The sequence below is a fragment of the Limnohabitans sp. genome (assembly GCF_030158565.1).
In the GTDB taxonomy this organism is placed as follows: domain Bacteria; phylum Pseudomonadota; class Gammaproteobacteria; order Burkholderiales; family Burkholderiaceae_C; genus Limnohabitans_A.
This window is the reverse complement of sequence record NZ_JAOASQ010000002.1, coordinates 1-94,913: the sequence shown is the minus strand read 5'-3', so window position 1 is coordinate 94,913 and position 94,913 is coordinate 1. Positions and strand designations below refer to the sequence as shown.

The window sequence follows — 94,913 nt, the reverse complement described above, 5'->3', positions numbered from 1 at the left end:
AGCGCCGGACTGTTAATCCGTAGGTCCCTGGTTCGAGCCCAGGTTGAGGAGCCAAGTTTCTAAGTTCTGAGCTGCTTAGATTGAAAGTGCCCACTAACAAGTGGGCATTTTTTTTGCTACGCACCGACTACGCACTTCTTGTCCTTCAGACCATTCGCAAGTAAGCTGTGAATCAAGACAGCATCTCTGAGCTGTACAGCTTCAAAACAGCGAATGAGTGAAAAAAAAGACACGACCCACATACTTGTTCCCCACAAGCTCGTCTTGTTTCAGCGTCCACGAAGTCAAGTTTGGCAGTGTCGCTTTCAGATGGATGGAAAGTGGCAACGAGCAAGTACAGGCACTTATGAGTTGAATGAAGCTCGTGAAAAAGCGTTTGATCTGATTCAAGAAGCAGGTTTTCGCAAACGCATGAACTACGTGCCCATCACACGCAGCTTCAAGAATGTCGCTGAGTACACGATCAAAAAACTTGATGAAGCTCGTGACACGCCTAACTTCAAACCCAGCAACGATATTGATCCCCCACTTTGGCTTGACTGTAAATGAAGCCTGCCGGTTTTTTAGCAATAGAAAGTAGTATTTTTCAAACGAAAAAAAGCCTCCAACTGTTATCAGTTGGAGGCTTTTGTACGATCAAATGGTCGGCGTGGCGGGATTCGAACTCGCTACCCCTTGCACCCCATGCAAGTTTTGGCAAATACAAGAAAACTCAATAAAAGCCAAGAAGTCACCCAAGCAATTGAATTTAAACGACTTTTAAGAAATCATCGCAAGAATAACCATCCAATAACATCCATTGCGATACACTTAAAGCCTGCGTTTCGGTTGGGACAATAGTTGGGACAACGAAGACGGCGCAGACTACCGGGGTTTGCTATGGCACTGACGATGTTGGAACTCAAAGCGCTGGGTGCTGCGGACCATGGACGCCGGTTAACTGACGGTGGTTCGCTCAAGGGCAAGGTCTATGTGGCGCGAGACGGCGCCGTGTCGGTTCAATTCCGGTTCGCCTACAAGTTCGGCGGCAAATTTCGCGAAGTGCTGGTCGGCACCTGGCCCAAGGCCGACATCACCACCATTCGCAAAGACCGCGATGCCCTGCGCGTAAAAATCCAAAACGGCATTGACCCTGTAGCACAAAACCAGCTCGTGCGTGAAAAGGTGCAATCCGACCGCGAAGCCGATCAACTGCGCCTGACAGCCGAGCGTGAGGCCGAACTCCTAAAAATCGAAGCAGACCGGCAAGAAGCTGTACATCAGCAGCAATTGCGGCTGCAAGCATTGGCCGAAAAGAACGCACGCATGACTGTTCGCAGCCTCTTTGACCAATGGCAGCGGCTCGAGTTGGTCCAACGCGCCGACAAAGGCAGCGAGGCGCTGCGCTCTTTTGAGCGCGATGTTTTCCCGCTCATCGGCGAGATGGCGGCAGCGGACGTGAGCAAAGCGCACATCCAGGAGATTGTGGACACCATCAAATCACGCGCCACGCCCACACAGAACATGGTGCGCACCGCCAAAAAGACGCTGGCCGACATGCGCCAGATGTTTGGCTTCGCGCTGGATCGGGACTATGTGGATGCCGACCCCACTGCGCGCGTCAAAAAGGCCCGCATCGGTGCTGATGTTGAGCGCGACCGCGTGTTGAGCGAAGGCGAATTGATCCTGCTGTTTCAGAAACTGCCAAAAGCAGGACTTGCAGCCACCAGCCAACTGGCCCTGCTGATTCAATTGGCCACCGCCGCCCGCATCGGCGAAGTGCTGGCTGCGCGCTGGGAGCAGGTGGACTTTGAGCGGCGGAATCTGACGCTCCCCGAAACCAAGAACGGCAAGCGGCATGAAATTTGGCTGAGTGACTTTGCTCTGCGCCAACTAAAGAGCCTGCATGAAAACACCGGCCTAACGCCTTGGCTGTTCCCGGCTACACAAACCAAAAAAGATCAGCCCGAATTTGCGGACCATGTGTGCGTCAAAACCGTGACCAAGCAAGTGGGCGACCGGCAACGCCCCGGTGATGTTCCCATGACCGGCCGCTCTAAGGACGTTGACGCACTGGTACTACCCGGCGGCAAGTGGACACCGCACGACCTGCGCCGAACAGCGGCCACCACCATGGCAGAATTCGGTGCCCTCCCCGATGTAGTTGAAAAGTGTCTTAACCACACCGAGGTGGGCAAGGTCAAACGCATCTACCAACGCGCTCAATACGAAGGGCCTATGCGCGAAGCATGGAAAGTGCTGGGTGGCCGTCTGGGACTACTGCAAGACATGGCTCATGGCCGGGTAACAAATGTCGTTCCATTGCAGAGGGGTCGCTGATACGGAGTCGTTCACATAAAACCTTGAAACCCTCATGAATGCTCAACGGTAGTTCTGGATTAACCGCCCCGAAGAAAGAAAACCATGATTAGTCATTGCCCTGGTAGATCTAATTTTCAGCAAATGTGGGTTTTGATGAACCATGTTGCCATTGAAAGGGGCGCATTTTGAAAAAGCTATTCACCCTTAAAAAATGGCTAACTTTGCAAGAAGCTGCGCGGCACTTAGCCATTGTGTTCGGTGAAGAGGTCTGCGAGGCCGATGTGCTCCGACTTGCCCTAGACGGACATTTGAAGCTGTCCGTTAATTTTGTTAATCACGCTCGGGCATTCAAAGGCAATGTAGTTCCCATTGAAGAGGCGGAATACGAGGAATTTCCGTGGGAATTTTCCCCAAAAATACCGATCCCAGATGAGCACAAGGGCAAGCCCATCAGGGTCATGAAGGGCATAAATCTCGACGGCAAGCGTGTACTAAATCTTGGTAAAGACGTGATGTCACTAGACGGCGTGTATGACCTGGCCATGGTGGGGAATGAGCGCATTGACGTTGAACATCAATACCAAATGCTGACCAACGGCCCATCGGTCACGCTACAGGGCTTGGATGGTGCGTTCGTAATTGGCGATGCCAATACGATGTATCAAATAATTGAAAGTTACGATGAAAACGAGTATCAAGCAGGGTCAATTGGGCACTTGCGCGAGCTAGAGCAGGAGATATTACTCAAGAAGATCAAGCCAGAAAAAGCCAAAGAACTACTTGCGAAGCACAAGGAGGATCGGAAGGCATTTTTGGCCAAAGCCAATGAGCGAAGGGATGCAGGGTGTGACTCCTCTAACTATCATCCTGCAGGTAGCTTGCCGGACGACAGTGTCATGGTGGTTCGCACCGATGCATTAAGGGAGTTTGAGCAGACGATAAATGAGGACAGTGTTTCGGCTGACAAGCCATTGAACACCAATGAACGAAACACTCTACTTACCATCATCGCGGCTCTTTGCGATTACTCTGCTATTGACCCCAAAGCCCGCGGTTCAGCCACCCAAATAGCTAGTATGACTGCGGAACTTGGCGCGCCCGTGACCGACGAGACCATCCTCAAAGCTCTGGTAAAAATTCCAGATGCAGTAGCCCGTCGCATGAAGTAAGGCACTGTTACCGAATTCGGTTTTCACAAACCCGAATTCGGCCCGGATATTTCCTTGTATGAGTTCAATAGCGGCATGTTCAACAACACCAATCAAGGTGCCAACATGCTCAATACCATCCTACGCTTGCCCGCGACCAAGTCGCAGTCGGGTTACTCCCGCTCCACGATTTATCTTCGTATCACACAGGGCTTGTGGACCAAGCAAATCAGCCTTGGGCCGCGAGCCATTGGCTGGCCAGCCGACGAGGTGGCAGCGCTAAACCTAGCGCGCATCTCGAGCAAGTCGGATGACGAAATCCGTGAACTGGTCAAGTCGTTGCACGCCAAGCGGTTAAACATAGCGCACATCTCCGGCAAGAAGGATGACGACATCCGTGAACTGGCCATGTCGTTGCACACCCAGCGAAATGAGCTTATCGCAGCTTTTGGGGTGTCGCAATGAAGACCCCTTCAATTCTCGCAACTCCAGACAACCCTCACAACTGCTCAGAGCAAAACGAGTGCGAAACAGAACAATCCGTACTCCCGACACCGCCCAAACAGCCGCTGGTCTTCACCGTAGTCACCGGCATCAAGCCCGCCCGTCTGACAAAGCTGATTGGTCTTAACGCCCATGGCGGCATGCGCAAAGAAACCTCGGCCATGCTCAGCCGGGGCCATGCGCAGTATGTAGCAGTTGCCGATCTGAACGAACTTAAAACCCACCTTGAGACCTTGACCAGTGCGCAGGCCGTCACCTGGGGCGTCGCCAAAGACGACGCGGTGGAAGTCTGCACACAAGCGGATACCGAGGCGCAGCAAGCAGGTGCCATCGCCCGCACCCGCGAGAACTTCAAGTTCCGTGCCGCACCAGGCGTGATGATGTTGGATCATGACGGCTTGCCCGACGGCGCGTTGTCCCCTCTCCAGTTTCGTGACCAATTGATTGCCGCAGCACCGGCATTGGCCAATGCTCCCATGCTCTGGCGTCCCAGTGCGTCGGCCGGTTGTGTTGACCCAAACGGTGGCGTCTTGTCTGGCTTGACCCGCCACCGGCTCTACATCCCTGTTGCGGACGCGACGCTGATCCCCGAGGCTGGCACAGCCTTGGAGACCCTGCTGTGGGCTACGCCGGGCGCTGGATGGTGCGACATTAGCGTCGCCGGTCAACGCCTGCCACGCTGCTTGGTCGATGTATCGGTATGGCAGCCCGAGCGGCTGGACTTTGCAGGGCCATCGGTCCTGGTGGACGGGGTTACCCGCGCCGGGGTTGAAGGCGTGATTTACGGGGACGCAACGGCCCAATTCAACCTGCGCCTGCTCATTGACAGCGCCACGCCTGCGATCAAGAAGCAAGCCCAAGTAGGACTCAAGGCAGCACGCGCAGCGGTATTAGAAAAATGCGAAGCCGCCCGCCGCAATTGGGTAACAGACAAGGCCCCTGCCCTTGCGCAGAGCCGTGGCATCAAACTGGCACAGGCCACCAATGTGCTGGAGCGCGCTGCCGTGCTCCAGGTACTCATGGGGGATTTTGAACTCACTTGCGCCGACGGTCAGGTGGTCAATGTGGCTCAGCTACTGGACAACCCGCACCGCTGGCACAACACCCGGTTTGCCGACCCATTGGACCCCGATACAGACAAGCGGGTGGCCGTGGCTCGCCTGCTGAACGGTACCCGACCCGACCTGTTTTCTCACCGACACGGCGGCATGCGCTACGAGCTGCGCCGCCAGTCGGCACGGGTTGAATTGGGCCGGGGTATGCGGGTGGACTCCACTGATGCGGTGCTGCAAGTCTTACGCGACCGCAGTGAACTGTTTGACTTTGGCACCAATGCCATTGCCTTTGTTGCCGACGGCAAGGCCACGCCAGTCAGCCGTGACTGGCTGGTAGACCATGCAGGTCGGGTGGCCGAGTTCTACAGCGTCAAGACTGAACGCGATGAAGATGGCAATGTCACTTCGACGCGAGAAATCCCTGAAGACGCACCAACCTACATTGCCAACGCCATCATTGCCAAACACGGCAGCCGCAACTTCCGCAAGCTGACAGCCGTCACCACGGCGCCCACATTGCGACCCGATGGCAGTATTTTTGACGAGCCTGGCCATGACCCAACGACCGGTCTGATGTACGTATCCACCGAAGCCTATCCGTTGGCCGTGCCGTCAGCACCCACCGTCGAACAAGCCCTAGACGCTTTGGCCAAGCTGTGGCACCCGATCCGCTTGTTTCCATTCGCTGACGAAGTCGCCATTGGGGTCACCTTGGCCGCCATGTTGGCCGCTTGTTTGCGCCCGGCACTGCCCACCTGTCCGGCCACGGGCTTTGATGCACCTGCTGCGGGCACTGGCAAAACCTTGTTGGCGAAGTGCATTGGCGCGTTGGCCACTGGCGGTGATGTCGCTGTGCTGCCCCCGACTAATGAAGAGGACGAATGCCGCAAGCGTCTTTTTGCCGCCCTGCGTGGTGGCTCCAAGGTGCTGCTGTGGGACAACGTGCGTGAGCCCCTGGGTAATTCGGTGATCGACTCGTTTTTGACATCGTCCTTGTTTGCCGACCGCGTACTCGGGGTCTCGGAGAACGTGGAACTGCCCAACCGATCCCTGTTTCTGGTGTCGGGGAACAACCTCGTTCTGACGGGTGACACCCACCGCCGGATATTGCTGGCGCGACTGGATGCACAAATTGAAACGCCCTTTAAACGCGAATTCGAGTTTGATCCACTCACCGAAGTTTGTAACAACCGTCAAGCCCTCGTGGTAGCCGCGCTCACAATCGTAAGGGCCTACATCGCCGCTGGCAGGCCAAAGGTTGCTTCGGGGCGTATTGCGTCGTTTGAACTGTGGGACGACCTTGTGCGCCAGCCCTTGTGCTGGCTGAGGGAGCGCATGTTGGAGTCGGCTAGGGATCTGAACGACTTGCCCATGTTTGTTGACCCGGCGGACTCTATTGAGCGTGCTGCGTCCGAAAATCCGGAAACCTCCAAGCTGGCGGCATTGCTGAATGCCTGGATCGCCACCTTTGGCACCACCCCCACGTCACCAGCGCAGGCTATTACCAAAGCGACCGAAGGGTTTGGATCTCAATCCGTACTGTTTGATGCGCTTGATGAAATTGCGGGCCAGAACAGCAAGCTCAACGTGCGGATTTTGGGCCGCTGGCTGGAACGCCACGCTGGTCAGCTTTGCACCGGGTTGCGTCTTGTGCTCGCCAACAAGACCAACGGCTTGAAGCGCTGGACCGTGGTACGTACTGTAGAACGTGCCGCAACAGAAAAGGTCACGCCAATAGTTGCGAGAGTTGCGCCAAGTTGCGAGATTCAGGACATTGACTACACAGCGGCTACAAGTCAACTTGATGACATGGAGATTTTTTGATGACCGAACAGGCTGTCAAAAGTGTGGTGGCGCAACTCGTCGATGCTGGCCTCAACCTCTCCCTGGCATCTGCTGGCGGCCTGGCTGTGGCACCGTCCAGCCACCTGACGGCGGAGCTGCGCAACCTCATCCGCAGCAGCAAGGCAATGCTGATCGACTGGTTAACGGCAGCACATGAGGCCGCCAGCCGCGCATCCGATACACCCGCCAATCCGCAGGACTGGAAAGAACTGGCAACGGCCTACCATACCCACCACTTCAACTGCCCGACTTGCATTGCCGCCGGGCGTGGCTCGCGCTATGGACAACGCTGCGGCGCTGGGATGGCGCTTTGGCGGCTGTATTGCGATTGATCTGAACCTTAGTATTAAAAGCCCACCATGAACACCGCCAACTTGGCCGACGTTCCGGTTAAGGCTGATTGCAGTCATCTACACGATCAAGTCTGGTCGACTGTTATCGACCCATTGCAGTCCTTCGACCTAAAGTTGAAGTGATGGGTTTGTCGCGTTTGCGGTCATTCGAAAAATTAGATTACAAATGTTGTCGCCTTATAGCGGACATTATTTATCTCTGGCGAATTACTCCAAAGCAGTCCTAAGCGGACCACAGGGTTTTGGCATTAAACCGTGCATCCTTTAAGCGCAAAGAGCCAAGCGACTAACCCACTAACTTGCCCCAAGTGCCAACGTTGTAAACCTGTTGATATCCGTTCTTCATGAGCAACAGTTTGGCCATGCCACTCCGGGTTCCACTGGCACAGCACAGAACAACTGGTGCTGACTTGGGAATTTCAGCCAGTCGACGGCCCAGTTCCGGCAAAGGAATGTTGATCGTGCACGGTGCGCAGGCGCTGGCATATTCACCGGCCGACCGCACGTCGACAAATAAAGCGCCTTGATTTTTGAGTTCTGGCAGCATGGCGACCACGCGTCGAGATTTCCACCATTTGTAGCCCCACCACATGGCCAGTGCACCCAAAGGCCAGTATTGTTCAAACGTTTGCTGCAAACTCATGGTCGTCTTTTAAATCTGAATGGTTGAAATGCGATTTATACCGAGATGTGCCAGTTTAAGCTGCGTGTGCATCAACACCTCATCAACGACCGTCAGACGCAGACGTTCTTCGGCGAACCATGTCCCGTGTCATCACGTCAAGTTGGGTGCGGTCCAACGCTTGAATGGCAGCGGGATAGATGTACGTCTCTTCTTCCTGGATGTGGTTTTTGTAGATTTTCTGAAACAACGCTATTGCTACGGTGTCGGTGCGGCTCAAGTCAGTCCAACTCTTTTCATCTGCGTGCGCCACACGATCTAAAATTTCTCGAATATGGCACCAGTTTTTTTCCATTTGAATGTGCTCTTGCTTAAGCCGATACACCAACAGATCCAAACGGCCTTTTTGCAAAGTCAAAACTGCGGGGAAAACGTGAATTTCTTCGTCTAAATGGTGTTGTGGTGCAGCCAAATCGAAATAGCGCATGATATCGCTGGCCGCTGTCGCCGCCTGCATATCCCAACCGGTTGTAGCCAAATGCAGCACAAGTCGTGAGACCAAATTCAGCATTCTTTCAACGCGCTCATGACAAGCCGTAAGCATTTCAAACGGCGCTTCAAAACCGACCCCAGGTGAATGGTGTCCAGGCAATGAAACCCCTACTGGCATTGAATTACCCATGTTCGGCGCCCCAAATATTCACGAAACTGTCAATATCAGGACGCGTTTTAAATGGCTTGCGCTCGCTGACTGTTCCCATGCTCAAAAAACAAATGGCATGTTCACCCGCATGCAGTCCCAAACCCGAACGAAACGATTCTGACTTGAGTGCCTTACCGCTGGTCAACCCCGTTCCATAACCCATGGTGTGGGCGAGCAGCAAAATATTTTGTACCGAACAGCCCGCACTCAAGACGCGCTCGTTCAAGTCAATTTGGGTATCGCCCTTGGTTTCATCGACAATCAAGAGCATCAACAGAGGCGCTCGCATGGCCTTCTCACGGGCTTGTTCAAGTTGCTCAGTCGTAGCGCTGGGATCGCGCTCTCTCAGCGCAAGTGCAAACAGCTCGCCCAAGTCGGCTCTTTTTTGAGCCGGGATGACCAAGAAACGCCAAGGATTGATGAGGTCATGGTCTGGCGCGCAAGCAGCAGCCCGGAACAACTGTTCAAGCTCCTGTTCTGCGGGGCCGGGCGCGACCAACCGTTTAGGCAAAATTGTTTGCCGCGAAGCGATCAAATGACTGACCCCCGTTGGCAAAATAAGCTTGTTCACATCATTCATTCAATGGCTCCACGTGCGGTGTAAACGGCCCAGTCCCACTGTGCGATGAAAGAGAAGCTGACACGAAACCACCAAGCTGGACATCAAACACATGCACGTCGCCCTCTTCAATCACATAATGCCAGCCATGCAGCTTCAAGCGCCCAGCCTCTACCTCGCGCCGGACCATAGGGTAGCCCATCAGACGCTCCAGTTGCAGCACCACGGAACGCTGCTCCGTGCGCAAAAGGGCTTCGGGGCAAGCCTGTACGGGTAATAAGGCGTCGTCGATCAAACGCAACCACTGTTTCAAAGCCTTAGCTTCTTCGGGTACGCCTTCATAAGCTGTGCGAATCGCACCACAGTGACTGTGGCCACACACAATGATGCTTTTGACGTGCAGCATCAGCACCGCAAACTCGATGCCCGCCATGGTGCCGTGCAAACCATGCGTGCCGTCGTAAGGCGGCACCAAGGCACCGACATTACGCACGATGAACAGCTCGCCAGGTCCCGCACCGGTCAGCAAATAGGGAACCAATCGAGAATCAGAGCACCCTATAAACAATGTTTTAGGGTGCTGACCTTGGGCAACCAGGTCCTGGAACCTTTGTTGATGCAACGGAAAATAGTCGGCATGAAAGTGCTGCAAGCGATGCAGCAACTCGTCTGAAGACTCGCTTGACGCAGGAAGGCTCATTGCACCAAGGGCGAAGCATCCCCATCAAGTTCTATGCCCTGCACTTGGGCCAAGCCCACCAGGCGGCGCATATATTGGCCCAAAGCCGTGGCACGCGACTGCCATTGCAAACGAGAAGCAATCTGCGCGGTCAGCTGAGCAAAGCCCGGCAAATGACCGGGATTAATCTCCAGCACATCGACGATGTGAAAACCAAAACGCGTGTGCACCAAACGGGGCCGCAAGCCTGTAGTTTGGCTGGACTCTTGCAAATAAAAAAGCGCTTTGGCAAATTCAGGCGCACAGTCCTCAGGCTTGAGCCAACCCAAATCGCCCCCTTGTGCGCCCGTTGGGCAGTTGGACAATTCTGCGGCCAACTGTGAAAAACGCTCAGGCAAAGCGGCATTACTCGCCAACTCCAGCAAGGCTGTCTCGGCGCGTTGCGCCAAGGCTTGCACGTTCACCCCTGGAGTGACTGCGAACAAGATGTGACGTACCCGCTGGGATTGGCCCACCGTGAATTGTGCTTTGTGGGCGTCGTAGTAACGCTGCGACTCCTCGGGCGTGGGCTGGGGACAAGTGACTTCAGTTTCCAGCATGCGGTCAATCACCTCTTGCTCCTGGGCTTGCAGCGCCGGTGCCGACAAAGCTTCTTGGCCGATCACGGCAGCGGGCAAGAGGCCGAGCCTGACCGCTTCTTGGCGCAGCAGTTCGCCGTAGGCACGCTCCTTCAAGTCGTGCACCTCGAGCTTTTCCCCGGGCGCAGTCAAGGCGATGCCATTGATGGCGGGGGGTACGTTGGTTGCCACAGCCTCCAGAGATTCGGCAACTCGCACCGGCATGGCAGCAGCCGTGCGTTCATAGGCCGATAGGGGCGCTGCGCTGGTGCAGCCACAAGCACCACTGCCGCAGTCGCCTGAGGCCGGAGTCGTAGTTTCAGTCATATTTTCAAGCGTCATGTGTAAGCCTTGTGAGGAGTTATCCAAAGGGTCGAGCACGCATCAGCTGCGGCCAAACGGGGGTCGCGGCGTCATACCGACTCGGCGGCTGCGCACGATTTGGTAAGGCCGCACCACGTAAGCCAGCGTGCCAAAACCACTCCACACATGGACCAGCCGGGTGAATGGAAAGATAAAAAAGATACTCATGCCCAAAAACATATGGGTTTTGAAAATCCAACTGGCTTCAGACAAAAGCTCTACCGCCCCACCTCGGAAAGTGACGGTGCGTTGCGCCCACTCGGCCAGCTTGAGCATCATGCTGCCGTCCAGATGCTGGGCCGACAAAGGAATGGTGGCCAGCCCCAGCGCAAACTGCGCCCACAGCAAGACCAGTAAAACAATGTCACTGGTTTTGCTGTTCACACGGATGCGCACATCAAAGAGGCGGCGATGCAAGAGCAGCGTCACGCCGATGAAACCCAAAAGACCGAAGACGCCGCCTGAAATCATGGCCAGCAATTGTTTGTCGCCGGCACTGATGAAGTGCTCGTACATGAAGTGAGGCATCAGCATGCCCACACTGTGGCCGCCAAACAAAAAGAGTACACCCACATGGAACAAGTTACTGCCCCACCGCAGCTGCCCACCGCGCAGCAACTGTGAAGAATCGCTCTTCCAGGTGTACTGGTCGCGATCAAAGCGGATCAGGCTGCCGAGCAAAAAAACGCTCAGCGCAATGTAGGGATAGATCCCAAAAATGAAGTTATCAAAGTAATTCATGCTGTGACTCCACTCGACGAAGTTGAAGTTTTTCTGACAAAGTGCATCGGCTGCGCTTCACCCGGGCGAGCCTGGCCCCGTGTACTGCAACCGTCGAAGGCCTCAGGTTCGCTCCAGCTCTCGTCAAGCGACTCTTCCGCCACGATCGCAACCGACTGGGCCCTGTGACCAGCGAGCTCCAAAACTGCAGCCAACACCACGGCATAAGGGCTTTCGCGTTTGAGCAGTGCGCTGAAAATGGCATTCAGAATATGGGCCATTTCGCCCAAAAAAGCCTTGGCCACCTCAGGCGTTTGCGTGGAGGCGAACTCCAACACCACACACAAATGGTCAGGCAACTCTTCGGGCGCGAGAAACAAGCCCGATTGCTCATAGGTCTTGGTCAAATCAATCATGGCAGGACCTCGGTCCCGCGAGTCACCATGCACGTGCTCAAACAAATGCAGGCAGGTTGCACGGCCCCGGTCAAAGGTTTCAACGTAACGCGCCTCGGCATCCATCGGATTCAGATGCTGCAGGTGCGCCACCAAAGCTTGGAGTTCAGTGCGACGCGCTGAACTGAGCACAGCTTCTTCGTCCAGCACGGTCATGAGCTGGGGCCATTGCTGCCGCACCCCAGCGTCCGGGTAGGACAGCAACTGGGACAACACGCGCAAGGAGTAACGGATGGGCTTCATGGGAACCTCGCTTTAGACGACAGATTGAATAGGAATCGTGCGGCGCTTGTCGCCACCAAACAGGCTGGGTTCGGACTGGCCGTCAGAGCAACCACTGCCAAACGAGAAGCCGCAGCCGCCGCGCATGTCAAAGGTGTTTTCGGCATACTCGCGGTGCGAGCTGGGAATCACGAAGCGGTCTTCGTAATTGGCAATTGCCATGATGTGGTACATATCTTCTACTTGCGCCACGGTCAAACCGGTTTGCTCTAGCACCGCATGGTTTTCAATACCGTCCACATGCTTGCCACGCTGGTAAGCCCGCATGGCCAGCATGCGCTCCAAGGCACGCGTCACAGGGGCAACGTCGCCGGCAGTCAGCAAGTTGGCCAGGTACTGCACCGGGATGCGCATTTGCGACACATCAGGCAACTCGCCGTTCATCCCGACATGGCCCGCATTGGCCGCGGCCGTGATCGGCGACAGTGGCGGCACGTACCACACCATAGGCAAGGTACGGTACTCGGGGTGCAGCGGCAAGGCGACTTTCCAGTCGATGGCCATTTTGTAGACCGGGCTGTTGCGCGCGCCTTCGAGCCAAGACTCGGGAATGCCGTCCAGGCGCGCCTGTGCGATCACCTTTGGATCATGCGGATTGAGGAAGATGTCCAACTGGGCCTGGTACAGGTCTTTCTCGTTCTCGGTGCTGGCGGCTTCTGCAATCCGGTCCGCGTCGTACAGCACCACGCCCAGGTAGCGGATGCGACCAACGCAAGTTTCGGAGCACACCGTGGGCTGCCCGGCTTCAATGCGGGGATAACAAAAGATGCATTTCTCGGCTTTGCCGCTTTGCCAGTTGTAGTAAATTTTCTTGTACGGGCAACCACTCACGCACATGCGCCAACCCCGGCATTTGTCTTGGTCGATCAACACAATGCCGTCGTCCTCGCGCTTGTAAATAGAGCCCGAGGGGCACGAGGCGACGCAGGTGGGGTTCAGGCAGTGTTCACACAGGCGTGGCAAATACATCATGAAGGTGTTTTCAAACTGGCCGACCATGTCTTTTTGCACCTGATCGAAATTCGCCAAATTGGCGTCTTTGCTGCGTTTGCTGAACTCACCGCCCAGAATTTCTTCCCAATTCGGACCCCATTCAATTTTTTGCATGCGTTGACCCGTGATCAAGCTGCGTGGGCGAGCCGTCGGAGTGGCCCTGGATTCGGGCGCCCCTTGCAGGTGCTCATAGTCGTAGGTGAACGGCTCGTAGTAATCGTCGATTTGGGGCATGTTGGGATTTGCAAAAATCCGCATCAGCAGCTTCCATTTCCCCCCCTGTTTGGGTTCGATCGAACCGTCGGCCTTGCGGGTCCAACCGCCATTCCATTTGTCTTGGTTTTCCCATTCTTTGGGATAGCCGATGCCGGGCTTGGTTTCCACGTTGTTGAACCAAGCGTATTCCACACCCGGGCGACTGGTCCAGACGTTTTTACAGGTGACCGAGCAGGTGTGACAACCGATGCATTTGTCCAAATTCAGGACCATGGCGATTTGTGCGCGAATTTTCATAGTGTTCTCCTTCAAGCCTGAACCGTGACCGGGGCTTCGTCATCGAGCCAATCGACTTTGTGCATCTTGCGTACCACCACAAATTCGTCGCGGTTGGTGCCGATGGTCCCGTAGTAGTTGAAGCCGTAACTGAACTGGGCGTAACCGCCAATCATGTGGGTCGGCTTGGTCACAATGCGCGTCACGGAGTTATGAATACCGCCGCGGATGCCCGTGATCTCAGACCCCGGAGTGTTGATGGTTTTTTCTTGCGCGTGGTACATCATCACCATACCTTGGTTGACTCGCTGACTGACCACCGCGCGAGCGGCAATCGCACCATTGCTGTTGAACAATTCGACCCAGTCGTTGTCCACAATGCCGGCACTGCGTGCATCGACTTCACTCAACCAAATCACGGGTCCACCGCGGTTCAGTGTCAACATGTGCAGGTTGTCGCTGTAGGTGCTGTGGATACCCCATTTCTGGTGTGGCGTGATGAAATTGAGGGAAATTTCCTTGTTGCCGTTAGGACGCCGATTGAGCATCTCGTCCACCGTCTTCAAGTCCACCGGTGGGCGGTAGGTCGTCATGCCTTCGCCAAAGGCCAGCATCCAAGGATGGTCTAAATAGAACTGTTGACGTCCCGTCAGCGTGCGCCAAGGAATGTACTCGTGCACGTTGGTATAGCCCGCGTTGTAAGAGACCTTCTCGCTTTCCAGACCCGACCAGGTGGGTGAGCTGATGATCTTCCGCGGCTGCGCCTGAATATCGCGGAAACGAATCTTTTCATCTTCGCGGTGCAGTGCCAGATGGGTGTGGTCACGCCCGGTGATCTTGCCCAGAGCCTCCCAAGCCTTCACGGCCACATGGCCATTGGTCTCTGGGGCCAGTTGCAGCACCACCTCACAGGCGTCAATGTCGGTTTCAATTTTCGGCATGCCCTGGGTCACACCCTCCGCATGGACTTTGCCATTGAGCTCAGCTAACTGACGCACTTCATCCACCGTGTTCCAGCCAATGCCCTTGCCGCCGTTGCCCATCTTTTCCAACAACGGTCCCAATGCCGTGAAGCGCTTGTAGGTATTGGGGTAATCGCGTTCGATGACAGTAATTTGCGGCGCGGTCACACCCGGAATCAATTCGCACTCACCCTTGCTCCACTCTTTCACGTCCAGGGCTTGCGCCAATTCGGCGGGCGTGTCGTGCATCAAGGGCGTCAGCATCAATTCTTTTTCAACGCCCAAATGGCCTACGCAGACTTCACTGAAAGCTTTAGCGAATCCTTTGTATATTTCCCAATCGCTCTTGCTCTGCCAAGCCGGGTCTACTGCGGTAGACAAAGGGTGAATGAAGGGATGCATGTCACTGGTGTTGAGATCGTTCTTTTCATACCAAGTGGCCGTGGGCAACACGATGTCCGAGTACAGACAGGTCGTGCTCATGCGAAAGTCCAGCGTCACCAACAAGTCCAGCTTGCCTTCAGGCGCTTGGTCATGCCATTGCACTTCTTTGGGTTTGGCCTCTTGGGCGCCCAGGTCTTTGCCCTGCACGCCGTGCGAGGTACCTAACAAATGCTTGAGAAAATATTCGTGACCTTTGCCTGACGAACCCAGAATGTTGGAGCGCCAAACAAACATGTTGCGCGGCCAGTTCAGCGGATGGTCGGGGTCTTCGCAGCTCATTTTCAGACTGCCGTCCTTCAAGGCCTTGACCGCATAGTCTTTCGGATCCATGCCTTGAGCCTGCGCGTCTTTCACCACCTGCATCGGGTTGGTTTGCAACTGCGGCGCACTGGGCAACCAGCCCATGCGCTCGGCGCGCACGTTGTAGTCGATCATGCTGCCGCCAAACTTGGTTTTATCCGCCAAGGGTGACAAGATTTCTTCGACACCCAATCGCTCATAACGCCACTGATCGGTGTGCGCATAAAAGAAACTGGTGCTGTTCATCTGGCGTGGTGGGCGCACCCAATCCAGTGCAAAGGCCAGCGCCGTCCAGCCGGTTTGTGGACGCAGTTTTTCCTGACCCACATAGTGGGCCCAGCCGCCGCCACTTTGACCAATGCAACCGCACATCATCAGCATGTTGATAATGCCGCGGTAGTTCATGTCGCTGTGGTACCAATGGTTCATGGCCGCGCCAATGATGATCATGGATTTGCCGCGTGTTTTGTCAGCGTTATCGGCAAATTGACGCGCCACGGCAATCACCTGATCGCGTTTCACACCCGTGATTTTTTCTTGCCATGCAGGGGTGTAAGGGGCGTCATCGTCGTAACTGGTGGCCGCCTCTTCGCCAGCAAGGCCTCGTGCCACGCCGTAATTGGCAGCAGTCAGGTCAAACACCGTGGCGACCAGCGCATAGCGCTCTTCACCGGCCTTGCCCAGCTTGATGCGCCGCACCGGCACCTTGCGCACCAACACGTCATCCACTGCACTGGCTTGCTTGTTGGCACTGAAGTTCGGCGTATCAATCCCGCCAAAGTACGGGAAAGCCACCTCACCGACTTCGTACTCGCTGCCCTCACCCTCCATCAAACTCAACTTGAGCTTGACCTCGTTGTCTCCTCGCGCCTCTTTGTTTTCTAAATTCCATTTGCCGGCATCACTGCGGCCTTCCGCACCCCAACGAAACCCGATCGAACCATTGGGCAACACCACGCGGTCCGTCTGGTCGAGCGCCACGGTTTTCCACTCAGGGTTGTTGTCTTGTCCCAATTTGCCGTTGAAGTCACTGGCGCGCAAATAACGCCCTGGCACATTGACCTTGCGGCCATCGGCCAGCGTGCGCTCTTCGAGCTGTACCAAATTGGGCATGTCCGTATAGCGGCGCACATAGTCGTCAAAGTAAGCGCTGCGCTTGTCAAAGTAAAACTCTTTGAGGATCACATGGCCCATGGCCATGGCAATGGCGGCATCGGTGCCCTGCTTGGGATGCATCCACAAATCGGCCAGTTTGCTGATCTCGGCATAGTCAGGTGTGATGGCCACGGTCTTGGCGCCCTTGTAGCGCACCTCGGTGAAGAAGTGGGCATCGGGCGTGCGCGTTTGCGGCACGTTGGAGCCCCAAGCAATGATGTAAGTGGAGTTGTACCAATCGGCCGATTCGGGCACATCGGTCTGCTCACCCCAGACCTGCGGGCTGGCCGGTGGCAAATCGCAGTACCAGTCGTAAAAACTCATGCTGACGCCACCAATCAACGACAAGTACCGGCTGCCGGCCGCGTAACTGATCATGGACATGGCCGGGATCGGCGAAAAACCAATGATGCGGTCAGCGCCGTATTTCTTCACGGTGTAGACGTTGGCACTGGCAATGATCTGGTTGACCTCCTCCCAAGTGCTGCGCACAAAGCCACCCAGGCCGCGCTGCTTTTGCCATTCGAGTCGGGCATCGGCGTTCTCGACAATGCTGGACCATGCATCGACCGGACTCTTGGCCACCGCCAATGCGGCGCGCCAATGCTTGAGCAACCGGGCGCGGATCATGGGGTACTTGACCCGGTTGGCGCTGTAAAGATACCAAGAGTAGGAGGCGCCCCGTGCACAACCGCGCGGTTCGTGGTTGGGTAAATCTGGGCGAGTGCGCGGGTAATCGGTTTGCTGGGTTTCCCAAGTGACGATGCCGCCCTTGACATAAATTTTCCACGAACACGAGCCGGTGCAATTGACCCCGTGGGTGCTGCGCACAATTTTGTCATGCGCCCAGCGGTCACGGTAAGCATCTTCCCAGGTGCGGTCCTCACCAGTGGTCACGCCGTGGCCACCCGAAAAGGTCTCTTTGGGGTTAGAAAAATAATTCAATCGATCCAGAAAATGGCTCATTTTTATCTCCAATTCAGCGGGGCCATTCAGACCCCTTTGCAAACAGTTTTCAAGCAGCTTTAGGGGTTGCGGATTTCGGAACCTGCGCGCAGATAGAACCACCAGTTCAGTACCAGACACAGCGCATAAAAAATGGCAAAGCCGTACATGGCCATTTGCGGTGTGCCGGCCTTGATCTGGGCGCCAATCACCACCGGTGCAATGAAGGCGCCGTAGGCTGCGATGGCGGAAGTCCAACCCAAGACAGGGCCAGCCTGTGTGCGGTCAAAGATCACACCGATGGTGCGGAAAGTGGAGCCGTTGCCGACACCACTGGCGGTGAACAACACAATGAACAACGCCATGAAGGGCATGAAGTACTGCTCGGGCGTGGCCGAACCGTAGGCCAACAACATCACATAACCCACCGCCACCGAAGCCAGCACCATCACCGCCGAGATGGCCTGCGTGACGATGGAGCCGCCGATCTTGTCGGACACCCAGCCGCCAATGGGCCGAACCAGGGCGCCGACAAAGGGGCCAATCCAGGCGTAGGTCAGGGCCGAGGGGGCGTGCGGGTTTTTCAGTGTGTGCTGCATGATGCCCGCCGCATCAGGTACGTGGCTGATGCCGAAGATCACCGTGATGGACAGGGGCAGCGCCATCGAGAAACCGATGAAGGAGCCGAAGGTGACGATGTACAAGAGCGTGAGCGACCAGGTGTGCTTATTGCCAAAGATGGCGAACTGCTTGGCGATGTTTTCCTTCATCGCGCCAAAGGCGGCCAACTTCATCACCATCAGCGTGCTGAACACGATCAAGGGCATGGCAATCCACATGTTCAGAATGCCCAGACCCGTGGGGGCTGGGAGGTACAGGTACAGGCCCAGACCAGCGGGCACAAAGGACAGGGTGTAGAGCCAGATGATCTTGATGAAGGCGGCCATCGTGCCGCCGCTGTCAGGCGTCACCGTGTTCAAGTTGTTCATGCCAAAGTAAGCCAGCACCGACAAAGGGATCAGCGACAGCAACCAGGCAAAGCCAGCGTTCTGGATCCAGGTGGGGGTACCCGCCAGGATCTTGCCCAGAATCCAGCCGCTGTCTTTCACCAGCACCATGGCGTCACCGCCCATGCCACCGAACAGGCTCATGGTCATCACCAGCGGAATCACGATCTGCATGGTGGTCACGCCAAAGTTGCCCAGACCGGCATTCAGGCCCAGCGCCGTGCCCTGCAAGCGCTTGGGGAAAAAGGTGCTGATATTGGACATGGAGCTGGCAAAGTTGCCACCGCCCACGCCCGACCAAAGGGCCATCAACTGGAAGGTCCACAGCGGCCACTCCGGGTGCTGCAGCACGATGCCGGTGCCCACGGCTGGGGCCAACAGCATGGCCGTGGTCAGGAAGATGGTGTTGCGGCCACCGGCCACGCGTATCAAAAAGGAGGCCGGGATGCGCATGGTGGCCCCGGCCAAACCGGCAATGGCGGTCAGCGAGAACAACTCAGCCTGCGTGAACGGAAAGCCCAGGTTGAGCATCTGCACGGTGATGATGCCCCACATGCCCCAGATGGCGAAGCCGCACAGCAGCGCCGGCACTGAAATCCAGAGGTTGCGGTAGGCTATTTTTTTACCGGTGCTGGCCCAGAACTTCTCGTCCTCAGGGCGCCAGTCGGTGATGTCGGCAGAATGGGCGGCTGCGGGTGCCGAATACGGTTTCATAGGTTTTCCTTTGCTGGGGGTTCAGGCACGCAAGCCGGGTTGTGTGATGTCGGCGGGGGCTTGGCCCATCACATCGGTGCGGCGCACTTCGGTCCAATACATCCAGATAAGCGACACCCAGACCACGCCGTACATCAACATGAAAGCGCTACTGCGCACGCCGGTCAGATCAACCAAAGCACCAAACAGGATGGGCAGGACAAAACCGCCAAGACCGCCGGCCAAACCCACGATGCCGCTGATGGCACCAATATTGTGTGGATAGTCGTTAGCGATGTATTTGAAGACGCTGGCTTTGCCAAAAGCAAACGCAATGCCCAAGATGAACATCAGCCCCGTGAAGGCGTACACATTCAAACCAATGACGAAAGTCTGCGGCCCATTGACCGTGGAGATGGTGAACTCAGTTTGCGGATAGGACAGCAGGAACAGGCAGATCCAACTGACCCACAACACCCACCAGGTAACGCCGTGCGCACCGTATTTATCGCTGAGCACGCCGCCTACAGCGCGCAGGACACCACCAGGCAGTGAGAAGCAAGCCGCCAGCAATGCGGCCACCCGGATGTCCAAGCCGTACTCACCAATGTAGTACTGCACCATCCACAAGGCCAGGGCCACATAGCCACCAAACACGATGCTGTAGTACTGGCAGTACTTGAGTACCCGCGGATCCTTGAGCGCCTGCAGTTGTTCTTTGAACGGCACTTGGCTCTTAACCAAGTGTGCGGGATCGCTGTGACTGAACAGCCAAAACACCAGCACCGTGGCCGCCATGATGATGGCGTAAACCTGCGGCACCGCAGCCCAGCCAAAAGCCACCAAAATCACAGGGGCGACAAATTTGTTGACGGCTGAGCCGGAGTTACCCGCGCCGTAAACGCCCATGGCCATGCCTTGCTGCTTTTGGGGGAACCAACGCGCAACATAAGGCGTGCCCACCGAGAACGAACCGCCCGCCAAGCCCACAAACAGGCCAATGACCAGGAAATGCCAGTACGCCGTGGCATAGGACATGAGCCAGATGGCCGGCACCGTCAGGGCCATCAACACCGTCATCACAATGCGCCCGCCATAACGGTCGGTCCAAATCCCCAGGGGCACCCGCACCAACGAGCCCGTCAAAACGGGCATAGCCATCAGCAAACCAAACTGCGTGGCATTGAGGTTCAGCATTTTCTTGATCGGCACGCCGATCACGCCAAACATCATCCACACCATGAAGCACACCGTGAAGGCCAGGGTGCTGACAATCAACACCGACCAGGCTTTGCGCTGCTGCAGCAATTCGTTCGCCATTTTTAATTCTCCAAACTCATGCATGGAGTGTGGTTTTTTGGCGAGGCCTTGGGTATCCACCTGAAGGTCAGGCGGGCCCCACGCAAAAGGAGGATGAAGTACCGGCCTTCATCCTCCCTTGGAACTACGGGGTTTGATGTGGATCAAGTCAATCGATGACTGGCCACAAAAATGGCGATTTGAACGCGCGAGGTCAGGTTCAATTTTTTGAAAATATGCTGAATGTGGATCTTCACCGTGGTCTCGGCAATGTCCAATTCGCGGGCGATGTGCTTGTTGCTCAAGCTCTTGGCGATCAAAAAGAAGATGTCTTTTTCACGGGGCGACAATTTCTCTAATTCCTGCAAAGGATGCACGAGGTTGGGCGTCGTGAATGAGGCGAATCCCGCTTCGACACTGGACCCGTACGCGGGTTGGCGCAAGCCCGAAACCAACTTATTCAGCATCGCTGGGCTGATGACCGAGTGCCCATCGTGCACCTGAACCAAGGCATCACACAGTTGCTCGGTCTCTGCCGTTTTCAGCAAATAGCCATCGGCACCATTTTGCAAAGCTTTGGACAAGTCCTCTTCGTCTTCACTCACCGTGAGCATCAAAATGCGCAGCTCGGCGCAAGCGTCTTTGAACGCGCCAATCGCATCCACGCCTTTGACACCCGGCAAATGGTTGTCAAGCAGCAGCAAGTCAGGCTGGATTTTGTCCAGCATACGCAATGCCTCCCCCACATCCGCGGCTTCGCCCACGACTTGAAAGCGTTCGTCCTGCGAGAGTAAGGCGATCAAGCCGCGACGAAACAACGTGTGATCATCGACAACAAGAAGCTGAATGGGTCCGGTCATGGCAATGGGGACAGCAGCGCTGCCGTGGTTAATTTGAGTTTAGGTGGCAGCGTGGTGGGCACCCGCAGCGTCACCGTTGTGCCTTGCCCGACCACGGACGCCACCGTCACTGTGGCACCAATCTGCTGGGCCCGCTCCTGCATGATTTTCAAGCCGACTTGCAACTCGCTGCGTTGGCTCACTTCGCTAAAGCCCACGCCATCGTCACGCACCCAAAACTGCCAGGGCTCGCCTTTGTGAATTGCGATTTCGACACCTCGGGCATTGGCATGTTTGCGCACGTTGGACAAAGCTTCTTGCAAAACATGCAACACATGGATTTGCACATCTTGCGGCAACGGCAGGCCTTCGCCCGTGACCTTGCGGCTGACCAAAAGACCTGTCTGATGCTGGAATTTTTGCAGCGTTTCTTGCACGGCGCGGTCAATGTCATCGGCTTGGGTGCGGGTACGGAAATGCACCAACAATTCACGCACATCGGCAATGCTTTCCTTCAGGCCGCTGTCGAGTTCATCCAAAGCCAAAGCAGTTTTGGCACTGTCCTGTTTGGACATGGCCGTACGCAGCAATTGCACCTGTATTTTGAGAAATGCCAGGGACTGCGCAATCGAATCATGCAATTCACGCGCAAGCAAAGAACGCTCACCCGCAATCGCCGCCTCCCTGTCCAAAGCCACTGCGCGCAAGCCCTCGACGGCAGTGGCCAAGTGGCTGGCCAGGGTGTCCATCAACTCCAACTCTTCTGCCGCCAAGCTGACCTGACTTTTGTAGAACAGGTTGATTTCACCCAACACTTTGCTGTGCATGCGCACGGGCACTGAAATCATGCTCACATAGCCTAGGCGCGCGCAGTGCTGCAAAGGTGCCACGTCACTGCTCAGGATCGGAATCACCCGCGAACGGGCATCTGGCCCCGGCTGGCCGCAGGCGCAAGCCCCGGCTTTCAGGCATTTTTCTTCCTCTTGCAGCACCTGCGGAAACTCATCGCTGGCCAGCAGCAACAGCTTGCTGGCGTCTTCGCCCGACCACCGCAAGGCGATCGCATCGGCCTTCATCAGCCCTCTGACACGTTGTGCAAACCCTTGTGTAAGCTGGCTCAGTTCATTGGTTTGTGACAAAAAAGCACTGACCCCATACAGCGCCTCCAAGCGTTCTTTTTGCGCTGCGATGCGCTGCGTTTTGGCCTGCACCTGCAATTCCAGGTTGCCGTACAGGGATTGCAATGTGGCGGCCATGCGGTTAAAGCCCGAGGCGACCTGACCGAACTCGTCATTGGACGCCACATCAACCCGCGTGGAAAATTGAGCGGATTCGATTTTTTGCAACCCATCGCGCAAATTGCCCAGCGGATTAATCACATACATGTAACCCGTGTACAACATGACCACCGCGCCACCAATGGCCAAGGCCATCATGACAAACTGAAACAGGTTGAGGATCGCCGTCAAGTCGGCCATTTGGGCTTCAATCGACAAGACAAAACGGTCAATTGCCACCAAGAAGGTGTTGGCATGCTGAACCAAGCTGACATGGTCCAGCGCCGGACTGGCGAGAAATCGCTTTTTTTGGTTGTGCCACAAGCGCTCCACTTCGATGTAGCGCTGCCTGACTGCAGGGTCCCAGGGCACAAACAGGGGGCGAGAGGCGTCGCCGTTTTTGAGCACGTCCATGCTGCGGTCAAACTCACGGGTCAAGGCTTGTATTTGTGCCTGCGGCAGTTGCGCTTGCACCTCACTGGTCAGGCGCCAAGTCTGCATGCGCATGCGCCCGGCCTCATTCAGAGCTGCCGCCCCGCCACTGAGTTTCCAGGTAACCCACAAAGTCAGGCCAATCGAAACGAGCGCGATCACCAGCAAGCCAACGCCAATGCGCACCAGTTTGGCTGACAGCGAGGCTGTAGTTCTCATGAACGGGGACTTGGCTTTGCCGCCTTGGGCTTGAACGTCAGGGCTTGCAACTGGCCCAGTGGGGCGGGTGTCGCGTCCATCAAATCGGCCAAGGTAATCCCATCAAGTTTGGCAAAAAAAGCTTCCAGCGCCTCGGCCAAAACCTGCTTCAAATGGCATGAAGGCAACAAGGCGCAGTGGCTTGGCCCTTCGCCGAAGCACTCGACCATTTGAAAATCGGTTTCGGTTTTGCGCACCACTTCACCCAAAACAATCTGCGCTGCAGGCCGCCCCAGGCGAAGGCCGCCTCCGCGCCCACGGCTGGTTAGCAAATAGCCATCGGCGGCCAGTGTCATGACAATTTTGGTCAGGTGGCTTTTGGAAATGTCGTGCTGGTCTGCGATCGCCTGAATGGTCGCCACGCTTTCTTGTGACTCGCATTGCGCGCAATACATCAGTACACGCAAACTGTAATCGGTCCAATAGGTCAATCGCATCGTTCTGAAGTCCTAGTTCCTGAGGGGGATGCCTCAAATATTCATTACGAGTGCATTTTATGGTCAAGCCGTTGAAAAACATGAACGCCTGAACTGGGTTGCCGCTCTCCGCAGTCTGTGCTTTTAGCCGCAAGCACCAATGAATCCGCACTGCGTGCAATAGTCGCAGCCATCCTTTTTGATCACGGCATGGGCACCACATTCAGTGCATTTCTTGCCGGCCATCACGGCAGTGATGGGCGCGGGCGTTGAGAGAGCAGGCGTTGGAACTTCGGACGGCAACAGCGGGTTGACCGCTTGCTCGCGCTGGATACGCAGCGCCAAGATGTTCTGAATCGCCCATGCCATGGCCGCCACTTCAGAGTCATGCCAAAGCGGTATGCGCGCGCCGTCGTCACGCACCTTGTGACCGCAACGCACTGGGCCACGGTCCCAGGCGACCTTGCGCATGTCCGACAACGCCCTCTCTAGAAAGCCCCCACGTGCGGCCAGCGACAGCAATCGCATGCTGGCGGTGATCCACTGCTGCGATTCTCCACTTTGGCCCACGGGCATAAAGAATTCGATGGCCCGCTCCACCGTGCCCTGGCCCGCGCCAAGGGAGACGGGCAAAAAGGACACGATCAAGTACAAGGACTTGGCACCTTCGCTGGTCCAGTATTCAATTTTTTCGGCTACCGCATCAAGTGCCCCCTGGGGTCGGCTTTCAATCACGGTGCGCATAGGATCCGCTGTTACGGCCATGACCTTGCCCTGCGCAGCACTGACGTTATCGACCGGACTGGACTCGGACGTCAGAGTCAGTACGGAGCCCAAAATAGCATTAGGCCGGTAAGTGGCCAAACCTTTGAGGCCCTCGCGCCAGGCCTGCAGGTAAAGGCCTTTGAAATCGTCATACGGGCAGTCGGCCGCGACGTTGACGGTTTTGGAAATGGCCGTGTCCACAAAGGGCTGCACAGCAGCCATCATCGCGATGTGCGCGTTGGCGCTCATCTCCAGGGCTCCCACAAAGAAGTCGGGTAAGTGGGCTGTGTCGCCGCCCAGCTCACGGTAAAGACGCCATGCGTGATCTTGTACCTCGTACTCGGTGCGCGTGCCATCGGCCTCTCGTTTTTTTCGGATGTAGGTCCACGAAAAAGCGGGTTCAATGCCGTTGGAGGCGTTGTCCGCAAAGGCCAAGCTCACCGTGCCCGTGGGCGCGATGGACAACAGATGGCTGTTGCGAATGCCATGTGCGCAAATATCGGCCTGGATCTCCTCGGGCAAGCGACTGGCAAAGGTGCCCTCGGCCAAGTAGGTCTGGGCATCGAATAGAGCAAAAGCGCCTTTCTCGCATGCCAACGCGACCGATGCGGTATACGCCGCATCACGCATGACGCAGGCTATTTTTTGTGCCATGTCGCGCCCTTCTGCTGCGTTGTAGCGAAGGCCCAGCATCACCAGCGCGTCACCCAAACCGGTAAAACCCACGCCAATGCGGCGCTTGGCCTGAGCCTCCAACTGCTGCTGGGGCAATGGCCAGTGGGTCAGGTCAAGAAGATTGTCCAGGGCTCGCACCTGCAAGGACACGCTGTGAACAAAGGCCTCAAAGTCAAACCGGGCATCACCGCCATGGCCGAAAGGGTATCGGACAAAGCGCGGCAAGATGATCGGCCCCAGATCGCAGCAACCATAGGGCGGAAGGGGTTGCTCGCCGCAGGGATTGGTCGCGCTGATCGACTCGATCGCCCGCAGGTTATTGTCGCGATTGATCTGATCAAGGAACAAAATACCGGGTTCGGCAAAGTCGTAGGCAGATCGCATGATGGTTTCCCATAGGTCCTGCGCCCGCAAGCTTTGGTAAACCCATTGACCATCATCACGTTGCCAGGCGCCTTGCTGGATCTGTTCTTGGCCAGGGTGGGCGACATGCACAAGGTCCCAGTTGGAGTCGTTTTGCACCGCCACAATAAAAGCGTCACTGACCCCCACCGACACGTTGAAGTTGTTCCACCGACCCGGGGTGCGCTTGGCGGTTATAAATTCCATCACGTCCGGATGGTCGATGCGCAGTACGCCCATCTGTGCACCGCGCCGGGCGCCTGCGCTTTCTACCGTGGCACAGGACTGATCAAACACATTGATGTAGCTGCAAGGGCCCGACGCGATGGATGCGGTTGCCTTGACGCGAGCGCCTTTGGGCCGAATGCGGGAAAAATCATAGCCCACACCACCGCCGCGGCGCATGGTTTCAGCGGCCTCGCGCAGCGCCTCGTAAATGCCCGCAAACCCGCCATCGTCGCGCCCCTGAATGCAGTCTCCGACGGGCTGCACAAAACAATTGATCAGGGTTGCCTGGATGCCGGTGCCCGCAGCGCTCATGATGCGGCCAGCGCCAATGGCACCGGCCTCCAGATTGCGGAGGAACTTTGCCTCGTATTCAGCGCGCAGCTCGGGCTTTTCAACGCTGGCCAGGGCGCGGGCCACACGGTCAAACAATTCACTGGCGCTGGTCTCTTTGTCCTTGAGGTATTTTTCTTTGAGTACATCGGTGCTGATCGGCTGCGGCGGCAGAGTCGGCAAGTCAGCGGCCCGCACAGGGCCTCGAGCGATACGGTTCATTTAGCATTCCTTTCAAAAACGCCATCAGCGCTTCGTTGTTTCCAATTTTTCGCACAGCAGCCCTTGCAGGGCCGCAGGGCTTTGAGGCTATTGACAACCATCAAGCCGACAAATGCGGCGGTGCGCGCATTTGTTCGGGCGTCGTAAAGTAAGCAGCGGTTTCGCCCATGCGGGCCTGTGCTTTGTGCAACTCGTGCCGAGCTAGGATACGCAGATGAACTTCATCCGGACCATCCATCAAATGCATCGCACGACCCCAAGTCCAAAAATAGGCCAAAGGCGTATCGGGTGACAAACCCATGGCACCGAACACCTGCATGGCACGTTCGACCACCCGGGTTTGCAAGCGAGCGGCAACCACCTTGATCGCCGACACTTGGGCCCGAATTTCTGCTGTGGGGGCTTCACCCACATCCAGCATCCATGCGGTTTTAAGCACCAAAAGCCTGGCTTGATCGATCTCCAACCGAGACTCGGCCAGCCAGTCCTGCACATTCGACTGATCCGATAAGTGTTTGCCAAATGCGGTGCGTTCAAGGGCGCGCTCGGTGGCCATTTCGAGTGCCAACTCACACTGGCCTATGGTGCGCATGCAGTGATGAACCCGCCCAGGACCCAAACGCGCCTGCGCCATGGCAAACCCCTGCCCCCAGGTTCCCAGCAAATGGTCTTTGGGGATGCGCACTTGACGAAATAAGATTTCACAATGCCCCTCAGGCGCCAGGTGATGCACCACTGAAATATTGCGCACCACCTCGACCCCTGGCGTGTCCAGGGGCAGCAGCACCAAGCTGTGCTGCTGATGCACCGCCGGCCCCTGGCTGGCCGTGTCGTCCATTAGCGACACACTGGCATTTCGGCACATGACGATCAACAGTTTGCATTGCGGGTGCGCAGCGCCCGTGATGAACCACTTGCGCCCGTTCAACACCCAGGCATCGCCCTCAGCGCGCAAGGTGGTTTGCAAATTGGTCGGGTCGGAGGATGCCACATCGGGCTCGGACATGGCAAAGGCCGATCGGATTTCTCCACGTAGCAAAGGGGTCAGCCATTGCGCACGCTGCGCTGCATTGGCAAATCGGTGCAGCAATTCCATGTTGCCGCTGTCGGGGGCGTTGCAGTTGAAGACCTCGGCCGCCCAGGGCAGGCGGCCCATGGTTTCGGCCAGCGGGGCATAGTCCAGGTGGCTCAGCGCTGTGCCCGGTTCATCTGGCCGCAAGTCAGGCAAAAAAAGATTCCACAAACCCTCTTCCTGGGCCAGCGACTTCAAGTCTTGCATGAAAGGCGGTGGGTAATCCCCCGTCTTGACCGCTTGATGCCACGCTGCGTTGTAAGGCAACAGGTACCTTTGCATGAACGCCTGCAAGCGCTCATGCCACTGGCGCGCACGCAGGGATGGCGAAAAATCCATGTCACAACTCCAAACAAAACCCAACACAGCGTGCTTTAAGGCCGCCTCCAGTTGCGCGCTGAGCGGCAACTGCGACAAAGACCCATAAACATTGCGGTAAATATTCACAAGAAATGAATCTTATCTCATAATAGGTTCATTTTCAATGAATGTTTAAAGGACGCACATGCTTACTCTTACAACCAACGACCAGAACAGCACACAAATTTATGCACAAAACAGTCTCGGCGCCATGGCCGTCAAAGTGCCAGGGGCTACTGCTGTCTTTCGTTACTTCAAATTGGACTTTTGTTGTGGCGGCAAACAAAGCTTAGAAATGGCTTGCGCCGAAAAAGGACTCAATCCAGCGACAATTTTGGAAGCCCTGCATGCACTGGATCGAACCCAGCAACTGCCTGCCGAACCCACCGCATCAGAACTGATCGAGCACATTCTGGCGCGCTACCACGCGGTACACCGACAACAACTGCCTGAACTGATCCGCATGGCGCGCCGAGTGGAGGCCGTTCATCGGGAGCACCCTCAGGTTCCGCAAGGTTTGGCAACCCACTTGGAGAGCATGCAAGTAGAACTGCTGGTGCACATGGCAAAAGAAGAAGCCATTCTTTTTCCCCTGCTGCACTCGGGTGGACACCCCATGGCTGGACACCCGATCGACATGATGCGGCATGAACACATCAGCCATGGCGCTCAGTTGGAGAGGCTAGCGGAGTTGACCTGCCAGCATCAAGCTCCCGATGGGGCATGCAACACGTGGCAAGCCCTGTATGCGGGAACGCAAAGCCTGAGCGAAGACCTGATCGAGCATATCCACTTGGAAAATAACTGCTTGTTTTCAGGCTTTGAAAGCAGCAATGCTTCGCCTAGCCCCATCGCAGCCAACCCAAAAGTAACCATATGAAAACCGAGGTCAGCGACGGGTTGAATCGAACACAGCGCGCAGGCCTGCGACCACTGCAAATTAAAGGCAAAGTGCTGCTGCCGATTGTGCAAGGGGGTATGGGCGTTGGCGTTTCGGCCTCCAAACTTGCATCTGCAGTCGCACGGTGTGGGGGCATGGGCACTATTTCGTCGGTGGATCTGCGCCGACTGCATCCTGACTTGATGCAAGAGACAAAGCACCTAGACAAAGAGCTCGATGCCAGACAGCGCATTGACGCAGCCAACCTGACCGCCTTGGACCGCGAAATCAAGCAGGCCCGTCAAATGAGCCAAGGACAGGGCTGGCTGGCGGTCAACATCATGAAAGCCCTCAGCGCCTATGAAGCCTGTGTCCATCAAGCCATCGAAAGTGGTGCTGATGCATTGGTCGTGGGGGCCGGTCTGCCGCTGGACCTGCCCGATCTGACGCGCAACCATCCCCAAGTCGCACTGATTCCTATCTTGTCAGACGCCCGAGGCGTGCAACTGCTGGTGCGCAAATGGGAAAAGAAAGGCCGGCTACCGGACGCCATTGTCATTGAAAACCCCCGCTTGGCCGGTGGCCATCTGGGTGCAGCCAAAATCGCGGACCTGAACGATGCGCGCTTTGACTTTGAAGTCGTGCTGCCACAGGTGCTTGAATTTTTCAAAGCATCGGGCATAGAAAACCTGATCCCCCTGATTGCCGCAGGCGGCATCAGCAGTCATGCCGACATTGCCCGTTTACAAAGCATGGGCGCCAGTGGCGTGCAACTGGGCACTGCGTTTGCCGTGACCCAAGAGTGCGATGCATCCCTGGCGTTCAAAAATATTCTGGCGCAAGCGCGACCACAAGACATGGTGGAGTTCTTGAGCGTGGCCGGATTACCAGCGCGTGCAGTGCGCACGCCTTGGTTGGACAAATACCTGCGGATCTTGCCTGTACTGCAAGAAAGGGCCCACCCCAAGGCCAAGTGCAATATGTCATTTGATTGCCTGCAGCATTGCGGCTTGCGAGATGGCAATGCGGGAATTGGCCAGTTCTGCATTGATCAACAACTGGGCCATGCATTAACAGGTGACTTGCAACGTGGCTTGTATTTCAGGGGCGCAGGCACATTGCCGTTTGGCTCACAAATCAAAACTGTCCAAGATTTGATTGAACACTTGTTGACACCTGCGAAAGAGGCGACAAATCTCCACACACCTTGAGACTGTTGCTGGCAGCTTAAAAAATGTGTGCCACCCCTTTCAAGACAGCAACCGTCCCTCGCCCTTTTCTTCAATCGTTTGGCCATCCCGAATGTGGTAAATCCGCTTGAAGCTGGGGATGATTTTTTCATCGTGCGTGACCACAATGATGGCCGTCTGCGCTTGTTGCGCCATGGCATTGAGGATGCGCATGACTGAGAGCGCCCGCTCGCTGTCCAGCGGCGCCGTGGGCTCGTCCGCCAAAATCACAGGCGGCTTGTTGGCCAGCGCCCGCGCAATAGAAACCCGCTGCTGCTCACCGCCGGACAGTTGCCCGGGTTCGGCTTTGGCACGGTGCGCCACATCCAACGCGGTCAGCAACTCCAAAGCGCGCTGGCGGGCTTGCACATTGGGCACACCGGCCAGCATGGGCAGCAAGGCGACGTTGTCGATCACATCCAAAAACGGAATCAGATACGGCGCTTGAAACACAAAACCAATGCGGTCACGCCGCAATGCGCGAAGGTTCGAGGTCTTCCAGCCGTTGTCGTAGATCACTTCATTGCCCAAAGTCATGCGCCCCGAGGTGGGCTCAATGATCGCGCCCAAACATTTGAGCAAGGTGCTTTTGCCTGAACCCGAAGGCCCCACCAAGCCCACCACCTCGCCCGGTGCCACTTGCATGTTGACGTTTTTCAAGGCCTCCACGGCCGTGTCGCCGTGGCCGTAGACTTTGCGCAAATTTTCAATGAGGATGCCGCCCGTGCTTGTGGTCATGGTCTCTTTCAACTGATGGCCTGCGCCGGGTCTACACGCAAAGCGACGCGGATGGCCAAGGTACTGGCCAATGCGCAAATGAGCAAGGTGGCAGCAAATCCCAGCACCGCATCTTGCGTCAGCAGCAACACGAACTTGGGAAACACAGGCGCCCATAAAGTGGCGGCCACTTTGCCCACCACAAAACCAATCACTCCCAAGCCCAAGGCTTGCTGCAAGATCATGCTGGCAATGGTGAGGTTGCGCGTGCCGATCAGTTTCAGCACCGCAATCTCGCGGATTTTCCCCAGCGTCATGGTGTAGATGATGAACGCCACAATCGCGGCACTGACGACCGCCAAAATGACCAGGAACATGCCGATCTGTTTGGCCGAGGTGGCAATCAATTTGTCCACCAAAATCTCTTCCATGTCGCTGCGGGTATAGACCGTCAAATGCTTCCAGCGGCGAATCGGCTCAGCCACTTGCGCGGCCTGATGGCCCTCTGCGACCTGCACCAACACCGCATTCACGTTGCGGCTGCTGATTTGCAAGTTCTGCACCGCGTCCAGCAAACCCGGCACGGCCGGCCGGTTGAACGCCGGGTTCGCGCTGGTGCGCACGCGGTCGTTCACCAGGGCATCGTTGTCTTTCAGGAATTGCGCTTCCTGTGCGTCCTTCAAAGCAATGAACACCATCGGGTCACCACCCGAAGACACCATTCTTTGGGTCAAGCCCACCACCGCGTAAGCATGGCGGCGAATCTGCACGGTGTCGCCCAGGGCCAAACCGGTTTTGATATCGGCCACGGCTTCGTAATGGCTGCGCGTCAGATGACGGCCCGCCACCAGATGGCCCGGCTGACCGGGCAAGCCGGCCGTGCCAGGTTCAATCCCCACCACCATGGCGCGGGCCTCACGACCACCGCGCGCCTGGATCTGCATCGTGAAGTAAGTGATGTTGGCCGCCTTGGCAACGCCGGGCATGCCTTGAATGCTGCGCACCAGGTCGTCCTTCAAATTGGACGCTTCCGCGTAAGGGCCTTGGGTGCCTTTTTGAACCACCCACAGATCGGCGCCACTGTTGCTCAGCAGCGCCTGTGCATCGTCCACCATGCCGCGAAACACGCCGGCCATGGTCAGCGTCACACCAATCAGCAAGCCCAAACCAAACCCCGTCAGGATGAACTTGGCCCAACTGTGCTGAATGTCGCGCAGCGCCAAATTGATCATGGCTTGGCCTGTTTAACCAAGGCATCCACCACCCGAAAGCCAGCCCCGGGCTTGAGCGCTTTTTCGCTGTAAACCACGACGCTGTCGCCGGCCTGCAGACCGCTCAAGGCCTGGATGCGGCCGTCCAAGCTGGAGGCGCCCCATTGCACCGGCGAAAACTCGATCTGGCCTGCGGCCACACGCCACACGCCGCTGCGCCCCTGGTGCTGTTGCACGCTGGCTTGCGGCACCACCGGGCTATCGGCCGTGGCCTTCAAGTCCAGCGTCACCTCGACCATTTCGCCAATCGACGCCGCAGGCGGAATCTCGCTGAAGCCCACCTGGGCGATCCGCTCCTCGGTCACCGCATCGGCAAGCCACTCCAAGCGTTCGACTTGACCCGTCCAGATCTGCTGCGGCTGCGAGCGCAGCACGATCTTGGCCCCCAAGCCCACGGCCAATCCAGCGGAGCGGCTTTGGTCTACGCGCATCTTGACCCACAGGCTGGCGGGATTGGCCAGGCGCAACACCGGTTGCCCGGCCACCACGGTGCTGCCGGCTTCGGCATCGCGGCTGATCACCACCGCATCGGCGGGGGCCAACAGACGTGTGTTTTGGCGTTGCAGCAAGACCGCAGCGCGCTCCGCCTGCAAACGCTGCAGGTCTTGTCCAGCCGCCTGAAGGTTCGCCTGAGACGTTTGAAAAGCGGCGTCGGCTGAAATCAATTCTTGCTCGCGCACTTCCAGCGCGCCCTGGCTGATGAAGTTTTGCCGCGCCAAGTCCTTTTGGCGCAGCAAATTGGTGCTGGCCAACGCCTGTCTCGCTTTGGCATCCAACACCTGCGCTTGAGCCGCCACCTGAACGCTTCGCGCCTTGGCCCATGCCGCCTCTTGCGCCAACAGACGTTGCTCCAAGTCGACGGGATCCATCTCGGCCAGCAATTGGCCGGCCTTGACCTTGTCACCCACATCCACATGCACGCGCAGCACACGCCCCGCCACTGTGGGCCCCATGAGCCAGCTTTGCTTGGCCTCCACACTGCCCACACCAAACACCGAGGGCGTGAGGCTGTCGTGGCTAACGCGCACCACGGTGAGTCGCGTCGGTGCCAATGGGCCGAGGCGAAAGGCGACGAAACCGATCGCGGCGATCAAGGCGACGGCCCCGACCACCATCAGCCCTCGGCGTTGGTTCAAACTGGACAACTTCATGATTTTTCCCTGGTGGTGCGCGCCGGAACATGGCTTAGCCCGTTGGCGTAAATATTAAAAACAGCGGCGGCTTGCAAGTGCATGCCCTGCAGTGAACCGGCCATCAACGACTGCATGACCAAGCCCTGAACGGCGCCCATGAACAGCACCGTGGCCGCCTGGGTATCGAGCTGCGCTGAAATGGTTTGGGCTTGCACGGCGCCATCCAGCAGGCCCTTGACCAACTGGCGATAGTCACGCATCAACGATTGCGCCCGCTCTTTGAGCGGCGTGGCCTTGGCATGCTGCAACTCCTGAAACACCAAGCGCGGCACCCCCGGGTAGGCCTGCACAAATTGAATGTGCGCCATGAACACGGCGCGCAAAACTGCCAGCGGCACAGCTTGCGCACCCGATTCACTGACCACGGCTTGCAAACGCGCCATCAAGGCCTGATGCGCCCAATCGAGCACCGCAAGCCAAATCGCTTCTTTGCTCTCAAAGTGCTTGAATACTGCACCCTGGGTGATGCCCACCACTTGAGCCAGATCACCCGTAGTGATTTCAGCAGGGCTTTTTTCTGCGGCCAGTTGCAACGCAGCCTGGACCAAGCCGGCTTGGCGTTCGTGGGTTCGCTGTTTAGGGTGAGAACTGGAAGTCATAAAACATAAGTAATTAATGAATTACTTTAGCATGTTTTGCTTTGACTTTCTTGAAAACACTCAACCTTGCGCAATCGATCTCCCAAATGCAACCCGGTCATTCAAAAAATGAATCCTCGAGTTGAATGAGGGAAAGGAAAAATCAGATCACAGGAAAGATTCAGCGCCGACAATTTCACCGAAACATTCTTCAAAATCGACTTGATGACTGGATGTGTGCGCAAGGCAATGTTCAAGGACACCATGGACAGCAACATCCTGGACCAGCTCATGACCGCTGTGCGGTGCTGGCTTTAAGGGCAAGAGCTCCCGGCTCAAGGAAGCTGTCGCCTGCATCGCCATCGGCCTGAAACAGCATAGTAAGGCCGATTCGCATGGGAGGAATGGGGTAGCCACAGGCGGGGAAATTCGAAGTTGCCAACGTGGTTCTGATCGGGCTTGATGGGCACGTTGAGCGCCATGCCAACTCCAGCGCCGCCATCCTTCACCTTACCTGCCTGATGCTGAAAAACCGGCTGGGCCTGAGTGCCTCAGATTCAATGCGCAGGTTCTAAAGACAGTTTCCCTGTTGCCAGCCTTCAAGCAAGAGCTCTGAGGGCCGGCGATGGATGATGGTGCCGCCGGGGATGACAGCCAAGGTCACCAGCTTGATTTGCACGACCGATTGGCTCATGACCTGCCCCTGTATCGATACTGCAGCTGTTGGGCCAGTGTCGCTCGGCTCGTGGCAAGGAACTCGGAACATTGGTGGGTCAAAGAATTCGCCGCAAGGATAAGGGCTGGAGCCTGATTGCTGGTCACCTGATAGATCTGTTCGACCAGCAACTAAATGTTTAGCTGTCGGAGGCAGCTCCCCTGATCGAACGCAATGACGTTCACCGACAGTGAATAATTGTTGTCTGCTGATACGCAGGAATGGTTCTGCTGCGAAAAAAAATGGTCGACGCGTCGTCGGCCCAAGTCAGATTTACCATGGGGCACCTCCTTCTTAGCCGGTTCGACGATAGTAAGGTCGGCAAGTCCGACGAAAGCCACCTAGCCTTTTGCACGGAGGGCGCCTTGTCAGCATCAGAAATTTAAGACCGTGCGAGAAGTACGCAGATCAAGTACGCAGTCTCGAATCAACTCCCGACGTGTAACTTTTTGAGAAAAATCGAGCAACCTTGCAGGTAACTTTGGTTACCAACAGCTGGTACGTGCAGCCTGAACTTTTGTGCACACAAAACGTTGAGCAGCCCATTTATGTTGATGCTTCAAGGAAACACTGCAGCCATTGATGGGCCGTAGTTATAGTTACCAACACTGGCTACCAAAAAAAACCTTTTTTATAGCCGCCGAGGCTGCGTCCAAATGAGATCTGAAAGTGCTTGAAGTGAACTATCCTGAGTGCCGCATTGATTCAGCTTGATAGCTACCCGAGCTGACCTATTGCCTCGCGTAAATTGATGCCGGTCGGACATTCCGGCAGAAGCAGTACGACCTGAAAAAGCGGAGATATTGGGTCTGCGGCCAAAGCGCCCAGCAGACAGCTCCCCCGACATGACCGCGCTGGAGAAGGTCACAGATGCGCATCGAGCGCTGACGGTTCGTCGCTACCCAACGCCTTAGCGGCAAGTGATCAAGCCCTTGCGCAACACAGTCACTATCAACCATCAGCCTGTGCCCTCATGCTCATTGCTCAGTAAGCTCTCTACACAGTATCAAGTGGTACGGTGAGCGTTGAGGCGACTGCGCCATCCCAGCTTTGCACTCAGTTGGGACAACGGTTGGGACAACGGATGATTCCTGAGCCACAAAGAAGAAAGGACTTAGCCCCTTGCGAAGCCAAGTCCTTGATTCATATGGTCGGCGTGGCGGGATTCGAACTCGCGACCCCTTGCACCCCATGCAAGTGCGCTACCAGGCTGCGCTACACGCCGACTAGAAATGAATTATACCCTGAGAAATAGCCCTCACACACTCAGCAAAGCGCGAATATCCAAAAGCTCTCGTTGAAGGGAAGCGTAATCTGCCGCAGGGACATCCAGGTCAAACGAAGGCCTGTATGCAGACAGGTCTGAAGCCTCTTCGTCCACCACATCTGTACTGAACTCAGCATCTGGATCTGCAGGCAAAGCACGTCGTCCCAAGCGATCCGCCTGCACCAGCTCTTGCAACTTGTTACGCGCCCCACTGATGGTGAACCCTTGGTCGTACAACAGATCCCGAATACGTCGGATCATCAGCACTTCATGGTGCTGGTAGTAGCGCCGATTGCCTCGACGCTTGACCGGGCGCAACTGGGTAAATTCCTGCTCCCAATAGCGCAGCACATGGGGCTTAACGCCACACAACTCTCCCACTTCACCAATGGTGAAATAGCGTTTGGCAGGGATAGAGGGAAGCGGACTGTCCATGAACGACAACAAGTTACGTGGAAAACCTTGTAGCTTACTGCAACTTATGGACTCAAGTCCAGCCCGTCTTGCAGGCGTTCAGCTTGACCACTTGTGACTCGATGGCGGTAGCAAGCAGAAAAGTGCTCATAGATGCTTCAAAACAGTTTCAATCCGAGTGCAATTCGTCTTTTACGACCGTGCTACAGAACAGTAAACGAACAGACAAGGCATTTTCTAAAACGGACGAGTGTGTGTTTTTTGCCAGGTCAATGCTGCGAAGTTCCCATGTGGAGCGCAAAAAGATCGGCACCAGCAGATGCAGACATGCACGCAAGCTGGCACTCCAAACCATCAGGTAACGCTCCTCTCACTCACAAGAAGCCAGCGCAGCGATATGAACTCGCGGGCGACAAAGCAACCCAAGTCGTCCATGGTTGGTTAAAGCATGCACGACGTCTGGACGAAAATAAAGTTGTCTTGTACGTCTGGCCAGAGATCAGCCACATGCGGATGACGGTTGGCATGTCCAATCGCTCGAATGCTGCCGCCAGCACTGAGCGCTTTAGGCAAAAAAAAGCGGTCCGAGTCTTGGACTCGCACCGCTTTCTTACTCAAGGAAAAAAGTGATTACTTCTTCTTGTTCACGGCTGCCTTGAAGGCGGCGCCGGCAGTGAATTTAGGAACGGTTGCAGCTGCAATTTTCAGCTTCTCGCCGGTGCGGGGGTTCTTACCGGCACGAGCAGCGCGCTTGGCGGCTTTGAAAGTGCCAAAACCGATCAATTGCACATCTTGCTTCTTGGCAACGGTCTTGGTGATGATTTCAACCAATGCCGACACAGCACGGCCAGCAGCAGCTTTGGACAATTCGGTTTCTTTAGCCAGGGCTTCGATCAGTTCTGCTTTGTTCACGAGTTATCTCCTTAAAGGGTGAGAGGGGAAACCGAATCATAAATCATGCGGAGCACAATTTCTCAAAATTGGAAAATTGCCATCACAACTTATGAATACATCAGAGGTGTTTAAACCATTTGGCCAAAGAAAAAGCCCCGCAAATCTATGATTTACGGGGCTTGAATCTGGTGGGCGATACATGGATCGAACATGTGACCCCTGCAGTGTGAATGCAGTGCTCTACCGCTGAGCTAATCGCCCTATCGCTTTGCAGCGCAGAGCTAAATTATGGCATAAAAAATCAGCCTCTTTGAGTCGGCCAGAACAATTTTTGAACTCAATGGGCATTTGCCACAAGACGCCAGATGGTTTTACCTCCACTGGACTTGTCCATTTGAGCCAGTACGTCTTCATGTGCCGCCAGCTCTTGATCATTGGCGCTCAACACTGGCAAAACAAAACCGGTCAAGTCCACTTGTACTGAAACCCCGGATGCATCGGTGCTTGAATCCTGGCCCGCATCAATCAGCAAGGCCTCTTGGCCACGCGTCATGTTGATGTACACATCAGCCAGCAATTCGGCATCGAGCAAAGCGCCGTGCAAGGTGCGACCGGAGTTGTCCACTTCCAGGCGGTCGCACAAGGCGTCCAGGCTGTTGCGTTTGCCAGGGAACATTTCCTTGGCCATGGCCAGGGTGTCGATGACGCCGCTGACATAAGCCTTGAGCGGTTTCTTGCCCACGCGCTCGAGCTCTTTGTTCAAAAAGCCGATGTCGAACGCGGCGTTGTGGATGATCAGTTCCGCATCACTCAGGTAGTCGAGGATGTCATCGGCCAGCTGGGCGAACTTGGGCTTGTCGCGCAAGAACTCGTTGCTGATGCCGTGCACCTTGAGCGCGTCTTCGTGGCTGTCGCGCTCGGGGTTGAAATAGAAATGCAGGTTGTTGCCGGTGAGCTTGCGGGCGTAAAGCTCCACACAGCCCAGCTCGATGATGCGGTCGCCGCCTTCGGCTGAAAGACCGGTGGTTTCAGTGTCCAGAACGATTTGGCGCATGTCTTCCCGCTCCGTCTGTTCAGTGGTTTTCTTTGGCGTGGTTGACGGTGTAGCGCGGGATCTCGATCACCAAGTCGCTTTTGGCCACAAAGGCCTGACAGCTCAGGCGCGAATTGGGCTCCAGGCCCCAGGCGCGGTCGAGCAGGTCTTCCTCGGTTTCTTCCATCTCGTTGAGGGTGTTGAAGCCCTCACGCACCACCACATGGCATGTGGTGCAGGCGGCGCTCATGTCGCAGGCGTGTTCGATGTTGATTTTGTTGTCCAGCAGCGCTTCGCAGATGCTGGTGCCCGCAGGCGCGGTGATTTGCGCACCGCTGGGGCAGTACTCGGGATGGGGCAGGATTTTGATGACGGGCATGACGGTATTGTGATTCACATCGACTGGATGTTCTGGCCAGCCAGGGCTTTCTGGATGCTGTGGTTCATGCGCTCGGCGGCGAAGGCTTCGGTGCCTTTGGCCAGCGCCTGGGTGCAGTCTTCCAGCGCTTTGGCATCTTGCTCGGTCTGGATGGCCGCTTGCAAAGTGGCCATCTGGGCATCAATGGCGGCACGCTCTGCAGGGCTGAGCAAATCGCCATCGGCCTGCAAAGCACTGCGCGTGGCCAGCAGCATGCGGTCGGCATCGACCCGCGCCTCGACCAAGGCACGGGCTTGCATGTCGGCCTGGGCGGTGGTGAAGCTTTCCTGCAGCATGGTGGCGATCTGATCGTCGCTCAGGCCGTAAGACGGTTTGACGTCGATGCGCGCTTCCACACCACTGATTAGTTCTTTGGCACCCACGCTCAGCAAGCCATCGGCATCGACCGTGAACGTGACGCGGATGCGGGCTGCGCCAGCGGCCATGGGCGGGATGCCGCGCAGCTCAAAACGGGCCAGGCTGCGGCAGTCTTGCACCAGATCGCGCTCGCCCTGCACCACATGCAGCGCCAGTGCGGTTTGTCCGTCCTGGTAGGTGGTGAAGTCTTGCGCCATGGCGGTGGGGATGGTCTGGTTGCGCGGGATGATGCGCTCCACCAGGCCGCCCATGGTCTCGATGCCCAGCGACAGCGGGATCACATCCAGCAGCAGCAATTCGCCTGCGGCGTTGTTGCCCGCCAGCTGGTTGGCCTGAATGGCCGCGCCCAAAGCCACGACTTCGTCGGGGTTGAGGTTGTTGAGTGGGGCCTGCCCAAAAAAGTCGGCCACGGCCTGCTGGATTTGCGGCATGCGGGTGGAGCCGCCCACCATGACCACGCCTTGCACATCGTCTTTGGCCAGTTGGGCATCGCGCAGCGCTTTGCGCACGGCGGTGATGCAGCGGGCCGTGAGGGCCTGGGTGGCTTGCTCGAAATCGACACGGCTGATTTGCACCGACAAAGCGCCGGAGGACAGGGCCACATTCAGGCTGGCCATGTCGGCATTCGTCAAAGCCTCTTTGGCAGCACGGGCTGCCGCCTTAAGCAGGGTTTTGTCTTCGGCCGTGACGGCTTGCAGGCCAGGCTGCCGGGCCATAGCGAAGTCGGCCAGGGCCTGGTCGTAATCGTCGCCACCCAAAGCCGAGTCGCCGCCGGTAGACAGCACTTCAAACACGCCTTGCGTCAGCCGCAGGATGGAAATGTCGAAGGTGCCGCCACCCAGATCGAACACGGCGTAAACGCCTTCGCTGGCATTGTCCAGACCGTAGGCAATGGCGGCTGCGGTGGGTTCGTTGATCAAGCGCAACACATTCAGACCGGCCAACTGGGCAGCGTCTTTGGTGGCCTGGCGCTGGGCGTCGTCAAAGTAGGCAGGCACGGTGATGACCGCGCCGTACAGGTCGTCGTTGAAGGTGTCTTCGGCGCGGTAACGCAGCGTGGCCAAAATTTCGGCGCTCACCTCAACCGGTGACTTGGGGCCTTGCACAGTTTGAATGCTGAGCATGCCTTTGTCACTGGCTGTGAATTCGTAAGGCAGCTTGCTGCGGTCCGCAATGTCGTTGAGGCCACGCCCCATGAAACGCTTGACCGAGGAGATGGTGTTGACCGGATCGGTGGCCGCAGACTGCACCGCGTCAAAGCCGATCTGGCGACCCTGGCCCGGCATGAAACGCACGACCGAGGGCAAGATCACCCGGCCATCGTCATCGGGCAGACACTCGGCCACGCCGTTGCGCACCGAAGCCACCAGCGAGTGCGTGGTGCCCAGGTCGATGCCCACCGCGATGCGGCGCTGGTGCGGGTCGGGCGACTGGCCCGGTTCGGAAATCTGCAGTAAGGCCATGTTCAATCAAAGGTGGTGTTCAAGTCGCCCACCTGCATGAGGCGTTGCGACCCAAAAGGATCAGATCAATCGGTCGAGTTTAGCGTTCACTTCTTGCGTGAAGCGTTCAATGAACATCAGCGCCCTCACCTGCCCCACGGCCTGCGCGGGGTCTTTGGCTTCGTCGAGCAAACGAGCCAGCTCTTGCTGCACGCGGCGCTGTTCGGCGCTCACAACACCTGCCAGCGCTTCCAAGCCCTCAGACGTGTCGGTTTCATCCAGGCTTTCGCGCCATTCCATCTGCTGCATCAGGAACGAGGCGGGCATGGCCGTGTTGTTTTCGGCTTGCACGGGCGCGCCTTGCAGCTCGCACAAATAGGCGGCGCGCTTGAGCGGGTCTTTCAGGCGCTGGTAGGCCTCGTTGATGCGCACCGACCACTGCATGGCCACGCGCTGGGCAGCCGCACCTTCGGCCGCAAAGCGGTCCGGGTGGGCTTCGCGCTGCAGGGCCTTCCAGCGGGCATCGAGCTGTGCGCGGTCCTGTGCGTATTGCACCGGCACATCAAACAGCTCGAAGTCGTTGGCCTGAAGTGAAATCACACGCGGAACGACTCGCCGCAACCGCAGCGGTCGCGTTCGTTGGGGTTGTTGAAGCGGAAACCTTCGTTCAGGCCTTCGCGCACAAAGTCCAGCTCGGTGCCGTCGATGTAGGCCAGGCTTTTCGGGTCCACCAGCACCTTGACGCCGTGGCCTTCAAAGACCACGTCTTCCGGGGCGATCTCGTCCACGTATTCGAGCTTGTAGGCCAGGCCCGAGCAGCCCGTGGTCTTGACGCCCAGGCGCACGCCCACACCCGAACCACGCTTGGCCAGGTAGCGGGTCACATGCCGGGCAGCGGCTTCAGACAGTGTGATGGCCATGTCAGTTCAGGTGTTTTTTTTTGTAGTCGTCCACAGCCGCCTTGATGGCGTCTTCGGCCAGGATGGAGCAGTGGATTTTCACGGGCGGCAGCGCCAGCTCTTCGGCGATTTCGCTGTTTTTCAGGGCCGCTGCCTCGTCCAGCGTCTTGCCCTTGACCCATTCGGTCACCAGCGAGCTGGAGGCGATGGCCGAGCCGCAGCCATAGGTTTTGAAGCGTGCGTCTTCGATCACACCGGTTGTCGGGTTGACCTTGATCTGCAGCTTCATCACGTCGCCGCAAGCCGGTGCACCGACCATGCCGGTACCCACGTCTTCGTCGCCCTTGTCGAACGAGCCGACGTTGCGGGGGTTTTCGTAGTGGTCAACCACTTTTTCAGAATAAGCCATGGTGTTTCTCCTTTATCAGTGGGCAGCCCACTGGATGGTGCTCAGGTCGATGCCGTCTTTGTGCATTTCCCACAGGGGGCTGAGTTCGCGCAGCTTGGCCACGTTCTCGCGGATGGTGTTGATCGCGTAGTCGATGTCTTCTTCGGTGGTCCAGCGGCCAATCGTCATGCGCAAGCTGCTGTGGGCCAACTCGTCGCTGCGGCCCAAGGCGCGCAAGACATAGCTGGGCTCCAGGCTGGCCGAGGTGCAAGCAGAACCCGACGACACCGCCAGGCCCTTGATGCCCATGATCAGGGACTCGCCCTCCACATAATTGAAACTGATGTTGATGTTTTGCGGCACGCGCTGGGTGGCGTGACCGTTCAAAAACACCTGCTCCATATCGCTCAGGCCCGCAATCAGGCGGTCGTGCAAGGCACGCGCCTTGGCGTTGTCCTGCGCCATCTCCAGCTTGGCAATGCGAAACGCCTCGCCCATGCCCACGCACTGGTGGGTGGGCAAAGTGCCCGAGCGCATGCCGCGCTCGTGACCACCGCCGTGCATTTGCGCTTCGAGGCGAATGCGGGGCTTGCGGCGCACGTACAAAGCGCCAATGCCTTTGGGGCCGTAGGTCTTGTGTGAGGCCAGGCTCATCAGGTCGATGGGCAGCTGGGTCATGTCGATCTCGACCTTGCCGGTGGCCTGGGCCGCATCGACGTGGAAGATGATGCCTTTTTCGCGGCACAGGTTGCCAATCGCGGTCACGTCCTGGATCACGCCGATTTCGTTGTTCACGAACATCACGCTGATCAAGATGGTGTCGGGGCGAATCGCGGCTTTGAGCGCGTCCATGCTCAGCAAACCATCGGCCTGCACATCGAGGTAAGTCACTTCAAAACCCTGACGCTCGAGCTCACGCATGGTGTCGAGCACAGCCTTGTGTTCGGTCTTGACGGTGATCAGGTGCTTGCCGCGTGACTTGTAAAAGTGCGCTGCGCCCTTGATGGCCAAGTTGTTGGATTCGGTGGCGCCGCTGGTCCAGACGATTTCGCGCGGGTCGGCACCGATCAACTCGGCCACGTACTCGCGGGCTTTTTCAACCGCGGCTTCGGCTTCCCAGCCCCAGGCGTGGCTGCGCGAAGCGGGGTTGCCAAAGTGCTCGCGCAACCAGGGAATGATGGCGTCCACCACCCGGGGGTCGCAGGGGTTGGTCGCGCCGTAGTCGAGGTAAATGGGGAAATGTGGCGTGGTCATGGTGAAGACTTCTTTGGAATGATCAGGATTTTGCAAACACAGTGCCCAATTCAAAAACCGAATTGGGGCCCGTCACGCGGATGGGTTTGACCACCGGCATGGGCGAAATGGCACGCTTGATGTTGGGCTTGCTCTCCACCACCAAGCCTTTGGCCAGTTGGTCTTCCACCAGCTTTTGCAGCGTAACGGAATCGAGAAACTCGACCATCTTGGAATTGAGCGAAGCCCACAGATCGTGCGTCATGCAACGGGCATCGCCGCCGTGGCAATTTTCCTTGCCACCGCAATGCGTGGCGTCGATGGGCTCGTCCACCGACAAAATGATATCGGCCACTGTAATGTCGGTCGATTTGCGGCCCAGCGTGTAGCCCCCGCCGGGGCCACGGGTGGACTCGACCAGGTTGTGACGGCGCAGCTTGCCAAACAACTGCTCCAGATAAGACAGAGAAATCTGTTGGCGCTGGCTGATCGCGGCCAAAGTCACGGGGCCGGCATCCTGGCGCAAAGCCAGATCAATCATGGCGGTCACGGCAAAACGGCCTTTGGTGGTCAAACGCATGGCAGGCTCCTGGAGTGTGGACGGCAGTCAAAATGCAGCAGTCACCGCTGATCCCGACTAAACGAGTCAAGTATACCGCAATCCCGATCAAATCGCTCGGGTTATAGGGGTATTCGAGCCAGCCCCGCCTGCACCTCAGTGTTTGCCCACCAAGCGGTACACAAAGGCGCCCAAAAACGCCACGCCCAAGGCACACAGGCTAAAGGCATAAGGCAGCCACCCTCTGTCCACACCAAAAGACATCGCCAGCACGCCCGCAGACTGGCCAAAAAACAGCACGCAAGCAAACAGCGTGACCGCCGTGCCGCGCGCATGTGGCGCCATTTGTGTGGCTTGCGTCTGCAAGGTGTTGTGCAACATGTAAAAGCCGAAGCCTGTGAAGAAGCACCCCAGCATGCCCAGGACCTGCTGCTGCGCCCAAGCCAGGGTCGACAGGCCCAAGACGATCAGGCTGGCGCCCGTGCGCACCAAGCCGCGCTCACCGCCCAGCCAACCCAGCCAACGGCGGGCCAGTTGGCTGTAGATCAAACCGCCCACACCGTACAGCATCATCACGGTGCCGGCAAACACCACGCTCATGTCGAACTGTTGGTGCAAATGTGTGGGGATGAACGCCATCGCGCCAAAAATCAAAGCGCCTTCCACAATGGTGGCGCTCAGAACTTGCTGCACACGGCGGTTGCGGCCTAACTCAAACGTGTTGGCAAATGCCCCCATGAAGCCTTTTGTGGAGGGCGCTGGGGCAGGCATGCTGCGAACTTTGCGCAACAAAAAAACAGACGCGGTGGCAAAGCACGCCGACACCACCACAAAAGCGGTGCGCCAGCCCAGGTTCTCGGCGGCAAAACCACCGAACCACAAGCCCACCATCATGCCGCTGACGGTGGCCCCCATCAGCCTGGCCAAGGTTTCCTGACGGCGGTCGTAGGCCACCTGGTCACCGATCCAGGCCAAGGTGAGCGGAATGATGCCTGCAGCCGCGCCCCCCATGAAGGCACGCATGACCACCAAGGACGTCAGACTTGGCGCCATGCTGGTGATAATGCTGAAGATGGCGCACGCCAGTGCCGCCAATGAAATGACACGCAGCTTGCCGAACCGGTCTCCCAATGGGCCGTAAAACAACTGCATCACGCCGTAGGCCACGGCAAAGGCTGAAACCACACTTGACGCCTCGCCGGTGGTGACCTGAAACTCCCGCCCCAGCACCACCAGCATCGGGTCGCACATGCGCATGGACACCATGCTGGCAAAGCCAGCCAAGCCCATTACACGCAAGCTGCTGCGTTCAGCTTGCGCTGTGGATGTCATCGATCAGCCGTTCAGCTGCTGTTCCAGATCGTGCAGGACCTGGTAGCAAGGCAGCACTTGGGCAATCGAGCTGTTGGGCTCGCGACCCTCACTGATCGCGGCGAAGAACTCGCGGTCTTGCAGCTCAATGCCGTTCATCGACACCGCCACTTGCGACACATCGATCTTTTCTTCCTTGCCGGTGTACAGGTCGTCGTAACGGGCCAGATAAGTGCCGGTGTCGCCGATGTAGCGGAAGTAGGTCCCCAGAGGGCCATCGTTGTTGAAGCTGAGCGACAAAGTGCAGATCGCACCGTTGGCGGCCTTGAGCTGGATGCTCATGTCCATGGCGATGCCCAGCGTGGGGTGGATCGGGCCTTGCACCGCATTGGCTTTGACGATGGGGCTGCCGCACTGGTAGGCGAACAGGTCCACGGTGTGGGCAGCGTGGTGCCACAGCAGGTGGTCGGTCCAGCTGCGGGCCTGGCCCAGCGCGTTCATGTTGGTGCGGCGGAAGAAGTAGGTCTGCACATCCATCTGCTGGATGTTGAATTCACCGGCCTTGATCTTGTTGTTCACCCACTGGTGGCTGGGGTTGAAGCGGCGGGTGTGGCCCACCATGGCCACCAGGCCGCTTTCCTTTTGAACGCGCAGAACTTCCTGGCCTTCCTTGTACACATCGCACAGCGGGATCTCGACCTGCACATGCTTGCCCGCCTTCAGGCAAGCCAGGGTCTGGCTGGCGTGCATTTGCGTGGGGGTGCACAGGATGACGGCATCGACTTCTTTCAAAGCCAGCGCTTCGTCCAACTCGGTCGTGGCGTGGGCGATGCCGTATTGGGCGGCGACTTCTTTGGTTTTTTCGATGTCACGGCTGATCAGCGAGACGACTTCCACGCCGTCGATGTTCTTGATGCCGTCCAGGTGTTTGATGCCGAAGGCACCTGCGCCCGCCAGGGCAACTTTGATGGTTTTGCTCATGATTTTTCTCCAGGGATTCAGTTGTTCTCGAGGATGGCGTGGCCCACAGCGGTGTTGGATGCGGGCACATGGTAGAAGCGGTGGCGCAGTGTGGGCGCAGGGCCTGTGGCTTTGCCATCGTTGATGTCGCTCATGGCGCCACGGGCGATCAGCCACATGACCAGCTCGATGCCTTCGCTGCCCGCTTCGCGCACGTAGTCAATGTGCGGTGTGGCGGCAGCCGCCACCGGGTCGTTGATCAGCTTGTCGAGCCATTGGTTGTCCCACTCGCGGTTGATCAGGCCCGCACGCGCGCCCTGCAGCTGGTGGCTCATGCCGCCTGTGCCCCAGATGTGCACGTTGAGGTCTTCGTCGAAACTCTCGACCGCCTTGCGGATGGCTTGCCCCAGGTTGAAGCAGCGCTGACCGCTGGGCACGGGGTACTGCACCACATTCACGGCGAACGGGATGACGGGGCAAGGCCACGCATCTTTGACGGGGTCTTTTTCGCCGCACATCAGCGACAGGGGCACCGTCAGGCCGTGGTCCACGTCCATCTTGTTGACGATGGTCAGGTCAAAGTCCTGCTGAATGACCGACTGTGCGATGTGACTGGCCAGCTCGGGGTGGCCTTTGACCAAGGGCACAGGGCGCGGACCCCAGCCTTCGTCGGCGGGCTTGTACTCAGCGGCGGTGCCGATGGCAAATGTCGGAATCATGTCCAGGCTGAAGGCCGTGGCGTGGTCGTTGTAGACGAGGAAGATGACGTCGGGCTTGTTGTCCTTCATCCATTGCTTGGAGAAGTCGTAGCCTGCGAACAGCGGCTTCCAGTAGTCTTCTTGCGTTTTGCCCAGGTCCATGGCCGCGCCGATGGCGGGCACATGCGAGGTGTAGACGGATGCGGTGATTTTGGCCATGTTTATGCTTTCTTTCCGGCTGCGTTGGACTGTTGCCCGGCTGCGCCTTGGGGTTGGTTCTGCGCCTGGGCATCGCCGTTTTCGCCGATGTAACGGTTGCCTTCCACGCTGCGGCCACCCTTGATCATCATGTTGCGGTATTCCTCTTCGGTCATGCCGGTCATGGAGCCTGCCATTTGCTGGAAGCTCTTGCCGTCGGTCGCGCCGATCTTGGCGAGGAAGTAAATGTTGCCGCCGGTGCGCATGCACCAGTTCAGGTCGCGGGCCAGCACGGCCTGCTTTTGCTCTTCGGTCATCTGCCACTCGTCCAGGTAAGCCCGTTCGTTGGCCTTGAAACGCTCACGGTTTTCCGCCTTCATGAGCGACATGCAAAACTGGTTGATCCAGTAGCCTTTGCGCGATTGCTCGGCATCAAAAATGATGGTGCCGGGTACGTCGGTGTAGGGTTTGTCTAATGCCATCGGATACCTTTCAAAATGTTGTCATTCCCACGAAGGCGGGAATCCATGGATCCCGGGTCAAGCCCGGGATGACAGAAAAATCACGGATGTTGTCATTCCCGCGAACGCGGGAATCCATGAATCCCGGGTCAAGTCGAGGGATGACAGAAAAATCACTTCACTTCTTCAGGCCAGTACAGGCGCATCGGGTTATCCACCAGCAGTTTCTTTTGCAGCTCGGCGGTGGGCGCGATGTGCGGGATGAAGTCCACCAGCAGGCCGTCGTCGGGCATGTGGTCTTTCAAGTTGGGGTGCGGCCAGTCGGTACCCCACAGCACGCGGTCGGGGAACTCTTCCACAATGCGCTTGGCAAACGGGATCACATCTTGGTACGCGCTCTGTTCACCGTTCAAGGCCTTAGGGCCGGTGACGGACAGACGCTCTGGGCAAGACACCTTGCTCCACACGTTTTGGTGCTCGCGCATGAACTTCTGGAACAGCGCAAATTGCGGGCCGTCCACCGGCAAGGACACATCGGGGCGGCCCATGTGGTCGACCACCACGGTGGTGGGCAGCGCTGTGAAGAAATCCCACAGCTCGAGCAGGTCCACGGCCTCAAAGTAGATGACCACGTGCCAGCCCCACTTGGCGATGCGGCCCGCGATTTCCATCAGCTCATCCTTGGGCGTGAAGTCCACCAGACGCTTGACGAAGTTGAAACGCACACCGCGCACACCAGCGTCGTGCATGGCCTGGATTTCCTGGTCGGTGACGCTACGCTTGACGGTTGCCACACCACGGGCCTTGCCATTGGAGTTGACCAAGGCATCGACCATGGCGCGGTTATCTGCACCGTGGCAAGTGGCCTGCACCACCACGTTGCGGGCAAAGCCCAAATGGTCACGCAGCGCGTACAGCTGGTGCTTGGACGCGTCGCATGGCGTGTACTTGCGCTCTGGCGCATAAGGGAACTCGGCACCGGGGCCAAACACGTGGCAGTGCGCGTCCACCGCGCCTGCGGGCACCTGAAACTTGGGTTGGCTCGGGCCGGTGTACCAGTCCAGCCAGCCAGGGGTTTTTTCAAATTGCATGGTCTTCTCTCTCTTGGGATGCTTTGGGGTCAATCGGGTTTGATGTTGGCTTCGCGCACCAGCTTGTCGTAGCGCACGCGCTCGGATCGGATCAGGTTGCTGAACATCTCGGCGCTGCCGGGCACGACCTCGCCGCCCACGGCGTTCATGCGTTCGCGCACTTCCTTGGTCTGCAGGGCTTTTTGCACTTCGGCATGCAGCTTGGCCACGATGGGTTTGGGCGTGGCCGCAGGGGTCACCAGTCCGTACCAGACCGACGCTTCAAAGCCTGGAAAGCCCGATTCGGCCATGGTCGGCACATCCGGGTAGTTGGCGCTGCGGTTGGCGCTGAGCACGCCCAGCACCTTGAGCTTGCCGCTCTTCACATGGGGTAAGACCTCCAGCGCATTGACCGCCACCAGCGGCACTTGCCCGCCAATGGTGTCGGTGATGGCGGGCGAACCGCCACGGTAAGGGATGTGCTGCAAGTCGATGCCTGCAGCACGGGCAAACAGCTCGATGGCCATGTGCGGCGTGGAGCCATTGCCTGGCGAACCATACGCAATGCTGTTGGGCTTGCCCTTGGCGGCTTCAATGAGTTGCTTGACGTTGGCAAACGGCGCATTGGCATTGGCCGCAATCACCACCGGCACGCGGCCGATCAGCGAGATGGCCACCAGATCTTTTTCAGCGTCAAAAGGCTGAGGCTGGTACAGCGACATGTTGGCCGCCAGCGCATTGGCCGCCATCATCAGGGTGTAGCCATCGGGCTCGGCGGTGATCACCGACTTGACCGCGATGTTGGTGCCCGCGCCTGGCTTGTTCTCAACGATGAAGGCTTGTCCGAGGCTGGTTTGAAGGCTTTGCCCAATGGTGCGTGCCACCACGTCCACCGCGCCACCGGCGGCATAACCCACCACAACCTTGACGGGCTTGCTGGGGTAGTTTTGGGCCAGCGCCGAGACGCAAAGGCCCAGCGTGCCGAGCCAGAGTGCGAAGTGTTGTCGAATCTGCATGTCCAGTCTCCTGCCGATTAAGAGACGAGCCCGCACACAGGGCCCGTGATGGTGACGTTCAGTCGATGTACTTCAGACCCGCAGCCGCCAAGGGCTCACGCATCTTGTACATGTCCAGGCCCAAAACGCCCGAAGCCAACTTGGCGCGTTTTTCGCCTTCGTTGGCTTCACGCGCTTGGGCGGTTTCCAGGGTCTTGGCAGCCATGGCTTGGGGCACGCAGACCACGCCGTCGTCATCGGCCACGATCACGTCGCCGGGGTTGACGATCATGCCGGCGCACACCACTGGGATGTTGACCGAGCCCACGGTGGCCTTGATCGTGCCCTTGCTGCTGATGGCTTTGCTCCACACTGGGAAACCCATCTTGGTCAGCTCTTTCACATCGCGCACACCGGCGTCGATGATCAGGGCGCGGGCACCACGGGCCATGAAGGACGTGGCCAGCAGGTCACCAAAATAACCATCGGTGCATTCGGCGGTGATGGCCGCGACCACGATGTCGCCGGGTTGAATCTGCTCTGCGGCCACATGCATCATCCAGTTGTCGCCAGGGTGCAGCAGCACGGTGACGGCGGTGCCGGACACCTGAGCGCCCGCATAGATGGGGCGCATGTAAGGCTTCATGAGGCCGACACGGCCCATGGCTTCGTGCACGGTGGCCGAGCCGAGTGCCGCCAGGCCATCGGTGGCTGCGCGGTCCGCGCGGGTGATGTTGCGGTAAACAACGCCGAGTTCGTACATGGTTTTCTCCTGATAGGGGTTGGGCTTGTAGGAGCCGCGCCCTCGCGGCGATCAATGGCCAAATCAATGGCCATCGCGACGGGGGCGTCGCTCCTACAAGAAGGTCATTGGCCTTTGGCTTTGAGCTGGTCGTCCAGACGCTTGAACACGCGGCGGGCGTTGCCTTCAAAGACCATGTAACGCTCTTGCTCGTTCAGGTTGGCCGTGGCTTGCACATAGCGCTTGGTGTCGTCGTAGTAGTGGCCGGTTTCGGGGTCGATGCCACGCACCGCGCCGATCATCTCGGACGCAAACAGGATGTTCTTGACAGGGATCACCTTGGTCAGCAGGTCGATGCCCGGCTGGTGGTACACGCAGGTGTCAAAGAAGATGTTGTTCAGCAGGTGCTCGGACAGCAAAGGCTTTTTCAGCTCTTGCGCCAGACCCCGGAAACGGCCCCAGTGGTAAGGCACCGCGCCGCCGCCGTGCGGGATCAAAAACTTCAACGTGGGGAAGTCCTTGAACAGGTCGCTGGTCAGGCACTGCATGAAGGCCGTGGTGTCGGCGTTCAGGTAGTGCGCGCCGGTGGTGTGAAAGCAGCTGTTGCAGCTGGTCGAGACGTGGATCATCGCGGGGATGTCGTACTCGACCATTTTTTCGTAAATGGGGTACCAGGCCTTGTCGGTCAAGGGAGGCGAAGTCCAGTGGCCACCCGAGGGATCGGGGTTCAGGTTGATGCCGACGTTGCCGTATTGCTCCACGCACTTGACCAGCTCAGGGATGCAAGTCGCAGGGTCCACACCCGGCGACTGGGGCAGCATGGCCGCAGGCACGAAGTTGTCGGGGAAGAGTTGCGCCACGCGGTAGCACAGCTCGTTGCAAATGGCCGCCCAGGTGGACGAGACGTTGAAGTCGCCAATGTGGTGGGCCATGAAGCTGGCGCGGGGGCTGAAGATGGTGATGTCTGAGCCGCGCTCTTTCATCTTGGCCAGCTGGTTGGTCTCGATGGTCTCGCGCAGTTCGTCGTCGCTGATTTTCAGCTCGGACACTTTGGGCATGGACGCGGGGTCCTTGATGCCGGCGATCTGGCGGTTGCGCCAATCTTCCAGCGCCTTGGGGGCGGTGGTGTAGTGACCGTGCACGTCAATGATCAAGGGCTGGGTTTGGCTCATGTCTGTTTCCTGCGTTGATGGTGTCTTGTCAGTCGGGAATTCGATTTTTGTAGGTCGGCGGCTTCAGCCCCGACAGGCATCACCGCTGCACTGCGTCGGGGCTGAAGCCGCCGACCTACAAAAAGTCTATCGATCAAAACTCAGGCCCGATTGTGCAAGCTCAAGCCCCATCCCACAGCCCCTTGGGGCATCTACCAGCTAGAACAAATTCGCATAACCAAGCCTTGGATATGACAAAATCAGGTCAACAAAAAAGGTGATGCATGGACCTCAAACAGCTCGAATACTTTGTGCGCGTGGCCGAACTGGGCAGCTTCACCCGCGCCGCACAGGCCCTGAACATTGCGCAGCCCGCGCTCAGCCGCCAAGTGCGCCTGCTCGAAGTCGAGCTGCGGCAAAACCTGCTGGTGCGCAACGGGCGCGGCGCCACCCCCACCCAGGCCGGGCAGTTGCTGCTGGAGCATGGCCGGGGCATCCTGCACCAGGTCGAGCGGGCGCGTGAAGAGCTGGGCCGGGTGCGCAGCGGCCTGTCCGGGCGCGTGGCGCTGGGCCTGCCGCCCAGCGTGGCGCGGGTGCTGACAGTGCCTTTGACCCGGGCCTTTCGCCAAAAAATGCCCGAAGCCCAGCTGTCCATCAGCGAAGGCCTGTCAAGCGCCATGCAAGAGAACCTGCAAAACGGTCGTTTGGACATTGCCGTGCTCTACAACCCCAGTCAGGTGCCGGGCATCGAGCACACGCCGCTGGTGCAAGAAGAACTGCTCTTGGTGCAACCGCGCCCACCGGGCTTGCAAGAAGATCCGCCACCGCCGCCCATCCAGCTGCAAGAAGTGGCCGCTCTGCCCTTGGTGATCCCGACTCGGCCCAACGCGATCCGCATGCATGTGGAGTCTGAAATGGCCGCCATTGGCTGCCGCCCGCAGATCGCACTGGAGATCGACGGCGTGAGCGCCATTCTGGACCTGGTGGCCGACGGCGCGGGCTATGCCATCTTGTCGCGCAACGCCGTCATGCGCTCGGTGCGGCCCTCGGCGTTTGCGGTACGGCAAGTGTCCGAACCCGCATTGCACATCCAGCTGACCACCGCCGTCAGCTCCTTACGCCCCACCACCCTCACACAGCAAGCCACCTTGGCACTGATCACCGAGGTGACGAAGGAATGGCTGTCCCCGTAGGTCGGCGGCTTCAGCCCCGACATGCATCACCGCTGCACGGTGTCGGGGCTGAAGCCGCCGACCTACAGCACTGCAACTCAAATTAAAAAGCGTGGTGCTGCAACACCAGCAGCACGCCGCTGAGGGTGAAGAAGGACACCACGGTGGTGAGCAACAATGCCGCCGCGCTGATGGCGCCGTGACCGTGGCGCTGGTTGAGGATGGTGAAGATGCCCAGCATGGGCAAAGCGCCCGACAGCAAAGCCGCTGTGCGCAAAGCCGGATCGGCCACCGGCACGACCCAGCTCAGCACCAGGAACATCGCCAGCGGGTGAACGAACAATTTGCCCAAGGTGATCTGCGTGACCGTGCCCTTGAGGCCTTCGAGCTTCAGGCCGACCAAAGACCCGCCGATCACAAACAAGGACAACACCATGCTGGCTTGGGCAAACAAATTCACCGTGCGGGCCAGCGGAGCAGCCAGCGCGAGGTCAAACCACGAAAACACCAAACCGCCCGTGATGCCCCAGATCATGGGGTTCTTGGCCAGGTTCTTCAGGGTTTGTGACACGACTTGCCTCCACTGGCCGGACGGGCCACCTTGCGCATCGGCCACGGCCAGCAAAAAGGGAATCATCAAGAGGTTTTCGACCACCATGTTGAGCGCCAGCGCCACACCCGCCACCGGACCCAGCGTCAACAACATGATGGGGTAGCCCACAAAGCCGCTGTTGGGGCACGACATGCCCATGGCCATCATGCTGCTGTAGCTCAAGGTGTGGCCCTTGACCTTGCGCGCCCAAAACAATCCGCCCAAAGCCACCACCAGCGAACCCAAGGCATAGGCCATCAAATAATGGCCATTGAGGATTTCACCGATGCGCCGCTGCGACAAGGCGTTGAAGAGCAATGCGGGCAAAGCCAGGTTCAGCGTGAACTTGCCAAACACCTGCATGTCGGCTTTGGCAAACACCCCTTGGCGGGTGAACACATAGCCCAGCGCAATGGCCAAATAGATCGGGCCGGTGATGCCCAGGATGTGGAGGGTGGAATTCATCGTTGTACTGCTTGCATGCATTCACCCATGGCGGGCGTCAGCGAGCATTGTCCCGCAATGCCACCCACCTCTTGACACGGCAGGCCACTAACAGATAGCGTGAATTGAAATATCTACCGCACCAGACCACTGCCAGCGCTGCGGCAGTGGGTGGCCCAACCGCGTCAGAGGTCCAGCACCAAGCGCACCGTCTGGCTGCGGGAGCAGCAGACCATCATGCAATCGCCTTTTTCCTGCTCGTCGGGGGTCAGGTACATGTCCCAATGATCGGGCTTGCCCGCCACCACCTTGGTCAGGCAGGTGCCGCAAATGCCTTCCGAGCAGGAAAACGGCACGTCGTGCCCAGCGGCCTGCAAGACTTTGAGGATCGACTCGTCTTTGCTGACCTTCAGCGTCTGGCCGCTTTTTTGCAGCTGCACTTCAAAGCTGCCGTCGGCAGAGATGGGGGTTTGGGTGAGATCGGTCGCGCTCATGCGTTGACTTCCTTGTTGTGTTCTTCGGCCAGCAGGCGGTCGATGATGCGGCGCGATTGCACGCCACCCGCGTCGATGTTGAGCATCAGCAGTTTGCGCTCTGGCCACTTGGTGATGTTGGCTTGCTGCAATTGAAGCATCTCCATGTCTTCGCCAAAGATGCCACCCTGGCCCGTGCGGATCTTGTCGGTCAGCTCGGTGTCGTGTGGCTTGAACTGGCGCGCCATGCCCCAGTGGTACCAGTGCGAGGTTTCGGTCTCGGGCGTGATGAAGTCCACCACCACGCTGTAGGCCTTGTGCTCGGGCGCGGCGTCAAAGCCACCCTTGCCCGCCAGCGCCACGCCCACGTCGATCATGACGTGGCTGGGCGGCGAAAAGCGGCAGATCTGCCAGCGGTCCACCTTGGCCTGCGGGTCCAGGCCGTTGGCGCTCATGGCCATTTGCCAGAACGGCGGCGCCTGGATGCCGTCCATGAAACGCTGGGTGATCACCTTGTCGCCATCCACCTTGGTTTCGCAAGGGGTCTCGTCGATCTCGGGCTGGCCGATGCTGGTCGAGTGCACATAGGTCTCGTGCGTCAGGTCCATCAGGTTGTCGATCATCAGGCGGTAGTCGGCTTTGACGTGGTACAGCCCACCACCATAAGCCCAGGCCGGGTTGTCAAAGAATTCAAACACCGGCATCTGCGCCTCGTCGACCTTGGCCTGGTCGCCGGGCCAGACCCAGACAAAGCCATAGCGCTCGACCACGGCAAACGCCTTGACGGCCGGAAAGCCGCGCACGCGCTGACCGGGCATGTGCACGGTTTTGCCTTCACAGCCCATCTCCAGGCCGTGGTAGCCGCAGACCAGCTTGCCATTGCAGACCTTGCCCAACGACAAGGGTGCGCCACGGTGCGGGCAGAAGTCTTCCACTGCCGCGACCTTGCCGTCCGGGCCTTTGAAAAACGCCATTTGCTCGTTGCAAATCGTGCGGCCCAGCGGCTTGTCGCCCAGGGCATTTAGTTCGGCCAGCGAGCAGGCCACGTACCAAGTGTTTTTGATGAACATGTTGTCCTCTCTCTCCAAATCAAAGCTTGCGGGCCACGCCCAACAGGCTGTCCAGCAATTCGGGGTTGTGGCGCAGCGTCTGGGCATCGCTGGCGTGGACCACATTGCCGTGGTCCAGCACCACCGCGCGGTGGCTGATCTTCAAAATCGCTTGCGGGTGCTGCTCCACGATGATGGCCGACAGGCCCTCTTCGCGGGTGACGCGGGCAATGGCGTGCAGCAACTCTTCCACAATGATGGGGGCCAGACCTTCGAGTGGTTCGTCCAGCAAGAGCAAACGCGGGTTGAGCACCAGCGCCCGACCCACGGCCAGCATCTGCTGCTCGCCGCCCGACAACTGTGTGCCCAAGTTGGTCTTGCGCTCGGCCAGACGCGGGAACATCTCGTACACCCGCTCGGGCGTCCAGGGGCGGCTGGTGTGACCTGCACGTCCGGACCGCGCCACGGCGGTCAGGTTTTCGTGCACGGTGAGCGATTTGAAAATATTGCGCTCTTGCGGCACCCAGCCAATGCCGACCGCTGCCCGCTCGTGCGAGGGCAAGCTGTGCAGCGGCTGACCACCCAAAAAGATCTGCCCGCCGTGCTGGCGCGTGGCACCGGCCAAGGTGTCCATGAGCGTGGTTTTGCCCGTGCCGTTGCGGCCCAACAGCGCCAGGGTTTCGCCCTCACCCAGCGAAAAGCTGATGTCGTTCAGCACCACGGCTTCGCCGTAACCAGCACTCAGGTTTTCAAGCTTCAACAATTCAGCCATGGGCCACCTCCTCGCCATGCCCCAGGTACACCGCCTTGACCTGCGGGTCGGCCGCAATCGCTTCGGGTGTGCCTTCGGTCAGCACCGCGCCGTTGACCAGCACCGTGATGCGGTCGGCAAATTCAAACACCAGGTCCATGTCGTGCTCGATCAGCAAGATGGACACTTCGGCGGGCAGCGCCGCCACGGTTTGCAAAAGTTCTTCGCGCTCGCCCGCAGGCACACCGGCCACCGGCTCGTCCAGCAGCAGCACCTTGGGCTCGCAAGCCAGCGCAATCGCCATCTCCAGCAAACGGCGTTTGCCATAGGCCAAATGCTCAGTGCGCTGGTGCATCACTTCGGTCAGGCGGAACAACTCCAGCAAGGCTTCGCAGCGCTCGACCACGGCTTGGTCTTGCCCCAGCACCGACCACCAGCGCCCGCCCAGGCCGCGCTGCTGCGAGACCACCATGGCCAGCGTCTGCAATGGCGTCATGCTGGCAAACAGCTGGTTGATCTGGAAAGTGCGCACCAGGCCCCGGCGCACCCGCTGGTGCGGCGCAAGCTGGCTGATGTCTTCGCCCAGCAGTTCAATGCGACCCGATGTGGGTGGCAAGACGCCTGTGAACAAATTGATGAGCGTGGTCTTGCCCGCGCCATTGGGGCCGATCAGCGCATGGCGTGCGCCCAAGCGCAATTCAAGGTTCACGTTGTCGGTGGCGGTGATGCCGCCGAATTGTTTGACGAGGCCCTGGGCCTTCAGCACAACGGGTGCATTCATGACAGCTTGGTTCATTGCGCACCGCCTTTCTCATCCGCAGCGCGGCCAAACCACAGCCAAGGCCGAATCAAACGCTCGCGCCCGACCATGACCAGCACCACCAAAAACAAACCAATCCAGAACGTCCAGTACTGCGGCGTGATGCCCGAGATCACGTCGTGCATCAGCTTGAACACCACCGCACCGACCACCCCGCCATAAAGCCAGCCCACGCCGCCGATGACCAGCATCAACATCACGTCGGCCGAACGCTCCAGAGCAAACACGTCGAGCGAGGCAAAGCCAGTGGTTTGCGCCATCAAGGCGCCTGCGGCCCCGGCCAAAGCTGCCGCCACGGTGTAGACCACCGCCAGACGGTTGTGCACCGGAATGCCAATCGCCATGGCACGCAGCGGGTTGTCGCGCACCGCCATGAGCGTGGCGCCCCAGGGCGAATGCACCCAGCGCCGCGCCAGCACAAACAGGATCAGCAGCACGGTGAGCGAATACCAGGCGGCCGTCTGCCCATACAGATCAAACTCAAAACGGCCCAGCACCGGCCCCATCATCACGCCCTGCAGGCCGTCCGAGCCGCCCGTGAGCCAGTCCAGCTTGTTGGCCAGCTCCATCAAAATCAGCGCCATGCCCAGCGTGACCATCAGGCGCGTCAGGTCGGTGCCGCGCAAGATGGTGAGCGAACAGGCCGCGCCCAACAGCGTGGCACAACCCATGCCAAACAGCAGGCCCACCAGCGGGTCGGGCATCACATGCTTGGCAAACAAAGCCGAGGCGTAAGCGCCCAAGCCCAAAAACGCCGCATGGCCCAGCGACACGATGCCGGTGTAACCCAGCACCAAGTCGAGCGACACGGCAAACAAGGCGACGATGGCCACCTCGTTGACGATGAGGGCATGACCCGGAAATGCGAAAGGCATGGCAAAGGCCACCAGCCAGACCAAGGGCTCCCAGCCGCGCATGCGTGCAGCGGACAAAAGTTGAGTACGGGCATCCCTGTGTGCGTTCAAAAGTGTCTTCATGTCAACGGCCCCCCTTGCGCACAAACAGCCCTTGCGGACGCCAGATCAAAATCGCGATCATCAGCGAATACACGATGAAGGAACCGAGCTTGGGCATGTAGTACTTGCCCGCCACATCGGCAATGCCCAAGAGCAGCGCCGCCCACAGCGGCCCGGTGATCGACGAGGTGCCGCCCACGGCGACCACGATCAAAAAGTACACCATGAACTTGAGCGGAAAGGTTGGGTCCAAGCCCAACACTTCAGCGCCCAGCGCCCCGCCCAAACCGGCCAAGCCCGAGCCCATGGCAAAAGTTGCGGCAAAAATCAGGTTCACGCGGATGCCCAAGCCAGCGGCCACACGCGCATCGTCCACACTGGCGCGCAAGCGGCTGCCAAAGCGGGTTTTGGCCAGCACATACTGCAGGCCCACCGTGAGCGCCGCACACACGGCGATGATGAACAGGCGGTAGTGGCCCATGCCCAGCGCCCCATCCAACAGCTCAGTGCGGCCCCGCAACCATTCGGGCAACTGCATGATCTGCTGCTGCGAGCCCATGAAGTAATCGACGCTCGACACCGACATGAAGGCCAGGCCAATCGAAAACAGCACCTGATCCAGGTGCGGCTTCTTGTACATGTGGCGGTACAGCGTGTGCTCCATCACCGCGCCCAGCAAGGCCGTGGCGGCAAAGGCCAAAGGCAGGCACACGAGAAATGGCACCTGAAAGCGCTGCATCAGCACCACCGTCAAATAGCCCCCGGCCATGGCAAACGCGCCGTGCGCCAGGTTGATGAAATTCATCAAGCCCATGGTCACGGACAGGCCCACAGCCAGTATGAAAAGCAGCATGCCGTAGGCGATGCCGTCGAAGAGGATGGTCAACATGGTTCGCTGGCAGGGGTTCGCAGGATCATTTCAAAAATCGGACGGAGGTGCATGGACACTGGATTGCCACGTCGCTTCGCTCCTCGCAATGACAAACTCTTCGTCATTGCGAGCGAAGCGTGGCAATCCAGCTCCAGATCAAACCGGGATTACTTGGTCTTGCCGGGATCTTTCACGTCCTTGAGGGTCGCGAATTCCTGGTTGTAGAGCTGGCCACCCACCTTCTCCACTTTGCGGATGTAGATGTTGTGCACCACGTCACGGGTTTGCGCGTCGATGAACATCGGGCCACGGGGGCTTTCAAACACCTGACCCTTCATGGCATTGAGCAAAGCCTCGCCGCCTGCACCCTTGCTGGCCTTGGCCGCTTCGTAGATCACGCGCATGCCGTCATAGCCTCCCACCGCCATGAAGTTGGGGCGCAAGCCGTTGTTGGCTTTTTCAAAGGCAGCGACAAACTTCTTGTTCAAGGGTGAGTTGTGCGAGGCCGAGTAGTGGTGCGAAGTCACCACGCCATTGGCCGCGTCGCCCATGCTGTTCAAGATGTCGTCGTCGGTGATGTCACCGGTGCCGATCAGCTTGATGCCGGCCTTGTCCAGGCCGCGCTCGGAAAACTGCTTCATCAGCGCAGCGCCTGCGCCAGAGGGCACAAACACATAAACAGCGTCGGGTTTCAGGTCACGCACTTTTTGCAAAAACGGTGCAAAGTCAGGATTGCGCATCGGCACACGCAAGGTGTCCAAAACCTGGCCACCGTTGAACAACAAACGGTCTTTGAAGAACTTCTCGGCATCGATGCCCGGACCGTAATCGGCCACCAAGGTCACCACTTTCTTGATGCCGTTGTTGGGTGCCCAGTCGGCAATGGCCACCGCTGCCTGGGGCAGCGTGAAGCTGGTGCGCACAATGAAGGGCGAAGCCTGTGTGATGCTGGAGGTGGCCGCGGCCATCACCACCATCGGTGTTTTGGACTGCGTGGCAATCGGGGCGGTCGCAAAGGCCAAAGGGGTCAAACCAAAGCCCGCGAGCACGCTGACTTTTTCATTGACCACCATCTCTTGCGCCAAGCGCTTGGTCACATCGGCGGCGCTGGTGTCGTCTTTGACGATCAGCTCGACTTTTTTACCGGCCACCATGTCGCCGTTTTGCGCCATGTACAAGCGCGCAGCGGCTTCGATCTGTTTGCCGGTAGAGGCGAACGGACCGGTCATGGGCAAGATCAAACCGATCTTGAATTTGTCCTGCGCCATGGCCGTGGAAGCGGTCAAAGCCAGGGTGGCGCAAGCGATGGTGCTTAAAAATTGACGTTTTTGCATGCTCTGTCTCCTCGTTAAAAATCTGAAATCAGGAAGGTCTGATGAGTTGCACACCGGGCGTGCCCGATGCGGCGGGGTCGCGCAAGGCGACCTGCATGTTTTGCCGCGCAATGCGCGAATGCTCTCGCATGAGAGCCTCGGCGCGGCCGGCTTCGCGCCGCTCGATGGCGTCCAGCACCTGCCGATGCTGGTGCTGCGCCACCACCAAGGTGTCGCGGGCGTGGGCGTCGTTCACGTGCACGCCCACGAAGCCTGATGCCGATGCAAAGGGCAAGCTCGATGCGCGTTCGATCTCGCGAGCCAGCACGGCGCTGTCGGCCATCTCGGACAACTGCTTGTGGAACTGGCCGTTCAAATCCACATAGGCCGAAAAAGTGTTGTCATTGAGGGCTGACGCTTGCAGCACCGCATCGATCTGGTCCAAGCAGGCGCGGGCTTGGCTGATCAAAGCAGCGCGCACACCGCGCTCGGCCGCCAAGCGTGCGGCCAGGCCTTCGAGCGTGCCGCGCAGCTCGATCGCGTCGGCCACTTCGCGCTCGGAGAAAGTGCGCACCGCATAGCCGCCACCGGGCAGGGGCTCGAGCAAACCTTCTTGTTTGAGGTGCATCAGCGCAGCGCGGATGGGTGTGCGCGACATGCCCAGGCGCTCCACCAGCGCCAGCTCGGCAATGCGGGCACCCGAAGGCAATTCGCCCGCCAAGATCCATTCGCGCAGGCGCTGCTGAGCCTTGACGGCTTGCGAGCCGCCCTCTTCGGCCAAGTCAGAATCCACAGTGCGAACGGGTGATGTGCTCATGAACAGGTGTGTTTGGGATCGATGGATTAAACCACCGAGACCATCATGGCTGTATACAGAAAACCCTTGAATCCCTGTTTTTTGCTCAAGATTTCATCAAATCAGACGATTCCTGTATCCAAAGCGACAAGCACAAGCCCCCAGCGACAATCAGCGGACTGGAAGAAAAGAACACGATGGAATTGCAATATCTGGAATTCGACTGCAGCGAAGACACCGAAGGCGTGGTCTGCTGGGACGCCTTGGCCCAGCCCGCCGCCAGCCACACAGCGGCCTTGCTGCGCGAAGTGGCGCAGCTGCTGGCCTGGGCCAGCCGCTTTGGCCCGCAAGGCCCTGGCCCTCTGGACGAAGGAGCGGACTGGGACTTTGATTTGCAAATACAACTGCACCACCCCAACAGCCCGAACAGCACGCCCGCCCAAACCCAGTGGCAAGCGGCACAACAAACGCTCGACATCCGTCCCGCACCTAGCCCAGGCGATCGCGTGGAACTGAGCTTGAGCCTGAGCGGCACACCGGCCTTTGCCCAAGCGCTGCGAGAACACGCGAACGTGCCATGAGCGACACCCTCCACCATGCCAAGCGCCCTGCCCCGGTCAACTTTGCGCAGGCTTTGAAATTCTGGTTCTGGCTAGGCTGCGTCAGCTTTGGCGGCCCAGCTGGCCAGATCGCGCTGATGCATGAAGAGCTGGTGGTACGCCGCCGCTGGATTTCAGAAAAGCGTTACCTGCACGCGCTGCACTACTGCATGCTGCTGCCCGGCCCCGAAGCGCAGCAACTGGCCACCTACACCGGCTGGCTGATGCACGGCACACGCGGCGGCATCGCAGCCGGGGCCCTGTTTGTGCTGCCCAGTCTGGTGCTGTTGATTGGCCTGAGCTGGGCTTACACCGTGTGGGGCCAACACCCCTGGGGCCAAGCGCTGCTGTGGGGCCTCAAGCCCGCCGTGACCGCGCTGGTGCTGCAAGCCGTGCACCGCATGGCCAAGCGCACGCTCAAAGCCCCATGGCTGTGGGCGCTGGCAGCGGCATCGCTGCTGGGCACGCTATGGGGCTTGTCCTTTCCGTGGATCATCTTGGCGGCGGCCTTGTTGGGCTATGGCATGGCTCGCCATCGGCCCGTGGCTGCGGCATCACATGGTGCAGGCAGCACTGCACCCGACGCCCCCGCTTGGCTGGACGACGACACGCCGCAGCCCGCGCACACCCATTACAGCCATGCACGCTTAGTGCGCGCCCTGATGCTGGGCGCAGGGCTGTGGGCGCTGAGCCTGGGCGGCATCGCGCTCTTGCTGGGCACCGCCCACACGCTCACGCAGATGGGCGGCTTTTTCACACAAGCGGCCTTGCTGACCTTTGGTGGTGCGTATGCGGTGCTGCCCTTTGTGACGCAAGCGGCCGTCATGCAATATGGCTGGCTCACGGCCACGCAAATGATGGACGGCCTGGCCTTGGGCGAGACCACACCGGGGCCGCTGATCATTGTGGTGGCTTTTGTGGGCTTCATCGGCGGGCACAGCCAGGCCCTCTTGGGCAACCCTTTGCTGGGCGGCATCGCAGCGGCCTGTGTGGTGACCTGGTTCACCTTCCTGCCCTCATTCGTCTTCATCCTGGCAGGTGGCCCGCTGGTGGAAGCCACGCGCCACATGCCCACCCTGGCTGGGCCCCTGCAAGCCATCACCGCTGCAGTGATCGGCGTGGTGCTGCACCTGGCCGGCGTGTTTGCCTACGCCACCTGGTGGCCGCAAGGCTGGCCGCAAAGCCCCGACTACAGCGCCATGGCGCTCACGGCTTTGGCGGCGTGGCTGCTGATCGGCAAGCAGCGCAGCGTGATGCAGGTGTTGGGGATTTGTGCGGGGGTGGGGTTGGTGATGGGCTGGGGCTTGGCGGCGCTGCATTGATGTGAACCCCAATGGGAATTCACGCGTGCAGAGCGCCAAGCGAAATGGCATGTGCCCTTGGTCAGCGGGAAGGTCTTCCTCTGCATAGATCGCATTGACAGGGCATTCAGGTATGCACTCCGCGCAATCGATGCATTCGTCAGGATCAATGGCCAAAAAATTGGGGCCTTACACAAAGCAACCCACTGGGCAAACATCCACACAGTCGGTGTGTTTGCATTGGATGCAGCTCTCTGTCACAACATGGGTCATGGCCTGTCCGGCACTGCCCTAGATTTGAGCAAGTCGTTCCAAATGAACAGGCACATACTTGTGCCAAGGCGTTCCGGCAAAGGGGTCGCGGTCTGCGGTGTTGGTGAGTTCGTTCACGGACACCCCTCTGCGAGCCAACATGCCATCGGCACCGGGGTAATCCAGGCCGTGTCCATTGGGCATGGAAACATAGCCGCGCTGTAATTCATCGCTCAACTCAATGGGCGCTTTCGCGCTGCCACGCGGCGTTTTGAGTTGGATCCAGTCACCCTCTGCGCATCCCAACATGGCGGCGTCTTCGGGGTGAATGCGCATGACGCTGAAGTCGCCTTTCTTCATCCATTCCGGATTTCGGATGGCTGTTTGGCTTGTCTCCGCCCGGCGTTCACCGGCGCACAAGATGAAGGGGTAGTCTGGTCTGTGGTGTGGCAGTTTGCTGTCAATCGTTGCCAACTCGTCCAGCATCTCCTGGATGTTCAGATTGATTTTGTGGTCGGGTAATTTCACGGCGTCCCAGCTGTCGCTGTATTGGCTCACGCCAAAGATGACGCCCGATGGGCTGTTCAAGATGGCGTCAAACAAGCGATTGCCTGCGATCAAAGGCGGGCCGCCAAATCCAGCCCCCTTGGCAGCGGCTGCTTGTGTGCGGACGTATATCTGGCTGATGCCCCACAGGGTGGCCGCTGGTGCCAAGTTGGCGGGCAGGCTAGGCCCCAAAGTGCGGTACAGCACCACAGGGGCATATCGTGCGACCTTTTTGTCGCGCGTCGATTTCCAAGCAAAGGCCAGGCCAAACGCCGTGCGTCCCAGGCGTGCTGCACCGCGCAAAAAGCTGTAGTTGGTTTCGTCCAACTCGCCCATCGCCTCCAGCAATCGCGCATGGATTTCTGCCTCTGTCAGCGTGCCAGGCTTGGGCGGCAAATGAGGATGGCGCAAATGGAATCCATTGCGTGGAAACTCCAAATTGAAAAACGTCGCCTCGGCCTTTTCAAATTGGCTGCTGGCGGGCAGAACATAGTCGGCTTGCCGCGCGGTTTCTGTCATGGCCACATCGATCACCACGCTGCAATCCAATGCACGCAGTGCTTGGCGCATGCGCTGACTGTCCGCCAATGAGTGCACAGGGTTGGCACTTTCGATGAACATCGCCCGAAAGCGCTTGGGGTGTTCCGTCAAAATTTCGTCTGGAATGACGTTGCACGGAATCAATCCCATGATCACCTTGGAATGGGTGACGGGGCTGTGCGTCCACTTTCGGGGTGCTGCGGACTTGCCCGAGTTCGAATTTTTGGATGCGCTGCGTGTGGAGTTCGAGAGGTTGAGGAGCGGCGCAAACGCGTTGTTGGCCCCCTTCTTCGCATAATTGCCCGTCAGCAGCCAGACCAGGCGATTGAGGTAACTGTTGAGTGTGGAATGCAAACTCATTTGCACACCCAAGTCTTCAATCATGGACACGCTTTGGGCACTGGCAATTCGTCGTGCAGCAGACCGCAGCAACGATTCATCCACGCCGCAAATCTTCGCGTACTCTGCGACGTTGATTTTTCTCATGGCGGCTTCCACTGCTGCATAGCCGGTGGTGTGTTCATCCAGCCAGGCTTTGGCCACCAAATTTTCTTGAACCAGGATGGCCGACAAGGCTGACAGACACCACGCATCTGTTCCGGGCTTGACGGCCAAGTGGAAGTCCGCCATTTTGGCTGTCTCGCTGCGTCTGGGGTCGATCACGATCATGGCGCGGTTCGGATCGTTTTGAATCTCACGCAGAATGACCCGTGTGCGGGCAAAGCCATGCGATTGCCATGGGTTCTTGCCGAGAAACACGGCGACCTCGCAGTGCTCAAAGTCGCCATGCACCGGGGCACCGGCCATCTTGCCTTGCACCCAGCCTTCCCCCGTCTTTTCTTGTGCAAGTGCGTTGGAACGGTACTGAATACCCAGCGCCTTGATGGTGCTGTCGGCATATGTGCCACCCAGATGATTGCCTTGGCTACCGCCACCGTAGTAAAGGATGCTGTCACCGCCATGCTGCTGCTGGATGGCCTTGAACTTCTGGGCAATCTCGCGAATGGCCGTGTCCCAATCGATGTTCTCGTAGGTGCCGTCTGCCTTTCGGCGTTTTGGCGAATCCAGGCGGTCAGCACCGTTTTGGTAGAAGTCCATCCGCTGCGATTTTTCGCAGATGTAGCCTTGAGAGACAGGGTTGTCCTTGTCACCCTTCACCTTGGTGATCCGCCCATTTTCCGTCTTGATTTCCAAGCCGCAGTTGATCGAGCAAATGATGCATGCGGATTTCTTCCAGCCTTCTGTTTCAGCAGTTTCCATGGCGATGTGTTCCTGAATCAATAGCGGTTGATTAATGGAGTAATGACTGTTATCCTAAGTCACGCCATCAAACACTGTCAACTCGGATTTTTAGAAACTTCTTATGCGCTACAACGCTGAATACAAAGAGCAAGCAAGAGAAAAACTGCTCCATGCCAGTGGTCGGCATGCCAAACAGAACGGTTTCAATGCCAGTGGCTTGGCCGATCTGGCCGCTGCAGCGGGCGTGACCACGGGCTCTGTGTACAAGCACTTCAAGGGCAAATCGGATCTGTTCGTCAACATCATCCAAACAGAACTGAAGCGCACCGCAGACATGTATGCCTCAGTCGATTCAAGCGATCCAGTGCAGGTCGCACGAGCCCTCGCGGCTTACCTCAGCTTGGCGCATGTGCGTAACGCAGGTGCAGGTTGTCCTTTACCGTCTTTGACACCAGAGGTTGCCCGCGCAGATGACGAAGTCAAATTGGCTTTTGAACAAGGCGTTCAAGCCATTCACGCCAATGTGACCGCCCTCACAGGGGATGCCCATTCGGCTTGGGCCATCATGGCTCAGAACGTGGGCGCCGTCATGCTTGCGCGCGCCATGCGCAGCGAGCAGATCCAGCGCGAACTGTTGAAGGCGGTGCGACAAGCGGGTGAAAAAATCATGGACCAAGACGCGCCGATGCAGCCAGGCCAGCGGAGTTGAAATGCGCGTATTTGGCATTGCAGGGCATTCCGGTATGGGCAAAACCACCTTGCTGGAACACTTGGTTCCGGAGTTGCAAGCCCGGGGGCTGGTGGTGTCGGTGATCAAGCACAGCCACAAAGATTTGGACATTGACCGGCCAGGCAAAGACTCTTACCGACTGCGTGAAACAGGGTGCCAGGAAGTGCTGCTCATGGGGCGGCACAGATGGGTTTTGATGCACGAACTGAGCGAAGACATTGAACCGCCACTGGCTCAATTACTGGACAAGTTGCAGGCGTGTGATTTGGTGCTGATTGAAGGGTTCAAGCAAGGTGATTTTCCCAAGCTGGAAGTCTGGCGTGCGGCGCTGAACAAGCCGCCACTGTGGCCCACAGTGCCTGGCGTCATCGCCATGGCGAGCGACGACCCGGTAGCGCCATTGGGCGTGCCTGTTTTGGCTTTGTCCGACATGACCAGCATCGCTGATTTCATTGTCGAGCATGCTGCAGCGCCAATTGCAACGCTGAATCATTGATCTGTTTTGAAGATCTGATCAGTGTCAGGTATTGGCCGACCTGATCGCTCACCCCCTTGACTGTCTCTGATCGACCCTAAGCAGCCATTTGTGATTGATCGAAAATCAGTGTTCTTTGCAGTGAGCGTGCAATGAATAACGCGAATGACGTAGCAAACTGAACTGCTTCACGCATCGTTTATTTATGCTGCTCGGAACTTTTCAAAATATTCAAGACCTGGTCACGTAGCCATGTGATGCCCGAATCGCGATTGGCCCGATCACTCCAACATACCAGGGAATGGTAATTCGGGAATTCAAACGGTAGCGGGCGAATACAGAGATCTTCTTTATGCTGCTGCGCGATCCGGTTTCCGATCACAGCAGCATGGTCGCCATGTCTGAGTTGATGAATGATTTGTGAAAAACTGCTGAGTGCCATCTGTGCAAATCTTTGGCGTCCCGTTTTCGCCAAGGTTTGATCGATCAGATCGTCAAAGCTGGATATGCCGTACCCCAGAAAAACTTGAGGAATCTCACAAAAGGAGTCCAGGGTCAGAGGGTTTCCTGCACTTGGATGATCATGGCGTACGACATGGACATAGTGGTCCTTGTACAAGACTTCGTACTCCAGCTCTTCTGGCAATTGCAAGCGCGCTACAACAGCTAAATCAAGGTCTCCATTTGCCAGTCGCTGCTGCAAAGGCCAAGTCCCTGGGGGTTCCCAGACCAAGCGAACACGTGAACCTGATGCCAACAGCTTCTTCCCTAGCGAGGCAAGTACGTTGCCGCTGGCAAAGTCTGACCCTGTGATCCGAAAGACTCGATTGGATGCTTGTGGGTCAAAGGTGCGTTCCTTGTCAAGCAGAGCCGCGATGTCGGCAAGTACTTGTTCAACTTGGCCCGCTAGTGCAAGTGCGCGGGCAGTCGGCTCCACGCCATGTCCTGTTCGCTTGAACAAGGGATCATCAAATGTGTCTCTGAGCTTTTGCAGTGATGCACTGACTGCGGATTGACTTAGAAAAAGTCGCGCAGCGGCACGCGAGACACTGCGCTCCCGCATCAGCTCTTCAAATGTGCGCAGCATGGGAATGTCCAAGCCGCGAATATCACTTCGGTTCATATCACTTATCGAAACTTTGACAAACAGTGGGGGGCATGTTTGATGAATACTTGAAATAAATCAACAACCTCGGAGACAAACACATGAACATGCTACGCCGAACTGTACTGACTTATCTGCCTGCACTCGGAGTTTCTGCCGCAGCCTGGGCGCAATCCGGGCCTCAATTTCCCAGTCGGCCAATACGCATCGTGCCATTTGGCACAGGCGGCGGACCTATCGACACATTGGCCAGAGCCTATGGTGAGAAACTTTCTCAAAGATGGGGGCAGCCCATTGTGGTCGATGCCAAGCCTGGTGCCAGCGGGATCATCGCAGCTGATTTTGTCGCCAAATCAGCCGCCGATGGCTACACCCTCATGATGACGATGCCGCTGACTCATGTGAACAATGCGATCTTGATGAAGCTGCCTTATGACCCGGTCAAGGACTTCACACCACTGACCATGTTGGCCACTGGCGGCCCGATGCTGATTGCCAGAGCAGACGCGCCGTTCAATGATGTGCGTGAATTTGTGGCCTACGCACGAAAGCAAAACAAGCCCCTGAGTTACGGGACTTGGGGCAATGGCTCGGCTGCCCATCTCTTTGGCGAATTACTCAAAAGGCAGTCGGGTGCAGATCTGATGCATGTGGCTTACAAGTCGGAAGCCGCGGCACACATGGATTTGTTCGGGCAATTGCTCGACTTTGCCTGGGCCAACCCTTCCACTGCCCGCACCCATGTTCAAGCAGGCAAGATGAAAGTACTTGCCGTCGCCGGTAGCCGCCGTGTATCGGTCATGCCGCAAGTATCGACTTTCTCTGAGCAGGGATTCCAGGGTTTTGACGTTGACAGCTGGATTGGCATCTATGCACCAGCACGCCTACCCGCAGATGTGCAAAACACACTGGTGTCTGCGCTGCGTGACACCACGAATCAACCTGACATCCAGGCCCGACTGACCGCATTCGGGTTTGAGCCGTTGGCAAACACCCCGGCGCAGTTCAGTGAAGTGCTCAAGGCCGCTGGTGTGACCCCACCATGAATGCGAAAGACAAGAGCATGAGTACAGTTACACCTAAAGTGATTCCCATCATTGACCAAGGCACAGCTTACGGACGGCCTGCCCCGACTTATTTCAAAGAACTGGCAGAGGTTGGACCAGGTACTCCTATGGGCGAGTTGCTCAGGCGTTACTGGCACCCCATCGGAATGGCTTCAGACGCAACGGACAAGCCCCGAAAGGTTCGGGTTCTCGGTGAAGACCTGATTCTTTTTCGCGACAAGAGTGGCCGCACCGGACTGGTCTACCCACATTGCGCGCACAGAGGCACTTCGCTGTATTACGGCAAGGTCGATGAGCAAGGCATTCGGTGTTGTTATCACGGCTGGCACTTCGATGTACAGGGCAATTGTTTGAACCAGCCCTGTGAGCCCAACGGCGGTCGCGCACGTGAGGCCAAGCGGCAACCCTGGTATCCCGTTCAAGAACAATACGGATTGATTTGGGCGTACATGGGGCCGCCCGAGCGTAAGCCGGTGTTGCCGCGTTACGAATGCCTTGAGAACTTGGATGAAGGTGAATTCCTCGAAGCCGACGACAGCAGCATCGGTGGCGGTGGCCCTCAGATCATTCCTTGCAACTGGCTACAGCATTACGAAAATTTGGTGGACCCGTTCCACGTCGTGATTCTGCATTCTGGCTTTAGCGGTACTCAATTCGTGCCCGAAATGGCCGTGATGCCCGATGTTCATTGGGAAACCACAGAACTCGGGGTGCGGACAATTTCCCTGCGGACCTTGCCTGATGGCAAAACACTTCGCCGAATTTCAGAGGCTGGACTGCCTACGCTTCGAGTCATCCCAAGCCCGCGATTGGGGCGCCATGGAGCAGGTGGGCGTGTTGAATCGTTGGGCTGGGTCTTGCCAATTGATGATCACAATTTCCGCATTTATGTGGTGGGCCGCGTGCGCGAGGTCGGAGAACTTAGCCGGATGAGAACTCGGATGAACGGAAAACTTTGGGAAGAAATGACCGAAGAGGAACACCAGCTGTATCCGAATGACATCGAAGCCATGGTCAGCCAAGGCGTGATTGCCAAACATTCTGAAGAACACCTAGCCACCAGCGATCGAGGCATTGTCATGTTGAGGCGATTGTTGCGGCAGCAACTCGACGCAGTCGCTCAAGGACAAAATCCTGCTGGTGTGAGCTTTGATGCCGATGCTTCGCCTGTTTATTTTTCGGCGGGCAACTACATCGAGTCTTGAAACCTGTGAGTCAGGTCATCGTATATCGCAAGAAAATTACAAGGAATTGATCTGTGTCCGAAAGCCAGAATTTGCCCCAAGACGGAGTCTTCGAGATACATCTTGCCAAGCGTCAACTCACACTGAAAGTGCACCCTGAACAGAGCATTCTCAACGTATTGCAAGAGGCTGGAGTAGAAATACCTTATTCATGCAGCGAAGGTGTTTGTGGCACTTGCTTGACCAAGGTTGTCGAAGGGTCACCAGACCACTGGGACATGTACCTTACGCCAGAAGAACAGGCAAGGGGGAACTGCATGATGGTCTGCATTTCTCGAAGCAATTCAGCCCGGTTGGTGCTGGACCTGTGAAGATTATTGATGGCTCGAATTTGATTGCGAAGAACAGCCATCTTCAAGACAATCCACCTTGCTGGATGGCTCCAAGTTAAACGTCCGCTTCTGGCCGGCTGCAGACCGCCAACATGACTCACTAGCTGACCGCTATCGCTGCTAAGCAGCCTGAGAACACCAAGCGAACAACAAACCAGCACCCCTCACTCCACCGTGATCTTCTCGTCCTTCACGATCTTCGCCATGACCGGGATCTCGGCCTTAAGCCAGTTGCCAAATTCTGCCGGGCTCATGGCCGAGGGCTCTGCGCCCAGCGTGTTCAGGCGCTCGCGCACATCGGGCAGAGCCGCGATGCGCTGCACTTCGGCGTGCAGTTTGTCGATGACGGCTTTGGGTGTGCCCGCAGGCGCCAACAGGCCTTGAAAACTCCCCGTCAAAAAGCCGGGCAGGCTTTCGGCCACGGTGGGGGTGTCGGGCAGTTGTGCATTGCGCTTGGCACTCGATATGGCGATCAGTTTGATCTTGCTTGCCTTCACATGCGGATAGGTGGCCACCATGCCGTTGAACATGACATCCACCTCGCCGCCGATCAAATCGGTGATGGCTTGTGCACCGCCTTTGTAGGGCACATAACCCCACTCGATGCCGTTGCGCTGTGCATAGGTCACGCCCGCCAGATGCGAGGCGCTGCCCATGCCTGCGGCCACGGCGTAGTTGAGTTTGCCTTTTTGCGCCTTGGCATAAGCCACCAGCTCGCCCGGGGTGTTGGCAGGCACCTTGGTGCTCACGGCCAGCAGGTGCGGCGAATACGCCACCATGGCCACCGGCGCAAAATCTTTTTCAACCGAAAAAGGCAGCTTGAACAAAGCCGGGCTGATGACCAGATTGCCTACGTCCATCAGCACCAGGGTGTAACCGTCCGCTGCCGACTTGGCCACCGCGTCGGCCCCCAGGTTGCCGCTCGAACCTGGCTTGTTCTCGACCACCACGGGCTGGCCCCAGCTTTCGGTCATCTTCTGGCCCAGCATGCGGGCCAGCACATCCGAGGTGCCCCCCGCCGGGAACGGCACCACGATTTTGATGGGCTTGGCGGGGTAGGCGGTTTGGGCAGAAACAGGCAGGACTGTCAGTGCCAAGATGCCCATCAACATCGAAGTGAATTTGCGTTTTTGCATGGTGTTGTCTCTGCGTCTAAAGTTTCACGATAGCAGGACTGCATCAGCAAGGCCGTCCTGCTCGGGACAAGAGCCACGCAGGGGCATCTTGCAAAGCCACGGGACGCAAAAAACGCTCCATGGCCGCGTCCCCCACCGAGGTGGTCATGGGCTGAGTCGAAGATGGCCATGGGCCGCCGTGTTGCTGGGCTGCCGTGACGGCCACGCCCGTGGGTACACCCGCAAACAGCACACGCCCGGCAATCGCCATCGCAGCGCGCACCAGGGCCTGGTTGTCAGGCGTGTCTTGCTCTGCGCCCCACAAGGTCACCGTCAAGCTGCCACCCACCGCCTGCAAGACTTCTGTGACCTGCGACAGGTTGTCTGCCCACACGACCAAACTGGCGGGCCCAAAAACTTCTTCACGCAACTCGGCCTTGGCAATGAAATGCACCGCATCGATCTCGGCCAGGAATGGCCGTGGGGCTTCGGCATGGCCTGCCTCATGCAACAAGGGTTTGACATCCGAGACGACCAAGTGATCAACGCCAGCGTCAAACGCCTGGCGCATACCGGGTGTGAGCATGGCGTGCGGATTTTGTGCGGCCAAAGCTTGCGTCAGTTGCGACACGAATGACTGGCCTTCTGCCCCTTTGAGCAAAATCACCACGCCCGGGCTGGTGCAAAACTGCCCGCAGCCCAAGGTGATGGACCCGGCCAACAAAGTGGCCAACTCGGCACCCTTGGCCGCCAAAATCTCTGGCGTGGCAAACAGCGGGTTGATGGAGCCCAATTCACCATAAAAAGGGATGGGGCGGGGTCGCGCATTGGCCTCGGCCTGCAGGGCTGCGCCGCCGGATGTTGAACCCGTGAAAGCGCCTGCCGCAATGGCAGGGTGGCGAATCAGGCTCACCCCCACATCACGCCCACCGCCTTGCACCATGCCGATCAGGCCTGTGGGCAAACCCAATGTCTTCAACACGCTCTGGGCCAAGCCATGCACACGGTTGGACAGGAGCAAATGACCCGAATGCGCCTTGACCACTACCGGGCAGCCTGCGGCCAAAGCCGATGCGGTGTCGCCCCCCAACACGGAAAACGCAAACGGGAAATTGCTGGCCGAGAACATGGCCACTGGCCCCAAGGGCACGCGCTGGCGCACCATGGCGGGATGCCCCACCGGAGGCGCACCGGCCACCGCAGGGTCGTCCAGCACATCAAATGCCACGCCTCGCGCAGCCATGGCTGCAAAGCGGCGCAACTGGAATGCGGTGCGGTCCAACTCGCCATTTAAGCGCCCAGGGCCCAAGCCGGTTTCTTCATCGGCCAGTTGCACCAAGGCCTCGCGGTCGGCTTCCAATGCAGCGGCCAGACCATCGAGCAAAGCGGCGCGCTCTGCGCCTGTGCTGGCGGCCCATGAGGCGAAGGCTTGATGGGCTGCTTGCGCTGCGGCATCCACCTGTTCAGCGGTGTGCGCGAGCAAAGGCGCGCCAAAGGCTTCGCCCGTGCGGGCTTTGAAAGATTGAAGGAGTTTCATGGTCTGGCAGTTCAAGGGAATTGGGAATCTCAAATTGAATGCTGGAGATGGCGCTATTCGCGCCATCTCCAGCATCGCGTGCGCCTTGCTGAGGCCGGTCTTGCGGCCCCACAAGCGCACAAGCAGGCATTAAGCAAGCCCGCGGCGCAGGCCGTCAGACCGCGCCATGGCTTTCCACATACAGGGCATAAACCGAATGGCAGCTGGTCATGTACAAGCGGTTGTTTTTGGGGCCGCCAAAGGTCAGGTTGGCGCAACGCTCGGGCAGTTTGATGAACCCAATGGCCTTGCCCTCGGGGTTGAAAATCATGACGCCGTCGAGGTCTTCCGATTTGCCCTTGAGCTGGAAGACCTTGCGTCCGCCCACCTCAGTGGCTTCGGCCTGCAAGGCACCGTTGCTGCCCCAGCCACACCACAGATTGCCGTCACGGTCCACTTTGAAGCCGTCGAGCGCCCCTTGGTCGGCCGCATCGATCAGCTTGGTTTTGTTGGACACCGAGCCATCGGCGTTGACGTCGTAACGCCAGATGCTGCGGTTGGGCGTGCCCTTCCACTCGACCACATAGAGTTTCTTTTCGTCCGGCGAGAAGGCCAGGCCATTCGGATTGACCAGATCGGTGATGACGGCAGTCAACTGACCGTCAGTGCCAATGCGAAACACATTGGTATTGGCCTGCTCGCGTGTGGCACGGGCACCTTCCCATTCGCCATTGATGCCGAAGACAGGATCGGTGAACCAGATGGTGTCGTCGGATTTCACGACGATGTCGTTGGGCGCATTCAGGCGCTTGCCTTCAAAGCGGTCGGCCAGCACGGTAATCTTGCCGTCGACTTCGGTGCGGGTCACACGGCGGGTCACGGAATGCTCGCAAGTGATCAATCGTCCTTGACGGTCTCGCGTGTTGCCGTTGGCGTAGTTGGCTTTCTCGCGGAACACCGATGTTTTGCCTGTGGCTTCGTCAAACTTCATGATCCGGTTGTTCGGAATGTCGCTGAACAAGAGGTAACCGCCCTTGGGGAAATAGGTGGGACCTTCTGTCCAGCGAAAACCTGTGGCCACCTGCTCCACCGTGCTGCTGTAGATGCGGTACTTGGCAAAGCTGGGGTCCAGGATCAGCACCGCCGGATCAGGGTAGCGCTGGTTCATGCTGAAGGGGAAAGACTGCGCCGTGGCGGCAGCCCCCGCAGCAGTCAAGCCTGCGCCAGCGGCCACTTTCAGAAAATCGCGACGGGGGTTCAGTTTTTTGGGGTGCATGGTTTGTCTCCTAAGGGTTTGTGAATCGACGGCAACCGGCCGCTCGGAGCCCACTGCCTTGGGCCAACAGGTCGGGTGGTCGGTGCTCAGCGCACCATGCATGGACGTTTGTGGTCAAACTTCCAGCCAGGAATGAGGTACTGCATGGCGACTGCATCATCGCGTGCGCCCAGGCCGTGCTCCAAATACAGCTGGTGTGCGGCCTGCACCTTGCCCATGTCCAACTCAATGCCCAAGCCGGGCTTTTGCGGCACTTGCACATGGCCCTGAATGATCTTCAAGGGCTCTTGGGTCAAGCCTTGACCGTCTTGCCAGATCCAGTGGGTGTCGATGGCCGTGACCTTGCCAGGTGCGGCAGCGGCCACCTGGGTGAACATGGCCAGGGAGATGTCGAAGTGGTTGTTGGAGTGAGAGCCCCAGGTCAGCCCCCAGTCACGGCAGGTTTGTGCCACACGCACCGATCCGGCCATGGTCCAGAAGTGCGGGTCGGCCAAGGGGATGTCCACACTTTGCAGGGACAGCGAATGTGCCATCTGCCGCCAGTCGGTCGCGACCATGTTGGTGGCCGTGGGCAAACCGGTGGCCCGGCGGAACTCGGCCATCACCTCACGGCCGCTGAAGCCCTCTTCCGCGCCGCAAGGGTCTTCGGCATAAGCCACCACGCCGCGCATGTCGCGCATCAGGCGCACGGCGTCCTTGAGCAGCCAGCCCCCATTGGGGTCCAGCGTGACGCGAGCCTCAGGAAAACGCTGGTGCAAGGCCGTGACCGCTTCGATCTCGGCTTCGCCCGCCAACACGCCGCCCTTGAGCTTGAAGTCGTTGAAGCCGTATTTTTCATGCGCGGCCTCGGCCAGACGAACAATGGCCTGTGGCGTCATGGCCACTTCGTTGCGCAAGCGGAACCAGGCGTCGTCTGCACCGAGCTCGGTGCGGTAAGGCAAGTCGGTCTGGCTGCGGTCGCCCACAAAGAACAGATAGCCCAGCATCTCCACCGAGCTGCGCTGCTGACCTTCGCCCAGCAAGGCGGCCACAGGCACTTGCAGATGTTGGCCCAGCAGGTCAAGCAAGGCGCATTCGACTGCGGTCACTGCATGGATGGTGGTGCGCAGGTCAAAGGTCTGCAAACCCCGACCACCCACATCCCGATCAGCAAAGCGCTGTTGCATGGCGTTGAGCACCGCCTGCACGTTGCCAACGGACTGGCCCACCACCATGTCGGTGGCTTCTTGCAGCGTGGCACGGATTTTTTCGCCCCCCGGCACCTCACCAATGCCGGTGCGCCCTGCACTGTCGGTCAGGATCAAAATATTGCGCGTGAAAAACGGGCCATGCGCGCCCGACAGATTCATCAGCATGCTGTCATGGCCAGCCACGGGAATGACTTGCAGCTGCGTGATCTTGGGCGTGGTGGATAAGGTCATTGGTGTATTCCGATGTGAAAGTGATTCAGGCGGCCTCAAGGCCCCCTGAAATCGAGGGATATCTGATCAATCTGCCTTGATGTTGCGCGTCTGGATCACCCGCTTCCAGCGTGCATATTCGGCGGCCTGGAAGGCTGTGAACTGCTCGGGCGTGTTGCCCACGATTTCAAAGCCCAAATCCAGCAGCTTGGTTTTGAGCTGTGGCTCGTTCAAGCCCGCCACGATGGCGGCATGGATCTTGGATTTCAAATCGGCGGGCAAACCTTTGGGTGCAGCAACCGCTTGCCATGAATACACGTTGGCATCCTTGACACCCGACTCTTCCAGCGTGGGCACAGTGGGCAAAAGCGGCGAACGTTTGGCACTGCTGATGGCCAGTGCGCGCAACTTGCCCGCGCTGATGTGCTGCATGACCACGTTGATGTTCTGAAAAGATGCATCCACTTGGCCACCCAGCAAGTCCGTGATGGCTGGGCTGCCGCCCTTATAGGGCACATGCAAGCCACTGGTGCCGGTTTGCAACCAGAACAACTCGGCGGTGAGGTGATCGCTGCTGCCATTGCCCGACGACGCAAACGTCACCTTGTCCTGATTGGCTTTCAAATAGGCAATCAGTTCCGCCAAAGTTTTGAAGCGTGAGTTGGCAGGCACCACCAGCACATTGGGGGCCTGAACCGCCACCGTGATGTAGTCAAAGTCCTTGAGTGCGTCATAAGGCACTTTGGCCAGCAAGTGGGGGGCAACCACGTAAGGCCCCAAAGAAGCCACCAGCAAGGTGTGGCCATCGGGGGCAGCCTTGGCCACCATGCCCGCACCAATGGTGCCAGTGGCCCCGGCCTTGTTGTCCACAATGAACACACCACCAAATTTGTCCTGCAGTTTGGACGCTATGGCGCGGCCGATCATGTCGGTCGAGCCCCCCGCGGGGAAGGGCACGACCACGCTCACGTTTTTGTCAGGCCACGCAAATGCGGCTCCCACCGACAAGGCGGCCAAGAGGGTCATCAAGATTTTTTTCATGTTTGTCTCCTTGTGTGTGTGTTTGAAAGGCGGCTTATTGCGGGCCCAGCTTCTGAATCAAAGCGGCCAGCTCTTGCATCTCTTCGGGTTTGAGGTCGGTCAGCGGTGCGCGAACGGGGCCTGCGTCATGGCCCACGATCTTGGCCCCCGCTTTGACAATGCTCACGGCATAGCCTTGTGTCTTGTTGCGGATGGCCAGATACGGCATGAAGAAATCACGCAACAAACGGTGTTGTGTGGCCATGTCATCGTTGGCCACCGCATGGTAGAAATCCATCGCGGTTTTGGGGATGAAATTGAAGACCGCCGAGGAGTAAACAGGCGTGCCCAAGGCCTTGTAGGCTGCGGCGTAAACCTCTGCGGTCGGCAGACCACCGAGGTAAGCGAAACGGTCACCCATCTTCATGTAGATGGAGGACATCAACTCGATGTCGCCCACACCGTCCTTGAAGCCAATCAGGTTGGGGCAGCGGTCGGCCAGGATGGCCAAAGATTGGGGCGTGAGCTTGCACACATTGCGGTTGTAGACGATCACACCGAACTTCACGCTTTTGCAAACGGCTTCGACGTGAGCGATCAGGCCCTCTTGACCTGCTTCGGTCAGGTAATGCGGCAACAACAAAATCCCGTGTGCGCCTTGGCGTTCGGCTTCTTGGGCGCACTGGATGGCAAAGCGGGTCGAGCCGCCAGCGCCCGCGATGATCGGCACCTTGCCTTTGCAAGTTTGAACGGCTGTTTGGATGATTTCCGGGTATTCCTCGCCGGTGAGCGAAAAGAATTCACCCGTACCGCCTGCCGCAAACAAGGCCGATGCCCCGTAGGGCGCCAACCACTCCAGGCGCTCGATGTAGCCTTTTTTATGGAAGTCGCCGTTGGCATCGAAATCGGTCAACGGAAATGACAGCAGTCCACTGGACATGATGGTTTTGAGTTCTTGCGGGTTCATGGTCGTCCTTGTTGAATGGGGGTTGAGTTTCAAATGGTAGCGCTGTCATTTCGACACGGACTGAATGGTAGCGGTACCATTTGGTGCCGTCAATGCATCCAGGTAAGAGTTTTCTAAGGGTTTTTACCGATCAAGCGGTTTCGCGCTCAATGACGGAGAAACCAACGTCCACCACCGCCTGATCGACCGCTCTGCCTTGTGCGCGGTCAATCAGGAACTGCGCCGCCATTTGCCCGATCTGGCCCGCATTGATGCGAACGGTCGTCAACGCCGGCAGCATGTCAGAGACAAAGGGCGCATCGCCGAAGCCGACCACCGCCAATTGTTGGGGAATGCTGATCTGGCGAGCCCTGGCCTCGGTGATGACCCCCAGCGCCAGCAAGTCCGAGCTGCAAAAAACCGCATCGGTCGCCGGTGCATCCTGCAGGATTTGACTCAGGGCCACCCTGCCCTGCTTAAGGGTTCGGGACGATCCGACTTTCACCAGATGCACATCCGCCAAACCTTGCGCAGACACTGCCGCACAAAACGCTTTCAGTCGGCGGTCGGCCCGTTCATCGCTGCCGCTGACGATCGCAAAGCGTTTGTAGCCTTTGGCCATGAGGTAGCTGGCCACAGAGTGGCCGATGTCGCTGTGCGAGAAACCAATCAGCATGTCCACAGGTGTGGGCGTGAGATCCCAGGTCTCCACCACCGGAATGCCCGAAGCCACCAGACGCGTGCGCCCTTTGCCCGGTTTGGTGATGCCGGTCAGAAAAATGCCATCTGGCCGACGCCCAATGATGGCTTCCAGCAACTGCTCTTCCCTCGCGTCCGAGTAACCTGTTTGACCCAGCATCAACTGGTAACCGGCATCAAACAAGGCATCGTTCAAACTCTCGATGGTTTCCATGAACACCGAACTGACGGTGCTGGGCACCACCGCGGCAATGAGTTTGCTTTTGGAGGACGCCAGGCCACCGGCCATGCGATTGGGCACATAGCCAGTTTTGCTCACCGCGTCTTGCACACGCTGGCGCACCTCGGGTGACACCACATCGGGAGTGTTCAGCGCACGCGAGGCCGTGATGGGGGCCACACCGGCCAGCTTGGCCACATCACTCAATGTGACCGCGCCAGTGCCTCGGCGTGTTTTTTTGCTGATCTCTTTGTCCGACATGTTGGGCTTGCAAGAATGGTAACGCTGTCATTTATAACTGATCTCACACAGTGTGGAGATCCGTTTCATGACCGCATGCCCACTGGCCAACACAGCGGGGCGTCAAGACAGCAGCCAGCTTGCTGCGTGGCGCGTGCTCAGTCGAGTTTGATGTTCGCCGCCTTGATGACCTGCGCCCACTTGTCGATTTCGGCTTTCTGGAAAGCCTGCACTTGTTCGGGCGTCAAGGTCGAAGGCTGCATGCCCAGCCCCTTGATGCGGTCTTGCATCTCGGGGGTCTGGATGATCTTCAAAATCTCGGCATGCAGTTTGTCCACGATGGGCTTGGGCGTGCCTGCGGGGGCAAACAGCGCTTGCCAGGACACCACTTCAAAACCGGCGGTGCCGGGCCAGCCTGACTCGGCCACGGTGGGCACATCGGGCAGCGAATCGCTCAAGCGCTTGGCCGAGGTCACGGCCAAGGCACGCAGTTTGCCGCTCTGGATGTGGGCACCGGCCACCACGGTGGTGTCGAACATGAAGTCCACTTGGCCGCTCATCACGTCTTGAATGGCGGGTGCGCTGCCCTTGTAGGGCACATGGGTGAATTTGACGCCGCCCTTGAAGGCCAACAACTCTTGCGCCAAGTGTTGCGAAGTGCCGTTGCCGGCCGATGCGCCTGACAACTTGCCAGGGTTGGCTTTGGCCGCCGTCAGCAGGTCTTTGAGTGTTTTGTAAGGGCTGTTGGCCGCCACCACCAGCACCACCGGGTTGGTGCCGTAGAGGTAGACGGGCGTGAAGGATTTGATGGGGTCATAGCCCAGCTTGGGGTACAGGCTCACGTTGATGGCGTGCGAGCTGATGGTGCCGCCCAGCAGGTTGTAGCCGTCGGCGGGCGCGCGAGCCGCGATCTCAGAGCCCACGCTGCCACCCGCACCGCCCTTGTTTTCAATGACGAGGTTGGTGCCCAGCGCTGTGCCCAGCTTTTGCGAGACCACACGGGCCAGGATGTCGGTGGTGCCCCCAGCCGGAAAAGCCACCAGGTAGTTGATGGGCTTGGAGGGCCAGGGCGCTGCTTGGCTGAAGGCAGCGGGTGCCATGGCGGCTGCGGCGCAGGCCACGGCGGACTGGATGAATTGGCGGCGTTGTGTCATGGGATGTCTCCTCGTTGTGATCAAGTGGTTCAGGTGATGGGTGCAGGATTGAACAGCACCAGGGCGTTGTGCAGCTTCCACTGCTCGGCCCAGGTTTTGCGGCCACTGGCCACGTCCAGCATCATGCGGAACAGTTCCCAGCCGGCGTCTTCGATGGTGATCTCGCCGTCAGCGATGCGCCCGGCGTTCATGTCCATCAGGTCGTGCCAGCGGCGGGCCAGGTCGGTGCGGGTAGCTACCTTGACCACGGGGCAAGCCTGCAAGCCATAGGGCGTGCCGCGACCGGTGGTGAACACATGCACGTTCATGCCTGCAGCCAACTGCAGCGTGCCGCAAATGAAATCGCTCGCAGGCGTGGCGGCAAACACCAGGCCTTTTTGGTCCGCCTTGAGTTTGTCGCCCGGGGCCAGCACGCTGGCGATGGCCGAGCTGCCGCTCTTGATGATGGAGCCCATGGCTTTTTCGGCGATGTTGGACAAGCCACCGGCCTTGTTGCCCGGCGTGGTGTTGGCGGTGCGGTCCACACGCCCACGGTCTAAATATTGGTCGTACCAGCCAAGTTCACGCACGATGTCCTCGGCCACTTGGGGCGTGGCGGCGCGGCTGGTGAGTTGCTCCACCGCATCGCGCACTTCGGTGTTCTCTGAAAACATCACGGTACCACCGGCGCGCACGATCAGGTCGGCCATGTAGCCCACGGCAGGATTGGCGGTCACGCCAGAAAACGCATCGCTGCCACCGCACTGCACACCGACCACCAGGGTACTGGCCGGCACGGTCTGGCGGCGGCGTGCGTTCAAGCGCTCCAGGTGCGGGCGTGCACTTTGCACAATGTGCTCGATCATGGACATGAAGCCCACATGCGCATCGTCTTGCAGGCAGACCAGGTCAGGCCCCTGCCCTTCATCACGGGCATCGTGGATAGGGAAGCTGCCTGCAGGCAACAAGCGATCGGGTTGCAATTTTTCGCAGCCGAGGCTGACCACCATCACCTCGCCGCCAAAGTTGGGGTTCAGGCTGATGTGGCGCAGCGTGCGGATCGGGATCTCGGCACCGGGCGCATCGATCGCCACGCCGCAGCCGTAGGTGTGCTCCAGGCCCACCACGCCATCGACCTGCGGGAACAGTGGCAACAACTCGCGCTCGATGCGCTCCACCGCCACCTTGACCACGCCCGCCACGCACTGCACCGTGGTGGTGATGGCCAGCAGATTGCGCGTGCCGACCGAGCCATCGGCGTTGACATAGCCTTCAAAGGTGAAGCCTTCCAGCGGGGTTGGCGGCGCAGGCTGCACGGTGGCCATGGGCAAGCCTTGCAGTTCGCGTGCGGGCGGGATGTCGAGCAAGCGCTCGTGCACCCAGCTGCCTGCCGCAATGGCTTGGCGGGCATAGCCCACCGGCACGTTGTAGCGCAGCACGGCCTGGCCTTGGGCGAGGTCCACCAGGGCCACTTTGTGCCCCTGCGGCACCTTGTCACGCAGGGTCAAGCCTGCTGCAGGCCCTTCGGGCATGACGGTACCCGCAGGCAAGCCGCCGTCGTTGGCGATGATGGCCACGTTGTCAGCCGGGTGCATGCGGATCGCCAAAGGCGCACGGGTAGAACTCATGAACAGGTCTTCATCACTTGAGCAAATTCGGCAACCACAGCGTGAACTGCGGCACATAGGTCACCAGCAGCATGGCCAGGGTCAAAGCGCCGTAGAACGGCGCAATGGTGCGCATGACCTGCCCGACCGAGATGCCGCCAATCGCGCAGCCCACAAACTGCACCGACCCGACAGGTGGCGTGTTCAGGCCCAGCGCGCAGTTGATCAGCAGCATGATGCCGAACTGCATCGGGTCCATGCCAAAGTGCATGGCAATCGGCATGAAGATCGGTGTGCAGATCAAGATGGTTGCGGCCATGTCGAGGAAGGTGCCCAGGATGAACAACAAGATGTTGATCATCAAGAAGATGACCCAAGGCTCGCTGCTGATTTTTTGCATCAGCGCACCGGTCATCTGGGGCACTTCGTACAGAGCCATGAAGTAACCGAAGGCGTTGGAAATACCGATCAAGAGCAACACCACGCCGGTGGTTTTGCAGGCCTTGGCGCAGGCCTTGAGAAAATTCTGAAAGGTCAAGGTTCGGTAAACGATCACCGTGACAAACAAGGCCCAGGCCACGGCAATGGAAGCCGACTCGGTGGCCGTGAAAGCGCCCGACAAGATGCCGCCCAAAATGATGACCACCACAAACAAGCCGGGCATGGCCGCGCCAAAGGACTTGAGCACTTCGAGCCAACCGGGGAAGTTGCCGTGGATCGGGTAACCGCGTCGCACCGCCACCCAATAGGCCGCGCCCAGATTGCACAGCGTCAAGATGATCGCGGGCGCCAGGCCCGCCAGAATCAAACCCAGCACGCTCACCGAAGCCAGGCCCGAAGCAGCCAACGTGAAAATGATCATGTTGTGCGAGGTGGGCATGATGGCGCCCACCAGCGCAGCGTGCGTGGTCACGTTCACCGCGTAGTCGGCGTCGTAACCTTCTTTCTTCATGAGCGGGATCATGACCGAACCCATGGCCGACACATCGGCCAATGGCGAGCCCGCTACACCACCAAAGATGGTACAGCCGATCACGTTGCTCATGCCCAGACCGCCACGCACATGGCCCACCAGGCTGTTGGCAAAACGGACGATGCGATCCGCAATGCCGCCGTAGAGCATCAACTCACCGGCAAACACAAAAAACGGAATGGCCAGGAAGGAGAACACCTGCATGCCCCCAACCATTTTCTGAAACACCATGGCCACCGGCAAACCGGCCGCGATGATGGTGGCCACCGAGGACAGGCCAATGGCAAAAGCCACCGGTACGCCCAAAATCAAGAGGAGCGTGAAGCTCAGCGCAAGAACGGTGAGTTCCATGTTCAGTCCCAAACAGGTTCGACCACTTTGCCTTGCACGAGCGCAACAATGTGTTCAATGGAGAAGAGCAAAATCAAAGCGCCTGCGATGATCACCGGCACATAGTCGATGCCATCGGGCACGGGCAGCATGGGCTTTTTTTCCGCCCACTTGGCACTGGCCCAAAGCCAGCCGCCTTGCACCATCAAAAAGCCAAACAAAGCCACCAGGGCGTGGATCAAAATTTCGATGCGGTGTTGCCATTTTTCGGGCAACAAGACCACCAACGACTCCAGGCCGATGTGGCCCGCATCGCGCACCCCCACGGCCAAGCCAAAGGCGGTGACAAACAGCACGATCAACATGGCCAGGGCTTCGGCCCAGGTCGGCGTGTCGTTGAGCACATAGCGACCGATGACCTGCCACTGCACGCACAGGATCACGGCGATCAATCCGATCACGGCAAGAATCAGACAGATCTTGGAGATGGTCGCGCAAAATTTGGTGAACATGAAAAACTCCTGCCCCTGACACGATGTCAGGGGCACAGGGGATGCACAAAAGTTTCAGCCCATCACTTGGTGTCTTGGATGGCTTTGATCGCGCGCTTCATGTCGGGCGTGGTCATGAACTTGTCGTACACAGGGGCCATCACGGCTTGGAATGATTTTTTGTCCACTTCCACAATCTCGGCACCAGCAGCCTTCACATTGGCCAATGATTTGCTTTCGGCTTCGTCCCAAGCCTTGCGCTGCACAGCCACCGACTCTTTGGCTGCTTGGCGGATCATGGCTTGCTCGTTGGCTGGCAGCTTGTCCCACACCACTTTGGACATCACCAAAATCTCGGGGGCCATGGAGTGCTCGGTCTTGGAATAGACCTTGACGGCTTCCACGTGCTTGGCGGTGTCAAAGGAGGGGATGTTGTTTTCAGCGGCATCGATCAGGCCGGTTTTCAAGCCTGTGTAGACCTCGCCATAAGGCATGGGTGTGGCGTTGGCGCCCATGGCGCTGACCAATGCCACCCACAGGTCGGACTGCTGCACGCGGATCTTCAAGCCCTTGGCATCGGCCACGTTTTTAATGGCCTTCTTGGCGTAGATGGAGCGTGCGCCGCTGTCATAAAAGGCCAGGCCCACATAACCCACAGACTCGCAGCTCTTCAAGATTTCTGCGCCAACAGGGCCGTCCAGCGACTTGCGCATGTGGTCCACTGAGCGGAACAAGAAGGGCATGGTGGGCACCATGGTCATGGGGCACACGCCGTTCATGGGGGCCACGTTCACACGCACCAAATCCAGCGCGCCGATCTTGACCTGGTCGATGGTTTCTTTTTCAGAACCCAAAGCGCCTTTGTTGAAGACCTTGATCTTGTGCTTGCCGCCCGACAACTTGTCGAGCACGGTGCTCATGTGCTTGACCGCCACCACGGTGGGGTAGTCATCCGAATTGTGGATGTCGGCCGAGCGGAATTCAGTGGCTTGGGCGGACAAGGCCAAAGCGGCCGCGATGGCCATCAGGGATTTGTTGAGTTTCATGGTGTTGTCTCCAGGGTTAAGTTTTTGAAAAACACGTTACACACTTGCGGGAAAACGGGAAAACACAGGCTCGGGCAAACCACGCACGCCGGGCTGCAAGGCAATGACCGCCCCACTTTGGCCACGCGTGGCGTCTGTGGTCTGCGCCGGGATGATCGAAGTCACAAACATGTGGTCCAGGTCGGCCCCACCCAAAGCACACATGGACGGCTTGGGCATGGGCACCGTGAGCGATTGGCGCCACTGCCCTTGGGTATCAAAGTCATGGATCTGCCCGGCGTCGTTGCCGCAAATCCAATAATGACCTCGCTCATCGACCGCAGCGCCATCGGGGCGACCGGGCCAGTCGTTCATGTCCACAAACAGTCGGCGATTCGTCAAAGTGCCGCTGGCAGCCTCCAGATCGAAGGCCCAGATTTTTTGCACCTTGGGGTGCGAGTCCGACAAATACAAGGTGCGCCCATCGGGGCTCATGCCCAGACCATTGGGTGTGAGCAAGCCCGTGACGTGCGGACCTGTCAGGCCCCGCTCGTCCAGGCAATACAGACCGCCCAAGTCAGAGGCCAAAGACATGTCCATCACCATGGTGCCCACCCAGAGGCGGCCACTGGCGTCGCAACGCCCATCGTTGAAACGCATGCCCGGTGCGGGATGCTGGATGTGGGCCAGCCATTCGATGTCCACGGGTCCGCCTTCGTGAAGCGTGACGCGAGCGATGCCGGTTTCCATGGCCGCGATCAATTGACCCGGCACCGCCGTGAGCGCGATGCAGCCCACGCGCTCGGGCATGCGCCAGGATTGCACTGCTGCAGATGCGCCCGGCTCTGTGCAACGGATGAAAGGGCCTTCGATGTCCACCCACCACAGGCGCTGGCCGCGCACGTCCCACACGGGGGACTCCCCCACGCGGTCTTGCGTGTCGGCAATGGTTTGGTAAGCGTTCATCAAAAAGTGGCCAAGGTCTGCGGTGTTCTGCTACATTGCGATTAAGCGCTCAATGTGATCGGTTGTCGTACAAGTTGATTGTGAGAGCCTCCCTTCCAAACTGGAATGCGTACTTACCCGATGAACACCCCGCAAGCCGTCCCCGAAAAACGCAAATCGCGCAGCCTGACCTTTGAGTTGGTCGATCAGCTGAGCACCGAAATCCAGAACGGCACCCTGAGCAGTGGCCAAAAACTGCCCACCGAAGCAGCGATCATGGAGCGATTTGGCGTGAGCCGCACCGTGGTGCGTGAGGCGATTTCCAAACTGCAAGCCGCAGGTCTGGTGGAGACGCGCCACGGCATCGGCACCTTTGTGCTGGCGCAATCGGAGTCGCCATCTTTTAGAGTCAACCCGGGCCAACTGAGCACTTTGCACGATGTGATTGCCCTGCTGGAATTGCGCATCAGCATCGAGACCGAAGCCGCCGCGCTGGCCGCTGTGCGCCGCACCGAAGCCAACCTGCGCGTGATGCAAGAGGCCATGAGCGCCTTTTCAAGCGCCATCGAAGAAGGCCGAGACGCCATCGCGGCGGACTTTCAGTTCCACCACGAAATCGCCCGCGCCACGCAAAACAACCACTTCGCCGACATGATGAATTCGCTGGGATCGCAGTCGATTCCCCGCGCACGGCTGGAAACTACGCCCGTCGTCGATGCGACCCGACTGGCCTATTTGCGGCGGGTGCACCAGGAGCACGAAAACATCCTGAATGCGATTGCCGCACAAGACGCCGAGTCGGCCCGCGCCGCCATGCGCACCCACCTATCCAACAGCCGCGACCGGCACAAAAAAGGCGCATCCAGCCACCACTGAAGTTGCTGACAAGGGTTAACACGCATCACCCGATTCTGGTTTAAGTTGTACGATGTCTGTCAAATCAACAGCCATCACCCCCATGTCCCAGCCTTCTTCCACCCCTGTCGTCACCCGCATGCAGGTGATCCCCGTGGCGGGCCACGACGGCATGCTGATGAACCTCAGCGGCGCGCACGGCCCCTTCTTCACCCGCAACATCGTCATCCTGACCGACTCATCCGGCCACACCGGGGTGGGCGAAGTGCCCGGCGGCGAAAAAATCCGCCAGACCCTGGAAGATGCACGCCCCATGGTTGAAGGCCAGCCAATTGGCCAGTACAACGGGGTGCTGCAGGCCATGCGCCAACAGTTTGCCGACCGCGACAGCGGTGGCCGGGGCCAGCAAACCTTTGACCTGCGCACCACCATCCACGCCGTCACGGCCATGGAAAGCGCGCTGCTCGACCTGCTGGGCCAGCACCTGAACGTGCCGGTGTGCGCCTTGCTGGGCGAAGGCCAGCAGCGCCAGCGCGTGCAAATGCTGGGTTATCTGTTTTATGTGGGTGACCGACAACAAACCGACCTGCCCTACCGCAGCGAGCCCGATCAGGCCGACGACTGGTTGCGCCTGCGCCACGAAAAAGCCATGACGGCCGACGCCGTGGTGCGCCTGGCCGAAGCCGCACAAGCGCGCTACGGCTTTCAGGACTTCAAGCTCAAAGGCGGTGTGCTGCGCGGCGAAGAAGAGGTCGAGGCCGTGGTGGCCTTGCATGAGCGTTTTCCACAAGCGCGCATCACGCTCGACCCCAACGGCGGCTGGCTGCTCAAAGACGCGATCCGGCTGCTGCGCGACCACCGCAGCACCATGGCCTATGCCGAAGACCCTTGCGGCGCAGAAGGCGTGTTCTCGGGCCGCGAGGTCATGGCCGAATTCCGCCGCGCCACAGGCTTGCTGACCGCCACCAACATGGTCGCCACCGACTGGCGCGAAATGGCCCACAGCATCCAGCTGCAGTCGGTGGACATTCCACTGGCCGACCCGCATTTCTGGACGCTGCAAGGCTCGGTGCGCGTGGCGCAGCTGTGCCAGATGTACGACCTGACCTGGGGCTCGCATTCCAACAACCACTTCGACATTTCGCTGGCCATGTTCACCCAGTGCGCCGCGGCGGCACCCGGCAAGGTCACGGCCATCGACACGCACTGGATCTGGCAAGACGGCCAGTTCCTGACCAAAGACCCGCTGCAAATCAAGGGCGGCTACGTCGATGTGCCCGCCAAACCGGGCCTGGGCATCGAGGTGGACATGGACGCGGTGATGAAAGCCAATCAGCTTTACCAGCAACACGGCCTGGGCGCACGCGATGACGCCATCGCCATGCAATACCTGATCCCCGGCTGGAAGTTCAACAACAAGATGCCTAGCATGGTGCGCTGAGCACCCAAGGCCATTCACTCCAAAGAAGGAAACATCATGAAACTCGGATTCATTGGCTTGGGCATCATGGGCGCACCCATGGCCGGACACTTGCTGGCCGGTGGCCACGAGGTCTTTGCTTTTTCGCGCAGCGGCGTGCCTGCCGCCGTGGTTGCGCAAGGCGCACAGGCCTGCGCCAGCCCCGCCGAAGTCGCGCAAAAAGCCGACATCATCTTCACCATGGTGCCCGACACGCCCCATGTGGCCGATGTGCTGTTTGGTGCCAACGGCGTCGCCCAGGGCATCAGCACAGGCAAAACCGTGGTGGACATGAGCTCCATCTCGCCCATCGCCACCAAAGAGTTCGCGGCCAAGATCAACGCCCTAAGCTGCGACTACCTGGACGCACCCGTCTCGGGCGGTGAAGTGGGCGCCAAGGCAGCCAGCCTGACCATCATGGTGGGCGGCAGCGAAGCCACCTTCAACAAGGTGCAGCCCCTGTTTGCGCTGATGGGCAAGAACATCACCCTGATCGGCGACAACGGCAGCGGCCAGACCTGCAAAGTGGCCAACCAGATTGTCGTGGCGCTCAACATTGAGGCCGTGGGCGAAGCGCTGTTGTTTGCCGCCAAAGCCGGTGCCGACCCCGCCAAAGTGCGCCAGGCCCTGATGGGCGGCTTGGCCACCAGCCGCATTTTGGAGCTGCATGGCGAGCGCATGATCAAGCGCACCTTCAACCCGGGTTTCCGCATCGAGCTGCACCAAAAAGACCTGAACCTGGCGCTGGAAGGCGCCAAGGCCATGGGCCTGAGCCTGCCCAACACCGCCAGCACCCAGCAGCTGATGAGCAGCTGCGTGGCCCACGGTGGCGCAGGCTGGGACCACTCCGGCCTGGTGCGCGCTTTGGAGATCGCCGCCAACTTCCAGATCAGCCCGACCCCTGCCAATCCTTCTGCCGTTTAAGGAGCGCCCCATGGACTTCCCCATCAACCGTTTTAAGCACGCCATCCTGAATGGCCAAAAACAAATCGGCCTGTGGTCGCACCTGTGCAGCCCCATCAGCATCGAGATCCTGGCCCACTGCGGCTACGACTGGCTGCTCTTGGACATGGAGCACTCGCCCAACGAAGTGCCCGATGTGCTGGCCCAGCTGCAGGCCATGCAAGGCGGCACGGCCACGCCCATCGTGCGCCCCCCGTGGAACGACATGGTGACCTTCAAGCGTTTGCTCGACATCGGGGTGCAAACCCTCTTGGTGCCCTACATCCAGACCGCCGAAGAAGCGCGCAACGCGGTGTCGTATACGCGCTATCCACCGCAAGGCGTGCGTGGCTATGCCGGTGCGCCCCGCGCCAGCAACTACGGCCGTGTCAAAGGCTATGCCCAGCGCAGCGCTGAAGAAATTTGCGTGCTGCTGCAGGTCGAGACCATCGAAGGCCTGAAGAACATCGAGGAGATTGCCAACGTCGAAGGCGTCGATGGCGTCTTCATCGGCCCTGGCGATTTGTCTGCGGCTTTGGGCCACTTGGGCAACCCCAAGCACCCGGAAGTGCTCAAGGTCATTGACGAGGCGATTGCCCGCATCCAAGCGTGCGGCAAGGCCGCAGGCATCTTGACGGGCGACGAAGCCCTGGCCAAGCACTATGTGGCGCAAGGCTGCCTGTTTGTGGCCGTGGGGGCCGACCAGAACGTGCTGCGCGACAGCGCCCAAGCCCTGGCCGATCGTTTCAAAAACTGAACACACAGAACACCATGCTCAACCCACCCGCATCCCCCTTGAAGTTCCCCCGCCTGCTGCTCACCGGCGCTGGCGGCAACCTGGGCCAGGAGCTGCGCCCCCGCCTGAAGGCCTATTGCGAGGTGCTGCGCGTGAGCCACCGCCGCGACCTGGGCGCGGCCGCCGCTGGCGAGGAAGTGCAAACCGCTGCGCTGGAAGACGCCGACCAGATGATGGCCCTGCTCGATGGCGTGAGCGCCGTGGTGCACATGGGGGGCGTGTCCACCGAGCAGCCCTGGGCGCCCATCCTGGCGGGCAACATCGTGGGCATGGTCAACCTGTACGAAGCCGCACGCCTGAAGGGTGTCAAACGCATCGTGTTTGCCAGCTCCAACCACGTGACCGGCTTTTACCGGCAAGACGAGGTGGTCAACACCCGCATGCCGCCCAAGCCCGATGGCTTTTACGGCCTGTCCAAAGCCTTTGGCGAAGACTTGGCGCAGCTGTACTGGGACCGCTGGGGCATCGAGACGGTGAGCATCCGCATCGGCTCGTCGTTTACCGAACCCAAAGACCGCCGCATGCTGGCCACCTACCTGAGCTACGACGATCTGGAACGTTTGATCGTGGCGGCCCTGACTGCCCCCATCGTGGGCCACAGCATCATTTACGGCATGTCGGACAACCAGACCACCTGGTGGGACAACACCCATGCCAAGCACATCGGCTACCGGCCGCAAGATTCGTCAGACGTGTTCCGCAGCGCGGTGGAAGCACGCCAGCCCGTGATCGACACGAAGGACCCGGCGGCCATTTACCAAGGTGGTGCGTTTGTGAAAGCCACTCCGCACGGATAAGGACGGCTGCGCATGGGGTATCCTCCAGCCCGAAAAGGAAACCCCATGAGCACCCTGCCCGCCTGCCCGAAATGCCACGACGAATACACCTACGAAGATGGCAACCTGTTGATCTGCCCCAGCTGCGGGCACGAATGGAACCCTGCCGAAGCCGCTGCCGCTGATGTGGCCAAGGTCTGGAAAGACGCCAACGGCAACGTGCTGCAAGACGGCGACACCGTCACCCTGGTCAAGGACTTGAAGATCAAGGGATCGTCTTCCGTCGTCAAGGTCGGCACCAAGGTCAAGAACATCCGCCTGATCGAGGGTGACCACGACATCGACTGCAAGATCGAAGGCTTTGGCCCGATGCAGCTCAAAACCGAATTCGTCAAAAAAGCCTGACCCGGGCATGAGCGACGACAACCAGATCTACCTGCCCGAGAGCTTCACGGCACTGTATGTGCCGCCAGGCAAGATCAAGCCCAACATCGGCCACCGCGAGATGGCCGAGCGCTACGAGCTGTGCGAAGACCTGGCCAATTTGCTGACCGAAAAGGCCGCCAACATGCAGTTCACACTGGGCATCACCGAAGAGCTGGTGCTGACGCAATGCGAGCTGGGCCTGCTGGCCGAGCCTGCGGTGGTGTCGCCCGTCGAAGCCCGTTGGGTGGTGTGTCGCCTGGGCGAGTTGCTGAACTGGCCCATCGACCAGCTGCTGCAAAGTCCGCCGACAGCAGACCCTGTGGTCTGATCCTGCACCCCGCCCTTGTCGCCTAAGTCCACCATCTGGGCCGCACTTGCTGCCAAGATGCGGGCATGAGCACACCGCAAAACGATCTGCAGCGCATGCTGCACGGCCCCATCTTGCCCACCTTGCTGCGCCTGGCTGCACCCAATGTGCTGGCCATGGTCATGACGGTGCTGGTGGGCATTGCCGAGACCTATTACGTGGGCCGCTTGGGCACCGCGCCGCTGGCGGCCATGGCCCTGGTGTTTCCCTTTGCCATGCTCACGCAGATGATGTCGGCCGGCGCCATGGGCGGCGGCGTGTCCGCGGCCATCAGCCGGGCGCTGGGCGCATCGGACTTGCCCCGCGCCCAAACCCTGCTGCAACATGCCTTGCTGATCGGCATCGGCGCGGGCTTGGTCTACAGCGCCATCTTCCTGATCTGGGGCCCCGGCTTTTACAGCGCACTGGGCGGCAAAGACGCCGTGCTGAGCGAAGCTGTGGGCTATGCCCAAGTGCTGTTTGCGGGGGCGCTCTTCGTCTGGTTGATCAACACCCTGGCGTCTGTTGTGCGCGGCACCGGCAACATGCGGGTGCCTTCGGTGGCGCTGGTGGCCACCGCCGGTTTGCAAATCGTGCTGGGCGGCATGCTGTCGCTGGGCGCGGGCCCGATCCCGGCCATGGGCATGGTGGGCGTGGCTTGGGGCCACATCATCGCCACCGCTTTGGGGGTGGCGTATTTCCTGTGGTACCTGACAAGTGGGCAAGGCCGCCTGAGCCTGAAGCTGCAAGCCTTTGAAATGCAGCGCGGCATGTTTGCCGACATCCTCAAAGTGGGCGCGGTGGCCTGTCTATCCCCGGTTCAGTCGGTGCTGGCCATTTTGATTTTCACCGGCATGCTGGCGCAACTGGGCACCGAAGCCCTGGCCGGTTACGGCATCGGCCAGCGGCTGGAATTTTTGTTGATCCCGATCGCCTTTGGCATTGGCGTGGCCTCGGTGCCCATGGTGGGCATGGCCATGGGCGCAGGCAACGCGGCCCGCGCACGGCGCGTGGCCTGGGTGGCCGGTGGCGTGTCGGCCTTCAACCTGGCCGTGATTGGCGCCGTGGTCACCCTGGCGCCCGAGTTGTGGTCCCGCTTGTTCTCGCAAGACCCGGCAGTGCTCGGCTATGCACGGCAATACCTGGTCACGGCCGGGCCTGCGTTTCCCTTCTTTGGCCTGGGCCTGACGCTCTACTTTGCATCGCAAGGCGCAGGCCAAGTCATTGGCCCTGTCTTGGCGGGCACGGTGCGTTTGCTGATGGTCGCCGGTGCGGGTTACTGGCTGGCCCAACACCAAGGCACGGCCGACAACTTTTATGGTTTGGTGGCCATCGCCATGGTGCTGTATGGCGCGGTCACGGCGTTGGCCGTGAAGGTCACGCCCTGGAGCGCCACCCGAAAAGCCTGAGGTGTGCCCCGCTCAGAAGGTATGCACCATCAACAGGCCAACCGACGTGCGGTTCACGACCGGCACCAGCAAGTACTTGTCGGTGGCCCAAGCCCCCAGCGCCGAACCCAAGGCGTGCCAGGCCATGTCCTTGATCTGGCTGTTGCGATTGGCGCCACGCGAAATTTCGTAGCCCTGCTCCAGCACCACCGCAGCCGTGCTCACGGCAAAGCCGATCCACGCCCGGTTTTCCGATTCACTGTAGATCTTGGCCACGGCGCCTGCCAGCAAGGCGCCGCCGGCAGCATGGCTCAACTCACTGGTCAAGCCATCGTAGGCATGGGTGTGGGCCGAACAAAAGAACAGCGCGATGGCTAAAAATCTTTTCATGGGCTTTCACCTTTTGGAAAATTTAAAAGGAAAGTCTAGGGCAAGCTGCACCGCATCAGAGGCTACGGGCCAAGTGAAACTTGACCCACGTCAACAAACAGTCATGCCCGGACAATGCGTGGGCAGGCGCGTCTTCATGCGGCTTTGTCCAGCCCCAACAAACGCACCGCGTTGTCCTTCAAGATGCCGGGCATCACCTCGGGGCGGAAACCGGCGACTTCAAAGTCCTTCATCCAGCGCTCGGGCGTGATGAGTGGGTAGTCGCTGCCAAACAAAATGCGGTCTTTGAGCAGCGTGTTGGCGTACTGGATCAATTGCTTTGGAAAGTACTTGGGGCTCCAGCCCGACAGGTCGATCCAGACATTGGGCTTGTGCGTGGCCACGGACAGGGCCTCGTCTTGCCACGGAAAACTGGGGTGCGCCATGACGATCTGCATGTCGGGCCAGTCGATGGCCACATCGTCCAGGTGCATGGGGTTGCTGTAGGCCAGGCGCAAGCCACCGCCACAGCGCATGCCCGAGCCGATGCCGCTGTGCCCGGTGTGAAAGATCGCGGGCATCTTGTACTGGTTGATGACCTCGTAGATGGGCCAGGCCATCTTGTCGTAAGGGTGGTAACCCTGCACCGTGGGGTGAAACTTGAAGCCCTTGATGCCCTCTTCTTTGATCAGGCGCTCGGCCTCGCGGGCGCCCATCTTGCCTTTGTGCGGGTCGATGCTGGCAAAGGCGATCATCATGTCGCTGTTGTCGCGTGCAGCCTTGGCGATCTCTTCGTTGGGAATGCGGCGGCGGCCCAGCTGCGATTCGCTGTCGACGGTGAACATGACCAGACCGATCTTGCGCTCTCGGTAATAGGCCACGGTTTCTTCGATGGTCGGGCGGCGGTTGCTGCCAAAGAACTTGTCGGCGGCGCGGTCGTATTCCTCGCCGTAGTTGTCAAAGGGGTTCCAGCAGCTCACTTCGGCGTGGGTGTGGATGTCAATCGCGATCAAGTCTTGGTGTTTCATGGTGGGTGCGTCTCCATTGAAGTGGTGCTGACGATAGCCGATGCGGCGCAAACAGGCTGTAACTTGCAGGCGTTTGGCCGTTTTTGATGCCCAACCTAGGGAAATCCCCAAGAAAGAAATTGCATTGGCCTGCTCACAATATCGTTATCAATAATAACCTTCTTGACCTTTCGGTCAAGTCATTTGAGAGCCCCCCTGATGACCCAGCAAAGCAATCCCATCCTTGACCGTGCAGCCGCCAACGGCGTTGTTTTGGAAATGCAAGGCGCTGTCGCTGTGGTGCGTCTGTGCCGCCCTGCCAAGCGCAACGCCCTGAGCGACGGCCTGATCGAAGCGCTGCGCGATGTGTTCCAAAACCTGCCCCCAGAGGCTGGTGCGGCCGTGATCCACGGTGAAGGCGACCATTTTTGCGCCGGCCTCGATTTGTCCGAACTCAAAGAGCGCGACGCCGGTGAAGGCATCCACCACTCACGCAGCTGGCACGTCGCGCTCAACGCGGTCGAGCAAGGCCGCGTGCCCGTGGTGGCGGCCCTGCACGGCGCGGTGGTCGGTGGCGGCCTGGAGCTGGCTTCCGCCTCGCACATCCGCGTGGCCGACGAAAGCACTTTTTACGCGCTGCCCGAAGGCACACGCGGCATCTTCGTCGGTGGTGGCGGCTCGGTGCGCGTGCCCAAGCTGATCGGCGCGGCCCGCATGACCGACATGATGCTGACTGGCCGCGTGTACAACGCGCAAGACGGCGAGCGCGTGGGCTTTGCACAGTACCTGGTGCCCACTGGCACGGCTTTGACCAAGGCCATTGAGCTGGCCGCCCGCATTGCCACCAATGCGCCACTGACCAACTTTGCCCTGACCCACGCCCTGCCCCGCATTGCCGAGCAACCTGCGGACCACGGCCTGTTCACCGAAGCGCTGATGGCCTCCATCGCCCAGTCCGCGCCCGAAGCCAAAGCCCGTGTGCGCGCCTTCCTCGAAGGCAAGGCGGCGAAGGTGCAAAAAAGCTGAAAACAAGTGTCATTCCCGCGCATGCGGGAATCCCTCTCAGACATGGAGCCCCATCTTCACGGGGATGACCAGACACTGATCGTACGGAGACAAAACATGAACGCCCCCAAATTCCGCCCACTGAAGTTCGGTGTCACCCGCGTCACCCTGCGCGATGGCGTGCCCGGCACGCATTACCTGACGGCCGAGCAGCCTTTGCAGCCCTTTGCCGAGCGCATGACCGACCGCCTGCAACACTGGGCCCAAACCAAGCCCGAGCACAGCTTCATGGCGCGCCGCGTCAAGCAGGCCGACGGCACCACGGGCGACTGGAAGCACATCACCTACGCCCAGGCCTGGGCCACGGCGCGCAACATTGCACAAGGCCTGATCGACCGCGGTCTGAACGCCGAGCGTCCCGTGGTCATCCTGAGCGAAAACAGCCTGGAGCACGCCCTGCTGGCCTTGGGCGCCATGGTGGCCGGTGTGCCTTTTGTGCCCACCTCGCCGCCCTACTCGCTGGTCAGCGTGGACTACGACAAGCTCAAGCACGTGCTCAAGACCGTGACGCCAGGCCTGGTGTTCGCGTCTGACGCCCGCTACGCCAAAGCCATTGCCGCCACAGTGAGCGACGACATGGAAGTCGTCATGGTCGAAGGCGGCGTGGATGGCCGCCCAGTCACCACCTTTGACAGCCTGTGCGCCACGGTGGCCACACCCGCTGTGGACGCAGCCATTGCCGCCACCGGCCCCGACACCATCGTCAAGTTTTTGTTCACCAGCGGCTCCACCAAGCTGCCCAAGGCCGTCATCAACACCCAGCGCTTGTGGTGCGCCAACCAGCAGCAAATGGCCCAGTCCATGCCGGTGCTGGCCGAAAAAGAGCTGGTGTTGGTCGACTGGCTGCCATGGAACCACACCTTCGGTGGCAACCACAACGTCGGCATGGCGATCTACCACGGCGGCACGCTCTACATCGACGACGGCAAGCCCACACCGGCGCTGATCGGCGAGACCCTGCGCAACCTGCGCGAGATCGCGCCCACGGTGTACTTCAACGTGCCCACCGGCT

91 protein-coding genes, 2 tRNA genes and 1 pseudogene are annotated in these 94,913 nt (G+C 58.8%); 27 read left to right on the top strand and 67 right to left on the bottom strand.

All coding sequences use genetic code 11. The annotated features are described in order from the left end of the window. Positions 1-213 precede the first annotated feature (213 nt). The 6 genes from Q1W40_RS00480 to Q1W40_RS00455 all read left to right on the top strand — a co-directional run bounded on the left by Q1W40_RS00480 (position 214) and on the right by Q1W40_RS00455 (position 7,185). Positions 214-549, top strand: a complete 336-nt coding sequence (locus Q1W40_RS00480; RefSeq protein ID WP_300707737.1) for a hypothetical protein — start codon at positions 214-216, stop codon at positions 547-549. Between the two features lie 342 nt (positions 550-891). Beyond that, on the top strand, positions 892-2,319 hold the full coding sequence (locus Q1W40_RS00475) for a site-specific integrase (protein WP_300707735.1): 1,428 nt from the start codon (positions 892-894) through the stop codon (positions 2,317-2,319). Between the two features lie 167 nt (positions 2,320-2,486). Next, entirely contained in the window at positions 2,487-3,470 is a 984-nt protein-coding gene (locus Q1W40_RS00470; protein ID WP_300707733.1) for a hypothetical protein, read from the top strand. 75 nt (positions 3,471-3,545) lie between these two features. Next, on the top strand, positions 3,546-3,914 hold the full coding sequence (locus Q1W40_RS00465; protein ID WP_300707732.1) for an AlpA family phage regulatory protein: 369 nt from the start codon (positions 3,546-3,548) through the stop codon (positions 3,912-3,914). A gap of 179 nt (positions 3,915-4,093) precedes the next feature. Next, complete coding sequence (locus Q1W40_RS00460; protein ID WP_300707730.1) at positions 4,094-6,832, top strand: hypothetical protein; 2,739 nt, start codon at positions 4,094-4,096, stop codon at positions 6,830-6,832. Beyond that, positions 6,832-7,185, top strand: a complete 354-nt coding sequence (locus Q1W40_RS00455; protein WP_300707728.1) for a hypothetical protein — start codon at positions 6,832-6,834, stop codon at positions 7,183-7,185. The genes Q1W40_RS00460 and Q1W40_RS00455 overlap by 1 nt, the downstream gene beginning before the upstream one ends. Positions 7,186-7,492: 307 nt before the next feature. Here Q1W40_RS00455 and Q1W40_RS00450 read toward each other — a convergent pair whose 3' ends face one another. From Q1W40_RS00450 to Q1W40_RS00380, 16 genes are all read right to left on the bottom strand, one after another. Continuing rightward, complete coding sequence (locus Q1W40_RS00450) at positions 7,493-7,849, bottom strand: rhodanese-like domain-containing protein (RefSeq protein WP_300707726.1); 357 nt, start codon at positions 7,847-7,849, stop codon at positions 7,493-7,495. An 82-nt stretch (positions 7,850-7,931) separates the two neighbouring features. Continuing rightward, complete coding sequence (locus Q1W40_RS00445) at positions 7,932-8,510, bottom strand: hemerythrin domain-containing protein (RefSeq protein ID WP_300707724.1); 579 nt, start codon at positions 8,508-8,510, stop codon at positions 7,932-7,934. Further along, entirely contained in the window at positions 8,503-9,111 is a 609-nt protein-coding gene (locus Q1W40_RS00440; RefSeq protein WP_300707722.1) for a nitroreductase, read from the bottom strand. The genes Q1W40_RS00445 and Q1W40_RS00440 overlap by 8 nt, the downstream gene beginning before the upstream one ends. Then, entirely contained in the window at positions 9,104-9,790 is a 687-nt protein-coding gene (locus tag Q1W40_RS00435) for a carbonic anhydrase (protein ID WP_300707720.1), read from the bottom strand. Before Q1W40_RS00435 ends, Q1W40_RS00440 begins: the two co-directional genes overlap by 8 nt. Next, positions 9,787-10,713: a peptidylprolyl isomerase gene (locus Q1W40_RS00430; protein WP_300707718.1), complete on the bottom strand. Its 927-nt coding sequence runs from the start codon at positions 10,711-10,713 to the stop codon at positions 9,787-9,789. The genes Q1W40_RS00435 and Q1W40_RS00430 overlap by 4 nt, the downstream gene beginning before the upstream one ends. 57 nt (positions 10,714-10,770) lie before the next feature. Beyond that, positions 10,771-11,490, bottom strand: a complete 720-nt coding sequence (gene narI, locus Q1W40_RS00425) for a respiratory nitrate reductase subunit gamma (RefSeq protein ID WP_300707716.1) — start codon at positions 11,488-11,490, stop codon at positions 10,771-10,773. Further along, positions 11,487-12,167 (bottom strand): nitrate reductase molybdenum cofactor assembly chaperone, encoded by a 681-nt coding sequence (narJ, locus tag Q1W40_RS00420; RefSeq protein ID WP_300707713.1) that lies wholly within the window; start codon positions 12,165-12,167, stop codon positions 11,487-11,489. The genes narI and narJ overlap by 4 nt, the downstream gene beginning before the upstream one ends. A gap of 12 nt (positions 12,168-12,179) precedes the next feature. Next, a complete protein-coding gene (narH, locus tag Q1W40_RS00415; protein WP_300707711.1) occupies positions 12,180-13,712 on the bottom strand; it encodes a nitrate reductase subunit beta in 1,533 nt (510 codons plus the stop codon). 11 nt (positions 13,713-13,723) lie between these two features. Next, complete coding sequence (locus Q1W40_RS00410; protein ID WP_300707709.1) at positions 13,724-17,518, bottom strand: nitrate reductase subunit alpha; 3,795 nt, start codon at positions 17,516-17,518, stop codon at positions 13,724-13,726. A 59-nt stretch (positions 17,519-17,577) separates the two neighbouring features. Beyond that, positions 17,578-19,218: an antiporter gene (locus Q1W40_RS15130; RefSeq protein ID WP_366146328.1), complete on the bottom strand. Its 1,641-nt coding sequence runs from the start codon at positions 19,216-19,218 to the stop codon at positions 17,578-17,580. Between the two features lie 21 nt (positions 19,219-19,239). Beyond that, positions 19,240-20,517, bottom strand: coding sequence for a nitrate/nitrite transporter (locus Q1W40_RS15125; RefSeq protein WP_366146327.1), 1,278 nt, complete (start codon positions 20,515-20,517; stop codon positions 19,240-19,242). A 143-nt stretch (positions 20,518-20,660) separates the two neighbouring features. Beyond that, entirely contained in the window at positions 20,661-21,356 is a 696-nt protein-coding gene (locus Q1W40_RS00400) for a response regulator (protein WP_300707707.1), read from the bottom strand. Continuing rightward, positions 21,353-23,263 carry a type IV pili methyl-accepting chemotaxis transducer N-terminal domain-containing protein gene (locus tag Q1W40_RS00395; RefSeq protein ID WP_300707705.1) on the bottom strand — a complete coding sequence of 637 codons (1,911 nt, stop codon included), beginning with the start codon at positions 23,261-23,263 and terminating at the stop codon, positions 21,353-21,355. The genes Q1W40_RS00400 and Q1W40_RS00395 overlap by 4 nt, the downstream gene beginning before the upstream one ends. Then, positions 23,260-23,739, bottom strand: a complete 480-nt coding sequence (locus Q1W40_RS00390) for an Rrf2 family transcriptional regulator (protein ID WP_300707703.1) — start codon at positions 23,737-23,739, stop codon at positions 23,260-23,262. The genes Q1W40_RS00395 and Q1W40_RS00390 overlap by 4 nt, the downstream gene beginning before the upstream one ends. A gap of 123 nt (positions 23,740-23,862) precedes the next feature. Beyond that, positions 23,863-26,340, bottom strand: a complete 2,478-nt coding sequence (locus tag Q1W40_RS00385) for an adenosylcobalamin-dependent ribonucleoside-diphosphate reductase (protein WP_300707701.1) — start codon at positions 26,338-26,340, stop codon at positions 23,863-23,865. A 100-nt stretch (positions 26,341-26,440) separates the two neighbouring features. After that, complete coding sequence (locus Q1W40_RS00380) at positions 26,441-27,751, bottom strand: acyl-CoA dehydrogenase family protein (protein ID WP_300707699.1); 1,311 nt, start codon at positions 27,749-27,751, stop codon at positions 26,441-26,443. Positions 27,752-27,917: 166 nt separating this feature from the next. Between Q1W40_RS00380 and ytfE the strand changes: the two genes are divergently transcribed. Beyond that, the gene (gene ytfE, locus Q1W40_RS00375; RefSeq protein ID WP_300707697.1) at positions 27,918-28,652 is read left to right on the top strand and encodes an iron-sulfur cluster repair protein YtfE; all 735 of its coding nucleotides are present in this window, start codon (positions 27,918-27,920) and stop codon (positions 28,650-28,652) included. Further along, positions 28,649-29,863, top strand: coding sequence for a nitronate monooxygenase family protein (locus tag Q1W40_RS00370; protein ID WP_300707695.1), 1,215 nt, complete (start codon positions 28,649-28,651; stop codon positions 29,861-29,863). The genes ytfE and Q1W40_RS00370 overlap by 4 nt, the downstream gene beginning before the upstream one ends. Positions 29,864-29,902: 39 nt before the next feature. Here the strand turns inward: Q1W40_RS00370 and Q1W40_RS00365 are convergent, their stop codons facing one another. The 6 genes from Q1W40_RS00365 to Q1W40_RS00340 all read right to left on the bottom strand — a co-directional run bounded on the left by Q1W40_RS00365 (position 29,903) and on the right by Q1W40_RS00340 (position 36,057). Continuing rightward, on the bottom strand, positions 29,903-30,619 hold the full coding sequence (locus tag Q1W40_RS00365; RefSeq protein ID WP_300707693.1) for an ABC transporter ATP-binding protein: 717 nt from the start codon (positions 30,617-30,619) through the stop codon (positions 29,903-29,905). An 8-nt stretch (positions 30,620-30,627) separates the two neighbouring features. Next, positions 30,628-31,830: an ABC transporter permease gene (locus Q1W40_RS00360; RefSeq protein ID WP_300707691.1), complete on the bottom strand. Its 1,203-nt coding sequence runs from the start codon at positions 31,828-31,830 to the stop codon at positions 30,628-30,630. Then, positions 31,827-33,020 carry an efflux RND transporter periplasmic adaptor subunit gene (locus Q1W40_RS00355; protein WP_300707689.1) on the bottom strand — a complete coding sequence of 398 codons (1,194 nt, stop codon included), beginning with the start codon at positions 33,018-33,020 and terminating at the stop codon, positions 31,827-31,829. The genes Q1W40_RS00360 and Q1W40_RS00355 overlap by 4 nt, the downstream gene beginning before the upstream one ends. Then, positions 33,017-33,661, bottom strand: coding sequence for a TetR/AcrR family transcriptional regulator (locus Q1W40_RS00350; protein WP_300707687.1), 645 nt, complete (start codon positions 33,659-33,661; stop codon positions 33,017-33,019). The genes Q1W40_RS00355 and Q1W40_RS00350 overlap by 4 nt, the downstream gene beginning before the upstream one ends. A 1,842-nt stretch (positions 33,662-35,503) precedes the next feature. Further along, positions 35,504-35,580, bottom strand: a tRNA-Pro gene (locus Q1W40_RS00345). Positions 35,581-35,613: 33 nt separating this feature from the next. Beyond that, positions 35,614-36,057, bottom strand: a complete 444-nt coding sequence (locus tag Q1W40_RS00340; protein ID WP_300707685.1) for a MerR family transcriptional regulator — start codon at positions 36,055-36,057, stop codon at positions 35,614-35,616. A gap of 306 nt (positions 36,058-36,363) precedes the next feature. Here Q1W40_RS00340 and Q1W40_RS00335 point away from each other — a divergent pair, with 306 nt between their 5' ends. After that, positions 36,364-36,666 carry a hypothetical protein gene (locus Q1W40_RS00335; protein ID WP_300707683.1) on the top strand — a complete coding sequence of 101 codons (303 nt, stop codon included), beginning with the start codon at positions 36,364-36,366 and terminating at the stop codon, positions 36,664-36,666. Here Q1W40_RS00335 and Q1W40_RS00330 read toward each other — a convergent pair whose 3' ends face one another. The 18 genes from Q1W40_RS00330 to Q1W40_RS00245 form a co-directional block, all read right to left on the bottom strand. Further along, positions 36,667-36,948 (bottom strand): HU family DNA-binding protein, encoded by a 282-nt coding sequence (locus Q1W40_RS00330; protein WP_108326601.1) that lies wholly within the window; start codon positions 36,946-36,948, stop codon positions 36,667-36,669. Between the two features lie 168 nt (positions 36,949-37,116). Continuing rightward, a tRNA-Val gene (locus tag Q1W40_RS00325) sits at positions 37,117-37,191 on the bottom strand. 76 nt (positions 37,192-37,267) lie between these two features. Then, the gene (dnaQ, locus tag Q1W40_RS00320) at positions 37,268-37,984 is read right to left on the bottom strand and encodes a DNA polymerase III subunit epsilon (protein ID WP_300707679.1); all 717 of its coding nucleotides are present in this window, start codon (positions 37,982-37,984) and stop codon (positions 37,268-37,270) included. 19 nt (positions 37,985-38,003) lie between these two features. Then, positions 38,004-38,342: an ISC system 2Fe-2S type ferredoxin gene (gene fdx / locus Q1W40_RS00315; RefSeq protein ID WP_300707677.1), complete on the bottom strand. Its 339-nt coding sequence runs from the start codon at positions 38,340-38,342 to the stop codon at positions 38,004-38,006. 14 nt (positions 38,343-38,356) lie between these two features. After that, positions 38,357-40,222 (bottom strand): Fe-S protein assembly chaperone HscA, encoded by a 1,866-nt coding sequence (hscA, locus tag Q1W40_RS00310; RefSeq protein WP_300707675.1) that lies wholly within the window; start codon positions 40,220-40,222, stop codon positions 38,357-38,359. Between the two features lie 60 nt (positions 40,223-40,282). Then, positions 40,283-40,798, bottom strand: coding sequence for a Fe-S protein assembly co-chaperone HscB (hscB, locus tag Q1W40_RS00305; protein WP_300707747.1), 516 nt, complete (start codon positions 40,796-40,798; stop codon positions 40,283-40,285). Continuing rightward, complete coding sequence (gene iscA / locus Q1W40_RS00300; protein ID WP_300707673.1) at positions 40,798-41,121, bottom strand: iron-sulfur cluster assembly protein IscA; 324 nt, start codon at positions 41,119-41,121, stop codon at positions 40,798-40,800. The genes hscB and iscA overlap by 1 nt, the downstream gene beginning before the upstream one ends. A 1-nt stretch (position 41,122) precedes the next feature. Beyond that, the gene (gene iscU, locus Q1W40_RS00295; protein WP_300707671.1) at positions 41,123-41,509 is read right to left on the bottom strand and encodes a Fe-S cluster assembly scaffold IscU; all 387 of its coding nucleotides are present in this window, start codon (positions 41,507-41,509) and stop codon (positions 41,123-41,125) included. Positions 41,510-41,524: 15 nt separating this feature from the next. After that, positions 41,525-42,742 (bottom strand): IscS subfamily cysteine desulfurase, encoded by a 1,218-nt coding sequence (locus Q1W40_RS00290; protein ID WP_300707668.1) that lies wholly within the window; start codon positions 42,740-42,742, stop codon positions 41,525-41,527. Between the two features lie 22 nt (positions 42,743-42,764). Beyond that, on the bottom strand, positions 42,765-43,301 hold the full coding sequence (gene iscR / locus Q1W40_RS00285) for a Fe-S cluster assembly transcriptional regulator IscR (protein WP_300707666.1): 537 nt from the start codon (positions 43,299-43,301) through the stop codon (positions 42,765-42,767). A 135-nt stretch (positions 43,302-43,436) separates the two neighbouring features. Continuing rightward, positions 43,437-44,612: an MFS transporter gene (locus Q1W40_RS00280; RefSeq protein WP_300707664.1), complete on the bottom strand. Its 1,176-nt coding sequence runs from the start codon at positions 44,610-44,612 to the stop codon at positions 43,437-43,439. A 3-nt stretch (positions 44,613-44,615) separates the two neighbouring features. Next, complete coding sequence (locus Q1W40_RS00275; protein ID WP_300707662.1) at positions 44,616-45,572, bottom strand: Gfo/Idh/MocA family oxidoreductase; 957 nt, start codon at positions 45,570-45,572, stop codon at positions 44,616-44,618. A 17-nt stretch (positions 45,573-45,589) separates the two neighbouring features. Beyond that, complete coding sequence (locus tag Q1W40_RS00270; RefSeq protein WP_300707660.1) at positions 45,590-46,468, bottom strand: class III extradiol dioxygenase subunit beta; 879 nt, start codon at positions 46,466-46,468, stop codon at positions 45,590-45,592. A 2-nt stretch (positions 46,469-46,470) separates the two neighbouring features. Beyond that, the gene (ligA, locus tag Q1W40_RS00265; protein ID WP_300707658.1) at positions 46,471-46,929 is read right to left on the bottom strand and encodes a protocatechuate 4,5-dioxygenase subunit alpha; all 459 of its coding nucleotides are present in this window, start codon (positions 46,927-46,929) and stop codon (positions 46,471-46,473) included. Between the two features lie 152 nt (positions 46,930-47,081). Continuing rightward, positions 47,082-47,999 carry an amidohydrolase family protein gene (locus tag Q1W40_RS00260; protein ID WP_300707656.1) on the bottom strand — a complete coding sequence of 306 codons (918 nt, stop codon included), beginning with the start codon at positions 47,997-47,999 and terminating at the stop codon, positions 47,082-47,084. Positions 48,000-48,028: 29 nt separating this feature from the next. Next, on the bottom strand, positions 48,029-48,994 hold the full coding sequence (locus Q1W40_RS00255; protein WP_300707654.1) for a tripartite tricarboxylate transporter substrate binding protein: 966 nt from the start codon (positions 48,992-48,994) through the stop codon (positions 48,029-48,031). A gap of 58 nt (positions 48,995-49,052) precedes the next feature. Continuing rightward, a complete protein-coding gene (gene ligK / locus Q1W40_RS00250; protein WP_300707652.1) occupies positions 49,053-49,736 on the bottom strand; it encodes a 4-carboxy-4-hydroxy-2-oxoadipate aldolase/oxaloacetate decarboxylase in 684 nt (227 codons plus the stop codon). A gap of 104 nt (positions 49,737-49,840) precedes the next feature. Then, the gene (locus Q1W40_RS00245; RefSeq protein WP_300707745.1) at positions 49,841-50,869 is read right to left on the bottom strand and encodes an amidohydrolase family protein; all 1,029 of its coding nucleotides are present in this window, start codon (positions 50,867-50,869) and stop codon (positions 49,841-49,843) included. Between the two features lie 281 nt (positions 50,870-51,150). Between Q1W40_RS00245 and Q1W40_RS00240 the strand changes: the two genes are divergently transcribed. Further along, entirely contained in the window at positions 51,151-52,059 is a 909-nt protein-coding gene (locus Q1W40_RS00240) for a LysR substrate-binding domain-containing protein (protein ID WP_300707650.1), read from the top strand. A gap of 82 nt (positions 52,060-52,141) precedes the next feature. Here the strand turns inward: Q1W40_RS00240 and Q1W40_RS00235 are convergent, their stop codons facing one another. The 9 genes from Q1W40_RS00235 to Q1W40_RS00195 form a co-directional block, all read right to left on the bottom strand. Further along, positions 52,142-53,095 carry an AEC family transporter gene (locus Q1W40_RS00235; protein ID WP_300707648.1) on the bottom strand — a complete coding sequence of 318 codons (954 nt, stop codon included), beginning with the start codon at positions 53,093-53,095 and terminating at the stop codon, positions 52,142-52,144. Between the two features lie 164 nt (positions 53,096-53,259). Further along, positions 53,260-53,568: a 2Fe-2S iron-sulfur cluster binding domain-containing protein gene (locus Q1W40_RS00230; RefSeq protein WP_300707646.1), complete on the bottom strand. Its 309-nt coding sequence runs from the start codon at positions 53,566-53,568 to the stop codon at positions 53,260-53,262. Next, complete coding sequence (locus Q1W40_RS00225; RefSeq protein ID WP_300707644.1) at positions 53,565-54,617, bottom strand: aromatic ring-hydroxylating dioxygenase subunit alpha; 1,053 nt, start codon at positions 54,615-54,617, stop codon at positions 53,565-53,567. Before Q1W40_RS00225 ends, Q1W40_RS00230 begins: the two co-directional genes overlap by 4 nt. Positions 54,618-54,636: 19 nt before the next feature. Then, on the bottom strand, positions 54,637-55,368 hold the full coding sequence (locus Q1W40_RS00220; protein WP_300707642.1) for an ABC transporter ATP-binding protein: 732 nt from the start codon (positions 55,366-55,368) through the stop codon (positions 54,637-54,639). Further along, on the bottom strand, positions 55,361-56,128 hold the full coding sequence (locus Q1W40_RS00215) for an ABC transporter ATP-binding protein (RefSeq protein ID WP_300707640.1): 768 nt from the start codon (positions 56,126-56,128) through the stop codon (positions 55,361-55,363). The genes Q1W40_RS00220 and Q1W40_RS00215 overlap by 8 nt, the downstream gene beginning before the upstream one ends. Before the next feature lie 11 nt (positions 56,129-56,139). Further along, complete coding sequence (locus Q1W40_RS00210; RefSeq protein WP_300707743.1) at positions 56,140-57,084, bottom strand: branched-chain amino acid ABC transporter permease; 945 nt, start codon at positions 57,082-57,084, stop codon at positions 56,140-56,142. Positions 57,085-57,145: 61 nt separating this feature from the next. Further along, positions 57,146-58,012 carry a branched-chain amino acid ABC transporter permease gene (locus Q1W40_RS00205; RefSeq protein WP_300707638.1) on the bottom strand — a complete coding sequence of 289 codons (867 nt, stop codon included), beginning with the start codon at positions 58,010-58,012 and terminating at the stop codon, positions 57,146-57,148. A gap of 149 nt (positions 58,013-58,161) precedes the next feature. Beyond that, positions 58,162-59,328: an ABC transporter substrate-binding protein gene (locus Q1W40_RS00200; RefSeq protein WP_300707636.1), complete on the bottom strand. Its 1,167-nt coding sequence runs from the start codon at positions 59,326-59,328 to the stop codon at positions 58,162-58,164. Between the two features lie 28 nt (positions 59,329-59,356). Then, complete coding sequence (locus tag Q1W40_RS00195; RefSeq protein WP_300707634.1) at positions 59,357-60,124, bottom strand: GntR family transcriptional regulator; 768 nt, start codon at positions 60,122-60,124, stop codon at positions 59,357-59,359. A 176-nt stretch (positions 60,125-60,300) separates the two neighbouring features. Here Q1W40_RS00195 and Q1W40_RS00190 point away from each other — a divergent pair, with 176 nt between their 5' ends. After that, positions 60,301-60,684 carry a hypothetical protein gene (locus Q1W40_RS00190; RefSeq protein ID WP_300707632.1) on the top strand — a complete coding sequence of 128 codons (384 nt, stop codon included), beginning with the start codon at positions 60,301-60,303 and terminating at the stop codon, positions 60,682-60,684. Continuing rightward, the gene (gene chrA / locus Q1W40_RS00185; protein WP_300707630.1) at positions 60,681-62,024 is read left to right on the top strand and encodes a chromate efflux transporter; all 1,344 of its coding nucleotides are present in this window, start codon (positions 60,681-60,683) and stop codon (positions 62,022-62,024) included. The genes Q1W40_RS00190 and chrA overlap by 4 nt, the downstream gene beginning before the upstream one ends. A 57-nt stretch (positions 62,025-62,081) precedes the next feature. Here chrA and Q1W40_RS00180 read toward each other — a convergent pair. Next, positions 62,082-62,276, bottom strand: a pseudogene (locus tag Q1W40_RS00180) (ferredoxin family protein); the annotation flags it as partial. An 18-nt stretch (positions 62,277-62,294) separates the two neighbouring features. After that, positions 62,295-64,601: a molybdopterin-dependent oxidoreductase gene (locus Q1W40_RS00175; RefSeq protein WP_300707628.1), complete on the bottom strand. Its 2,307-nt coding sequence runs from the start codon at positions 64,599-64,601 to the stop codon at positions 62,295-62,297. Positions 64,602-64,704: 103 nt separating this feature from the next. On the opposite strand from Q1W40_RS00175, the gene Q1W40_RS00170 reads away from it, so the two are divergent. Next, a complete protein-coding gene (locus Q1W40_RS00170) occupies positions 64,705-65,292 on the top strand; it encodes a TetR/AcrR family transcriptional regulator (protein ID WP_300707626.1) in 588 nt (195 codons plus the stop codon). Between the two features lies 1 nt (position 65,293). After that, positions 65,294-65,809, top strand: a complete 516-nt coding sequence (gene mobB / locus Q1W40_RS00165; RefSeq protein ID WP_300707623.1) for a molybdopterin-guanine dinucleotide biosynthesis protein B — start codon at positions 65,294-65,296, stop codon at positions 65,807-65,809. A 178-nt stretch (positions 65,810-65,987) separates the two neighbouring features. On the opposite strand, the gene Q1W40_RS00160 is transcribed toward mobB, so the two are convergent. Further along, positions 65,988-66,875, bottom strand: coding sequence for a LysR family transcriptional regulator (locus tag Q1W40_RS00160; RefSeq protein WP_300707620.1), 888 nt, complete (start codon positions 66,873-66,875; stop codon positions 65,988-65,990). A gap of 119 nt (positions 66,876-66,994) precedes the next feature. Between Q1W40_RS00160 and Q1W40_RS00155 the strand changes: the two genes are divergently transcribed. Genes Q1W40_RS00155 through Q1W40_RS00145 form a run of 3 tightly spaced genes read left to right on the top strand, consistent with a single transcriptional unit; the run spans position 66,995 to position 69,515 of the window. Beyond that, positions 66,995-67,939: a tripartite tricarboxylate transporter substrate binding protein gene (locus tag Q1W40_RS00155; RefSeq protein WP_300707618.1), complete on the top strand. Its 945-nt coding sequence runs from the start codon at positions 66,995-66,997 to the stop codon at positions 67,937-67,939. Next, positions 67,936-69,165 (top strand): aromatic ring-hydroxylating dioxygenase subunit alpha, encoded by a 1,230-nt coding sequence (locus Q1W40_RS00150; protein ID WP_300707616.1) that lies wholly within the window; start codon positions 67,936-67,938, stop codon positions 69,163-69,165. The genes Q1W40_RS00155 and Q1W40_RS00150 overlap by 4 nt, the downstream gene beginning before the upstream one ends. A 53-nt stretch (positions 69,166-69,218) precedes the next feature. Continuing rightward, positions 69,219-69,515, top strand: a complete 297-nt coding sequence (locus tag Q1W40_RS00145; protein WP_300707614.1) for a 2Fe-2S iron-sulfur cluster binding domain-containing protein — start codon at positions 69,219-69,221, stop codon at positions 69,513-69,515. A 185-nt stretch (positions 69,516-69,700) separates the two neighbouring features. Here the strand turns inward: Q1W40_RS00145 and Q1W40_RS00140 are convergent, their stop codons facing one another. The 13 genes from Q1W40_RS00140 to Q1W40_RS00080 form a co-directional block, all read right to left on the bottom strand. Continuing rightward, positions 69,701-70,672 carry a tripartite tricarboxylate transporter substrate binding protein gene (locus Q1W40_RS00140; RefSeq protein WP_300707612.1) on the bottom strand — a complete coding sequence of 324 codons (972 nt, stop codon included), beginning with the start codon at positions 70,670-70,672 and terminating at the stop codon, positions 69,701-69,703. Between the two features lie 43 nt (positions 70,673-70,715). Then, positions 70,716-72,188 carry an aldehyde dehydrogenase (NADP(+)) gene (locus tag Q1W40_RS00135; protein WP_300707610.1) on the bottom strand — a complete coding sequence of 491 codons (1,473 nt, stop codon included), beginning with the start codon at positions 72,186-72,188 and terminating at the stop codon, positions 70,716-70,718. Positions 72,189-72,342: 154 nt separating this feature from the next. Further along, a complete protein-coding gene (locus Q1W40_RS00130) occupies positions 72,343-73,443 on the bottom strand; it encodes an SMP-30/gluconolactonase/LRE family protein (protein ID WP_300707608.1) in 1,101 nt (366 codons plus the stop codon). Positions 73,444-73,529: 86 nt separating this feature from the next. Continuing rightward, positions 73,530-74,864 (bottom strand): glucarate dehydratase, encoded by a 1,335-nt coding sequence (gudD, locus tag Q1W40_RS00125; RefSeq protein WP_300707606.1) that lies wholly within the window; start codon positions 74,862-74,864, stop codon positions 73,530-73,532. A 66-nt stretch (positions 74,865-74,930) separates the two neighbouring features. Continuing rightward, the gene (locus tag Q1W40_RS00120) at positions 74,931-75,884 is read right to left on the bottom strand and encodes a tripartite tricarboxylate transporter substrate binding protein (RefSeq protein ID WP_300707604.1); all 954 of its coding nucleotides are present in this window, start codon (positions 75,882-75,884) and stop codon (positions 74,931-74,933) included. A gap of 34 nt (positions 75,885-75,918) precedes the next feature. Next, positions 75,919-76,830 (bottom strand): 5-dehydro-4-deoxyglucarate dehydratase, encoded by a 912-nt coding sequence (gene kdgD / locus Q1W40_RS00115; protein WP_300707602.1) that lies wholly within the window; start codon positions 76,828-76,830, stop codon positions 75,919-75,921. A gap of 130 nt (positions 76,831-76,960) precedes the next feature. After that, complete coding sequence (locus tag Q1W40_RS00110; RefSeq protein ID WP_300707600.1) at positions 76,961-77,989, bottom strand: LacI family DNA-binding transcriptional regulator; 1,029 nt, start codon at positions 77,987-77,989, stop codon at positions 76,961-76,963. Between the two features lie 137 nt (positions 77,990-78,126). After that, on the bottom strand, positions 78,127-79,068 hold the full coding sequence (locus tag Q1W40_RS00105) for a tripartite tricarboxylate transporter substrate binding protein (RefSeq protein WP_300707741.1): 942 nt from the start codon (positions 79,066-79,068) through the stop codon (positions 78,127-78,129). 83 nt (positions 79,069-79,151) lie between these two features. Continuing rightward, on the bottom strand, positions 79,152-80,729 hold the full coding sequence (garD, locus tag Q1W40_RS00100; RefSeq protein ID WP_300707598.1) for a galactarate dehydratase: 1,578 nt from the start codon (positions 80,727-80,729) through the stop codon (positions 79,152-79,154). Positions 80,730-80,742: 13 nt separating this feature from the next. Further along, complete coding sequence (locus Q1W40_RS00095) at positions 80,743-82,032, bottom strand: TRAP transporter large permease (protein ID WP_300707596.1); 1,290 nt, start codon at positions 82,030-82,032, stop codon at positions 80,743-80,745. A gap of 2 nt (positions 82,033-82,034) precedes the next feature. Then, the gene (locus Q1W40_RS00090) at positions 82,035-82,523 is read right to left on the bottom strand and encodes a TRAP transporter small permease (protein WP_300707594.1); all 489 of its coding nucleotides are present in this window, start codon (positions 82,521-82,523) and stop codon (positions 82,035-82,037) included. Positions 82,524-82,585: 62 nt separating this feature from the next. Continuing rightward, positions 82,586-83,548, bottom strand: a complete 963-nt coding sequence (locus Q1W40_RS00085; protein ID WP_300707592.1) for a TRAP transporter substrate-binding protein — start codon at positions 83,546-83,548, stop codon at positions 82,586-82,588. Between the two features lie 36 nt (positions 83,549-83,584). Beyond that, positions 83,585-84,493 carry an SMP-30/gluconolactonase/LRE family protein gene (locus tag Q1W40_RS00080; RefSeq protein ID WP_300707590.1) on the bottom strand — a complete coding sequence of 303 codons (909 nt, stop codon included), beginning with the start codon at positions 84,491-84,493 and terminating at the stop codon, positions 83,585-83,587. Positions 84,494-84,613: 120 nt separating this feature from the next. Here Q1W40_RS00080 and Q1W40_RS00075 point away from each other — a divergent pair, with 120 nt between their 5' ends. From Q1W40_RS00075 to Q1W40_RS00040, 8 genes are all read left to right on the top strand, one after another. Then, entirely contained in the window at positions 84,614-85,348 is a 735-nt protein-coding gene (locus Q1W40_RS00075; RefSeq protein WP_300707588.1) for a FadR/GntR family transcriptional regulator, read from the top strand. Positions 85,349-85,430: 82 nt separating this feature from the next. After that, positions 85,431-86,768, top strand: coding sequence for a glucarate dehydratase (gene gudD, locus Q1W40_RS00070; protein WP_300707586.1), 1,338 nt, complete (start codon positions 85,431-85,433; stop codon positions 86,766-86,768). A gap of 12 nt (positions 86,769-86,780) precedes the next feature. Then, positions 86,781-87,710 carry a 2-hydroxy-3-oxopropionate reductase gene (locus Q1W40_RS00065; RefSeq protein WP_300707739.1) on the top strand — a complete coding sequence of 310 codons (930 nt, stop codon included), beginning with the start codon at positions 86,781-86,783 and terminating at the stop codon, positions 87,708-87,710. 10 nt (positions 87,711-87,720) lie between these two features. Then, complete coding sequence (locus Q1W40_RS00060) at positions 87,721-88,485, top strand: aldolase/citrate lyase family protein (RefSeq protein WP_300707584.1); 765 nt, start codon at positions 87,721-87,723, stop codon at positions 88,483-88,485. A gap of 14 nt (positions 88,486-88,499) precedes the next feature. Beyond that, positions 88,500-89,321 carry an NAD(P)-dependent oxidoreductase gene (locus Q1W40_RS00055; protein ID WP_300707582.1) on the top strand — a complete coding sequence of 274 codons (822 nt, stop codon included), beginning with the start codon at positions 88,500-88,502 and terminating at the stop codon, positions 89,319-89,321. A 45-nt stretch (positions 89,322-89,366) separates the two neighbouring features. Next, complete coding sequence (locus Q1W40_RS00050) at positions 89,367-89,705, top strand: zinc ribbon domain-containing protein YjdM (RefSeq protein WP_108326551.1); 339 nt, start codon at positions 89,367-89,369, stop codon at positions 89,703-89,705. Positions 89,706-89,712: 7 nt separating this feature from the next. Continuing rightward, entirely contained in the window at positions 89,713-90,054 is a 342-nt protein-coding gene (locus tag Q1W40_RS00045) for an ATPase with chaperone activity (protein WP_300707540.1), read from the top strand. Between the two features lie 65 nt (positions 90,055-90,119). Further along, positions 90,120-91,481, top strand: coding sequence for an MATE family efflux transporter (locus Q1W40_RS00040; protein ID WP_300707538.1), 1,362 nt, complete (start codon positions 90,120-90,122; stop codon positions 91,479-91,481). Between the two features lie 12 nt (positions 91,482-91,493). Here the strand turns inward: Q1W40_RS00040 and Q1W40_RS00035 are convergent, their stop codons facing one another. Both Q1W40_RS00035 and Q1W40_RS00030 read right to left on the bottom strand, forming a co-directional pair. Then, positions 91,494-91,850, bottom strand: coding sequence for a hypothetical protein (locus Q1W40_RS00035; RefSeq protein WP_300707536.1), 357 nt, complete (start codon positions 91,848-91,850; stop codon positions 91,494-91,496). Positions 91,851-91,984: 134 nt separating this feature from the next. Next, positions 91,985-92,857: an amidohydrolase family protein gene (locus Q1W40_RS00030; protein ID WP_300707534.1), complete on the bottom strand. Its 873-nt coding sequence runs from the start codon at positions 92,855-92,857 to the stop codon at positions 91,985-91,987. Between the two features lie 198 nt (positions 92,858-93,055). On the opposite strand from Q1W40_RS00030, the gene Q1W40_RS00025 reads away from it, so the two are divergent. Both Q1W40_RS00025 and Q1W40_RS00020 read left to right on the top strand, forming a co-directional pair. Continuing rightward, on the top strand, positions 93,056-93,862 hold the full coding sequence (locus tag Q1W40_RS00025) for a crotonase/enoyl-CoA hydratase family protein (protein WP_300707532.1): 807 nt from the start codon (positions 93,056-93,058) through the stop codon (positions 93,860-93,862). A 96-nt stretch (positions 93,863-93,958) separates the two neighbouring features. Continuing rightward, positions 93,959-94,913: AMP-binding protein (locus Q1W40_RS00020; protein WP_300707530.1), on the top strand; the 955-nt coding region annotated here is incomplete at its 3' end.

Bases quoted from the DNA above. Each gene is read 5' to 3' on its own strand.
- Q1W40_RS00480 (WP_300707737.1), top strand. From the start codon at position 214: ATGAGTGAAAAAAAAGACACGACCCACATACTTGTTCCCCACAAGCTC.
- Q1W40_RS00475 (WP_300707735.1), top strand. From the start codon at position 892: ATGTTGGAACTCAAAGCGCTGGGTGCTGCGGACCATGGACGCCGGTTA.
- Q1W40_RS00465 (WP_300707732.1), top strand. From the start codon at position 3,546: ATGTTCAACAACACCAATCAAGGTGCCAACATGCTCAATACCATCCTA.
- Q1W40_RS00460 (WP_300707730.1), top strand. From the start codon at position 4,094: ATGCGCAAAGAAACCTCGGCCATGCTCAGCCGGGGCCATGCGCAGTAT.
- Q1W40_RS00455 (WP_300707728.1), top strand. From the start codon at position 6,832: ATGACCGAACAGGCTGTCAAAAGTGTGGTGGCGCAACTCGTCGATGCT.
- Q1W40_RS00450 (WP_300707726.1), bottom strand. From the start codon at position 7,849: ATGAGTTTGCAGCAAACGTTTGAACAATACTGGCCTTTGGGTGCACTG.
- Q1W40_RS00445 (WP_300707724.1), bottom strand. From the start codon at position 8,510: ATGGGTAATTCAATGCCAGTAGGGGTTTCATTGCCTGGACACCATTCA.
- Q1W40_RS00440 (WP_300707722.1), bottom strand. From the start codon at position 9,111: ATGAATGATGTGAACAAGCTTATTTTGCCAACGGGGGTCAGTCATTTG.
- Q1W40_RS00435 (WP_300707720.1), bottom strand. From the start codon at position 9,790: ATGAGCCTTCCTGCGTCAAGCGAGTCTTCAGACGAGTTGCTGCATCGC.
- Q1W40_RS00430 (WP_300707718.1), bottom strand. From the start codon at position 10,713: ATGACTGAAACTACGACTCCGGCCTCAGGCGACTGCGGCAGTGGTGCT.
- narI (WP_300707716.1), bottom strand. From the start codon at position 11,490: ATGAATTACTTTGATAACTTCATTTTTGGGATCTATCCCTACATTGCG.
- narJ (WP_300707713.1), bottom strand. From the start codon at position 12,167: ATGAAGCCCATCCGTTACTCCTTGCGCGTGTTGTCCCAGTTGCTGTCC.
- narH (WP_300707711.1), bottom strand. From the start codon at position 13,712: ATGAAAATTCGCGCACAAATCGCCATGGTCCTGAATTTGGACAAATGC.
- Q1W40_RS00410 (WP_300707709.1), bottom strand. From the start codon at position 17,518: ATGAGCCATTTTCTGGATCGATTGAATTATTTTTCTAACCCCAAAGAG.
- Q1W40_RS15130 (WP_366146328.1), bottom strand. From the start codon at position 19,218: ATGAAACCGTATTCGGCACCCGCAGCCGCCCATTCTGCCGACATCACC.
- Q1W40_RS15125 (WP_366146327.1), bottom strand. From the start codon at position 20,517: ATGGCGAACGAATTGCTGCAGCAGCGCAAAGCCTGGTCGGTGTTGATT.
- Q1W40_RS00400 (WP_300707707.1), bottom strand. From the start codon at position 21,356: ATGACCGGACCCATTCAGCTTCTTGTTGTCGATGATCACACGTTGTTT.
- Q1W40_RS00395 (WP_300707705.1), bottom strand. From the start codon at position 23,263: ATGAGAACTACAGCCTCGCTGTCAGCCAAACTGGTGCGCATTGGCGTT.
- Q1W40_RS00390 (WP_300707703.1), bottom strand. From the start codon at position 23,739: ATGCGATTGACCTATTGGACCGATTACAGTTTGCGTGTACTGATGTAT.
- Q1W40_RS00385 (WP_300707701.1), bottom strand. From the start codon at position 26,340: ATGAACCGTATCGCTCGAGGCCCTGTGCGGGCCGCTGACTTGCCGACT.
- Q1W40_RS00380 (WP_300707699.1), bottom strand. From the start codon at position 27,751: ATGGATTTTTCGCCATCCCTGCGTGCGCGCCAGTGGCATGAGCGCTTG.
- ytfE (WP_300707697.1), top strand. From the start codon at position 27,918: ATGCTTACTCTTACAACCAACGACCAGAACAGCACACAAATTTATGCA.
- Q1W40_RS00370 (WP_300707695.1), top strand. From the start codon at position 28,649: ATGAAAACCGAGGTCAGCGACGGGTTGAATCGAACACAGCGCGCAGGC.
- Q1W40_RS00365 (WP_300707693.1), bottom strand. From the start codon at position 30,619: ATGACCACAAGCACGGGCGGCATCCTCATTGAAAATTTGCGCAAAGTC.
- Q1W40_RS00360 (WP_300707691.1), bottom strand. From the start codon at position 31,830: ATGATCAATTTGGCGCTGCGCGACATTCAGCACAGTTGGGCCAAGTTC.
- Q1W40_RS00355 (WP_300707689.1), bottom strand. From the start codon at position 33,020: ATGAAGTTGTCCAGTTTGAACCAACGCCGAGGGCTGATGGTGGTCGGG.
- Q1W40_RS00350 (WP_300707687.1), bottom strand. From the start codon at position 33,661: ATGACTTCCAGTTCTCACCCTAAACAGCGAACCCACGAACGCCAAGCC.
- Q1W40_RS00340 (WP_300707685.1), bottom strand. From the start codon at position 36,057: ATGGACAGTCCGCTTCCCTCTATCCCTGCCAAACGCTATTTCACCATT.
- Q1W40_RS00335 (WP_300707683.1), top strand. From the start codon at position 36,364: ATGCACGCAAGCTGGCACTCCAAACCATCAGGTAACGCTCCTCTCACT.
- dnaQ (WP_300707679.1), bottom strand. From the start codon at position 37,984: ATGCGCCAAATCGTTCTGGACACTGAAACCACCGGTCTTTCAGCCGAA.
- fdx (WP_300707677.1), bottom strand. From the start codon at position 38,342: ATGCCCGTCATCAAAATCCTGCCCCATCCCGAGTACTGCCCCAGCGGT.
- hscA (WP_300707675.1), bottom strand. From the start codon at position 40,222: ATGGCCTTACTGCAGATTTCCGAACCGGGCCAGTCGCCCGACCCGCAC.
- iscA (WP_300707673.1), bottom strand. From the start codon at position 41,121: ATGGCCATCACACTGTCTGAAGCCGCTGCCCGGCATGTGACCCGCTAC.
- iscU (WP_300707671.1), bottom strand. From the start codon at position 41,509: ATGGCTTATTCTGAAAAAGTGGTTGACCACTACGAAAACCCCCGCAAC.
- Q1W40_RS00290 (WP_300707668.1), bottom strand. From the start codon at position 42,742: ATGACCACGCCACATTTCCCCATTTACCTCGACTACGGCGCGACCAAC.
- iscR (WP_300707666.1), bottom strand. From the start codon at position 43,301: ATGCGTTTGACCACCAAAGGCCGTTTTGCCGTGACCGCCATGATTGAT.
- Q1W40_RS00280 (WP_300707664.1), bottom strand. From the start codon at position 44,612: ATGACATCCACAGCGCAAGCTGAACGCAGCAGCTTGCGTGTAATGGGC.
- Q1W40_RS00275 (WP_300707662.1), bottom strand. From the start codon at position 45,572: ATGAGCAAAACCATCAAAGTTGCCCTGGCGGGCGCAGGTGCCTTCGGC.
- Q1W40_RS00270 (WP_300707660.1), bottom strand. From the start codon at position 46,468: ATGGCCAAAATCACCGCATCCGTCTACACCTCGCATGTGCCCGCCATC.
- ligA (WP_300707658.1), bottom strand. From the start codon at position 46,929: ATGGCATTAGACAAACCCTACACCGACGTACCCGGCACCATCATTTTT.
- Q1W40_RS00260 (WP_300707656.1), bottom strand. From the start codon at position 47,999: ATGCAATTTGAAAAAACCCCTGGCTGGCTGGACTGGTACACCGGCCCG.
- Q1W40_RS00255 (WP_300707654.1), bottom strand. From the start codon at position 48,994: ATGCAGATTCGACAACACTTCGCACTCTGGCTCGGCACGCTGGGCCTT.
- ligK (WP_300707652.1), bottom strand. From the start codon at position 49,736: ATGTACGAACTCGGCGTTGTTTACCGCAACATCACCCGCGCGGACCGC.
- Q1W40_RS00240 (WP_300707650.1), top strand. From the start codon at position 51,151: ATGGACCTCAAACAGCTCGAATACTTTGTGCGCGTGGCCGAACTGGGC.
- Q1W40_RS00235 (WP_300707648.1), bottom strand. From the start codon at position 53,095: ATGAATTCCACCCTCCACATCCTGGGCATCACCGGCCCGATCTATTTG.
- Q1W40_RS00230 (WP_300707646.1), bottom strand. From the start codon at position 53,568: ATGAGCGCGACCGATCTCACCCAAACCCCCATCTCTGCCGACGGCAGC.
- Q1W40_RS00225 (WP_300707644.1), bottom strand. From the start codon at position 54,617: ATGTTCATCAAAAACACTTGGTACGTGGCCTGCTCGCTGGCCGAACTA.
- Q1W40_RS00220 (WP_300707642.1), bottom strand. From the start codon at position 55,368: ATGGCTGAATTGTTGAAGCTTGAAAACCTGAGTGCTGGTTACGGCGAA.
- Q1W40_RS00215 (WP_300707640.1), bottom strand. From the start codon at position 56,128: ATGAATGCACCCGTTGTGCTGAAGGCCCAGGGCCTCGTCAAACAATTC.
- Q1W40_RS00210 (WP_300707743.1), bottom strand. From the start codon at position 57,084: ATGCGCGGCTGGGAGCCCTTGGTCTGGCTGGTGGCCTTTGCCATGCCT.
- Q1W40_RS00205 (WP_300707638.1), bottom strand. From the start codon at position 58,012: ATGTTGACCATCCTCTTCGACGGCATCGCCTACGGCATGCTGCTTTTC.
- Q1W40_RS00200 (WP_300707636.1), bottom strand. From the start codon at position 59,328: ATGCAAAAACGTCAATTTTTAAGCACCATCGCTTGCGCCACCCTGGCT.
- Q1W40_RS00195 (WP_300707634.1), bottom strand. From the start codon at position 60,124: ATGAGCACATCACCCGTTCGCACTGTGGATTCTGACTTGGCCGAAGAG.
- Q1W40_RS00190 (WP_300707632.1), top strand. From the start codon at position 60,301: ATGGAATTGCAATATCTGGAATTCGACTGCAGCGAAGACACCGAAGGC.
- chrA (WP_300707630.1), top strand. From the start codon at position 60,681: ATGAGCGACACCCTCCACCATGCCAAGCGCCCTGCCCCGGTCAACTTT.
- Q1W40_RS00175 (WP_300707628.1), bottom strand. From the start codon at position 64,601: ATGGAAACTGCTGAAACAGAAGGCTGGAAGAAATCCGCATGCATCATT.
- Q1W40_RS00170 (WP_300707626.1), top strand. From the start codon at position 64,705: ATGCGCTACAACGCTGAATACAAAGAGCAAGCAAGAGAAAAACTGCTC.
- mobB (WP_300707623.1), top strand. From the start codon at position 65,294: ATGCGCGTATTTGGCATTGCAGGGCATTCCGGTATGGGCAAAACCACC.
- Q1W40_RS00160 (WP_300707620.1), bottom strand. From the start codon at position 66,875: ATGCTGCGCACATTTGAAGAGCTGATGCGGGAGCGCAGTGTCTCGCGT.
- Q1W40_RS00155 (WP_300707618.1), top strand. From the start codon at position 66,995: ATGAACATGCTACGCCGAACTGTACTGACTTATCTGCCTGCACTCGGA.
- Q1W40_RS00150 (WP_300707616.1), top strand. From the start codon at position 67,936: ATGAATGCGAAAGACAAGAGCATGAGTACAGTTACACCTAAAGTGATT.
- Q1W40_RS00140 (WP_300707612.1), bottom strand. From the start codon at position 70,672: ATGCAAAAACGCAAATTCACTTCGATGTTGATGGGCATCTTGGCACTG.
- Q1W40_RS00135 (WP_300707610.1), bottom strand. From the start codon at position 72,188: ATGAAACTCCTTCAATCTTTCAAAGCCCGCACGGGCGAAGCCTTTGGC.
- Q1W40_RS00130 (WP_300707608.1), bottom strand. From the start codon at position 73,443: ATGCACCCCAAAAAACTGAACCCCCGTCGCGATTTTCTGAAAGTGGCC.
- gudD (WP_300707606.1), bottom strand. From the start codon at position 74,864: ATGACCTTATCCACCACGCCCAAGATCACGCAGCTGCAAGTCATTCCC.
- Q1W40_RS00120 (WP_300707604.1), bottom strand. From the start codon at position 75,884: ATGAAAAAAATCTTGATGACCCTCTTGGCCGCCTTGTCGGTGGGAGCC.
- kdgD (WP_300707602.1), bottom strand. From the start codon at position 76,830: ATGAACCCGCAAGAACTCAAAACCATCATGTCCAGTGGACTGCTGTCA.
- Q1W40_RS00110 (WP_300707600.1), bottom strand. From the start codon at position 77,989: ATGTCGGACAAAGAGATCAGCAAAAAAACACGCCGAGGCACTGGCGCG.
- Q1W40_RS00105 (WP_300707741.1), bottom strand. From the start codon at position 79,068: ATGGCACCCGCTGCCTTCAGCCAAGCAGCGCCCTGGCCCTCCAAGCCC.
- garD (WP_300707598.1), bottom strand. From the start codon at position 80,729: ATGAGTTCTACCCGTGCGCCTTTGGCGATCCGCATGCACCCGGCTGAC.
- Q1W40_RS00095 (WP_300707596.1), bottom strand. From the start codon at position 82,032: ATGGAACTCACCGTTCTTGCGCTGAGCTTCACGCTCCTCTTGATTTTG.
- Q1W40_RS00090 (WP_300707594.1), bottom strand. From the start codon at position 82,523: ATGTTCACCAAATTTTGCGCGACCATCTCCAAGATCTGTCTGATTCTT.
- Q1W40_RS00085 (WP_300707592.1), bottom strand. From the start codon at position 83,548: ATGAAACTCAACAAATCCCTGATGGCCATCGCGGCCGCTTTGGCCTTG.
- Q1W40_RS00080 (WP_300707590.1), bottom strand. From the start codon at position 84,493: ATGAACGCTTACCAAACCATTGCCGACACGCAAGACCGCGTGGGGGAG.
- Q1W40_RS00075 (WP_300707588.1), top strand. From the start codon at position 84,614: ATGAACACCCCGCAAGCCGTCCCCGAAAAACGCAAATCGCGCAGCCTG.
- gudD (WP_300707586.1), top strand. From the start codon at position 85,431: ATGTCCCAGCCTTCTTCCACCCCTGTCGTCACCCGCATGCAGGTGATC.
- Q1W40_RS00060 (WP_300707584.1), top strand. From the start codon at position 87,721: ATGGACTTCCCCATCAACCGTTTTAAGCACGCCATCCTGAATGGCCAA.
- Q1W40_RS00055 (WP_300707582.1), top strand. From the start codon at position 88,500: ATGCTCAACCCACCCGCATCCCCCTTGAAGTTCCCCCGCCTGCTGCTC.
- Q1W40_RS00050 (WP_108326551.1), top strand. From the start codon at position 89,367: ATGAGCACCCTGCCCGCCTGCCCGAAATGCCACGACGAATACACCTAC.
- Q1W40_RS00045 (WP_300707540.1), top strand. From the start codon at position 89,713: ATGAGCGACGACAACCAGATCTACCTGCCCGAGAGCTTCACGGCACTG.
- Q1W40_RS00040 (WP_300707538.1), top strand. From the start codon at position 90,120: ATGAGCACACCGCAAAACGATCTGCAGCGCATGCTGCACGGCCCCATC.
- Q1W40_RS00035 (WP_300707536.1), bottom strand. From the start codon at position 91,850: ATGAAAAGATTTTTAGCCATCGCGCTGTTCTTTTGTTCGGCCCACACC.
- Q1W40_RS00030 (WP_300707534.1), bottom strand. From the start codon at position 92,857: ATGAAACACCAAGACTTGATCGCGATTGACATCCACACCCACGCCGAA.
- Q1W40_RS00025 (WP_300707532.1), top strand. From the start codon at position 93,056: ATGACCCAGCAAAGCAATCCCATCCTTGACCGTGCAGCCGCCAACGGC.